The following is a 115343-nucleotide window of genomic DNA, read 5'->3' on the forward strand; positions in this document are numbered from 1 at the left end:
TTTGGGCGGGGGGTGGGGTTTTTTTTAATACCACACGGCCTATCGGGTTGCGGCGGGCCTTGGGTCACCCCCCCCGGTTTTCTGGGGTGTGGGGGCGGCGGTGTTCGGGGCGGCCCCCCAACGATCGGCCGCGCTCGCATCTTGCCGTGCTGCGCGACGCTGTCGACCTCGGTCGCAAACTGGAGCCGAGCCAAGCGGAAACGCCGACGATTCCTGCCCGAAAATAGGAACAGATTTCAGCGAACGCGGCCGAGGCAGCGCCGCATGACAATTCAGAGCAATGTCCACTCCGGGCGGTCCGGAGTGGACTCGCCTTGCAAGTGCAGTTCAGCGGCTGGTGAGAAAAACCGCTTCCTCATCGTCGCGCTGCCTGCCTCCGAGGGCTGCGGCGGCACTGGCGATAAAGGCGCCGATGGCCAGCGAGAGCGCACCAAGCAGGGCAAACGTCGCACTGGCCTTCCTGGCGGTGTCGGCGGCCTGCTGCGCCTTGACTTTGGCGTCCTGAGCCCTGGCGATGATCGCATCCACCCGCGCCTTGGCATCTGCTTCCGAAAGACCGGTGCGGGCGGCGACGAGTTGCGACAGATACGTTTTGTCGTCTGCGGAAACCTCGCCTGCCGCTGCACCGGCGATCAGGATGCGCGAGGCCTGCCCGGTCGCAGCCGCATCGCTGTCCGGATTGGCGGCAGCCAGCCTGCCCGGATCGGCCGGACGGAACAGCGAATCCACCAGGTAGGAGGTCGCATTGTCGGCCGATGTGCTGCCGGCATTGGCCGAAGCCCCCGCCGATGCGCCCATGGCCGCGCCAGACGCGATGGTGGACACCGCCTGCACGCCTGAGCCTATCGCAGCGGAAAGCGCGGAGCCAAGCACGCCGACGACGAGCAACGTGGCCAGCGCCCAGGCAAGAAAGCCGTGTGCGGTGTCCCGGAAATAGACTTCATCGGTGTGGATGCCGACCCATTTGGTGCGCAGGCGTCCGGCAAGATAGCCGCCGACGCCGGAGGACAGCCATTGCACGATGACAAGCCAGATCGCGGCGGACGCCGCGAAAGTGGTGACAGATGCGCCCGATCCCGACCATGGCGACACCATGGTCAATCCCAGCCCCGAACCGAGCAGCATGAGGATGAGGGTCAATGTCGAGGCCGCGAAGGCTCCGGCGATGATCGGTCCCCAGCTGACGGCGGTGGAGGAGGACTCGGTTGAGGCGGAAACATCGGCCGCCGACAGGGTGGACTGCATGGAAGCCCCCTATCGTACGAACAGCATGATCAGAATGATGATCGGAATCGGAATGCCGAGCAACCAGAGCAAAATGCCACGTCCCATGGAGGCCTCCTGTTAGAATATTGTGAATCGATGTTGTCACAATGTTCCAAGGGAACTTCCGTTCCGGCGCGTTGTAAAATGATTTTCTTGCCGCCAGCGGAACATTGGCGCGCCGCAGCGCGCCAATTCAGATTTGATGTCCAGATCAGATGTCCAGATTGGCGACCGACAGCGCGTTGTCCTGGATGAACTCGCGCCTGGGTTCGACCTCATCGCCCATCAGCCGCGAAAACAGCGAATCCGCATCGGTCGCGTCATTGACCTTGACTTGCAGCAGCGAGCGCACGTTCGGATCGAGCGTGGTTTCCCACAGCTGTTCGGCGTTCATCTCGCCGAGACCCTTGTAGCGTTGCATCGTCAGGCCCTTGCGGCCGGTCGCAAAGACCGCGTTGAGCATCGCCAGCGGCCCCGAGATGGTTTCGGAGACATCCTTGCGGCGCAGCACCGGCGGCGACCCGTAGACCTCGCTGAGGCGCTGTGCGTAGCGGTCGAGCTGGCGTGCGTCGGCCGAATTGATCAGCGCCAGGTCGAGATGCGCGTATTCCTTGACGCTGCGCACCGTGCGCTCGAACACATAGCCGCCGACGCCTTCATTCGAGGTCGACATGCGGCCGGTCCAGCCGCGCTCGGTGTCCTCGGCGATGATGTCGAGGCGTTTTGCAATCCGCTCCGCCATGTCGTTGGCGCGGCCGAGATCGGTGAACACGTCCGGGTTGAGCCCGCCGGCGATCGCCGCCTGCTCGACCACGCCTCTGTTGTAGCGCGTGTGCAGGCCGTTGATCAGCTGGCGCACCGCCAGCGCGTCGTCGATGGCTCCGCGCAGGTCCTGTCCGATGCGAACCTCGCCCGAGCCGAGGGTAAGCGATGCTTCCTCCAGTCCCGAGCCGATCAGGAACTCCTCGAACGCGCTCTCGTCCTTGATGTATTGCGAGCTCTTGCCGCGCGTCACTTTGTAGAGCGGCGGCTGGGCGATGTAGAGATGGCCGCGCTCGATCAGCTCCGGCATCTGCCGGAAAAAGAAGGTCAGCAGCAAGGTTCTGATATGGGCGCCGTCGACATCGGCGTCGGTCATCAGGATGATCTTGTGGTAGCGCAGCTTGTCGGCGTTGAACTCGTCCTTGCCGATCGAGGTCCCGAGCGCCGTGATCAACGTGCCGATCATGTCGGAGCCGAGCATGCGGTCGAAGCGGGCCCGCTCGACATTGAGGATCTTGCCGCGCAGCGGAAGAATGGCCTGATTCTGGCGCGAACGGCCGCCCTTGGCCGAGCCGCCGGCGGAGTCACCCTCGACGATGAAGATTTCGGACTTCGCCGGGTCGCGTTCCTGGCAGTCGGCCAGCTTGCCGGGCAGGGAAGTGACGCCGAGCGAGCTCTTGCGGGTGATATCGCGCGCCTTGCGCGCCGCTTCACGCGCCGCCGCGGCCTGGATCACCTTGTCGACGACCACCTTGCCTTCGCTCGGATGTTCTTCAAGCCAGGTGCCGAGCGCTTCGTTGACCAGGCCTTCGACGACAGGACGGACCTCCGACGAGACCAGCTTGTCCTTGGTCTGCGAGGAGAATTTCGGATCTGGAACCTTGACTGAAAGCACCGCCGTCAGGCCTTCGCGGCAATCGTCGCCGATCAGCGAGACCTTTTCCTTCTTGGTCAGGCCCGACGATTCGCCATAGCCGGTGATCTGGCGCGTCAGCGCGCCGCGAAAGCCGGCCAGATGCGTGCCGCCATCGCGCTGCGGGATGTTGTTGGTGAAGGCCAGCACGTTCTCGTGGTAGCTGTCGTTCCACCACATCGCCACTTCGACGGTGATCCCGTCGCGCTCCGCCTTGATGGCGATCGGCTTGTCGATCAGCGGTTTCTTGACCCGATCGAGATATTTGACGAATTCTTCGAGGCCTCCGTCATAGTGCAGTTCATGGCGCACGACATCGGCGTGACGGGCATCGGTCAAAATGATGCGCACGCCGGAATTGAGGAAGGCAAGCTCGCGCAGCCGGTGTTCCAGCGTGCCGAAGTCGAACTCGACCATGGTGAAGGTCTCGGCCGACGGGAAGAAGGTGATCTGGCTGCCGCTGCGGCCCTCATAGGTGCCCGGCTGCTTGTCCTGCTCATAGCTGCCGGTGGCCTTCAGCGGCGCGTCGGCATTGCCATGCGTGAAACTCATCTCGAAGATCTGGCCGTTGCGGCGGATTTTCAGCTTCAGCCACGCCGACAGCGCGTTGACCACCGAGACGCCGACGCCATGCAGGCCGCCCGAGACCTTGTAGGAATTCTGGTCGAACTTGCCGCCGGCATGCAGCTGCGTCATGATCACTTCGGCCGCCGAAATGCCTTCTCCGGTGTGGATATCGGTTGGAATTCCGCGGCCATTGTCGATCACGGTGACCGAACCATCGGGGTTGAGCGTCACGGTGACGAGATCGGCGTGACCGGCCAGCGCCTCGTCGATGGCGTTGTCGACCACTTCATAGACCATGTGATGCAGGCCCGAACCGTCGTCGGTATCGCCGATATACATTCCGGGGCGTTTGCGGACAGCATCCAACCCCTTCAAAACCTTGATGGAATCGGCGCCGTATTCGGCTTCAGCGCCGTTGTTGTTGTCGATCTGATCGCTCATGAAAACCTGTTGTCTGGATGCCGCTTGCACGGCGCGAAAAACCCGCTTCGAATCGCGCCTCTGATATGCACTAGATATAGGCGCAAAAGGCGGTTTTTCCAAGGTTTGCAGGCATTTCACGGGGAATGAGCCGGCTGTCCATGACAGCCTCCCGTCAGGCCCTATTTCACTTTGGCCAGCCGGTCCCTGAGAAACTTGATCATGAACTTATATCGCGGCGCCAGCCGCCCGCTGCGGTCGAGCTCCAGCGTCATGTCCAGCGCCTGGGAAAGCACGGCCTTGGGGTTCTTGGCGACCTGAGCGTAGTCGATCATGGCCACCACCAGGTCGCGCTGCCAGGTGGCGTTGTTTGGGTCGGACCGGGCGAGCTGCTGGCGGATGTCGAGACTGTCCTGGAAAGCCTGCCGCGCGCCTTTGACGTCGCGATGCTTGGCCTTGAGCATGCCGATCTCGGACAGAGTGATCGACAGGTCGCGTTGCCAGTCGGCATTGGCAGGGTCGAGCTTGGCCAGCCGGTCGGCGATGGCGAAACTGTCTGTATAGGCCTTGAGCGCTCCAGCGCGGTCGCCCTGTATCGCCCGAATGCCCGCTACTTTTTCCAAGCTGACCGAGAGGTCGCGTTGCCAGTCGGCGTTGGCAGGGTCACTGGCCGCCAGCACGCCGGCTATCGAGAGGGCTTGCCTGTAGGCGGCGAGGGCTGCCGGCCAGTCCTCTTGATCGCTCAGCGCATTGCCGATCTTTGCGTTGCCGACCGACAGGTCGCGCTTCAGCTCACTGTTGTCGGGGTCGCGGCCCACCAATTGTTCGACGATCGCATGGCCCGCTTTATAGGACGCGAGTGCGCCCGCCGCATCGCCGCGCTCGCGCTTGAGGTCGCCGATCGTATCATGGCTGACGGAGACATCGCGTTGCCGCTCGGCGTCCCGCGGCTTCTTCTCGGCCAGCGCCAATCGGACCTTCAGGCTCTCCTCGTAGGCCATCTGGGCGTTGTCAAGTCGCCCCATGACCCGGGCAAGGCCGCCGATCTCGTCATAGGTGATGGTCAGGTCGCGCTGCAGCTCGGCGCGCTCCGGTTCATTATCGGCAAGTTGCTTCTTGATCGACAGGCTTTCCTGGTAGACTTGTGCGGCGCTGGCCAGATCGCCTTGCGTCACCAGCACGTTGCCGATCTTGTCGTCGACCATGGCGAAGTCCCCGAACCATGGCAGCCGATCGGGTTCGGCAGCGGTCAAATCCCTGAGCATGGTTCTGGCGGTCCGATAGTTTTCCAGCGCTTCCGGCAGGTCCCCTTGCGCCAGCTTGACGTTGCCGAGCTTGATGTGGCTGACGGCAAAATCGCGCTTGACGCTCGGGTCGGTTTCCCGGGCCGAACGCAGCTCGAGATTGGATATCAGCGCTGCAAAGGCGCGGCCTGCCGCATCGGTGTTGCCGACAAGGGTGTAGAGCTTGCCGAGTTCGTCCAGCGTGCGGATCTGGCGGTCGGCCTGGTCCAGGGTCAGATCGGTCTGCCCGGCCTCGCGGTAAAGAGCCAGGACCGATTCATAATCGTTGATGGCCGTGGCGTAGTCGAGGTCGGCGCGCGCCGCACCGCCGGACAGGAAACGCGTCGCCGCCTCGGACAGCGTGCGGCCGACGAAATTGGCCTTCAAGGCGTTGCGCGAAACATTGTCGATGTCGGCGGCCTTTGCGAGGATGGCGCGAGCCCCATCGAAGGCGCCGAGCGAAAGCTGCTCCTCGGCCTGCCGGCGCAGCTCCGTCACCTGCGGATCATCGGAGGCCAGCGTCCTCATTTCGCCGCGCACCTTGACGAAGGCGTCCGCCGCCTCGCGCAACCGGGCATTCAGGCTGTCCGCCGAAAGGTGGCTGGCGTCGGAACTGATCAGCACGCCGTAGAGAGGCGCCAGCGGCATGCCGGCATCGCTGGCAACCTGCTCGACCTCACCGCGCATTTCCGGCGTTACGTCGGCCATGGCAAGCAGCAGGCGCTCGCGCTCCGGCAATTGTTCCTTGGCGGCCGCGGCAAAGAACAGCTTCGGCAGGCCGCTCTCGACGTAAGGCAGCTGTTTGCCTCGCGACAAATCGTAGACCTCCTGCTGTACCAGCGTCAGCACCGAGCGGATTTCGAGCCCGCTGGTGCCGAGATATTTGGTCAGCGCCGTGGTGAATGGCGAGTTCTGGCCGGTTCCGTCGGCCGCCGTCTCGCCGGGTGCTGCCGAGAAAGCGAACAGGATGTTTTCGGCGCGGCCAGTCCGGCCGAGACCCGGCTTCACCTTGTCGGCGACATCCTTGGCCAGCGAGATCGCGCCGCGCCCTTCGCCGCTGCTTCCCGAGAAGGGATCGCTGCGGCAGGCATCGAGCATGATCAGGCCGATCTTGGCGGTGGCCGCCACGCTGTCGCGCACCTCCTCCAGCGGCAGGCTGGTCTTCTCCAGCGCATCGAGCGAGGAGGCGTCGGCATCGACCGGGAGCAGCCGGTTGTCGCCAGAGATTTCGACGCCGTGGCCGGAGAAATAGACCAGCGCCACGTCGGCGCCTTTGGCATCCTGGCGAAAATCGTCGAGCGCGCGGCGCATGCGCCGCAGGTCGCGGTTGGTTTCGAGGACGACCTCGAAGCCGAGCTTCTTCAGCACCGCTCCCATCGCCTCGCCGTCATGAACCGGGTTGGCAAGCGGCCGGATCAGGCGGTAGTCGTCGTCGGCGATGATCAAGGCCACGCGCCGCTCAGCCGCCGCGGTGGCGGTGGTCATGAGCATCAGCAGCAAGGCAAAAAGCAAACGCAAGTCGAACCGCCCCCCGGCTTGTCCCTTTGCGCGAACATTCCACCTCTTTATGCCATGAGCAAGCCGGGCTTTTTGCGGAAGACCAGCGTTTTCAGGCAGCCCGCATAGGCTTCAAAGCCTCGCTCCAGCGCAACAGCTCGTCGAGCATGGTTTTGGCTCCGCCCTGCACCTGTTCGCCGGCGTTGAAAGCGCCGTTCTCGTCGAGCAGTTTCTGATACATCGGCAGGGCGACGCCTTCCGAGATCGGCATGACACCCACCGAGGTCAGCAGCGGCTTCAGCGCTTGCGCCGCGCGCAGGCCGCCGGAGACGCCGCCATAGCTGAAAATGGCGGCAGGCTTGTACTTCCATTCACGCGAGAGATAATCGATCGCGTTGACGATCGCCGGCGCCACGAAATAATTGTATTCCGGCGCCACGAAGACGAAGGCATCGGCGGCATCGATCGCTTTCGACCAGGCCTTGGTATGGTCGTTCTGGTAATTGCCGAGTCTTGGATGGTGCGGTTCGTCCAGCACCGGAAGCTTGAACGTGTCGATGTCGGTCAGTACCGGCTCGAATTTTCCATGCTCGCGCGCGAACGTCTCCAGCCACTTGGCAAAAACCGGCCCTGCGCGGCCTGGCCGCGTGCTGCCGATGATGATGTTCAACTGGTGCTTCAAGCTGGGCTCCTGCGATAGCGGTATCCATTGGTGACTGCCACCTAGGGCATGCCGCTCGGGGCAACAAGAAGGCACCTCACGGTAACCGGTCACGTTCCGGAGAGCAGGGCCTTGCCGTACGGTCACATGGACGCCTGCTTTGCGGCCCACTACATTGGGTCATCAGCGGAGCACAGCATGGACATCCAGCCCGCCCCCTTCATTCCCCCGGCGCCGAAGCCGCGCACGACGCCGCCCTCGACGCTGGAGATGATCCGCATCGTCTACCGCAACCCGCTCGAATTGTGGGGTGAACACACCTACAACGAGCCTTGGATTTCGGCCAATGGCGTTGGCGGACATCTGATCGTCGCCAACGATCCCGGCCTGATCCGCCATGTGCTGGTCGACAACGCCAGGAACTACAAGATGGCGACGGTGCGCCAGAAGATCCTGCGGCCGATCCTGCGCGACGGCCTGCTGACCGCCGAGGGCGAGGTCTGGAAGCGGTCGCGCAAGGCGATGGCGCCGGTGTTCACGCCGCGCCACATCTTCGGCTTCGCCCAGCCGATGCTGAGACGCACGCTGGACTTCGTCACCCGCTATGAAGACGGCGGCACGTCCGACATCGCTCATGACATGACGCTGCTCACTTACGACATCCTGGCCGAGACGCTGTTTTCCGGCGAGATCGCTGGCGAGCCCGGCAGTTTCGCCAACGAGATCGACCGCCTGTTCGAGACCATGGGACGCGTCGACCCGCTCGATCTGTTGCGCGCGCCCGACTGGCTGCCGAGGCTGACCCGCATCCGTGGCCGCAAGACCATGGCCTATTTCCGCAAGATCGTCACCGACACGGTCAAGATGCGCGAAGGGAAATTCAAGCGCGATCCAGGTGCCGTGCCGCAGGATTTCCTGACGCTGTTGCTCAAGGCCGAGGGCCCCGACGGACTGACGCGGGCCGAGGTCGAGGACAACATCATCACCTTCATCGGCGCCGGCCATGAGACGACCGCGCGGGCTTTGGGCTGGACGCTGTATTGCCTGGCGGAATCACCGTGGGAGCGCAACCGGGTCGAGCAGGAGATTGACCAGGTGCTGGCGCGCGAGCCCGATCCGACGAAATGGCTCGATGCCATGCCGTTCACCCGCGCCGCCTTCGACGAGGCGCTCCGGCTCTATCCGCCGGCGCCGTCGATCAACCGCGAGCCGATCGAACCGGAAATGTGGAAGGATCTTCATATCCCCAAGCATGCCGCCGTGCTGGTGATGCCATGGGTCGTGCATCGCCACAGGAAGCTTTGGGACCGGCCGGATGCCTTCCTGCCGGAGCGCTTCCACCCGGGAAATCGCGAAAAGATCGACCGCTTCCAGTATCTGCCGTTTGGCGCCGGTCCTCGCGTCTGCATCGGCGCCAGCTTCGCCATGCAGGAGGCGATCATCGCGCTGGCGATCATGCTGTCGCGCTTCCGCTTCGACACCACCGCCGAAACCAAGCCTTGGCCGGTGCAGAAACTCACCACGCAGCCACAAGGCGGTCTGCCGATGCGGGTGACGCCAAGATAGGCGTGACCCCTTCAGGTAGCTGTAACGACTATGCTGCAGGCTTGCGCTGCTGGAACTGGCCGGCGGCGCGGTAGCGCCAGAGATAGCTGGGCAGGATCGTCGCGATCGATTGCGGCTGGATGCCGAGCCCCGCAAGCGTCCGGTTGGCCTTGGCGGCCGCGTCCGAAACGATGTTGTGTTCGCGCAGCTGCATCACCTGGTCCTTGGTCAGCAGCGGATTGGGCAAGAGGCCGAGGATCGAGGCCTGGATGTTGGCCACCCACCACGGCACCGGCACCAGCAGGCGCTTGCGCTCGATCACCTCGAGCAGCTCTTCCATGCATTCCTTGAAGGTGAGCACCTTCGGCCCGCCGAGTTCATAGATATGGCCGCCATCCACCTTGCCGTCGACCGAGCGCGCCACCGCTTCGGCAACGTCGCCGACATAGACCGGCTGGAACTTGGTCTGGCCGCCGCCGATCAGCGGCAGCACCGGCGAATAGCGCGCCATGTTGGCGAAGCGATTGAAGAAGCCGTCTTCGGGTCCGAAATTGATCGACGGCCGGAAGATCACGGCGTCCTTGATCGTCTCCAGCACAGCCTTTTCGCCAAGCGCCTTGGTGCGCGCGTAGTCCGATTCGGAGTCCAGATCGGCGCCAAGCGCAGAAATGTGGGTCAGGCCGGCGCCGACCGAGCGCGCGGCCTCGGCCACTGCGCGGGCGCCGAATTCGTGCACGGCGGAGAATTTCTGCCGGCCGCTCTCATGCAGGATGGCGACCAGATTGACGACATGGTCGGCGCCTTGCACGGCGCGGTCTACCGACCAACGCACGCGCACATTGGCCTGGACCGGCTGGATCTGGCCGACATTGCCAAGCGGCTGCAAATGGCCGGCAAGATCGGGCCGCCGGCAGGCGACCCGGATGCGATAGCCGCGCTTGGCCAGCGCACGCACGACATGGCGCCCGACAAAGCCTGACCCGCCAAAGACGACGACGAGCTTTGGGGTCTGCAGGATTTCGGTCATGGCTGGCTCCGGCGCTCGCAAGCTTGGCTGAAGCCGTTTCATAATCCGTTTCGTGCCAAAGGCAAAGGGCGACGCGTCGTCGCTATCAGCCTGTCAGAACGCTTTGCCGATACGGGCGTCGACCGAATGGCGGTTGCCGCCGCGAATGACGAAGAAGAGCAGGATCGCCGCCCACAGCAGCGACTTCTCCGCGCCCGAATAACCCTGGTCCATCGTAACCCAGTGGAACCAGACCGTGACCAGCAGCACGAACAGGCCGGCAAAGGCGGCCGGCCGCGTCAAAAACCCGATGGCGATGAAGATGCCGCCGAAGAATTCAGTGCAGGCCAAAAGCAAGGACCACAACGCACCCGGATAAAAGCCGAGACCCTCGACCATCTCGGCGGCGCCGAAAGGATTGGTGATCTTCTGCGAACCGTGGATGGCTAGAAACCCACCGGCGACGACGCGAAGAACCGTTTCGGCACCATCGTGCAGAGCGGCGTAAACCCTGCCAAGGGCCGGAATGATAAGGGCGTTGCGGGGATTGTCCGTGCTTGCCGACATTGTAGCTCCTCTGTTTTGCTTGATCAGCGCAAACGGCCGATCAGGTCGGACGAAGTCAAATAAACAAAAGTTGACCAAACTACGAATGTTTTAACATTGCGCGGCCAAACGCAGAAAACCCCGCAGAAGCGGGGTTTTCCGGGCGACGTCCATGTGAAGTCAGGGGCCGACGGAGCGGCCTGACCTGAGACGGTATCAGGAGGGCGTGAAGCAAGTACGCCCACCCCAGCCCTGAACATCCGACATGGTGCCACCAACCTTCTTGCAGGCGGCGACGAAATCGGCGCTGCAATTGGCGAATTTTGCATGGCCGTTCTTGCAGTAGTGATCTTCGGTGGCCCCGCCGCTCGGGGCAGTGATGACACCCGGGCTGGACGGCTTGGCCGGCGCGGCCTTCAAGGTGGCTGCCTGTGTGGCACCCATGAACGAGCCGAGCAGAAGGACGGCGGTCAGCATGGTGATCTTGGTGTTGGTCATGACAATTTCCTTTGATTTGGGTTGAGTTTCCGAGGCGCGAAGGACCGGCCATCGCGTGATGCAGGCTTTCGATTTCGGTTTGGTGCTTCCCCCGGTGTGGATCGGGCAAGCTCGCCTTGCCCTGGACAAAGCTGTGTCGCAGCAAGGCGCGGAAAGGTTCAGCGGCGCGCAAAGAAAATCGCACCGCACCGCGCCTGGGGCGGGCTGATTTCAGATAACCAATTGATATTTAATTATTATTCAGGAAGAGTAGCGTGCGGCGAATTCGGAAATGCGCTGCACCACCGCCTTGGATGCGGTGATGCCCCGCGCTTGCGCCTTCTCTGCCGCCTCTGCACGGGCGCGGCCCGGCACGTGCACGCCGAAGCGCCGCCGCAGCCGGTCGAGTTGGTCCTTCATCCGCTGCTCGAAATCCGGATCGAGCAGCTTGGGCTCGACGGCAAGCACGAACAGGCCGGTGCCGGGACTGTCCGGCCCGCCGCTGAACCATGGCGCGTCGAGCGACCAGTTGGCGCCTGACAGGCCGGCTGCCAGCACTTCGACCATCAACGCGATGTTGGCACCGCGCTGGCCGCCGAAGGCAAGCATGGCGCCCTTGATGGCGGCGGCCGGATCGGTGGTCGGGTTGCCGCTGGCGTCCAGCGCCCAGCCTTCCGGGATTGTCTTGCCCTCTTCGGCCGCTTTGCGGATGTTGACGAAGGCGGTGGCGCTTGACGACTGGTCGATGACCAGCGGCGCGCCGTCGGCGGCGGGTGCGGCAAACGACATCGGGTTGGTGCAATAGACCGGCTTGACCGAGCCCGAGCCGGCAAGCACGGCCGGGCCGTTGGTGGCGGCGAACGACACCAGTCCAAGTGCTGCCAGCCTTCCGGTGAAATAGCCGAGCGCGCCGCATGTATAGGCGTTCTTCTGCGAGAAGATGGCGACACCGAACAGCTTTGCCGCCTTGGCGAGGTCGTCGATGGTGCGGTCGAAGCCGGTATGCGCCAGCCCGCCGCGTGCATCGGAGAGATAGACCGCAAGCGCCGGCCGGGTGATCACCGGATCGGCATTGCCGTCGATGCGTCCGGCTTCCAGCGCCTCAAGATAGTCGATGAAATGCGACAGACCGACCGAGGAAAGCCCTTCGGCCTCGGCTGATATGATCGAAGCAGCGAGCGATTGTGCCGCTTCCTCATTGGCGCCGGCGCCAAGTGCCGCCATCCGGCACAGTCCTTTTGCCTGGTCGAGACTGAGTTGCATCATGGCCGTCCTAGGGGAGTAAGGGAATAGGGGAGTACGGGAGTAGGGGACAGTGAGCAGTGAATAGCGAATGGGGATGGAAATGTGAATGTGGATAGTAGCCGGATACTCCCCTACTCCCCTACTCCCCTACTCCCCTCTAACCAATCTTGTTGGGGATCCGCGCTTCTATCCTGCTGAACGCAAAGACCAGAATACCGGTGATCATCATGTAGATCAGCGCCAGCAGCAGCAGGGGTTCATAGGTGAGATAGGTGTCCTGCCGCACCTTGGACGAAACGGCGAAGATGTCGATGACGCTGATCGTCGCCACCAGCGGCGTCGATTTCAACTGCAGCACGGTCTCCCCGGTCAGCGTCGGCAACGCCCGATAGATGGCTTGCGGCAGCCAGATGCGCCGGAACGCCTTCCAGCGGCTCATGCCGAACGCGCGGGCGGCTTCGAGTTGCCCCTTCGGCACGCCCGCAAAGGCGCCGCGCATCACCTCGCCCTCATAGCCGGCGAACGACAGGGTCAACGCCAGCACGCCATAGGGCCAGGCTTGCCGCAGATATGGCCACATCCAGGATTCGCGGATCCAAGGATATTGCGGGAACAGCGAGCCCAGGCCGTAATAAAGCAGCCATAGCTGGATCAGCAGCGGCGTGCCCCGGATCACCGTGCAGAACACCTTGGCGGGCGCGGCGAACCAGAATGAGCCGGCGGCTTGCGCCAGCCCTAGCGGCACGGCCAGCAGGAAGCCCAGGACGCAGGTGACGGCCAGGATCCACAGCGACCGCCAGATGCCGATCAAGCCCATTTCATAATATTGCGGCAGCCAGTCCCAGCGCATGAAAAAGGCGGCCGACAGAACCAGGCCGAGTGCGATCAGGATCAGCACGATGCGGTGCGGCTGCAGCCACAGCGACGTTCGCGCGACGACGTTGATGATGGCAGCCTCGTTGGCCATCAGCGCGCCTCCTTGAGCGAAGGCATGCCGCGCCGCGACCAGGTCTCGACACGGCCGATGACGAGGTTGGAGAACAGCGACAAAAGCAGATAAAGCACGCCCGCCGCGAAAAAGAAGGTGAAATAGGCTTTGGTGACACCCGCCGCCTGCCGCGTCGCCAGCGCCAGCTCGTAGAAACCGACGACCGCCAATAGCGCGGTGTCCTTGGTGGCGATCAGCCAGAGATTGGCGAGGCCCGGTATGGCGAAGGGCAGCATTGACGGCAAGGTGATGCGCCGCAGCAGCAGGCCGGGAGACATTCCATAGGCGCGCGCGGCTTCGATCTGGCCCTGCGGAATGGCCAGAATCGCGCCGCGTATCACCTCGGTCGAATAGGCGCCCTGGACGAAGCCGAGCACGGCGATGCCGGCGGCAAGGCCACTCACGTCGACGCGCTGATAGCCCATGGCCGTCAGCGCCTGATTGATCAGGTCGGTTCCGGCGTAATAGAGCAGCAGGATCAGCACCAGTTCGGGCACCGCGCGCACGATGGTGGTGTAGACCGCCAGGAGATCGCGCACCACCGGCCCGCCATAAAGTTTGCCATAGGCGCCGCCGGTGCCGATCAGAAGGCCGAGGCACGTGGCGCCCAGCGCGATCTCGATCGAATGCAGCAGCCCGACCAGAAGCGTCCCGCCCCAGCCTGGCGGGTAGGGCGAGAGAAGCTCGGTGATGCCGGCCGCGGAGGCCGAAAGAAGTGCGTCGATCAGCGTCGCCCCCGAAGTGCTGGCCAACCGCCGACGGCTGCGTCGGCGGCAAACATGCCTGGGAAAGATCGAGCAGGGGGCATGGTGCTGGCGCCATGCCCCCTGCTCATACGAGGATCGTCAGTTCGACTGTGCGCCGCCACCGCCGTAAATGTCGAAATCGAAGTATTTCTTCGAGATCTCGTCATATTTGCCGTTGGCGCGGATCGCCTTGATGCCGGCGTTGATTTTGCCCTTCAGTTCGGTGTCTTCCTTGCGCACGCCGGCCCCGACGCCCGGTCCGAGCACTTCGTCGTCAGGAGCGACCATCCCCTTCAAGTCGCAGCAGGCCTTGCCCTGGTCGGATTTCAGGAACTCGCCAAGCGCGATGGAATCGGCCTGGACCGCATCGAGGCGGCCGGCGGCCAGATCGTTGTTGGCCTCGTCCTGGGTCTGGTATTCCTTGATCTCCGAGGCTGTGCTGCCAAAGTGCTTCTTGGCGTAGACAGCGTGCACCGTCGAAACCTGCACGCCGACGATCTTGCCCTTGAGGTCGTCCGGGGCGGAGCCGAATTTCTGGTCCTTGGGGCCGATGATCGCGGTCGGCGTGTTATAGTACTTGTCCGAGAAATCGATCGTCTTCGCGCGTTCGGCGGTGATCGACATCGAGGAGACGATGAGGTCGATCTTCTTGGTCGTCAGTGCCGGGATGATGCCGTCCCAGGCGACCGGGGTAATGACGCAATCGAGCTTCTCCTCGGCGCAGACGGCATCGATGAAGTCGATCTCCCAACCGACCCACTTGCCCGAAGCATCGGGCGAGGTGAAGGGCGGATAAGGCTCGGCGGCGACGCCGATCTTGACCGGATCGGCCTTGGCCACGCCCATGGCGGCGACGCCGAGCAGCAGCGCTGCGGCGAATGTTTTCAGAACAGTCTTCATGTCACGACTCCCAGTTTGTTGTTGGTTCCCGGTTTTCTTCCGTCCCGGCCTGTCCTAGCCGATGTTGCGGATGAACTGCTTCAGCCTTTCGGATTTGGGCGCGCCGAAGATCTGCTCCGGCGGGCCTTCTTCCTCGACCAATCCATTGTAGAGATAGACGACATGCGTCGCGACCTCGCGGGCGAACTTCATCTCGTGGGTGACCAGCACCATGGTGCGGCCTTCGCGCGCCAGGTCGCCGATCACCTTCAGCACCTCACCGACCAGCTCGGGATCGAGTGCGGAGGTGGGCTCGTCGAACAGCATGACGCGCGGATTGATGGCCAGCGCCCGGGCGATCGCCGCGCGCTGCTGCTGGCCGCCCGACAGATAGGCCGGATAGACGTCGCGCTTTTCGGCCAGACCGACACGGGCGAGCAGTTTCTCGGCCTCGCCGATCGCCACATCGCGCTTGATGCCAAGCACATGTACGGGAACCTCGATGACGTTTTCGATCAGCGTCATGTGGCTCCACAGGTTGAAGTTCTGGAACACCATGCCGAGCTTGGAGCGGATGCGCTCGATCTGCTTGCGGTCGGCCGGGACCGTGTGGCCATGGCTGTCGGCCTTGAGCTTGATCTCCTCGCCATTGACGCGGATGATGCCGCTGGTGGGGTTTTCCAGGCAGTTGATGCAGCGCAGCAGGGTCGATTTGCCTGAGCCCGAGCCGCCGATGATGGCGATGACCTCGCCGTCGCGCGCCGACAGCGAGACGCCCTTCAGCACATGCAGCTCACCGAATCTCTTGTGCAGGTTCTCGACATGGATGGCTTCGGCGGCGCCGTCCTGCGCCGTATGTTTCAATGCGGGTGCGGCGCTTTGCGCTGTCATCCCGGATGCGGCGCTTATGGCCGTCATTCCTTCCACGCTCCGCGGAGCGTTCGAGCTCGTCGCTGCTGGTATCTTTTACCCATTACCCGTCACTGGACAGAGTTCCCATGCTCAGGATGGACCGTTCCGCTTGCCTCCGTCAACCATGGTTTTTGGACTATTGATCACAGCTTGCTGTAGTGGTTAGTGGCGCCAACCGACGTTCAGGGAGAATTTAGTGGGCAAATCATACGGGTCGCAGTCCATGGCCGGACCCCTGAAACGCGTGTTGATGCGGTCCGCCACGAGCGCCATGCGTCATGCCAGGGCACAGGAATGGCACTATGGTCCGGGGTTCGATCCGCAGAAGGCGGCGGCCCAGCATGAGCAGTTGACCAGCATGGTCGCGGCTTCCGGCGCCGAGATCGAATGGCTGACGGACGCCGATGACGGGCTGGCCGATTCCGTCTTCACCCATGATCCGTCGCTGATGACCGATCATGGCGCGATTATCCTTTCGATGGGCAAGGCGCTGCGCCGTGCCGAGCCCGGTCTGCACGAGGCAGCTTACAAGCGCATGGGGATCCCCATTCTCGGCCGGATCGACGATCCGGGCCAGGTGGAAGGCGGCGACTGTGTCTGGGTCGACGCAACCACGCTGGCCGTCGGTCGTGGCGTACGCACCAACCAGGACGGCATCCAGCAGCTTTCGAACCTGCTCTCGCCTAAGGGCATTTCGGTCTTCGGTTTCGATCTGCCGCTCTGGCACGGCGAGGAAGCCTGCCTGCATCTGATGTCGGTGATCAGCCCGCTCGCCGACGATCTGGCGCTGGTCTATGCGCCCTTGCTGCCGGCCGCCTTCTACCAGATGCTGCGGGCGCGCGGCATCAAGCTGGTCGAGGGCGATGCCGACGAGTTCTTCGCCTCCAGCGGGCTCAGTCTCAATGTGCTGCCGACCGCGCCGCGCCAGATCATTGCCGTTGCCGGCTTTCCCAGGACGGCGGCCGCCATGGAAGCGGCCGGCTGCACGGTCGCCACCTTCGATGCGGATGCGCTCTGCATCGCCTGCGAGGGCGGTCCGACCTGCCTGACGCGACCGGTGCTGCGCCAATGATCGCCACTGGGGCCACCACTGGGACGACGGTCGGGGAGGCGTTGATTTCGCTGCTCGAAGCGCATGGCGTCGACACGGTGTTCGGGATTCCGGGCGTCCACACGGTCGAGCTCTACCGCGGGCTGGCGCGCTCGAAGATCCGCCACGTCACGCCGCGTCACGAACAGGGCGCCGGCTTCATGGCCGATGGCTATGCGCGCGCCAGCGGCAGGCCGGGCGTCGCCTTCGTCATCACCGGACCGGGGCTGACCAACACCATCACCGCCATGGGGCAGGCACGCGCTGATTCGGTGCCGATGCTGGTCATATCCGGCGTCAACGCCATGCCGACGCTGGGCAAGGGCCTCGGCCATCTGCATGAACTGCCGGATCAGCGCGGCATGATGGAGAAGGTGGCGCTGTTTTCGAAGCGCGTCACCGAGGCCAGCGAATTGCCCGCTGCTCTGGCGCAGGCCTTCGCCCTGTTTTCATTGGCCCGGCCCGGCCCGGTGCATATCGAGATCCCGACCGACGTCATGGTCAAGCCGGCGGATGGCATCGCTGCCATGCTGAGCAATGTGACGCCACCCGCGCCGGAAGGTGCCGCAATTGCCAGCGCGGCCAAACTCATCGCTGCCGCGCGCCGCCCGCTGATCCTGGTCGGCGGCGGCGCCAAACGCGCCGGGGCGCCATTGCGGCGTCTGGCCGAGCGGCTGGGAGCGCCGGTCGTCCAGACCACCAATGCGCGCGGCCTGCTGCATGGGCATCCGCTTTGCGTGCCGGCCAGTCCCAGCCTGAAGACAGTACGGGCGCTGATGGCCGAAGCCGATCTGGTCATTGCCGCCGGCACCGAATTCGGCCCGACCGACTATGACGGCTACAGCGATGGCGGCTTCGTCCTGCCCGCCAATCTGATCCGCATCGATATCGGCGCGGACCAGATTGCCCGCCGCCCGGCAACCGTTTCGATCCAGGCCGATTGCGCCGAGGCGCTCGAAGCGCTGCTTCTGGAAACGGGACATGTCCGGGCAAGCGAGGGCGGTTCGTCGCGCGCCGCTGCTACACGAAAAGCAGCCTTTGCCGAGCTCAATTCGACACTGCAGGGGCAGGTGCGCGCCGTCGAGATGATCCGCGACGCTTTGCCGGGTGCGCTCATCGTCGGCGATTCGACGCAGCCGATCTATGCGGCCAACCTCTATTACGACCATGACCGGCCAGGCGGCTGGTTCAATGCCGCCACCGGTTTCGGCGCGCTTGGCTATGGCCCACCGGCGGCGATTGGCGCGGCCCTTGCGATACCCGATGCGCCGGTCGTTTGCCTCACGGGTGACGGCGGCTTCCAGTTCACGCTGCCGGAAATGGGCGCCGCGCTCGATGCGCGGGTACCGGTCATCTTCGTCGTCTGGAACAACAGAGGCTACCGCGAGATCGAAACCTCGATGCTCGATGTCGGTGTCGAGCCGGTCGGCGTATCACCGGCGCCGCCGGATTTCTGCAAGCTGGCCGAGGCCTATGGCATCGGCGCCGAACGGCTTGCCGATATCGACGCTCTCGCGGACGCGTTGAAGCGCGCCCGGGCCACCGGACTGCCGCGCGTCATCGAAATCACGGTTGACTGAAGGACGGTGCTACGTATTTCCCGTCTCGACGGCCCTGAACCACGGCCGGCCGGTGGGCGGACGCATGCAAAGACGCGACAACTGCCATGTCGAGATGTCAATTGAGTGATGGCGCAAAAGGCGCGACGCTTCGCGTCGGCGGCACAGAAACGACCTAACGATAAAAAAATGACAGGAGCGTCCAAGATGACGGAAACACTTGAAGGCAAGCATATCGTCGTGACCGGTGGGACCGGTGCGCTCGGCGGTGCGGTTGTCGGCAAACTGCTGAGTGACGGCGCGATCTGCCATGTGCCCAACGCCCATGCTGCCGCCCCCACGCATTTCCCCTTTACCACGCATGACCGTGTCCAGCTGGTGCACAACGTCGATCTCTCGGACCCTGCCAAGGTCGAAGCGTTCTACAGCCAGGTTCCAGGCCTTTGGGGCTCGATCCATCTGGCCGGCGGCTTCACCTCGGCACCTGTTGAAAAGATCGAGTCGGCGTCCTTTGCCGAGATGATGGACACCAATGCGCGCACAGCCTTCCTGTGCTGCCGCGCCGCGGTACGCTCTATGCTCGCATCGGATACCGCGGGCCGTATCGTCAACGTCACCGCGCGCGCCGGGCTCGATCCGCGACGCGGCGCCGGCATGGTCGCTTACGCCGCCAGCAAGGCGGCGGTGGCAGCCATGACGGTGGCGATGGCCGAAGAGCTGAAGCACAAGGGCATCCTGGTCAATGCCGTGGCGCCGTCGACACTCGATACGCCGGCAAACCGCGCCGACATGCCGGATGCCGATGTCACCAGATGGGTCAGCCTCGAAGCCGCCGCCGAGGCCATCGCCTATCTGGCATCGCCGGCCAATCTGGCGATGAGTGGTACGCTGGTGCCGCTTTACGGCAGGGCGTAACCTTCCACCCTTTACCGCGGTCAAAGAAAAACCCCGCCGGATTGTTCCGGCGGGGTTTTGTTTTCGAGCCTGTGCGAAAACTTCGCTTCGAAGGGCTTCGCGGTGCGAAGGGCTTAGCTGCCCTGCTTCTTCAGCGCGGCACCCAGGATGTCGCCCAGCGAAGCGCCGGAGTCGGTCGAGCCGTACTGAGCGACCGCTTCCTTCTCTTCGGCGATTTCCAGCGCCTTGATCGAGACCTGCAGCTTGCGGGTCTTCTTGTCGAAGGCGATGACGCGCGCGTCGACCTTCTGGCCGACGGTGAAGCGCTCGGGGCGCTGCTCGTCGCGGTCACGGCTCAGATCGGAGCGCTTGATGAAGGTTTCGATGCCGCTGTCGACCAGCCGCACTTCCAGACCGCCATCCTTGACGCCGATGACTTCACAGGTGACGACCGCGTTCTTGCGCAGTTCGCCTGAAGTCGCCGCTTCGCCGACCGTATCCTTGGCCAGCTGCTTGATGCCGAGCGAGATGCGCTCCTTGTCGATGTCGACATCGAGCACCTGCGCCTTGACCATGTCGCCGCGATTGTACTCTTCGATGACCTGCTCGCCCGGACGGGTCCAGTCGAGGTCGGAAAGGTGCACCATGCCGTCCACGTCGCCTTCGAGGCCGATGAACAGGCCGAACTCGGTCTTGTTCTTGACCTCGCCCTCGACCTGGCTGCCGACCGGATGGCTCGAGGCGAAAGCCTGCCACGGATTCTCGAGCGTCTGCTTGAGGCCGAGCGAGATGCGGCGCTTGGCCGGATCGACCTCGAGCACCACCACGTCGACTTCCTGGGTCGTCGACAGGATCTTGCCGGGATGCACGTTCTTCTTCGTCCACGACATTTCCGAAACGTGGATGAGACCCTCGATGCCCGGCTCCAGTTCGACGAACGCGCCGTAGTCGGTGATGTTGGTGACGGTACCCTTGATCTTCTTGCCGATCGGGAACTTGGTGCCGATCTCGGACCACGGATCGCTCTCGAGCTGCTTCATGCCGAGCGAGATGCGGTGGGTTTCCTGGTTGATGCGGATGATCTGCACCTTGACCGTCTGACCGATGTTGAGGATTTCGGTCGGATGGTTGACGCGGCGCCATGCCATGTCGGTGACATGCAGCAGGCCGTCGATGCCGCCGAGGTCGACGAACGCACCATAATCGGTGATGTTCTTGACGACGCCTTCGACAACCTGGCCTTCTTCGAGGTTCTGCACGATTTCCGAACGCTGTTCGGCGCGGCTCTCCTCAAGCACGGTACGGCGCGACACCACGATGTTGCCGCGGCGGCGATCCATCTTGAGGATCTCGAACGGCTGCGGGTTGTGCATCAGCGGGGAGACGTCGCGGATCGGGCGGATATCGACCTGGCTGCGCGGCAGGAAGGCCACGGCGCCGTCGAGGTCGACGGTGAAGCCGCCCTTGACCTGGTTGAAGATGACGCCTTCGACGCGCTCACCCTTGGTGAACTTCTCTTCCAGGCGGACCCAGCTCTCTTCGCGGCGGGCCTTTTCACGTGAAAGCATCGCTTCGCCAAGCGCGTTTTCGATGCGCTCGACATAGACTTCGACGGTGTCACCAACCTTGAGGGTGGTGTCCTTGCCCTTGACGCCGAATTCCTTCAGCGGCACGCGGCCTTCGACCTTGAGGCCGACGTCGATGATAGCCATGTCTTTTTCAATGGCGGTGATGATGCCCTTGACGACCTGACCTTCGCCGGAATGGCCGGCGGTAAAAGATTCTTCGAGCAGGCTCGCGAAATCGTCGCGAGTGGGATTTGCAGCTGACATTGTTTCTCCTGGAGTGCCCCGCATCTAAAAGCGGGACGGGCGCCGTGGGTTAGCGTTGCGTTTGGCCTACCGGCGTTCCGGGCTACAAAAACCCTGGGGCCGCTCTTTAAGCGGCAATTCCGGCGCATGAAGAATGCTGGCAGGCTGGTTCGTGCCCGATATGGGTATTTTCTTCGCCTCCGACAACGGAAATACGAGGGAAAACCCGGATCAGGCGTTGTCTCTTTTGGCCAGCACGTCGTCTATGATCGCCATGGCTGCAAGAAACGCGGCTTCTATAGCCATTTCGCTGGTATCAAGCAAGTGCGCGTCGGCCGCCGGCTTCAACGGTGAGTCCGCTCGACCCATGTCGCGCTCGTCGCGGCGCACGATATCGGCGAGGATTTCGGTGAAATCAGCGGTGCCGCCGATGCTTTCGATCTCCGACAGCCGGCGCTGTGCCCGCACCTCCGCGCTCGCTGTCACATAGAGTTTGATGTCGGCGTCGGGGCACACGACGGTGCCGATGTCGCGCCCATCGAGCACCGCGCCCGGCGGCGTCTTGGCGAAGTCGCGCTGCTTTTCGACGAGGATACGCCGCACCGTCGGGTACACCGCGACCTTGGAGGCAGCCTCGCCGACCGCATGCGCCGACAAGACCGTCCGGTCGAGCTTTGCCAGATCGACCTGGCGGGCAGCGGTTTCAGCCGCCGAGACATTGTCGAGCGGCAGCGCGTGCTGGAGCAGCGCATAGGCGACGGCGCGATAGGTGAGACCGGTGTCGAGCAGGTTCAGCCGGTAGTGGTCGGCGAGCCGGCGGGCGAGTGTGCCCTTGCCGGCGCCGGCCGGGCCGTCGATAGCGATGGTGAAGGTGTGAGTCATTGGCGGGCCGCCGCGATTGACAGGTGCGATGAAGAAGACGGGCGCCGAGATTCTTCACACCCCCCTCTGTCCTGCCGGACATCTCCCCCGCAAGGGGGGAGATCAGCCATCACCGCTGACTTAGCCAATCGCCAATATTGCAGGATTGAATGGAGCGCCAAAGCCGCCAATCTCCCCCCTTGCGGGGGAGATGTCCGGCAGGACAGAGGGGGGTGCTGTCCCGCCAGCGTTGCAATCTGGTCCCAAGCCATCGACTAGCCGATCTCCGCGCCCAGCCCCGTCATCAGCCCCATGAACTCCGGAAAGCTCGTCGCAATCATCGCGGCGTCATCGATCGTCACCGGCTTTTCCGTCGCCAGCCCCATGACCAAGAAACTCATGGCGATGCGGTGGTCGAGATGGGTCTGCACGGTCGTGTCCTGGCCGTTCGGATGGCCACCCAGCCCCTTGCCGCCCGGTTTTCCGCGCACGGCGAGCGAGGCCTCGCCCTCGGTGCAGTCGACGCCGTTGAGCTTCAGCCCGTTGGCGACGGCCGACAGCCGGTCGGATTCCTTGACGCGCAGCTCTTCCAGTCCCTGCATCAGCGTTTCGCCCTCGGCGAAGCTGGCAGCGACCGCAAGCACGGGGTACTCGTCGATCATCGACGGCGCCCGCTCGGGCGGCACGGTGACGCCCTTCAACTCGGAGTAGCGCACGCGCAAATCGGCGACATCTTCGCCACCGGCGTTGCGCGGGTTCAAAATGTCGATCTTGCCGCCCATTTCCTGGAGCGTCAAAAGCAGGCCGGTGCGGGTCGGGTTCATCAGCACGTTTTCGATCACAATGTCCGATCCCGGCACGATCAGCGCGGCCACCAGCGGGAAGCCGGCTGAGGAGGGGTCACCCGGCACCGCGATGGTCTGGCCGGTCAGTCTGCCCTGGCCTTCGATGAAGATGTGGCGCACGCCGCGTTCGTCGGTTTCGACCGACAGATTGGCGCCAAAACCCTTCAGCATCTTTTCCGTGTGGTCGCGTGTCATTACCGGCTCGATCACCGTGGTAATGCCGGGCGTGTTGAGGCCGGCGAGCAGCACCGCCGACTTTACCTGCGCCGAGGCCATCGGCACACGATAGGTGATCGGGGCGGCATGCTTTGGCCCATGCAGCGTAATCGGCATGCGGTCGCCCGGCGTCGCCTTCAACACCTGCACGCCCATCTGGCGCAAGGGTTCCAGCACGCGGCCCATCGGCCGGCCCGACAGCGAGGCATCGCCGATGAAGGTCGTTTCCATGTCATAGGTGCCGACAAGGCCCATGGTGAGCCGCGAGCCGGTGCCGGCATTGCCGAAATCGAGCGGGCCTTCCGGCTGCAGCAGTGCGCCATTGCCGGTGCCGCGGATCACCCACTCGTCGCCGTTCTTCTCGATATGCGCGCCCATTGCCTTCATGGCAGCACCTGTGCGCATCACGTCCTCGCCTTCGAGCAGGCCGGTGATGCGGGTCTCCCCGGAGGCGAGGCCGCCGAACATGAAGGAGCGGTGCGAGATCGACTTGTCGCCCGGCACGCGCGCGATGCCGGAAAGGGCTGGGGATTGGCGGGCGGTGGCCGGCTTGGGCGCGGCGGCGTGAGACATGGAATTTCCCTGGACGGAATGCCGGCAGGCCGGCGCTTTTCATTTGTTGCGGCGGTCTCGTATCACGGCGGGCCGAAATGGTCATCCCCCATGGTCGTCACTGACGCGACGCCTTTCAACGTATGGTTTTGTGACGCCGGCTTTTCGCTTTGACAGCGCTTCAAACTGTGGTTAAGGGGACCACTCTTTTATTGACGAGGCTTGCCGTGGCAAAAACCGAACTTGGCACAAAACGTATCGACCCGGAGACGGGCCGAAAATTCTACGACCTGAACAAGGACCCGATCGTCTCGCCCTACACCGGCAAGACCTATCCGCGTTCCTATTTCGAGGAAGGCAAGATTGCCGCCCTCGAGGAGGAAGAGGAAGTGGCCGAGAAGGAAGTGGACGCCGAGGAAGAAGAGGGCGTCGAGGTCGTCTCGCTTGAAGAGGCCGACGAGGACGCCAAGGGCGACGACCTGCCGGATCTCGGCGACGACGAGGATGACGTCGACCTCGGCGACGACGAGGATGACACCTTCCTCGCCGACGAAGAGGAAGAAGATGACGACGTTGCCGACATGATCGGCGTCGGCGACGACGACGACGAGGTCTGATCGGCCTTGAAAGCGGGCGTTTGCAGGCTTTCGTAGCCTGCGAAGAAAAAGCGGCTCTTGAAGGCTTGATATCTGAGAAGGGCGGGGTTAGAAGCCGCCTGCACTAACGGCGCGGTCTCCAACCCGCGCCGGATCTCTTCGCCGGAAACGGCGCCGGTTGACTGCCGGAAGTGGGGCCATAGCTCAGTTGGGAGAGCGCTTGAATGGCATTCAAGAGGTCGTCGGTTCGATCCCGATTGGCTCCACCAAACAGTCCCTCTGCAATTCGCAGCCGATGAATGTGTGGTACTGCGGTCATCTGCGTTTGATGGTCAGTTCAGGCAACGCCGCTGAAAGCGCCCCCATCAAACGGAACGAACCAGCCATTTCTCGAGAGCAACTGTTCGCCGGACAAAGTCTTCACTGTTCATGGAGCGCTTAGAGACTGGAAGCCGGCCCGATCACCACTCGGCGAAGGAGCCGTCTTTGTGGCGCCAGACAGGGTTGCGCCAGCGGTGGCCTTCCCTAGCGCGTTCCTTGACATACTCCTCGTCGATCTCGACACCCAGGCCCGGGCCGTCGGGAATGGCGACATAACCATCCTCGTAGCGGAAGACATCCTTGTTGGCGGCATAGTCGAGCAGGTCGTTGGCGGCGTTGTAGTGGATGCCGAGGCTCTGCTCCTGGATGAAGCAGTTGTAGCTGACCGCGTCGAGCTGCAGGCACGCGGCAAGCGCGATCGGCCCGAGCGGGCAGTGCGGCGCCACGGCCACATCATAGGCTTCCGCCATCGCCGCGATCTTGCGGCATTCGGTGATGCCACCGGCATGCGACAGATCAGGCTGGATGATGTCGACGACGCCTTCCTCGAACACGGATTTGAAGTCCCAGCGGCTGTAGAGCCGCTCGCCGAGCGCGATCGGCGTCGAGCCGAGCGCGGCGATCTCCTTCAGCGCCTCGCGGTTTTCGCTGAGCACCGGCTCCTCGATGAACATCAGCCTGTAGGGCTCGAGCTCCTTGACCAGGGCGCGCGCCATCGGCCGGTGGACGCGGCCGTGAAAATCGACGGCGATGCCGATGTTGGGTCCGACGGCCTCGCGCACCATGGCGACGCGTTCGACAGCGGCGTCGATCTTGTCGTGGCTGTCGACGATCTGCAACTCCTCGGTGCCGTTCATCTTCAACGCCAGGAAACCGCGCGCAACCATTTCCCGGGCACCCGCCGCGACTTCTGCCGGCCGGTCGCCGCCGATCCAGGAATAGACCTTGATCGTGTCGCGCAGCTTGCCGCCGAGCAATTCATGCACAGGCACGCCGAGCGCCTTGCCCTTGATATCCCACAGCGCCTGGTCGATGCCCGCAATGGCGCTCATCAGGATCGGCCCACCGCGGTAGAAGCCGCCGCGATGCATCACCGTCCAGTGGTCCTCGATCAGGCGCGGGTCCTTGCCGACGAGATAATCGCCAAGCTCCTTGACCGCTGCCTCGACGGTCAGCGCCCGGCCTTCGACGACCGGCTCGCCCCAGCCAGTGACGCCGGCATCGGTTTCGATCTTCAGGAACAGCCAGCGCGGCGGGACGATGTAGGTGGTGAGCGAGATGATTTTCATGCGCGGGTCTCAGTTGCTTTTGAGTTTCTTGGCGCTGACGAGGTCGCGCGCCGCAAGGTCGAGGATCTTGTTTGCGGCCCCACGCGCCGCCTCGGCATTGCGCATGCGCAGCGCTTCGACCACCTCGCGGTGCGCCGCCACGGCCTCCATGCGCCGGTCGAGCGAAATCACCGCCGTGGCCTCGAGCGAGAATTTCAGCCCGGTGTCGATGAGATTGCCAATCTGGCGAAAGATCGGGTTGTGGCTCGCGGCATAGACGATCTGGTGGAAAGCGATGTCGCTGCGCGAGAAGGCGGCGAGGTCCTCGCCGGCGCCAGCCATGCCGCGCCAGGCGGCCTCCAGATCGGCGATCTCCTGCAGCGTCGCGCGCGTGGCAGCCAGTTCGGCAACCAGCGGCTCGATGGCCCGGCGCGTTTCAAGAATGGCGTCGAACAGCTTGTCGTCCAGTGCATGCGGCGCGTGCCAGGCCAGCACCTGTGGGTCGATGATGTTCCAGTCGTCCTCGTTGCAGACGATCGTGCCGACGCGGGGCCGCGACAGCACCAGCCCCTTTGCCGCCAACACTTTCAGGGCCTCGCGGATGACAGTGCGGCTGACGCCATATTCGACGCCGAGTTCGTTTTCGGTCGGCAAGGAGGATCCGGCCGGGTAGCGCCCGGAAAAGATGTCTGAGGCCATTGCCTTGGTCACATCGGGCATGACGCGCGGGCGGCGAGTGGCTGTGTCGCCTTGCGGTTTCTTCAAAGTCCCGGTCACCTCAGCCCTCCTCCAAGGCGGCGAACCGCTGGTTTCACACAACCGGTCCGGCCTTAACGGATGCGGATCAATTGCGCCAGCGACCGCTGGTCAGAGCATGTACCTTAATTATCATACCAGATCAATTGACGAGTATGATAAAAGCGATTAGAGACTCCGGCATCCGGGCTGAGCGCCCGGTCTATCGCTGGGAGGTAATCATGCGACTTTTGAAGACCGCGCTCGTCGCGGGCGCGCTTGCCGTGCTGTCCGTCACGACCATCGCTGCATATGCTCAGGACACCAAGATCGGCTTCATCGTCAAACAGCCCGAGGAGCCGTGGTTCCAGGACGAATGGAAGTTCGCTGACCAGGCCGCCAAGGAAAAGGGCTTTACCCTCGTCAAGATCGGCGCCGAAGACGGTGAGAAGCTGATGTCGGCCATCGACAATCTCGGCGCCCAGGGCGCGCAGGGTTTCATCGTCTGCACGCCCGACGTGAAGCTCGGCCCCGGCATCGTCGCCAAGGCCGCCGCCAACAATCTCAAGCTGATGACTGTCGATGACCGCCTGGTCGGCGCCGACGGCAAGGCGCTGGAAGACGTCCCGCATATGGGCATCTCGGCCACCAAGATCGGCGAGGCCGTCGGCCAGGCGATCGTCGACGAAATGAAGGCGCGCGGCTGGAAGGCCGACGAGGTCGGCGCCATCCGCGTCTCCTACGACCAGTTGCCAACCGCGGTCGATCGCGTCGAAGGCGCCATCTCGGTGCTCAAGGCGAACGGCTTCAAGGCCGAGAACATCTTCGACGCGCCGCAGGCCAAGACCGACACGGAAGCTGCTCTCAACGCCGCGACTGTCGTGCTCAACGCCCATGCCGACATCAAGAAGTGGGTTTCTTTCGGCCTCAACGACGAGGCGGTGCTGGGTGCGGTGCGTGCTTCCGAAAGCGTCGGCATCCCCGCTGATAGCGTGATCGGCGTCGGCATTGGCGGCGCGGATTCGGCGATCAACGAGTTCAAGAAGCCGACCGCCACCGGCTTTGTCGGCACGGTGATCATCTCGCCGAAGCGCCATGGCTACGAGACGGCGCTCAACATGTATGACTGGGTCGCCAACAACAAGGAACCGGAGAAGCTGATCCTGACGTCCGGTGCACTCGCCAAGCGTGACGACTTCCAGAAGGTCCGCCAGGGCCTCGGCATCGAATAATCCTCCCTGTACAAACAGGCGGCGGCTCATCCCGCCGCCTGTTTGCCATTCCATACGAGGATCGCTGCCCGTGTCCTTTCTTGACTTCTCGCACGTCACCAAGACCTATCCGGGCGTCAAGGCGCTGTCGGACGTCTCGTTCGGTGTCGACAAAGGCGCCGTGCATGGCCTGATGGGCGAGAACGGCGCCGGCAAATCCACCCTGATCAAGATCCTGTCCGGCGACCAGCATGCCGATGAGGGCGAGATCCGCATTGACGGCAGGGTTCAGGCCTATACCTCGACCCGGGATGCCTTCGACAATGGCGTCATTGTCATTCATCAGGAACTGCAACTCGTTCCTGAACTCACCGTTGCCGAAAACCTCAGCCTCGGTCGTTTCCCCGCCAACGCCGGCATCATCGCCGGCCGCCGGATGATGGACGACGTCGGCGCCAAGCTGAAATCGGCCGGTATCGACATCGACATGCGCCGCAAGGTCAAGACGCTGTCGATCGGCGAACGCCAGATGGTCGAGATCGCCAAGGCGGTCATGCTCGACGCACGCGTTATCGCGCTGGACGAACCGACCTCGTCGCTTTCCTCGCGCGAAAGCGAAATCCTGTTTGCCCTGATCGACCGCCTGCGCGGCGAAGGCAAGGTCATCATCTATGTCTCGCACAGGCTCGACGAAGTGTTCCGGCTCTGCGACAGCCTGACCGTGCTGCGCGACGGCAAGCTCGCGGCGCACCATGCGTCGCTGAAAGGCGTCACCCGCGACCAGGTCGTCGCCGAGATGGTCGGCCGCGAGATTTCGGATATCTGGGGTTTTCGCGCACGAAAAACGGGCGATGTCCGCCTGAAGGTCGACGCTCTCAGCGGCCCCAAACTGAAGACGCCGGCCAGTTTGGAGGCGAGGGCAGGCGAGATCGTCGGCTTCTTCGGCCTGATCGGCGCCGGGCGCTCGGAACTGATGCGGCTGGTCTATGGCGCCGATCCGCGCTCGGGCGGCAGCATCACCGTCGACGGCAAGCTGGTCCGTGCCGCCGATCCGCGTGGCACGATCCGGGCCGGCATCGTGCTGTGCTCGGAGGATCGCAAGCATGACGGCATCATCCAGGGCCGCTCGGTCGAGGAGAACATCAACATCTCGTCGCGGCGCCATCACACGCGCTTCGGCGTGCTCAACCGCGCCAGCGAGATCGCCACCGCCGAAACCTTCATCAAGAAGCTCAAGGTGCGCACGCCGTCGCGCAAGCAGGACATCATCAATCTCTCCGGCGGCAACCAGCAGAAGGTCATCCTTGGCCGCTGGCTGTCCGAACAAGGGGTGCGGGTTCTCATTGTCGACGAACCGACGCGCGGCATCGACGTAGGGGCCAAATCGGAAATCTACGAATTGCTCTACCAGCTTGCGCAGGACGGCATGGCGATCGTCGTGGTCTCGTCCGAACTGCCGGAAGTGATGGGCATCTGCGACCGTATTCTGGTGATGTGCGGTGGCCGCGTCAGCGCTGAACTCACCCGCGACCAGTTCGCCGAAAGGGCGATCCTGGCCGCCGCTCTCCCCGATCAGAAAACTCCCGACGCGATCGCATCCTGAGGACTTTGGCATGACCGACCAGTTGAAAAAAATCCTGCTCGGCGAACAGGGCCTCGTCGTCATCTTCGTCGTCGCCTTCGCGCTGGTGTCGGCTCTGGTGCCGAACTTCCTTACGGACCGCAACATGCTCGGCCTGCTGCAGTCGGTGGTCACCGTCGGCATCGTCGCCTGCACCATGATGTTCTGCCTCGCCGCGCGCGACTTCGACCTGTCGGTCGGTTCGATCGTCGCCTTTGCCGGCATGGTCGCTGTGATGGCGTCGAATTACACCGGCTCGATCCTGCTTGGCCTGCTGGCGGCAATCGCCTGCGGCGCTTTCGTCGGCTTCATCAACGGCCTCGTCATCGCCAAATTCCGCATCAACGCGCTGATAACGACGCTGGCCACCATGCAGATCGTGCGCGGCCTCGCGCTCATCGCGTCCGACGGCCGCGCCGTCGGCATCAACAGCTCGGATTTCTATCAGCTGGCGCTGTCGAAACTGCTCGGCATACCGACGCCGGTCTGGGTGCTTGCCATCCTGTTTTGCATTTTCGGTTTCGTGCTCAACCGCACCGTCTTCGGCAAGAACACGCTGGCCATCGGCGGCAATCCTGAGGCCTCGCGTCTGGCCGGTGTAAATGTCGACTGGACGCGCATCTGGATCTTTGCGCTGCAGGGCGTCGTCTGCGGTATCGCCGGCATCCTGCTGGCGTCGCGCATCACCTCGGGCCAGCCCAACGCGGCGGTCGGGCTGGAACTCTCGGTCATTTCGGCCTGCGTGCTCGGCGGCGTCTCGCTCGCCGGCGGCCGCGCCACCATGTCGGGCGTCATCGTCGGCGTGCTGATCATGGGCATCGCCGAAAACGCCATGAACCTTCTCAACATCCCGGCCTTCTACCAGTACATCGTACGTGGCGTGATCCTGCTGCTGGCCGTGCTGCTCGACAATCTGCGCTCGTCGGCACTGGGCCGGCGCTAAGCTGGAGGGACAAAAATGGCTGAGCGCCTTTCCGGCAAACGCATCTTCCTGACCGGCGCCGCGCAAGGCATCGGGCTGGCCATCGCCGAGGCCTGCCTTGCCGAAGGTGCAAGACTGTTCCTCGTCGACCGCGACGGCGCACTGCTGGACAAGGCCGTCGCCGGCCTTGCCGCGCCGCACGGCCATGTCGGGCATGCGGCAGCCGACATCAGCGACGGAGCCGCGATTGCCACTGCCGTCGGCCAAGCGACCGACGAAATCGGCCACATCAACGCGCTGATCAACAATGCCGGGGTCAATGTGTTCTCGACGCCGCTCAAGGCGACCGAGGAAGAGTGGAACCGCAATTTCGACGTCAACGTCAAGGGCGCCTGGAATTGCAGCAAGGCTGTGCTGCCGGGCATGATTACAAGCGGCGGCGGCGCCATCCTCAACATCGCCTCGACGCACAGCTTCACCATCATTCCGCACACCTTCCCCTATCCCGTCGCCAAGCACGCGCTGCTCGGCCTGACCAAATCGCTGGCGCTCGAATATGCGGCGCAAGGCGTGCGCGTGAATGCGCTGGCGCCGGGCTATGTCGAGACGCAGAAGGCCATCGATTACTGGAACAGCTTTCCCGATCCGGTGGCGGCGCGCGCCAACACGATGGCGCTGCATCCCGGCGGCCGCATCGCCGCGGCGCACGAGATCGCGCTTGCAGCGGTGTTCATGATTTCCGATGAGTGCCCGTTCATGAACGCGGCCACGCTCGTTGTCGATGGCGGGCTCAGCCAGCTTCAGCATCCTGCCTGAATTCCGGGAAAACCATGACCAAGAGACGATCGCAGCACTGGTTCGGCGGCCAAGGCAAGGATGCCTTCATCCACCGCAGCTGGATGAAGAACAACGGCCTGCCCGACGATGCTTTCGACGGCCGCCCGGTGATCGGCATCTGCAACACATTTTCCGAATTCACGCCTTGCCACGTCCATTTCCGTGGCCTGATCGAGCACATCAAGGCGGGCATGCTGGAGGCCGGCGGCCTGCCGCTCGAATTCCCGGTCTTCTCCTGCGGCGAATCCAATCTGCGCCCGACGGCGATGCTGTTTCGCAACCTCGCCTCGATGGATGTCGAGGAGGCGATCCGGGGCAACCCGATGGATGGTGTCGTGCTGATGGCCGGCTGCGACAAGACCACGCCGTCGCTGGTCATGGGCGCGGCCTCCTGCGACCTGCCGTCGATCGTCATCTCCGGCGGGCCGATGCTCAATGGCCGCTTCCAGGGCCGCGAGATCGGCTCCGGCACCGATGTGTGGAAGTTTTCGGAAGACGTCCGCGCCGGCGTGATGAGCGAGCAGGATTTCGCCAATGCCGAAAGCGCCATGTCGCGCTCGCCCGGCCACTGCATGACAATGGGCACGGCCTCGACCATGGCCTCGATGGTCGAGGCACTCGGCCTGGCGCTGCCGGGCAACGCCGCCTATCCCGCGGTCGACGCACGCCGCAGCCGCATCGCCCGCACGACCGGGCGGCGCATCGTCGAGATGGTCAATGAGGATCTGCGCCCGTCGGCCATCCTCAAGAAGGCGGCCTTCGCCAACGCTATCCGCGTCAACGGTGCGATCGGCGGCTCGACCAATGCGGTTGTGCATCTGCTGGCGATCGCCGGCCGCGTCGGCACTGAGCTGACGCTGGACGATTGGGACCATTATGGCCGCGACGTACCGACCATCCTAGATCTGATGCCATCGGGTCGCTTCCTGATGGAGGATTTCTGCTACGCCGGCGGCATTCCGGCGGTCATGAAGGAGATCGCCGATCTGCTCGATCTCGACGCGCTGACGGTCACCGGCAAGGCCGTACGCGACAACATCGCCGATGCCCAAAATTACAATCCCGAGGTTATCCGCCCGCGCGACAAGGCGCTTACCGCCCAGGGCGGCATCGCGGTGCTGCGCGGCAATCTGGCGCCGGACGGCGCTATCATCAAACCTTCGGCTGCTTCGCCAGGATTGATGAAGCATCGCGGCCGCGCCGTCGTGTTCGAGGACATCGACGACTACAAGGCGCGCGTCGACGATCCCTTGCTCGACATCGACGAGAGCTCGATCATGGTGCTGAAGAATTGCGGCCCCAAGGGCTATCCCGGCATGGCCGAGGTCGGCAACATGGCGCTGCCTCGGAAGCTGCTGAAGCAAGGCGTCCGCGACATGATCCGCATCTCCGATGCCCGCATGTCCGGCACCGCCTTCGGCACGGTCGTTCTGCATGCAGCACCCGAAGCCGCTGTCGGCGGCCCACTGGCGCTGGTCCGCAGCGGCGACATGATCGAACTCGATGTCGAAGCGAGGAAGCTGCATCTCGACGTGTCGGAACAGGAGCTGGCGCGGCGTCGTGAGTCCTGGCTACCGCCCGTCCCAGCGATGCGCGGCGGCTATCAGGGTCTCTACGTCGACCGTGTCCTGCAGGCGGATCGCGGCGCGGACCTCGACTTTCTTGTCGGCAGCCGTGGCCACGCCATTCCACGCGAAAGCCATTGAGGCCGACCAGCATGCCTAATTTTCGGCCTGACGATTTCCACGGCATTCACGCCATTCTCTACGCGCTCTTTGACGTGAACGAACAGCTGGACCGCGCGGCGATGCGTCGGCAGGTCGAGATCTGCCTGGCGACCGGCGTGCACGGCATGGCGGCGCTCGGTCTGGCAACAGAAGTCGCCAAGCTGACTGAGGCCGAGCGCCTGACGATCATGGACTGGACGGCGGAAGACACCGCCGGAAAAGTGCCGCTCGCCTTCACCATCTTCGGTTCTTCTGTGGCTGAGCAGGTGGCGCAGGTTCGGCACGCTGAAAGCGTGGGAGCGGATTGGGTGATCCTGCAGCCGCCGCCGGTCGGATCCTATGGTACGCCGGAATACATCAGCTTCTTCGGCCGCGTTGCCGAGGCGACCGATCTGCCGGTGGCGATCCAGAACGCGCCGGCGTTTTTCGGGCGCGGCCTTTCATCAGACGAAATCCGCGACCTCGTCACGCTGTATCCCAACGTTAGGATGATCAAGGGCGAGGGTCCGGTTACCGACATCGCCGGGCTGATCGAGCGCACCGATGGCCGGATACCGGTTTTCAACGGGCGTGGCGGCCTGGAACTGATCGACAATTTCCGCATCGGTTGCCGCGGCATGATCCTGGCGCCGGATTGCGCCGACTATGCCGTGCGCGCCTATCATGCGTTCCGCGCCGGAGGCGAAGCCACGGCCGAGGCTGAATATGCAAGAATGTTGCCGGCAGCGGTCTTCGTCATGCAAGGCATCGAAAACTTGATCTGCTATGGCAAGCGGCTGTTCGGCGCCCGCGCAGGCATCCCGATACACGACCGGGCTCCGGCGATGCGGCCCAGCGAGCCTGGCCTCGCGATGGTGGAGCGCTTTGCGATTGGTCTCGGTCGGTTGCCTGGCTGAACGTCAACTGCCTTTCAATAGGTCGTCCGCCCACCCGACAGGTCGAACGTGGAGGCGGTTGTAAAACTGTTCTCCTTGGAGACGAGCCAGGCGACCATGGCAGCGGCCTCATCGACCTCCAACAGGCGGCCGCGCGGAATGCGCGAGCGCATATATTCGATATGCTCCGGCGTCAGTTGTTCAAGGATGCGCGTCTGTGCCGTGGCCGGCGAGATGCAGTTCACGGCGATGTCGTACTGCGCCAGTTCTTTGCCGAGCGACTTGGTCAAGCCGATGACCGCCGCCTTCGAGGCTGAATAGGCGGAGGCGTTGGGGTTGCCCTCCTTGCCGGCGACCGAAGCGATGTTGACGATCCGCCCGTAATTGCGCTCCTTCATCCCGGGAACCACGGCGCGATTGACGTAGAACGTACCGTTGACGTTGACGTCGATGACCTTTTTCCACGTCTCGATGTCGTAGACGTCGAGCGGGACGGCCGGGCCGGCGATTCCGGCGGAATTGACCAGAATGGAAATCTTGCCGGCCAGCTCTTCGGTCCTGGCGCGCGCCGCGTCCACCGACACCCAATCGGCGACGTCCACGATCTCTGTCGTGGCGGCGTTGCCGAGTTCCTTCTTGGCGGTTTCGAGGCGAGCCTCATCGAGATCCCACAAGGTTACCGTCGCGCCGGAGGCGACGAAGCGTCTGGCCATCGCAAAGCCGAGGCCTTGGGCGCCGCCGGTGACCACAGCGTGCTGGCCGTCAAGATCAATCCTGTTCATGTCGAGCGGTTCTTTCCGTTTGAGCTACTTCCGGGATAAAGGCCGGCCTGTGCAGGCGGGCGATATCGCTACATCGTCGCGCCGAGGCTCCATGGCACGAACTCGTTGTCGCCATAGCCGAGCGCTTCCGACCTGGTGCGCCCGCCGGAAGCGACGCGCAGGATCTCGGCGAAGATCTCCTCGCCCTTCTCGGCCAGCGAGACGCCGTCCAGTATGTCTCCGCAATTGATGTCCATGTCCTCGCGCATCTGCTCGAAGATGAAGCTGTTGGAGGCGAGCTTGATCGAGGGCGTCGGCTTGCAGCCGAAGGCCGAACCGCGGCCGGTGGTGAAGCACAATATGTTGGCGCCGCCGGCGACCTGCCCGGTGGCCGAGACCGGATCGTAGCCAGGCGTATCCATGAAGACGAGGCCGCGCTCGTTGATCGGCTCGGCATATTCCAGCACCGCGCGCAGATTGGTGGTGCCGCCCTTGGCGGAGGCGCCGAGCGATTTCTCCAGGATGGTCGTCAGCCCACCCAGCTTGTTGCCGGGCGAAGGGTTGTTGTTCATCTCCATGTCGTGCCTGGCGGTATAATCCTCCCACCAGCGGATGCGCTCGATCAGCTTTTCACCCACCGCGCGGCTCTCGGCGCGCAAGGCGAGAAGATGTTCGGCGCCATAGATCTCGGGCGTCTCCGAGAGCACGGCCGTGCCGCCTTGCCCGACAAGCAGGTCCACCGCAGCACCCAGTGCCGGATTGGCGCTGATGCCGGAATAGCCGTCCGATCCGCCGCATTGCAGCGCAAGCACCAGTTCGGAGGCCGGCTGCGGAGTCCTTTCGGCGGCGTTCACCGTAGGCAGCATGTCGACGATCGCCTTGACGCCGGCCTCGACTGTCTTTCGCGTGCCGCCGGTTTCCTGGATGGTCATCGTGCGGAAAATCGTGCTCTCCTCGATGTTGTACGACTGCATCCAGCGTGGGATCTGGAACGCTTCGCAGCCGAGTCCGACCATCAGCACGCCGCCGACATTGGGGTTGGTGGCAAAGCCCCATTGCGTCCGTTTCAACAGGTCGTAAGCGGGGCCCTTGGTGTCGATGCCGCAGCCAGTGCCGTGGACGAGTGCGATGATGCCGTCGACATTGGGATAGTCGCGCAGGATGCCAGACCGGTTGACCTCGTCGACGATGAACCGGGCGACGCTGGCAGAGCAGTTCACCGAGGTCAGGACGGCAATGAAGTTGCGCGTGCCCACCTTGCCGCTCGGCCGGCGGTAACCCATGAAAGTAGCGCGCTCGGCCTCGGCAACGACCTCGGTTTGCCTGGTATTGGTGCCGAAGACGTAGTCGCGTTCGAAATTGCGCAGATACACATTGTGCTCGTGAACCCAGTCGCCGGCGACGATGGGTTCCCGCGCAAACCCGATGGTCTGGCCGTATTTCACGATCGGCTCGTCCGAGCCGATGTCGCGCAAGGCCATTTTGTGCCCGCGCGGTATGCGTGCCCTGGCCGCCACGTCCCCGGCTTTTTCGCCGATCTTCAACGGATCGACCGCCAGAAGAATGTTGTCGATATCCGACAGCTTGATGAACCGTGCCATGAACCCAAACTCTGAAGAAGGCCTCCCCGACAAGGAGCGTCGAGAGACAAAAGTGATTTAGAATACTAATATAATAGAATGTCAGTGGTCAAGGTGCGGTTGCGAAAGGCTTGGATTGCAGGGGCGTAGTGGCGGATCGGTTAGGTGAGCGTGCAATGAGTGCGCCTTGCGGCGGAGTTTGAGGGCGGCAAACGGCTGGATGAAACAACGGACCGCCGCACGCCCGGGACACGGTCAATCGAGATGGAAGACCTCTTGCATGGCCGCCCACCATTCGCCGTCGGCGCGCGTCGGTAGCGGCGTCTGCATGGGGTCGCACAGTTCCCACCATTTGCGCATGGCCGGCGACTCGCTCATCCGCGCCGCATCCCTGGCGAAGTCGGTGCCGTGATACTCCCAGGAGGCGAACAGAAGGTTCTCCGGTTCGCGCAGGAAGATCGAATAGTTACGGATGTCGGCGCGACTGATGACGTCCAGCACCTCGGGCCAGACGGCGGCGTGGACGCGCTTGTAGTCCGCGATCGCCTCGGCTTTCACGCCGATACAAAGCCCCATTCTTTGCATGCCGGTTGCTCGCGAGGCTTCAGTCGAGAAGGTCGGCGGCGACTTCGAGCGTGTTGCGGAACGACGTCTCGAGATGATGTTCCATGGCCCTTGCCGCCCCCTCGGCGTCGTGGCGCTTCAGCGCGTCGAAAATGGCCTCGTGCTGCTCGATCGTCTGTTCGCCATAACCCGGTCTTGGGATGGCGAGATAGCGTCCGCGGTCCATCTGTGCCTTCGAGATGTCGACGGCTCTCCAGATCATCGGCAGGCCGCAGATCTCGGCTATGGTGCGGTGGAAGACATCGTCGAGTTGTATCGCGGTGGCATATCTGCCGCGCGATATGGCAAGCCGGTGCGCCGCCATGTTGTCTTCCAGCAATTCGCTGGCTGCCGCTGTGAACTTGGCGGCCGCGCGTCGGGCGCTTTCCATCTCCAGGGCCCGCCGGATGACATAGGCTTCTTCCAGGTCAGCCCGGCTGATCGGAGCGACATAGGTGCCGGTCTGTGCCAGGATTTTGACCAGGCCCTCGTCGCTGATGCGCTTGACCGCTTCGCGAACGGGGGTGCGAGACACCCCCAGGGCCTCCGCGATGGCGACTTCGTTGATCACCTCTCCCGGCTTCAGCTGCCCGACGACGATCAGGTTGCGGATTTTGTGGTAGATCTGATCGCGGAGCGGAAGAGCCCGATTGAGCGTCGAAGGATCCAGGTCCATTGTAAATCCGTGTCTTCGTTCACCAGAAATGGCTAGATAATACTAGAATGTCAATTGGAACGCATCCAATGGAAGCGTCGGGTGTCGGTGACACGATGTCCATAACGACCGCCGGAATCCAGCTTGCCAGAACTGTTATATTAGTGCAATAGTCATCATCCGCGGTGAGAAATTCAATCCGCAACCGAGAGCCTGGACTGAGCCGCGTGTTCAAAAGCCCGGATGTTCAAGCCAGTTCGAAGAGGGGTCGAGCTGCGTTGAAGAAACTATTATACTAACATATCGATGGCCGATACAGAGGACGATCGGCCAGCCGCCAGGAGGAACCTAGCCAGATATGACTGTCGCCGCCGATTGCGCCTTGGACATGCGAGGCATCAGCAAGACGTTCCCGGGCGTGAAGGCTCTGTCCAACGTCAATTTCGCCGTAAAATTCGGTACCGTTCATGCGGTCGTGGGTGAGAACGGCGCCGGCAAATCGACGCTCATGAAGGTCCTCAACGGATCCTACGCGCCCACCAGCGGCACAATCAGGGTCGGCGGCGCCGAGGTGCGCATGCGCCGGCCCGCCGACGCCCAGGCGCTCGGCATTCGCATGGTGCACCAGGAGATCAATCTGGTCTCCGACCTGACCGTCGCCGAGAACGTCTATCTCGGCCGCATGCCCGGCAAATGGTCCTTTCTGCGCAAGGGCGAGATGATCCGGGCGGCCGCTGCCGTCCTCGACGAACTTGGAGCGGCCATCAACCCGCGTGAACGGCTCGGCAACCTTTCTATCAGCCAGCAGCAGCTCGTCGAGATCGCCAAGGCCTACGCGGCGCAGCCCAGGATCATCGTCCTGGACGAACCGACATCCAGCCTCAGCGAGCATGAGACGGCGGCGTTGTTCCGGATCCTGCGCAAGATGCGCGATGACGGCATCGCCATCATCTACATCAGCCACCGGCTGAAGGAGGTGCTCGAAATCGCCGACGAGGTGACGGTGCTGCGCGACGGCTCAATGATCGAGACGCGTCCGATCGAAGGCATAAATGCCGCCCACATGATCAGGCTGATGGTCGGTCGCGAAGTCAGCAATGTCTTCCCGAAAAGTCTGGCCGAGATCGGCAAGTCGGTGCTGCGCGTCGAATGCATCAGCGACGGCACGCGCTTCCGCGATGTCAGCTTCGATGTACGCACCGGCGAGATACTGGGCTTGACCGGGCTGGTGGGTGCTGGCCGCAGCGAGGTTGCCCGTGCGATCTTCGGCCTGTCGCGGCTTGTCGAAGGCACGGTCAGCGTCAACGGCCGCAAGGTCTCGATCAACTCGCCTTCCCAGGCAGTCAGGGCAGGGATTGCCTATGTACCGGAGGATCGCAAGGGCGACGGCATCGTGCCGGGAATGTCGATCCGGGAAAACATCAGCCTGCCCATATTGCGCCGCCTGAGCCGTTTCGGGCGCATCAGGCGCAGCGCCGATCGCGCGCTGGCGGCGGACTGTGTGAAGCAGTTTTCGATTTCGCCGCCCGACGGCGAACGGCGCATCAACCTCCTGTCGGGCGGCAACCAGCAGAAGGCTGTCATCGCCAAATGGCTTGCCGCCAAGCCCTTGGTCTTGATCCTCGACGAGCCGACGAGGGGCGTCGACGTCGGCGCCAAGGCCGAGATCCACCACATCATTGGCCAGCTCGTCGCAGGCGGCATGGCGGTGGTGATGATTTCCTCGGAACTGCCCGAAATCCTTGGCGTCTGCGACCGCGTGGTGGTGATGCGCGATGGACACGCCTCCGAGCCTCTCCTGCGCAGCGAGCTGAGCGAGGAACGCATCATGGCGCTGGCGACGGGGGAGGACGTGGCGTGACCGATGCGGCCGTGGAGATCAGCAGCGTGAAACGCAACGACCGCTTCACGCGCGGCAACAGGCTTGTCGACGTCCTGTCGAAGGCAGGGCTCGCCTTCGCCATCCTCGCCGTGATGCTCTACGGCTCCTTCGTCAGCCCCGCCTTCTTCACATCGGGCAATTTGCTCAACGTCCTGACCTCGATGTCCATCGTCGGCATCGTCGTCGTCGGTATGACCTTCGTGCTCGTGGCCGGCGGACTGGCCGACCTGTCGGTGCCGGCCACCATCGCCTGCGGCGCCATCCTGTCACTCGGACTGCAGCCGATGATCGGGCCGCTGCCCGCCTTCGTCCTGGCCGTCGGCCTTGCCGGCCTCATAGGCCTGCTCAACGGGGTCCTGGTCGGCTATGTCGGCATCAATCCCATCATCGCCACGCTCGGCATCGGCACGATCGGACTGGGCATCGTCCAGGCGGCTGTCGGCGGCGTCATCGTCTATGGCAGCAATCCCGCTTCCGCCGAATTCGCCAAGGGCCGGCTGTTCGGCATTCCGGTCGTGGTGCTGATCTTCCTGGTCATTGCCCTTGTCGGCCATTTCGTGCTGTCCCGCTCGTTCTGGGGCAGATGGACGCTCGCCACCGGCGGCAATTACAGCGCCGCCGAGGCAAGCGCCGTTCCGGTGCAGGCCGTGAAGGCCGGAGCCTTCGTGATCACGGCGCTGGCTTCCGGGATCAGCGGCGGCCTGCTCGGACTGACGCTGCAGAGCGCGCGGCCGCTCATCGGCGCCGGCTATGAATTCAGCGCCATCACCGCGGTGGTGGTCGGCGGTGTGTCGATCATCGGCGGCTTCGGCTCCGTGCCAAGGGCAATCGCCGGCCTCATCTTCGTGCAGCTGCTGACCAACGTCATGGTGCTCGACGGTGTGCGCACGCCGATCCAGGGGTTTGTGCTCGGCATCCTGATCGTCGGCGCCGTCGGCATGGATGCGGCGCTGCGCAAGCGGGGGGTGGCGTGATGCGGTTTCTTTCGCTTGTCTCACAGCATCGCGTCGTCATCATTCTGGGCCTGACGCTCGTCATTTCCGCACTGGTGGTCCCCGGCTACCTCTCGGCATCGACCCTCGGCCTCGGCCTCGACCGGGCGGCGACGATCGGCCTGATCGCGATCGGCCTGACGGTGCTTTTGATATCGGGCCAGATCGACCTCTCCGGTGGCGCGGTGTTTGCCCTGGCCGGCATCGTATCGGTCATCCTGCAGCGAGAGATCGGCATCCTCCCTGCCGCGATCGTCGGCATCCTGGTCGGTACCCTGGCAGGCGCCGTCAACGGCATGCTGGTCGTCGGCCTGAAGGTGAATTCGCTCGTGCTGACGCTCGCGACGATGCTCATCTTCCGCTCGCTCGCGCACTGGATCACCAACAGCCAGCCGGTGACCGGAACCGACATCATGCTTTCCCTGGCGCTGGCCAAGATCTATCTCGATGTCTTCACCCTCCGCAGCGCGCTGTTCATCGCCCTGATCGTGCTGCTGCATTTCTGGCTGACGCGCACCATACCTGGGCGTAACGTCTTTGCGGTGGGATCCAACCCGGCGGCTGCCAAGGAAAGCGGTATCGCCTCGGACCGTATCGTCTTTCTCGGCTTTGTCTTTGCCGGCACGCTTGCCGGCCTGGCGGGGGTTCTCCAGAGCCTCGTCACCAACACCGGCTCACCCGTCTTCGGCTCGGAATTGACGGTCGCCGTCATTGCCGCGGTCGTTGTCGGCGGAACTCGTCTCGAAGGCGGCAGGGGATCCGCGCTCGGCACGCTCGGCGGCGTGCTGACAATCGGCTCGCTGACCATCGCGATGGAGTTCCAGTCCGTTCCCGCATACGTCCAGCAGGTCGTGTCCGGGCTTATCCTGATCCTGCTCGTCGTGCTCGATCGGGCCGTTACCACCAAGGGGAGGGCTCCGGGCACGCGCCCGGCGCTCGTTCGCGACAATCCAATCACTCAAGGAGGAACCACATGATTGGGAGGAAACACATGATTGGCAAGAAAAGCATGCTTCACGTCGCCGCCATGGCGGCTGTGCTGGCATCGACGGGCTGGGCCAGCGCCAAGACGGTCTGCTACGTGACGGCAGCGGATTCGCATGCCTATGCGACGCCGGCCAACAAGGCGCTTCAGGCGCGCGCCGCGGAACTCGGCATCGAGATCCTGAGCCTCAGCCAGGATTTTGATGTCCAGAAAGGCACCGAGCAGCTCAACACCTGCGTTGCGCGCAAGGTCGACGGCATCATCCTGTGGCCGCTCGACCCGCAGGCCTACATACCGGGACTGGCGCGCGCGCAGCAGGCGAACATTCCGGCGATCCTCATCAATTCGCCGATGAGCGACGATGCCAAGCCGTTCATCAAGTCGTTCACCGGGCCTGATGTCTATGAGGAAGGCAAGCTGGCGGCGGACTCGCTGAGCAAGGCGCTCGGCGGCAAGGGCTCCGTCGTCATCATCGCCGGCCAGGCCGGCAACGGCACCACGATCGGACGTGTCAGCGGCTTCACCGACCGTCTCAAGGAAACCAATGCCGACATCAAGGTGCTCGACACGGTCAATGCCGACTTCGACCAGCAAAAGGCACTGGTGGTCAGCCGCGATCTGATCACACGCTTCGGCGACCAGATCAGCGGTGTCTACGCCAATGACGACACGATGGCCCGCGGCTTCATCGACGCATGGAAGGAGGCCAACCCCTCCAAGGCCGCACCGCCGATTGTCGGCATCAATGGCCAGAAGGATGCGTTCGAATCCATCCGCACCAATGAGATGTACTCGACCATCGTCCAGTCGCCCGTCGAGGATGGCCGCCTGGCGATCAACACGATGGCCGAGATCATCGACGGGAAGCAGGTCAAGGACCGGCTGCCCATCCCGCTGACCGTCGTCACCAAGGACAACGTCAACGCGGTCGAACCCGCGTTCTGATACGAAGGGGGCCGGCCCGGGGGATTCGGGCCGGCCCCCTTTCCTTGCCAGAGAGAGAAATTCTAATAGCGGCGACAGAATTGGAATAAACTAACTCTACAGAGTTTGTGGAATAAGCAATCTGCGCTGGCGATCTGGTTTCCACCCGGACAGGACCACGCCATGCCCACTCTTTCGCATCAGCTACTCACCAAAGCAGGCATATCCGGCCGCCTTCGCCAGGCAGCGGGAGAAAGGCCATGAGCCGGGTCGTGCCAGACCGCATCAAGGTGCTCTGGTTTCTGCCTACGCATGGCGACAGCCGCTACCTCGGCACGGCCGAGGGCGGCAGATCGGTCGATCTGCCGTATCTGACGCAAGTGGCGAAGGCGGCCGACACGCTCGGCTACTATGGCGTGCTGTTGCCGACCGGCCGCTCGTGCGAGGATTCCTGGGTGATCGCATCGGCTCTTGTGCCGATTACCGAGCGCTTGCGTTTCCTTGTCGCCGTGCGGCCCGGTTTGCAGTCGCCGACGCTGGCCGCGCGCATGACTGCGACGCTGGATCGCATCTCCAATGGCCGCCTGCTGATCAACGTCGTCACCGGCGGCGATCCGCTGGAGAACAAGGGCGACGGCATCTTCCTGTCGCATGCCGAACGCTATGAGGTGACGCAGGAGTTCTTGCAGATCTACAAGCGGGTGCTGAGCGGCGAGACGGTGGGGCACGAGGGCAAGCATTTCCACATCGAGGACGGCCGGCTGCTGTTTCCGCCGGTGCAGACGCCATATCCGCCATTGTATTTCGGGGGCTCGTCCGACGCTGGGTCCGTGGTGGCGGCGCAGGAGATCGACAAATATTTGACCTGGGGAGAGCCGCCAGCCGATGTCGAGCGCAAGCTGGACGGCATGCGTGAACTGGCGCAGAAGGCTGGCCGCAAGCTCTCCTTCGGCATTAGGCTGCATGTCATCGCCCGCGAAACCACCGAGGAGGCCTGGGCCGCTGCCGACAGGCTGATCAGCCGGCTCGACGACGCGACGATCGCCTCGGCGCAGAAGGTCTTTGCCCGCATGGATTCGGTCGGCCAGGCGCGGATGAGCGCATTGCATGGCGGCAATCGCGCCAAGCTCGAGATCGCCCCCAACCTCTGGGCCGGCGTCGGCCTGGTGCGCGGCGGCGCAGGTACCGCACTTGTCGGCGATCCCGACACGATCGCCGAGCGCATCGACGAGTACCGGCGCCTCGGCATCGATACCTTCATCCTTTCCGGCTATCCACATCTCGAAGAAGCCTATCGCTTCGGCGAGCTGGTGCTGCCGAAACTGCCGACCGACCATCCGGTCAAGGCAGCCGGCTCGTCCGTAAACACCGGTCCGTTCGGCGAAACCATCGCCGGCGACCACCGGCCGAAGTCGCTCGCCAGCGCCTCGTGAACTTGCTTCCTGCGTCCTCGCGGTTGCGCGTCGCCATTATTGGCGGCGGCTTTTCCGGTGCGGCGGTGGCGTGGCACCTGGCGCAAATGCCTCGACCGGAGCGCATTTCCATTTCCGTGATCGAGCCGCGACCCTTGATTGGCGGTGGCCTTGCCTATTCCAGCGAGGAACCCTCTCATCGGGTCAATGTTCCCGCGGTCAGGATGAGCATGGCTCCCGACGACCCGCAGCATTTTGCACGCTGGTTGACTGGCAGCGGAGAACTCGAACACGACCCGGATGCGATCTGGATGAACGGCGACGCTTTTCCGCGCCGGCGCGTGTTCGGTCGCTATGTTGCCGAGCATCTGGCGCCGCATCTCAATTCCGGCCTTGTCCATCATGTTGAAGGTTCCGCCACACGCGTGACACGCGATGCCAGTGGCGCGGGCTGGACCGTGCACACCTCTGCCGGACCGGTCGCCTCCGACATCGTCGTTCTAGCAGCAACGCATCCGCAGCCTGCAATTCCAGCCGCGTTGATCCACCTGACGGAAGCGCCGGGTTTCATCGCCGACCCATACGCAGCCGCGGCGCTTGCCGGGATCGGGCCGGACGCCTCGGTGCTGATCGTCGGCTCCGGGCTGACCTCGGCCGACATGGTCGCCGAACTTGACCGTCGTGGCCATCGTGGCCGCATCCTCACGCTGTCGCGCCGCGGCTTACGCTCGCGCGGACACCCCGATGTCAGGGGCGAGCCTTTTGGCGATTTTGCATCCGCGCCGGCGACGACGGCGCTCGGCCTGCTCAGGACCATTCGCGCGACGCTGGCAGCGGCAAGAGCGGCCAATGTCAACTGGCAGTCGGTCTTCGACCAGTTGCGCCTGCAGGGGCCGGTGCTGTGGGCCGCACTTGCCCCGCCGGAGCGGGCAAGGCTGGTCCGCCAGCTGCGCGTGTTCTGGGACGTGCATCGTTTCAGGATCGCCCCGCAGGTCGCCGCCGTGCTCGACCGGCGCCATGCCGCCGGTACAGTCGACACCATTGCCGCCAGGCTTGTCGCGTCGAACGATGAGGACGGCAGCCTGGCTGTCAGCTTTCAACGGCGCGGGCAGACCCGGATCGAGGCGGCGCGCTTCGCTGCCGTCATCAACACCACCGGTCCGGCTCATGGGCAGGCGCTGCAGCTGAACCCGGCGCTGAGCTCGCTGGCGGAAACCGGCTTGATCAGGACGGACCAATATGGGCTTGGCATCGAGACAGGTCTCGACAGCCGCGCGATCGGCCGGGACGGTGAGGCGGTCGCGACACTCCTGGTCGCCGGCCCGCTGGCACGAGGGACTTTCGGCGAGCTCATGGGTCTGCCGGAAGTCGCTCGCCATGCCCAGGCGGTCGCGGTTGAAATTGCCAAGCTGCTGGTAACGCTGCCGTCAGCGCAGGCCATCGGCGCCAATGCCGCGCAGGGTCCGGTCATGAGCTGACACCGGCAAACCGGGTTGGCCGAGCAAAATTGGTATTTCCGTCCCAAGAGGGGCTCAAAAACGGAAAATCCTTCTTTGTATATAGATTCTATAAACATAATAAATACCGACGAAACCGGCTGCGGTCGGATCGATCAACGAGATGGCCTGAATGGGAGACAGTTCATGGCACACGCAGAGACCGACTCGATCAAGTTTGCTTACTGGGTGCCGAATGTTTCGGGCGGCCTTGTGATCTCCAACATCGAGCAGCGCACCAACCATTCGGCCGAGTACAATCGCAAGCTGGCGCAGATCGCCGAGAAGTCCGGCTTTGATTACGCACTCAGCCAGATCCGCTTCACCGCCGGCTACGGCGCCGACGAGCAGCATGAATCGGTGGCGTTCAGCCATGATCTGCTGGCGGCGACCACAACGCTCAAGGTCATCGCGGCGATCCTGCCCGGACCGTGGAACCCGGCGCTGGCGGCCAAGCAGATCGCCACCATCAGCTATCTCACCAATGGCCGCGTCGCGATCAACCTCGTCTCCGGCTGGTTCCGTGGCGAGTTCCATGCCATCGGCGAGCATTGGCTCGACCATGACGAGCGCTATCGCCGCTCGGAGGAATTCATTCGTGCGCTGCGCGGAATATGGACCGAGGACAGCTTCACCTTCCGTGGCGATTTCTACCGCTTCAACGAATATTCGCTGAAGCCGAAACCGCCGCAGCCGCTGCCCGAAATCTTCCAGGGCGGCTCGTCGCGCGCCGCGCGCGACATGGCATCGCGGGTCTCGGACTGGTACTTCACCAATGGCAACACGCCGGCCGAGATCGCCAAGCAGGTCGACGACCTCAGGACCAAGGCGAAGGCCAATAACCATTCCGTCAAGGTTGGCGTCAACGCCTTCGCGGTCGTCCGCGAGACAGAGGATGAGGCCAGGGCGGTGCTCGCCGAAATCATTGCCAAGGCCAACCCCGAGGCGGTCAACGCCTTTGGCCATGAGGTGAAAAATGCCGGCAAGGCTTCGCCGGAAGGCGAGGGCAATTGGGCGAAATCCTCCTTCGACGATCTGGTCCAGTACAATGACGGCTTCCGCTCGAACCTGATCGGCACCCCCAGGCAGGTCGCTCAACGCATCGTCGACCTGAAGCGCGCCGGCGCCGATCTCATCCTGCTCGGCTTCCTGCACTTCCAGGAAGAGGTCGAGTATTTCGGCAAGCATGTCATCCCGCTGGTCCGCGAACTGGAAAACGCCGAGGCGGCGGCGTCGCTGGCGGCGGAGTAGCCATCCCGCAGCCTGGCCCGCCACGGTCCGGCCAGTACACGCATGAAGGTTGCCGGCGCGCTCGATCCGTCGAGCGGCAATGAGGTTTTGCGCGCCTAATCAAGGACGATTGGAATGCCGTTGCCCAGTTATACGCTCGGAGTGATGGACGCTTCGGTCTATGCGCCGGAAGTCTTTGCGCGCGGCCTGCCGTCAAGCCCGCGTCTGCAGCAGCAGTCCGAAGACGACGGCGAGCCGATCGGCTCCGTTGCTGGTGTCGCCGCTCCGCTGCTTTCGCTCCAGGGCATCGGCCTGTCGTTCGGCGGCGTCGTGGCACTGGCCGATATCGACCTGTCGGTTCACCCAGGCGAAATTCGCGCCATCATCGGCCCGAACGGCGCCGGCAAAAGCTCGCTGATCAACGTCATCAGCGGCGTCTATCGGCCGGATCGCGGCCACGTCCGGCTCGACGGCACCTTCTATGCCCAGGTGCCGACGCAGCAGTTGGCTCACCTCGGTGTCGCCAGAACCTTCCAGAACCTTGCACTGTTCAAGGGTCTCAGCGTCCTCGACAATGTCGCTTCCGGCCTCGCCTACAAGGTTCGCTCCAACTTTGCCGGCCAGGTGCTTGGCATCGGCCGCTCGCGCGGCGAGCAGCGCGAAACACGCAGCCGCGCGGAACAGATCCTCGAATTTCTCGACCTCACCGCCATTCGCGACCGTCTTGTCGGCACCTTGCCTTACGGACTGCAGAAGCGTGTCGAACTGGCCCGCGCACTGGTCGCCCAGCCGCGCCTGCTTTTGCTCGACGAGCCGATGGCCGGCATGACCGCGAGCGAAAAGAGCGAGATGGCGGCTTTCGTCCGTGCCGCGCGCGATCGTTTCGCCACCACCGTGGTGTTGATCGAGCACGATGTCGGCGTCGTCATGGGCCTGTCCGACCGCATTGCCGTTCTCGACTACGGCCGCAAGATCGCCGACGCCACGCCAGACGAGGTCAGGAACGACCAGCGCGTCATCGATGCCTACCTCGGCGTCGCCTCGGACAATGAGGACGGGGCAGGCATATGATCGCCGATTTCGACTACCAGTTCTTCATCGAAGTGCTCGTCGGCGGCCTGCTCTCCGGCGTCATGTACTCGCTGGTCGCGATCGGCTTCGTGCTGATCTACAAGACCTCGGGCGTGCTCAATTTCGCGCAAGGCGCGATGCTGTTGTTCGCGGCACTCACCTTCGTCAGCCTTATCGAGCGCGGCATCCCGTTCGCGCTGGCGCTGGTGATCACTTTCGCCATCATGGTCGCCATGGGTGTCGCCATCGAGCGCACGGTGCTGCGGCCGCTGACCAACAAGCCGCCGATCACACTGTTCATGGCGACGCTCGGCCTGTCCTACATCATCGAGGGCGCCGCCCAGCTGATCTGGGGCACGCAGGTCCACGGCCTCGATCTCGGCATCGAGGACGTGCCGCTGGAAATCGGCGGCGTGCTGATCAGCCAGTTCGACATTTTTGCCGCAGTGGTTGCCGCCGGCATGGTCCTCTTGCTGTCGCTGTTTTTCCGCTACACCCGCATCGGCCTCTCCTTTCGCGCCGTCGCCGACGATCAGTTCGCGGCCCTCGCGGTCGGTCTCAGGCTGCCGCTGATCTGGGCCACCGTCTGGGCTGCTGCCGGTCTTGTCGCACTGGTGGCGGGACTGCTCTGGGGTGCGCGCCTCGGTGTGCAGTTCTCGCTGTCGCTGGTGGTGCTCAAGGCGCTGCCGGTGCTGGTGCTCGGCGGCTTCGATTCCATCCTCGGTGCCATCGTCGGCGGGTTGCTGATCGGCGCCAGCGAGAAGCTCGCCGAGGTTTATATCGGCGACTATTTCGGCGGCGGCATAGAGAGCTGGTTCGCCTATGTCGTCGCGCTGGTCTTCCTGCTGATCCGTCCTTCCGGCCTGTTCGGCCAGAAGCTCGTCGAGAGGATCTGAGCCATGACCGCCATAACAAGCGATTTCTCGTCCGCGCCGGTGCTGCCGAAATGGGTCGTGCCCGTGTTGCTGCTCGCCTTCGCCTATGGCGTCGTGCCGCTGATCGGCTCGAGCTATCTGTTCGAGGCCATCCTGCTGCCGTTCCTGGCGCTCAGCCTCGCCGGCGTGGGCTTGAACATCCTGACCGGCTATGCCGGCCAGGTTTCGCTGGGTAGTGCTGCCTTCATGGCGGCGGGCGCCTTCGCCGCCTATAATTTCAACCTGCGCGTCGAAGGCCTGCCGCTGATCGGCAGCATTTTCCTGGCCGGCATCGTCGCCGCCGCGATCGGCATCGTCTTCGGCCTGCCTAGCCTGCGGCTCAAAGGCTTCTACCTCGCGGTTTCGACGCTCGCCGCGCAGTTCTTCGTGCAATGGGCGCTGACCAAGTTCAGCTGGTTCTCCAACAACTCGGCTTCCGGCGTCATCGACGCGCCGAGATTGTCGATTTCAGGCTTCGCGCTCGACGGCGCCATCGGCCGCTATCTCTTCGCGCTAACCATCGTCACCGTGCTGACCTTCCTCGCCCATCGGCTGGTCTCGTCGCAGACCGGGCGCAACTTCATCGCCATCCGCGACAATGAAACCGCCGCCCGCATCATCGGCATCCCGGTGCTGAAGACCAAGCTGCTTGCCTTCGCCATCTCGTCCTTCATCATCGGCGTCGCCGGCGTCATCTGGGCCTTCGCGTATCTGCGGACCGTCGAGCCGGATGGCTTCGACCTCGACCGGTCGTTCCAGATACTGTTCATCATCATCATCGGTGGCCTGGCTTCGATCCGCGGCGCATTTTTCGGCGCCGCCCTCATCGTGGTCTTCCCGCTCGCTCTTTCGCGCCTCGGCGGCTTCCTGCTTGGCGATCTCTTCGATTCGGGCGTGCTCGACATGAGCCAGCGCATCGTGCTGGGCGCGCTCATCATCCTGTTTCTGATCCTTGAACCCGACGGGCTGGTGGCGCTGTGGGACAGGGTCCGAAGACGGCTCCTGTCCGCCTGGCAGTCGACTTGAGCTGACGCATCCGAAAATGAACCAGAGGCCGAACCCAAGACGGCCCATACCGGGAGTACCTCAGCCATGAATTTCCTGAACACAATCAAGGCGGCGGCGCTGTCCGCGGCGATGATCGTGTCGGTGGCCTTGCCCGCCGCGCACGCCGACGAACAGTATTTCCCGCTGCAGAGCTATCGTGTCGGGCCTTATGCGGCCGGCGGCACCGGCTTCTTCGGCGGCTTCATCGATTATCTCAACCTCATCAACATCCGCGACGGCGGCGTCAACGGCGTCAAGCTGACCTGGGACGAATGCGAGACCCAGTACGAGGTCGAGCGCGGCGTCGAATGCTACGAGCGGCAGAAGAGCCATGCCGGTGCCGCCGCCTGGAACCCGCTCTCGGTCGGCATCGCCTACGCCATGATCGACCGCATCACCGCCGACAAGGTGCCGCTGATCACCGTCAACCACGGCCGCACCGATTCCACAGATGGACGCGTTTTCCCCTACGTCTTCCCGCTGCTGCTCAATCCCTACAGCGAGACATCAGGCATCGTGAATTACATCGCCTCCAAGGAAGGCGGCATCGACAGACTGAAGGGCAAGAAGATCGTCGTGCTCTATCACGGCTCGCCTTACGGCAAGGAAACCATCCCGATCTATGAATTGCTGGCGCAGAAATACGGCTTCACCGTGCAGCAGATCGAGGTGCCGCATCCCGGTAACGAGCAGCAGTCGCAGTGGCTGACGATCCGCCGCGCCAAGCCGGACTTCGTCGTCCTGCGCGGGTGGGGCGTGATGAACCCGGTGGCGTTGAAAACGGCGGTCAAGGTCGGCTTTCCCGTCGATCACATCGTCGGCAATGTCTGGTCGAACTCGGAAGAGGATGTCATCCCGGCCGGCGACGCCGCCAAGGGTTACACCGCCATCACCACCCAGGCTTCCGGCAACTCCTACCCGGTGGTTCAGGAGATCGTGAAGACGGTCTACGGCGCCGGCAAGGGTAACCTCGAAGACAAGGCGCGTATCGGCTCGGTCTACCACAATCTCGGCATCGTCAACGGCATCCTCAATGTCGAGGCGATCCGCGTCGCGCAGGAGAAGTTCGGCCACCGCACGCTGACCGGCGACGAGGTCCGCTGGGGCTTCGAGCACCTCAAGCTTGATCCGGCCAAAGTCGAGGCGCTTGGCGCCAAGGACCTGTTCCACTCGATCAATGTCAGCTGGGACAATCACGAAGGCGAGGGCTACGTGACCTTCCAGCAGTGGGACGGCAAGAAGTGGAACGTCGTCTCCGACTGGATCGCGCCGGACTGGGCGCTGCTGCGGCCAATCATAGAGAAGTCCGCCGAGGCCTACGCCGCCGAGAAGGGCATCAAGCTGCGCACCGCGGATGATGCCAACGCAGTGACCACCAACTGATCAGGGCAGAGCCGGGCGCAGCGGATAGGGTTCCGCAGCGCCCGGCCTGTTCGGTTCATCGAACCACAAAATGAGAGCCCCATGCCGGACGATGACGTCATTCTTGCCGTGGATACGGTTCATGCCACCTACAATCACGCCATCACGGCGCTGCATGGCGTCAGCTTCGAGCTCAGGCGCGGCCAGATACTGGCATTGCTCGGTGCCAATGGCGCCGGCAAGACCACGACGCTGAAGGCCGTCTCCAATTTGCTGCCGGCCGAACGCGGCCAGGTCAATGCAGGCACCATCCGCTATGAAGGCTCGGATGTCTCGCGCCGCAAGCCGGGCGATCTCGTGCGCGCCGGCCTGGTCCAGGTGCTGGAAGGCCGGCATTGCTTCAAGAGCCTCACCGTCGAGGAGAATCTGGTTGCCGGCGGCATTGGCCGCAGCGGCCGCCGCGCCGAGATCAACGAAGATCTCGAGCGGATCTACGGCTATTTCCCGAGGCTCAGGGAAAAGCGCCGGACATTGTCCGGCCTGACTTCTGGCGGCGAACAGCAGATGACCGCCATCGGCCGGGCGCTGATGTCGCGGCCGCGCCTGCTGGTCCTCGACGAACCGTCGATGGGTCTCGCCCCGCTCATCGTCCAGGACATCTTCCAGACGCTCAGAAAGCTGAACCGCGAGACCGGCCTGTCGATCCTGGTCGCCGAGCAGAATTCGGCGGTGGCGCTCCGTTATGCCGACCACGCCACTGTGCTCGAAAACGGCGTCTCCGTTCTCACTGGTGCGGCCGCCGAGCTTCGCCAGCGCGAGGACATCAGGGCCTTCTACCTCGGTCAATCGACCGCCGGGCAACAGCCTTCGCCCGCCGTCAAACCAGCCCATCTCCATGCCGTTGCCTGAAATGAAATCCCAAGGAGCAGTGAAATGACCGTTTCGACCGTCAAGACCGACCAGGCTTCCGCCGCCGTGCCGGCAGTCGCAAGACCGACCGCGCCGGCGCACATCATCAAGGACGCCGCCGAGGCGATTGCTATCGCCCACGCGCTCGCCGCCGAATTCGTCAAGGACTCCTCAAGGCGCGACCGCGAGCGGATCTGGCCGGTTGCCGAACTCGATGCCTTTTCGCAAAGCGGCCTGTGGTCGATCAACGTGCCCAAGGCATTCGGCGGGCCGGAATTGTCCTATGCGACGCTGGCGAAGGTGATCGAGATCATCTCGGCGGCCGATTCCTCGATCGGCCAGATTGCCCAGAACCATCTCGGCGTGGTCGCCGCCATCCGCACCGTGTCCGACGCGGACCAGCAGAAGCTGCTGTTTGCCGAAGCGTTGAAAGGCACGCGGTTCGGCAACGCCTTTTCCGAGTTCGGCTCCAAACGCGCCGCCGATTTCGAAACCCGCTTCACCGATGCCGGCGACCATGTCGTCGTCAATGGCCGCAAATTCTATTCGTCCGGCGCGCTGCTCGCTCATCTCGTGCCGATCGTCGCGCTCGATGACCAAGGCCGTGCCTGGTATGCGATCGCCGACCGCGGCGCGCCCGGCCTGACCGTCATCGACGATTGGTCGAGCTTCGGCCAGCGCACGACGCTGTCCGGCACCGTCATCATCGACAACGTCAAGGTGCCGAAGACGCATCTGGTGCCAGGCTACAAGGGTTTTGACAGGCCAACCGCCGACGGCGCCATCTTCCAGATCATCCAGGTGGCGGTCGACACCGGCATCGCCCAGGCAGCGATCGACGAGACGGTCAATTTCGTCAGGACCAAGAGCCGAGCCTGGATCGACAGTGGCGTCGACAATGCCTGGGACGATCCCTACACCATCCAGGCCATCGGCGACCTGACGCTGCGCCTGCACGCGGCGCAGGCGCTGCTGGAAAAGGCCGGCCTGGCAATCGACCGGGCGGTGATCGAGCCGACCGCCGACGCGGTGGCGCACGCCCAGATCGTCACCGCCGAGGCCAAAATCCTGTCGACCGAGATCGCCATTGCCGCCACCAACAAGCTGTTCGAACTTGCGGGAACCCGCTCGACTCTGGCCGAACACAATCTCGACCGGCATTGGCGCAACGCGCGCACGCACACGCTGCACGATCCGGTGCGCTGGAAATATTCCATCCTCGGCAAATATTTCCTCAACGGCGAAAACCCGCCGCTGCACGCCTGGAGCTGATTTCTCACCGGCGGGCGAGAGGCTCGCCACAGCAAAATTTTTCGGCCACTATACCCCAAGAGGTTCACTGCCATGTCAAATCCAACAGTCGTCGGCTTTTCCGGCAACATCACCCGGCCGTCAAAGACGCGCGCCTTCGTCGATCTGGTCACCAAGGACATCGCCGCCAGCCACAGCCTGTCGGCGACCACTTATGATATCGAGGATCTCGGCCCGTCGCTCGGCACGGCAAGATGGGCCCGCGACCTCGATAGCCAGGCCCGGGCGATCCTGGACGAAGTCCTCGCCGCCGACGTGCTCGTCGTCGGCTCGCCGACCTACAAGGGCAGCTATACCGGCCTGTTCAAGCACTTCTTCGACCTGATCGATCCGGCAGCGCTGCGGGGGAAGCCCATCGTGTTGACGGCGACCGGCGGTGGCGAGCGCCACGCCTTGATTGTCGAACATCAGCTGCGGCCGCTGTTCGGCTTCTTCGAGGCCTTTGCGCTGCCCACCGCCGTCTACGCCACCGACAAGGATTTCACCGACGGCGTGCTACACTCCGAGGCGATCCTTAAGCGTGCCGCGCAGGCGGTCGACGAGGTCGGCTTCGTGCTGGCCAACCGCTCGGCAGGCAGGATCGCCGCCGAATAGACGCCGTCGGCGGATTACGCCGCGATCGAAATTCGCGTAGTGATTGATCTCGCTTACGCAATTTACGACTGCCCGCTAAAAACGTTCCTGTCTGATTCGTCTGGGACAGGAACGTCATGAGCAAAGCCCTCACATCCTTCGCACTGGTCGCCGTGCTGACCGCCTTGCTCATGGCGTTGAGCCTGGCTGTCGCCAGGCACGGCTATCCCTATGGTGCCATCGGCGTCAGGCGTCTTGACGGCATCGCCGACGCCGGCGTGTTCATCCCGATTGCCGCTGTCTATTTCTTCAGCGCAATGCTGATGATGATCCTGCCGATCAGGGCGGCCGGCATCGTCCTGACCCATGCCGCCGATGCCCTCTTCTGGACCGTGATTGCACTGGTTGCGACCATCGTCGGCTGTCTTGTCGCCAGATGGGCGTTCGGGCAGGGCAGCGCCGTGTGGGCATTGCTGAACTGGCGGTTCCTGTTTGCGGCGGCGATCGTCGGTTGTCACTTCGTCATGAACGAGCTGCGTCGCAACGTGCTGTTGCGCAGCCTGTTCTTCGTCGTCTTTGCCGCCGCGACGCTGGCCTGCCTGTTCTGGTCGTTCACGCTCTGATCGCACTGCCGCCGGCTAAGCGGCTGATCCGGCGGCGATGTTGCCGACGGCAATTTCCATCCATGTCCAGAGATAGGCGGCAAGACCGCGATCGACATGGATGCGCAGCTTGCCGTCATGGCGATAGACGACGGCGCTGATGCCGGCGAAGGAAAGCGCTGCACTGGCACTTGGCTGGCTGGGATCGAGCGTCGTTCCACGCGCGATGAAAGCGTCGAGTGCCGTGCCCTCGGCCTCGAATATTTGCAACCCGGCGCTGATCGCCGTCGCCGCGAAGCCGTCTGCATGCCAGCCCGTGGCGATGACGAAGGGGCTGTTCGACACGACGAGCAACCGGTCGCGCGCCAGCCGCGCCGCATAGCGGTCGCCTTGTGCGGGGCCAAAAGCGCCTACGCCAGTTCCGTCGACACCGGAAGCCCGTGCCCACGCGTCGAGGTTGCCGCTGACCAGCAACTGGTTGAGGCCGAGGGCTGCTCGTATCGCAAGGCCCGGCGTGGCGATGACCGCGCCCTGCCAGTCCGGTGCAACGGACCATTTTTCCGCGAGATCACGCATGCAGCCGGTCTCCTGCCGGGTCGAAGGTGCAAGGTGCGGTAATCGTCGCCTTGCTGATCTTGCCGAGATGCTGGATGTCGATCGCCTCGCCGTGCCGGGCCGCGCCACGCTCGATCAGGCCAAGCGCAACCGGGCGGCCGAGCGTCGGGCTCTGGTAGCTCGAGGTGACAAAGCCCTGGCTGCGCAATCCGCCGTCGATCCGTTTGATGCCATGCGCGCCGGTCGGCAGCGGCGCTTCGCCTTGCGGCACCGCCAGCCCGACAAGCTGCAAGCGGTTGTCACGCGAGGCCTCTTCGGTGAACAGCGAGCGGCGGCCGACGAACTCGCTCTGGCGTTTGACGCGAGGGCCTTCAACGCCGAGATCATGCGGCAGCGTGGTGCCGTCAGTGTCCTTGCCGATGACGATAAAGCCTTTCTCGGCGCGCAGAATCATCAGCGCTTCGAGGCCGATGACAACGGCATCGAAGGCCTGGCCGGCCTGGCGCAGTTGCGCCCATAACGGCTCGGCGCGATCGGCCCGGATGGAGATTTCGTAGCTCCTGTCGCCAGTGAAGCTGACGCGGGCAATGCGGACATCGTCGCCGGCATAGGTGCCATGAGCGATCGCCATATGCGGCAGGTCGGCATCGTCGAGCGAGAGGCCGAGGCCAAGCGTTTCGAGCAGTTTTCGGGAGTTTGGCCCCGAGACGGTCAGCGTCGCCATGTCTGATGTGGCGTTGTGGATGTAGACGGCGTCGCGCCCAAAACGGTCCTGACGCCATTCCTCCAGCCGGGCGTGAACGGCAGCGACATGCGAGGACGAGCACGAGACGACGAAGCGATGCTCGTCCAGCCGCACCAGAACGCCGTCGTCGAAGACCACGCCGTTCTCCGACAGCATGAAGCCGTAGCGGCAGCGGCCGGGCTTCAGCGTCGACATGGTGTTGTAGTACAGGAAATCCACGAATGCGGCCGCCTGCGGCCCGATCACCTCGATCTTGCCGAGCGTCGAACCATCGAACAGCGCCACGGATTGACGGGCGCGCCGCGCCTCGTCCGCGATCGAACGCTCCGCATCTGCCGCGCCGCCATAGTGAGCCGGGCGCAGCCAGCCGCCATATTCCTGAAAGACGGCGCCATTGGCGCGGTGGACATTTTCGAGCGGCAGCCGGCGCACCGGTGCCATCAATTCGCCGACGCGCGCGCCGGCAAAGCTTGCCAGCGGCACCGGGGTGAATGGCGGACGATAGGTGGTGGTGCCGACCTCCGGCACCGTACGCCCGGTGATGCCTGCCATCAGCGCCAGGCCCGGCAGGTTGGAGGTCTTGCCCTGGTCGGTCGCCATGCCGAGCGTGGTGTAGCGCTTCAGATGTTCGACCGAGACGAAGTTTTCGCGCGCTGCCAACTCGACGTCCTTCACCGTCACGTCGTTTTGATAGTCGATCCAGATGCGTCCCTTCGAGCCCGGCATCGGCCATGCCGCGACTATGCCGTCCGTTGCCTCCGGCCCGGTGCTCCGCGGTAGGGGAGCCTTCGTCTGGCCGAGCGATGCAACGGCGGTGCTAGCGCCAGCAAACACCTCCGACAAGGAAACCGCGCCGGCAGCCGCACCTGCCACCGCGATGCTATCGACCGGATCGCCCGGCAGAAAGGCCGCGCGCGCCTCGCTCCAGGCGAGCTTGCCCTTGGCTTGGCCGAAGAGATGGAGGGTCGGCGTCCAGCCGCCCGAGATCAGGACGCAATCGGCATCGAACCTCGTGCCGTCGTCGAGCGTCACGCCGTCGACGCGCAGCCTGCCGCTGGCGGATATAAGAGAACGCCCTTTGGCCAGCCGGACATTGGCCGGCGCGGCAGGCGTGCCGTCGCGCCGGATGTCGACAAGCCTGACTTCGGCGCCGGCCTCGGCAAGCGCCCCCGCCACCTCATAGGCGCTGTCATTGTTGGTGGCGACAACGATGCGGCGGCCGACCAGCACAGCGTGGCGCCTGAGATAGGCGAGCGCCGCATTCGCCGATAGGATGCCCGGCAGGTCGTTGTTGGCGAAGGGCAGCGGCCGCTCGATGGCGCCGGCCGCCAGCACGATCTGGCGCGGCCTGACGCGCCACAGCGTATCCGGCCGGCCGTCGAAATGACGCTGGTTCAGCCCGACCAGATTGTGGTCGTAAATGCCCAAGGCGGTGGTCGAAGGCAGGATGAGGTGACCGCCAGCGGCAAGCTCGGCAATCGTCTCCTTGACCCATACGGCCGCCGGCTTGCCGTCGATCTCCGCGGCACGATGGCTGAGCGATCCGCCGGGGCTATGCTGGTCGTCCACCAGTGTGACGGTCAGGCCAGCACCAGACGCCAGCCTTGCCGCCGCCAGCCCGGCCGGTCCCGCGCCTACAACCAGCACATCGCAATGATGGTTGATCTGGTCCGCCGTGCCCGGCGAGATCCAGTCGGCGTCGACTGTGCCCAATCCCGCCATGGCGCGGATGCGCGGCTCGAACCTGTGCCAGTCCGGCCACATGAAAGTCTTGTAGTAGAACGCCGCCGGTATGAAGCGCGCGAAACGGTCGAGAAAGGCGTTGCGGTCGGCCAGCGCGCTGGGCGTGGCGTTGACGCTTTTCGCCACCAGCCCGTCGCGCGCCGGCTCGGTCGTGGCGCGCGTGTTGGGCTTCGCTGGCACGCTGCCGCCGAGATCGACCAGCGCGTTCGGCTCCTCGACGCCGGCACCCCAGATGCCGCGCGGCCGGTGATATTTGAAGCTGCGGCCGACGACCGCGACGTCGCCGGCCAGCAGCGCCGAGGCGATGGTGTCGCCGGCAAAGCCATGCACGGTGGCGCCGTCGAAGCTGAAGCGGATCGGGCGCGAGCGGTCGATGGCGCTGCCGCCGGTAGCAAGACGCGAGGCGGTCACGCGGCATGCTCCCCGTCGAGAGCGGCCGAAGACAGCACCTTGTGGGTGATGGTGTCCCGCTCCATGACGAAGAACTCGCCGCAAATCATGTGAACCCAGATCTCGCGCGCCGTGCCTTTCGGATTGCCGCGCAGATAGAGGTACTCAGCCCAGCGATCGATCGGCACGTCGGCACCGTCAGGCCTGATGTTGCCGGCATCGCCGCCATAGTGGAATTCGGTCTCGTCACGCGGGCCGCAAAATGGGCAAGGGAACAACTGCATGATTGCCTCTAATGCGCGATGCCGGAGCCGGCCGCTTCGTCGATCAGCCGCCCGCTGGCGAAGCGATCGAGGTCGAAGGGGCGGCTGATGTCGTTGTGCTTGCCGGTCGCCAGCAACTGCGCCAGCAGCGTGCCGCCGGCGGGGATAGCCTTGAAGCCGCCCGTGCCCCAGCCGCAATTGAGGAACAGGCCGGGCAGCGGTGATTCGCCTATGATCGGCGAGGAGTCCGGCACGACATCGACGATCCCGGCCCATTGCCGCATCAGCTTGAGCTGGCCGAAGATCGGGAACATTTCCAAAAGACCGGCAATCACCTCCTCCAGCGTCGGCAGATTGCCGCGCTGCGCATAGGAAGGGATGCGGTCAAGGCCGCCGCCGATGACGATCTCGCCCTTGTCCGACTGGCTGACATAGACGCCGCAGCCGGGCGACAGCACCACCGTGTCGAGGATCGGCTTGACCGGCTCGGACACGCAGGCTTGCAGCGCATAGGAATTGATCGGCAGCCGGAAGCCGGCCTTTGCCGCCAGCACCGAAGAATGCCCGGCTACCGCCATGCCGATGCGGTCGGCACGGATCGCGCCACGCGACGTCTGGACGCCGCGACAGCGGCCGCCTTCGATGATGAAATCAGTGATCTCGCAGTTCTGGATGATATCGACGCCGAGCCGGCTCGCCGCCCGCGCGTAGCCCCAGGCGACGGCGTCATGGCGCGCCGTGCCGGCCCTGCCTTGCCAGATGCCGCCGAACACCGGGAAGCGCGCGTCCGGCGAAAAATTGTAGATCGGCGCCACCCGGCGCACATCCTCGGGAGAAAACAATTCGGCATCGATGCCGTTGATCTGCATAGCGTTGACGGTACGCGCGCCGATCTCCATCTCCGCGGTCGAGTGGCACAGATTGACCATGCCGCGCTGCGACAGCATGACATTGTAGTTCAGGTCCTTGCCCAGCCCTTCGTAAAGGCGGTGCGCCAGCCCGTAGAGCTCAACGCTTTCCGGGTAATAGTAGTTGGAGCGCACCACGGTGGTGTTGCGGCCGGTGTTGCCGCCGCCGATCCAGCCCTTTTCCAGCACAGCGACCCTGGTGATGTTGTGGTTCTTTGCCAGGTAATAGGCCGTCGCCAGCCCATGGCCGCCGCCGCCGATGACGATCGCGTCGTAGGCTGGCTTCGGCTCGGGCGAGCGCCAGGCCGGCTTCCAGCCAGTCTGGCCGGCCAGGCCCTCCTTGAACAGCGATAATGCGGAATAGCGTCTGGTCATGGCGTGCCGGACAGATCTGAATTTCTGAAGGGAACGTGAATCATTGCATGGTCTTTTGCACGGATGCCGCCGGTTCGATCGGTCATGCCCGCATCGCCTTGCCCAGTGGATCGTATGGCGACGAAGCGATGACGCGCGCACCTCTTTCGACGCCGACGATGTGGGTTGTCAACTGCGTATCGATCTCGGCCGCCTCGCGCTCGACCAGCGCCATGGCGAGGCTCTTGCCGACCGTATGGCCATAGCCGCCGGAGGTGACGAAGCCGGTGAGCCCGCCTTTGTTCCAGATGGGTTCGTAGCCGCTGGCATCGGCATCCGCCGCGTCGATTTCGAGCGTCACCAGCGTGCGCCGGGATTTAACCTGCCGCTCCTTCAGCGCCGCCTCACGGCCGATGAAATCGCCCTTGTCGAAAGCGATCCAGCGGCCCATTCCGGTCTCATCAGGCGTATAGTCCTGCGTGAACTCGCGTGACCAGATGCCAAAGCTCTTTTCGAGCCGCAGCGAATTGACCGCGCCGAAGCCATATTCGGTCACATCAAGATCCTTGCCTGCCGACAGCAGCGCACGGCGCAGGCCCGCGTGCTCATTGGCCTCGCAATGGATCTCGTAGCCGAGCTCGCCGATGACCGACAGCCGACCGACCTTGGCCCGCACCAGGCCGACATCCAATGTCTTGCAGGCGAGGAAGCCGAAAGCCTCGTGCGAGACATCCTGGTGTGTCAGCCGCTCGAGCAGCATTCGCGCATTGGGTCCGGCGAGCGAGAAACCGACTACCGCATCGGAAATGTCGCGGACGGTGACGCCGTCGCCCAGATGCTGTTCGAACCAGCGCATATGCCATTGGCGCAGATAGTAGGATCCCATGATCCACCAGGAGCCATCGCCCCAGTTGAAGACGGTGAGATCGCCCTTGAGTTTGCCGTTTTTGCCCAGCATCGGCGCGAGCTTGGCGCGTCCCGGCTTGGGCAGCGCACAGGCAAGCAGCCGGTCGAGCCAAGCCTCGGCCCGCGAACCGGTGATCTCGTAGCGCGAGAAAGCTGATATATCGAGCAGGCCGACACCTTCGCGCACTTTGCGGCATTCCTGTGCGACAATGTCGAAGGCGTTGGAGCGCTTCAGCGTCGGTGTCTCGACGAAGCCTTGCGGCGCGAAATAGAGCGGCACTTCCATGCCCCATGAATTGCCCCAGCGCGCGCCGGCGGCATCCATCGCGTCATGCGCGCCGGCTGTCTTCAAGGGCCGTCCCGCCGGCAGCTGCTCGTTGGGATAGCTCATGACGAAGCGGCGCGAATAGAACTGCCCGGTGGTCTGCCTGATGTATTCGCGGTTGGAGGCGAAGTCGCCATAGCGGGCGATGTCCATGCCGTAGACGTCGGCTTCCGGCTCGCCATGGATCATCCATTCGGCCAGCGACTTGCCGACGCCGCCGCCTTGCAGGAAACCGGCCATGACGCCGCACGCCACCCAGTAATTGGGCACGCCGCGCACCGGGCCGACCAGCGGATTGCCGTCCGGTGAGAAGGTGAAGGCGCCGTTTACCCAGCGCTTGATGCCGGCTGTCTCCAGGCAGGGATAACGGCTGAAGCCGAGCGCCAGCTCGTCGGCGATGCGGTCGGTATCTTCCTGGATCAGTTCGATGCCGTAGTCCCAGGGCGCCCCGTCCATGTTCCAGTGTTTGTGGTTGACCTCATAGATCCCAAGCAGAAGGCCTTTCTGCTCCTGGCGCATGTAGGTGAAGCCTTCGAGATCGACGATCAGCGGCAATTCCATGTCCAGCGCCTGGATTTCGGGCAATGCCTCGGTGACGAGATAATGGTGTTCCATCGGCGATACCGGCAGGTCGATGCCGGCCATCCTGCCGACCTGCTTGGCCCACAGTCCGCCGGCATTGACGACGTGCTCGGCAATCACCGTGCCCTTCTCGGTGACCACGTCCCAACCGCCATCGGCGCGGCGGTTGAGTTCCAGCACCCGGTTGTGCTCGATGATGTCGGCGCCGCGCAGCCTGGCTGCCTTGGCATAGGCGTGCACGACGCCTGAGGGATCGATATGGCCCTCGCGCGCGGCAAAGAGGCCTCCCAGCATGCCGTCGGTGTTGAGGATCGGGCAGCGCTGCTTGATCTCATCGACACCGACCAGGTGGACATCGTCGATGCCCATGGTCTGGAAGATGCGGTAGGAGGCCTTGAGCCATTCCCAGCGCTCGGGCGCCGAGGCGACCGAGATGCCGCCGGTCATGTGCATGCCGATGCTCTGGCCCGATTCCTTCTCGACCTCGGAGAGCAGGTCGATCGTATAGGCCTGCAGGGCGGCGATGTTGGGATCGGCGTTCAGCGCATGGAATCCGCCGGCCGCATGCCAGCTCGATCCCGCTGTCAGTACCTCGCGTTCGATAAGCGCGACGTCGCTCCAGCCGAACTTCGCCAGGTGATAGAGCACCGAGGCTCCAACCACGCCGCCGCCGATGACGATCGCCCTGTATTGGGATTTCATCCTGTCGCACTCCACCCAGTCAGTGTGGCGTACCCTATCGGTATTGTACATATGTGTCTAGAGCTTGGCGGAGGACGGAATGAACGGTCCATGATGTCGCTTTGCGCCGATGCGGCAGAGGGGCGCCTCCGCTGCTGTCGGCAGCAAACGTGCTTGCTATTTGGGCCGATGCGCGCCCGCGAAGTCGCCAGCCGCGGGGGCCGAACGGGCCGTACTATCGGTTGCGCGAAAGCGTTTTCTCGACATAGCGCGAGAAGTCTTCGACATCCTCCGCCGGAGGCTCCTGGCCGGTGAAGCTGCGCAGATAACCGGCGACGTGAGGCAGGCGGCTGCTCATCGGCTCGTTGAGCTCAAGCGAGTAATAGCCGATCTGCATGAAGTACAGCACGCGGGCTCGCACGAACGCGTCTTCTTCCTCATAGCCGTGGCGCATGAACATGTCGCGGATGGCGTTGACGCGCTCCTCGTCGGCCTCGTCGAGCGCGCGCCTGATGGCGGGCGAGCGGCGGGCCCAGGCCCTGATCGCGAAATCCAGCTGCGGATCGAACAGTTTTTCGTCCACCCAGCATTCGAAAATGCTCATCACCCCGCGGATGACGGTCGCGGAAGGCCGCCTGGCCCGTTCGACGATGAACCTGGTGTTGGTCTGCCGCCAGTAATCCAGCAATTGATCGAGCAGATCCTGTCGGCTCTTGAAATACCAGTAGAAGCTGGAACGCGACACATCGAGCTTCTGTCCAAGCGTCAGCACGCGGACGCGTTCGACACCGTCAGAGATCAACGTTTCAAGCGCAAGCTTCAGCCAGTCTTCGCGAGTGGCCTTGATATTGCCGGTGGCGCCGGCGCGCTGAATCGTCGTTTCGAGAGCTGCCATCGACACGACGCATGACACGCTGCCTCAGGCAAATCAAGGCTATGGACATTTGTGTACAGACCAAATCGGCCCCAAGCCGAACGCATCGTGGCTGTTGGCTGCATCGAGGCTCGATGGGGCATTGTCGTCGCCCGCCATCCGCGCGGCGCAAGCGGGGATTTTTGTCGCGGCTGCTGGTTCACTGTTTGCTTTCCCGCGAGGCAATTGTCTGGCAAATACCAGTTCAGACAGATGCCCGCGCGGCCAACAAGCAGGAACATACGATATGACGCTGTTTCGAAAGAACCTCATCGATGGCGAGTGGGTCGGCGACGCCGGTTCGCGCAACATCAACCCCTCGGATACCGGTGACATCGTCGGCGATTATGCCTCGGCGGGTGTCGAACAGGCCAAGCAGGCGATCGCCGCGGCCAAGGCAGCGTTCCCGGCTTGGTCCCGCTCCGGTCCGCTGGCGCGTCACGCGGTGCTGAAAAAGGCCTCCGACGAGATTTTGGCGCGCAAGGACGAGATTGGCCGCAACCTCGCGCGTGAGGAAGGCAAGACGCTGGCCGAAGGCATCGGCGAGACCATTCGCGCCGCCCAGATTTTCGATTTCTTTGCCGGCGAAACGTTGCGTTTGACCGGAGAGGTCGTGCCGAGCGTGCGGCCGGGCGTCGGCGTCGAGATGACGCGCGAGGCGGTCGGCGTGGTCGGCATCATCACGCCGTGGAATTTTCCGATCGCCATTCCGGCCTGGAAGATCGCTCCGGCGCTGACACACGGCAACACCGTCGTCTTCAAGCCGGCGGAGCTGGTTCCCGAGAGCGCCTGGACCATTGTCGACATCCTGCATCGCGCCGGCCTGCCAAAGGGCGTGCTCAATCTCGTCATGGGCAAGGGTTCGGTGGTCGGTCAGGCGATGCTCGACAGTCCCGACGTCAACGCCATCAGCTTCACCGGCTCGGTCGGTACCGGCAAGCGCGTTGCCGCGGCAAGCATCGAACACATGCGCAAGTTCCAGCTTGAAATGGGCGGCAAGAACCCACTGGTCGTGCTCGACGATGCCGATCTTGCGATCGCCGTCGATTGCGCGCTCAATGGCGCCTTCTTCTCGACCGGCCAGCGCTGCACCGCGTCGTCCAGGCTGATCGTGACTGAGGCCATCCATGACCGTTTCGTCGATGCCCTCAAGGATCGCATGAGCAAACTGGTCATCGGCGATGCGCTCGACGCGCAGACCCAGATCGGTCCTGTCGTCGACGCGACGCAGCTGAAGCAGGACGAGGACTATATCGCCATCGGCGTCAGGGAAGGTGCCACGCTCGCCTTCGGCGGCGAGCGGCTCGACCGCAAGACGCCAGGCTTCTATCTGCAGCCGGCATTGCTGACCGAGGCCACCAATGCCATGCGCAGTTCGCGCGAGGAGATTTTCGGACCTGTCGCCAGCGTCATTCGCGTCAAGGACTATGACGAGGCGCTTTCCGTCGCCAACGACACGCCCTTCGGCTTGACCTCCGGCATCTGCACCTCGAGCCTCAAGCATGCCACGCACTTCAAGCGCAATTCGGAGGCCGGAATGGTGATGGTCAACCTGCCGACGGCGGGTGTCGATTTCCATGTTCCCTTCGGCGGCCGCAAGGGTTCGAGCTATGGGCCGCGCGAGCAGGGCCACTATGCGGCGGAGTTCTACACCACGGTGAAGACGGCCTATACGTTCGCAGGCTGATCGGCCGTCGACCGATCAGCCTGACTGATCGGTCACTGCCGATCATGCCGGCAACACCGCCATGCACATCTGGATTGGACGGCGCGAAAGGATGACAGTGCAAGATCTGATCTGGCTTAACCCGCCGCCGCACCATTCTATCGACGGCGACAGCGTTCGTGTGCGCACCGGTAAGGAGACCGATTTCTGGCGCGAGACCTTCTACGGTTTCTGGCGCGACAACGGCCACTTCCTGCACCGGCCGGTCGAAGGCGATTTCAGCGCCGAAGTCACGGTCAAAGGCGACTACGAAGTCCTCTATGATCAGGCCGGGCTGATGGTCCGGCTCAGCGAAACGCACTGGATCAAGGCCGGTATCGAGTACACCGACGGCCTTGCCTATTTCTCCGTTGTCGTCACCAACGACACGTCAGACTGGTCGCTGGTCGCCATTCATGCCGATCCGAACGGCGTCAGGATCCGGTTCACCCGTCACGCCGAGGCGATCCGCGTCCAGTACCTCGATGCTTCCGACGGCCACTGGAAGCCTGTGCGGCTTGCCTATTTCCCGACCTCGAAGACGGTCGATATCGGCATGATGTGCTGTTCGCCGCAACGCGAGGGCTTTGAGGTAACGTTCTCCGATTTCTCCCTCGGTCCGCCGATATCGCGGGAATTGCACGATTGAGATGTGCGGTCTTGCGCTGAACCGCAAGCACTTCGACCTTTGCCGCGATCAAGTCTGTAGACCGCCGCGTGCCTCTGTCCGTGCCGGGAGTTGGTCGCGGCACTGCAGCCGGCGAGATCGTCAGCCAGTTGCGACGCCGCCAGACGGCTCGAAATTTTTAGCCCGGGTTCGGCTCAAGGCGAATATGCCAGGCAGTACGTTGCAACGCTATTGGCATCCGCGCTAGGAGTTGCCGACGGGCAGGTTTCGAAGGGCTGTCAAAAGAGTCGTCTATTCCAGGGCGCTAAGGTTTCTTGACGTTCCGCCCGTGCTGTGGTCGCAGGGCATCGGGCATTTCTGCGATTTCGCCGGGCCGCGCTGGTATCGCAACGCGCCAACTGCATCGACGCAGAGCGAGGCATTTTTCCGCCAACATTACAGCGGCGCGCATGGCATCGTCTGGCTGCGCCTGAGCACCTTGTCCAGGGATGCGCAAACCTGCGACCTCGACACGTTCGTCAGGATCGTGCTGCCGACGATCACGGCACCGTTCACGCTGCTGACGACCGACGGAGATGCTTCGGTGCCGTCGGATCTGGCGAAGGACACCGTCGACCAACTTCTCGCCAACCCTTTCCTGGTCTCTTGGTACAGCCAGAATTGTGACGGCACTCACCCCAGAGTGAAGCCTTTCCCGATCGGGCTCGATCTTCACACGCCTCGGTCCCTTGCCACGCCGGCAGGGCTTGTGAAGCAACTGGAAATCATACGCGCCCGGCAGGATCATGTGGACCGCCGCCCGCCCAGGCTGTTCTCTGATTTCAGCATCAGCAATGGCTCGAGGCAGCGCCGGGAACTGCTTGATGCCCTGGGCGGATGTCCGCATGTCGATTTCCTGACGAAACGGGTCTCCCAGCGCTCGATCTGGCAACTATACTCGCAATACCCGCTCGTGCTGTCCACCGAAGGCAATGGCCTGGACTGCCATAGGACATGGGAGCTGTTTTATCTCGGCTGCATCGTCGTCACCAGGACCTCGCCGCTCGACCCGCTCTACCAGGGCCTGCCTGTCATTATCGTCGACGACTGGCATGAGGTGAGGGACCCCGATGCGCCGAGACGCTGGATAGAGCAGGTCGCGCATCTGACCGACCGGGGCCATGTTTGGGGACGCTTGCATCCGCAAACCTATCTCGGCCCCATTCGGCAAGAGCTTCAGCACGCATCCTGATAGGGCAGACCACGAAATTCCGGCTGGACGTGGTGCGAAGCGGGGCTCCTGCAAGCGATGTGGAACGATGTGGCTCCTCCATATCTGGTGGAGGGACGGATCATGTGCCAGCCTCGTCCAGCCCCAGCCCGCCGCGGACAGCATTGCGGATGGCTTCTGGGCCGAACCTTGCCCAAACCGCTTGATGCGCGCGGATGCGCTGCCGTGCCCTGCGGTCGGCATCCAGGCAGAGTCCGACAGCCATTCCGGCAAGCCCTTCATCGGTATCCGACAGCAGCAGCTCCTCCCCGTCGACCAGATCCAGGCCCTCGGCCGCCAGAGGCGTGGCGATCACCGGCACGCCCCACGCCATCGCCTCCAAAATCTTGATGCGGGTGCCGCCGCCTGCCGCAAGCGGGATGATGGTGAGATGCGCTCTCGAAAGAAGCGGCGCCATGTCTTCGGGGTCTTCGACAAGCTCCACGCCCCGCAATCCTGCCAGCGCTTGCACGGCCGTTGTCGGGTTGCGCCCAGCGAGAATCAATGTCGCGGTCGGCAAGGCCAGTCGGATGCGCGTAAGTATGGAGCCGGCTAATCTCTGGACGGCGTCGACGTTTGGCGGATAGCCGAGATGGCCGACGAACAGGATCACCGGAAAGCTTTCGCCGGATCCGGGCTCGGCGGGCAGCGTTTCGGGGCTGTGCCCGGCGTGCGGAATTCCGTTTGGAACGACATCGATCGGCAACTTATGCCGGGAAAGCGCCATCAACCGCTCTCGATCCTGGCTCGAGCAGACCCAGACCCGGTCGACAAGGGCAATCGCTTTTCTCTCGAGACGCCTGATGCCCGCGCTGATCGTCGCCACCGCAGGCCGCTTCACATCGACGTGCCGCAACTGCCCCGCCAAGTCGGACTCGACGTTGTGCATGTCGAGGATGAGATGTTTCGTCAATGCCCGCAAAGGCCGCAGCAGCTTGAACAGGCCGATGCCCTCGATCAGCACCGTATCGGGGCGGAAGTCCCGAACCAGTGCCTCCAGCCGCGTCAAGGCGACGCGCGAGATGCGACGCTCCGCCCTTATGCGCCACCACCCGATCGAAGCGGAGCGGGCCTCTCCCTTGATCGACAAGGCTTCGGTGCGGATCGACGGATCGGTTGTTTCCGTCGCCTGCGGCAGCACAGACACCAGGCAGACCGGGCCGAATTGCGCAGCAGACTCAGCATTGCGGTAGTTCCGCAAATCCGCGCCGGAGATCGGCGGAAAGGCCGGATCGTGGGACACAACCAGCACACGTCGCCCGGCTTTCGCCGCGGAGGCAGCGTCGAGCGGTTGTGCGTCCGCGGGTTTCAAAGCGGACGCTCTGGGCTTTGCGCCGGAGGCTTCATTCCAGACGACATGCGCGACGGCCCCAAAACCACAACAATCGGCTTCGACTTGTTCAGCCGAACGCCGCTTTCGTCAAGCGCCGCATCGTCGCTGAATGTCAGATGCACCAGCTGCGCGCCCTGCCGAATGTCACCATCGCCTGGACCACGCCAACCAGCGGCCCGCCAGATGCTTCCATGATGAGGTGAGCCTTGTCCGCCGATAGGCGTCACCGGCCATCTTGATGCCTTGCGCCTGCGTCGGGAATGGATGGATGACGTCGGCCAGCGCCCGCAATCTCATGCCCGATTTGATCGCCAGCGACACCGCATTGATCATCTCGCCGGCATGGCTGGCGACGACCGTGGCGCCCAGGATGCGGTCGGACCCCTCCCTGACGTGGATTTTGACAAAACCCTCCTCCTCGCCGTCCATCACCGCACGGGCGACATCGTGCATCAGCACCGTATAGGTCTTGACCGGAATGCCGCTCTGGCGCGCCTCCGCCGGATAGAGGCCGACATGGGCGATCTCCGGATCGGTATAGGTGCACCACGGAATGACCAGTTCGCTCAGTTTCCTGCGTCCGAGAAACAGGGCATTGCGCACGACCATGCGGGCTGTCGCCTCGGCGGTATGGGTGAATTTGTAGGCGAGGCAGACGTCGCCCGCCGCATAGATGCGTGGATTGGCGGTTCGGAGATAATCGTCCACCTTGATGCCGTCGGCATCATATGCCACCCCGGCGTTCTCCAGGTCGAGACCGTCGACATTGGGCGATCGGCCGATGCCGGTGATGATCTCGTCGACGGAAATCGTTGTCGTGATGTCGTCGCACACCAGGTCGGCGAGCTTCTTGCCGCCTTCCGTTCGTACCGCCACCACCTCGGTGTTGAGGCGAACCTCGACACCTTCGCGCGCCAGCGCGTCCGAAAGAATTTGGGCGGCATCGCGTTCCTCACCGGGCAGGAACATCGGTTCGCGCTGCGCCTGGATGACCTTCGCGCCCAGCAGGCAGAAGGCCTGCGCCGCTTCGCAACCGAGTGGTCCGCCGCCGATGACCAGAAGCCGCTTCGGGCACTCCGTGAGATCGAACATGGTCTCGTTGCTGAGATAGCCGGCGTCGGCAAGCCCCGAGATCGTCGGCAGCCTCGGGCGCGCGCCTGTCGCGATCAGCGCCTTTCTGAAACGCAAGGTTTGTCCGGCGACCGTGACAGCGTCCCTTCCGGAAAACCGCGCTTCACCGAAATAAAGGTCGATGCCTTCGGCAATCAGGCTATCGGCGGCATCGGCGCGGCTGATCCGCTGCCGGATCTGCCGCATCCGCGTCATGGCGCGCTGAAAGTTGACGTGAAGACGGTCCGGCATGTCGCCGCCGAAATTCTCGGCGTCGCGCATGTCGGCATAAAGCCTTGCGGTGCGGATGATCGACTTCGACGGGATGCAGCCGACATTGACGCAAGTTCCGCCGATCAGGTTGCGCTCGATGAGCGCGACCTTTGCGCCGAGGCCGGCCGCTTCGTAGGCGGCGGTCAGTCCAGCCGGTCCGGCACCGATGACGACGAGGTTGTAGGGACCGTCCGGCTGCGGGTTCTTCCGGTGCGGCGGATGGGCGCCCTTGATCAGCTCAATGTCGTTGTGATCGACAGGAAAGGCGGCAGCCCTGGTCCGGTCACGCGACATCGCCGCCACCCGACGCCGGGCTTGCCGGCTGAGACAGCCAGCCGCCATTGAATCCGGCCTTGCGCAAGCCGTTGCGGATGTGTTGATTTGACCGCATCAGTCTCCAGATCAACCCTGACCGATGGTTCTCGATCATCATCACCACGATGCCTTGATCCAGCCCATAGTGGCCTTCCGACACCCAGCCGTGCCTCCCGAATTTACGTCGGTTCGCCAATGTCGGATTGAAACCGCTCGGCAGTCGGAAATTGTCGATCACCTCGGGGTAGCGATCACCGAGATGGCGCAACGCCGCCAGGCAGATCTCCGGGGCGAAAGGCAGTGATGCCGGATAGGACCAAGGCGCGATCGTCCCGTCATCGGGCCCGAACGGCGCGCCGCGCGCGGCATAGCCGGAAAACCGCCGGCGCTGTCGCTCCACGCTGGTGCGAAAACCGCCTGGCCCGTCGCCCGCCGAAAGACCCCAAAGGTTCTCGTCGTAGCCGCCATAGCCGTAAGGGTTGTGGCGTGCATAGTCGCGATGCAGATAGGTCGAGCGGCGGCTGTTTTCGAAATAGTCCGAGTTCTTCTCGCGCATGAAGGCGTCGCGGATGCCGGCGAAATCGATCCAGGCATGCGAGAACTGGTGCATGAACAGCGGACCGCCATACAGCACGTCGTAGCCGTAAATGTTCTCCCACTGATAGGTCGCCGTCCAGCCCTCGTAGCTGTTGTCCGAGGTCGGGCTGTCGGGCGAGGCCATCGACAGGACGTAGAGGATCGTGGCTTCGTTGTAGCCCTCCCAGCCATAGTGGAGAAAGCCGCTCCTCGGCTTCCAGCCTTGTCGCAAGGTCGGGCTTGAGCCTTGTGCCCACCGCCAGTCGACGCGCCGGTAGAGCGCCTCGGCCAGTTGGCGGATTTCGGCTTCCTCGTCATCATCACCGGAGAAATAGGCGCCCGCCACCAGCATGCCCGATATCAGCAATGCCGTATCCACCATCGACAGTTCGCAGCGCCAGACGCGCAGGCCGGTCCGCATGTCGAGGAAATGGTAGTAGAAACCCTTGTGGCCGGTGACCTCCTCGCCATTGCCTTGCGAGCCGGCCGAGAAGAAACGCAACGCGGCCAGCGTCAGCTTCGCGGCGGCATCGCGCGCCATCCAGCCGCGCTCGACGCCGACCGGATAGCTGGACAGCGCGAAGCCGACGACAGCGATGCTGGCCGGCGAATTCGGCCGCGAGGTGTCGGCGACCAATCCGTTTTCGGGGTTCACGTTCTCGAGGAAATAGTCGAAGGCGGCGCGCTGATAGCGGTCCAGAAGCTCGTCGTCGGACAGCGCGCAAGGCTCGGCCCTAAGCAAAAGAAGCAAGCTCCCGTCGGATGGCTGCAGCGTCCGTCAACCGCCAACCAGTTGCCCCGCGCCGGCAGGTCATCACGCATGCTGAACTGTCATGCCGCGTCATAGCTTTCCCGCATAGCTTTGTTGCGTCAACGTCGATTCGACGTCTGGGACTATACGCCCCTACGCTCCAGTTCGTTGCGTCGTCACGCGGAATTGAGATGCGTCCTGCCTCAGTAGGTGGCGCGGCCGCCGGAAACGTCGAATACGGCGGCGGTCGTGAACGAACACTCTTCCGAGGCGATCCAGCAGATCAGCGCCGCCACCTCGTCGACCTCGCCGAAGCGCGCCATCGGTATCTTGGACAGCATGAAGTCGATGTGCTCCTGGCTCATCTGCCTGAAGATCGCGGTGCGCACGGCCGCCGGTGTGACGCAATTGACCGTCACCTTGGTCTTGGCCAACTCCTTGCCGAGCGACTTGGTCAGGCCGATCACCGCGGCCTTCGAGGTGCTGTAGGCCGAAGCGTTGGGATTGCCTTCCTTGCCGGCGATCGAAGCGATGTTGACGATGCGGCCATAGTTGCGCTCGAGCATGTGCGGGACAAGCGCCTTGTTGCAATAGAAGACGCCATTGATGTTGATGTCGATGACCTTCTGCCAATCTTCGACCGAGTAATTCCAGGTCGTCATGTTGGGTCCGGTGATCGCCGCACTGGTGACCAGGATGTCGACACCGCCAAGCGCTTCGATCGCCGACTGTTTGGCGCGTTCCACGCCGGCCGCATTGGCGACGTCAATGGCAACACCGTGGAGGCCGGGAAGGGTAGTCCTGGCCTGTTCGATCTGAGCAGGATCGCGATCCCAGACTGAAACCCGTCCGCCCTCTTCGACAATCCTCTGAGCCACTGCCAGACCGATGCCCGATGCGCCGCCGGTGATCACCGCCGCTCGACCGCTGAACCGTCCTGCAAAATTCATCGGCATCTGATTCTCCCCCCGTCACCTGAACCCGATGGACGCCAACCACGCGCGACCGCCATACCATCGACGGCGACTGTGCGGTCACGATCAGGCAAGTTCAAGCCGGCATGCGAGTCCGATCGTCTGGGCCAATCCCGTTACCCGGGACTCCCCTCGAGCTCTCTGCCCAGCGCCTTCACCATCGCCACCAGCGCCGGTCCGATCTCGGCATGCGCGCGCTCTTCCGTGATGATCTCGCCGATGCCGCCGCAGGTGATGGCAACCAGCGGCGAGCCGTCACTCGGACGGAACGGCACGCCGACTGCATGGATGTAGCTGTGCCAGGCGCCGAACGACGTCACATAGCCCTTGTCGGCATACTGGGCGATCGCATCGTCGATCGCCGCCGCGATCATCGCCGCCCTGTCCGGCTCGGCCTCCTGCAAAGCCCCCACAAGGCTGGCACGCTCCTCGGATGAAAGTGCCGCCGCATAGGCCAGCCCCATCGATGTCTTCCAGATCGGCAGATAGGAGCCCGGGTTGAGGCGCAGCGTGACAAGGCTCTCCGACCGGCAGTTGGCGAGATAGACCATGTTGAGGCTGTCGCGGGTGCCGAGCGCCACCGCCGCCCCCGTCAAATCGGCCAGCGGCTGCATCAGCGGCCGGGCGACGTGGACAACCGCACTGGAACTCAGTGCCGAATAACCCAGCGCCACGGTGGCTGGTCCCAGGCTGTAGCGGCCAAGGTCCTTGTCGTAGAGGAGATAGCCGAGCGCGCTTAGCGTATAGGTGATGCGCGAAACCGTGGCCTTGGGCAGGCCGGTGCGGGCAATGATGTCCTGATTGCCGAGTGAGGCATCGCCCGGGCGGAAAGCGCGCAGGATGCCGAGCCCGCGCACCAGCGACGACGAAAGCTGCGCGCCTTCGACTTCAAGCTCCGTCTCGTCCCTGGTGGCTCGCTTGCGCACGCTGAGGTCTTTCTGGCGTCGTCGTCCGCCTGTCCGGCCGGTGTCGCCGGCGTTGTATCAAAAATGAAATTAAATTCCATTTATATTGACAGGCGCTTTCCCCCACTGTCAATATGCTTCCCTCGATGGCATCTCCAAGCGCCCTGTGCCATCTTACGAAGCCCCTCCTTGTGAAGGTAGCCACGTGTCTCGCTATATTTTGCGCCGGCTTATCGCCATGCCGTTTCTGGTGCTCGGCATCGTCACCATTGCCTTCCTGATCACCACGGTGACCAAGGGCGATCCGCTGACCGCGATTGTCGCCGAACAGCAGATGAGCAACCCCGAAGTGGTGGCCGCCGCCAAGGCGCGCTGGGGTCTCGATCGTCCTTTGCCGGAACGCTATATGATATATCTTGGGAATCTGCTGAGCGGCGATCTTGGCACCTCGTTCATCACCAAGCGCAATGTCGGCACCGACATTCTCTACCGCTTGCCGGCAACGCTCGAACTGGTTTTCGCTGCGATGATCTTCGGCACCACGCTCGGCATTGTGCTTGGTGTGCTGGCCGCCTATTTCCGCAACAGCCTGATTGACCATGGCGCGCGGCTGTTCGCCTTGTTCGGCTCTTCGCTGCCGGTGTTCTGGTCGGGGCTCGGCCTGTTGTTCATCTTCTCCGTCATGCTGAACTGGCTGCCGGGGCCGGGCAGGGTCGATGCCCGCCTGGCATTACCGCCCGGTATCACCGGTTTCCTGACCATCGACTCGTTGCTGGCCGGCGACTGGACGGTGTTTAAGGATGCGCTCTGGCACCTGCTTCTGCCGGCCTTCGTGCTCGGCTGGACGGTTTCCGGCACCATATCGCGGCTGGTGCGCGCCAACATGCTGGATGTGATGAGCCGCGAGTTCGTGCTCACCGCGCGCGCCAAGGGGGCCAGCGAATTCCGCGTCGTCATTGTCCACGCGCTGCGCAACACCATGGTGCCGACCTTGACCGTCATCGGCTACTCCTTCGCCTATCTGATCACCGGCGCGGTGCTGACCGAGACCATCTTTTCCTGGCCGGGCATGGGTTCCTATGCCGTCGAGGCGGCGCGCGCGCTCGACTTCCCGGCAATCATCGGCGTTACCATCGTCGGCGGCCTCGCCTTCCTGGTCACCAATCTCATCACCGACATACTCTATGTCGTGGCCAATCCGCGCGTGAGATTGAGCTGATGTCGGCGGTCGAAACCAGATCCCGTTCCACCGCTGTTCCCGAATGGCTGACCGCGCCTTTGGTCATCGGCACGATCGTCATCCTGTTCTGGCTGTTCATGACCGTCTTCGCCAATCTGGTCGTGCAGTTCGATCCGCTCGAAATGGTCGCACGCCGGCTGCAGCCGCCGAACTGGGCGCATTGGCTGGGCACCGATGCGCTCGGCCGCGATGTGCTGGCCCGCACTCTGCACGGGGCCGCACATTCGTTGCCGATCGCGGTCCTGGTCGTCGTCTCGGCTGTGGTGATCGGCTCGCTGCTCGGCGCCATTTCCGGCTTCGTCGGCGGCCTCACCGGCGCGGCGATCATGCGGCTGGTCGACGTGACCTTGTCGTTCCCGCCGATGCTGCTCGCCATGGCCGTCGCGGCGTCGCTCGGGCCGGGCCTCGGCAATGCCGCCATCGCCATGGTGCTGGTCTGGTGGCCGGTCTACGCCCGGCTGATGCGGGCGCAGGTGCTGGAGGTGAAGGAGCGCGAGCATGTCGAGGCGGCAATCGCCGCCGGCGCCAGGCCGCGGCGCGTGCTGTTCACGCACATATTGCCGCTTTGCTGGACTCCGGTGCTGATCAGCGCGACCATGGATTTGGGCCAGGTCGTGCTGCTTGCCGCGTCGCTCAGCTTCATCGGTCTCGGCGCCACGCCGCCGACGCCTGAATGGGGCTCGATGATCTCCGATGGCGCCGTCCATTTCTATCAATGGTGGATCGCCTTCGGTCCCGGCGTCGCCATCCTCACCATCGTGCTCGGCTTCAACTTCATCGGCGACGGCTTGCGCGACATTCTCGATCCAAGGTCGGACTAGGCGATGAGCGCACAGATATCTTCAGCGCGCTCCGGCGCCGTCGACAAGGCAGGTGAGCAGGAGCCGCTGCTCTCGATTCGTGGCCTGCGCGTCGGGTTCCGGCGGGCCGGCGACCAGTTTGAAGCGGTGCGAGGCATCGACCTCGACGTCGCCAAGGGCGAGGTGGTCGGCATTGTCGGCGAGTCCGGTTCGGGCAAGTCGGTCGGCATGCTCGCCGCGCTCGGCCTGACCTCGAAGAACGCCGTGGTTACCGGCTCGGTCCGCTTCAACGGCGACGAACTGGTCGGCAAATCGTCACGCGAAATGCGCAAGATCAGGGGCGCGTGCATAGCCATGATTTTTCAGGACCCGCTGTCCTCGTTGAATCCGGTGATGACCGTCGGCGCCCAGATCGCCGAGGCGGTCAGGCTGCATCAGCGCGTCACCCGCAAGCAGGCCATGGCGCGCGCGGTGGAACTGCTCCATCTGGTGGCGATCCCGCAGCCGGAGCGCCGGGTGAACCAGTATCCGCATGAATTCTCCGGCGGCATGCGCCAGCGCGCGGTCATCGCCATGGCCGTCGCCAACGATCCCGATTTGCTAATCGCCGACGAACCGACCACGGCGCTCGATGTCACGGTGCAGGCGCAGATATTGGCCGTGCTGCGTTCGCTGCAGGAGCGGCTCGGCCTTGGCCTGGTGCTGATCACCCATGATCTAGGCGTCGTCGCCGGTCATGCCGACCGCGTCGCGGTCGTCTATTCCGGCCGTGTCGTCGAACAGGCTGGCGTGTCCGAGCTGTTCGCCGACCCGCGCCATCCCTACACGCGCGGGCTCATTGCCTCGATCCCCAACCTCGAGGAAAGCCGCGAGCGGCTGTTCTCGATCGACGGTTCGCCGCCCGCACTTGGCCGCTTGCCGGGCGGCTGCGCCTTCCATCCGCGCTGCATCTATGCCGAGGCACGCTGCCGGACCGAGGATCCGCCTTTGCACGACATAGGCGGCCGCTTCTCGGCCTGCCATTTCGCGACGACCTTGCCGCCCTTCCATAGTGCTGCGCTTGCGGCGGCAGAACTGGACAGTGGAAGCATGGCCCCATGAGCGCAGTGGAGCAAATTCAAGTCGAAACCAAGCCGGCGGCAGCGCTTTCCGTGCGCCATCTTGTCAAGGATTTTCCGGTTCGCGGCGGCCTCGTCTTCGACCGCGCGGTTGCCCATGTGCGTGCGGTGGCCGATGTGTCCTTTGACTTGGCGCCGGGCGAAACGCTGGGCCTCGTCGGCGAATCCGGTTGCGGCAAGTCGACCCTCGGACGCTGCCTGATGCGGCTGATCGAGCCGACCAGTGGCGAAAGCTGGTTCCGTGGCCAGAACCTGCTCGCCCTCAACCACGAAGACATGCGCCTGATGCGGCGCTACATCCAGCTGGTCTTCCAGGATCCGTACGGGTCGCTGCATCCGCGCATGCGCATTGCCGACAACATCGCCGAGCCTTTGCGCATGAGCGACATGTCGGCGGCCGATCGCCGTGGGCGGGTGGCCGAACTGCTCGAACTTGTCCGGCTCAATCCCGATCACGGCAAGCGCTATCCGCACGAACTGTCCGGCGGCCAGCGCCAGCGTGTGGTCATCGCCCGCGCGCTTGCGCTCAACCCGCAAGTGGTGATCCTCGACGAACCGGTTTCGGCGCTCGACGTTTCGGTGCAGGCTGGCGTGCTCAATTTGCTCAGGGATATTCAGCAGTCCTTCGGCACATCCTATCTGTTCATCGCACATGATCTTTCGGTCGTGCGCCACATCTCGCACCAGGTCGCGGTGATGTATCTCGGCAAGATCGTCGAGATCGCACCCGCGGCCGAACTCTACTCCAGGGCGCTGCACCCCTATACCCAGGCGCTGCTGTCGGCGGTGCCGCTCGCCAACCCCGAGAAGGAGCGCAAGCGCGAGCGCATCGTACTGACCGGTGACGTGCCGAGCCCGCTCAACCCACCATCCGGCTGCCGCTTCCGCACGCGCTGCTTCAAGGCGCAGGCGATTTGCGCTGCCGTCGAACCACCGCTCGATCCGGCTGGTGGTTCGCATCGCGTCGCCTGTCATTTTCCGGAGCCGGTCAACACTTTCAGGGCTGTCTGACAGGCCCGCCGAATTCATCCGCGAAGGAATTTTGATCGTGACTGAGGACCATTCCGAAAATGCCGCCACGGCTGGCCGCGCGCGCCTGCCGCTCGAAGGCATCAAGGTTCTCGATCTTTCGCGCGTGCTGGCCGGTCCGTGGGCGACGATGAGCTTGGCCGATCTCGGCGCCGAAGTCTGGAAGATCGAGAATATCGATGGTGGCGACGACACCAGGGCGTGGTCGGTGCCGAGCTACAAGGGTGTCTCAACCTATTATCTCTGCGCCAATCGGGGCAAGCAGAGCATCGCGCTCGACATGAAAAGCCCGCAGGGGCTGGCCATCGTGCGCGAGTTGGCAGCGAAGGCCGACATCGTCGTCGAGAATTTCCGCGCCGGCACCGCCGATCGCCTCGGTGTCGGTTTCAAGGAACTCAGCGCGTCAAACCCGCGGCTGATCTATTGCTCGATTTCCGGCTACGGCCAGACCGGGCCCGATGCCGGACGGCCCGGCTATGATTTCGTCATGCAGGCCGAAAGCGGCCTGATGGCCATCACTGGCGAGAGCAATGGCGAGCCGATGCGTGTCGGCGTCGCCATCACCGACATCGTCTGCGGCATGGTCGCCACGCAGTCGATCCTGGCAGCGCTTTACGAGCGCGCGACGACCGGCAAGGGCCAGTTCCTCGACCTGTCGCTGATCGACTGCGCGCTCAGCCTGCTGATCAATGTCGGCAGCGGTTACCTCAACACCGGTCGAGAGGTTGCCCGATACGGCAATGCCCATCCGACGGTCGTTCCCTATCAGATATTCGAAGCCTCCGACGGCGGCTTCGCGCTGGCCGTCGGCAACGATCGTCAGTTCGCAGCCCTGTGCGAGCAGGTCGTGGACTTGCCACATTTGGCTGGGGATGCGCGCTTCATCAAGGCAGGCGCGCGCGCCACCCACCGCGAGGCGCTGATTCCGCAGCTGGCGGCTGCCTTCAGGACCAAAACGCGAGACCACTGGATGTCGGCTTGCGCCGCCGCCAGCGTGCCGGCCGGCACCGTAAAATCGATACCGGAAGTCTTCGACAGTCCCAATGTGCGCGAGCGCGGCCTCGTTCAGACCTTGCCGCATCCGCATCTCGGTTCCGTCGCCATGGTGCGTCCGGCGCAGGGACTTGCCGCGCAGTTGACCGCCGACTTCACCGCGCCACCGATGCTGGGCCAGGACACAGCTGCCGTGCTGGCCGACGTGCTCGGCTACAGCGCCGAGACCATCGACCAGTTGGTCGGCACTGGGGCTGTCAGCGTCTATGCGCCTGCCGCCGAACCGATCCCCGCCTGATCTTTCACGGAGCGTGACAGCCCTCGTCGCATTTGCGGTCGACTGAGTGGTTCTCTACTTCAAGAGCGCGAAGAGCCGTTCCTTGTTTTGGCGCTATTCCCAAGGGAAAGCGCTTCCCACTTTTCCTGGAATTGCTCGGCCGGTTATTTCTGCTGACCGTAATTCTTGTAGCGCCCGCGAATGGCGGGTATCTCGCTGCCCTCGATGAGCACCGGTGTGCCGGCGCTGCGCGCCAAAAGGTATTGCCGAGCCAAGGTCTCGAGCTTGATGGTGCGGATGAGCGCCATGTCGAGATCGCCGCCGAAAGCGATCATGCCATGATTGGCGAGCAGGCAGGCCGACCTGTCCTTGAGCGCGACGACGGCAACCTTGGCCAGGTCGCTTGACGCGAACAGCGCATAGTCCGAACAGCGCACATCATCGCCACCGAAACCCGCGACCATGTAATGGAACAGCGGCAGTCCCTCGCGCAGGCACGATAGCGCCACGCAATGGTCGGGATGGGCATGGACGACGGCGCCGGCCTCGGGAAAGGCCTTGTAGATCTCGGCGTGCATTTCCCATTCGCTCGATGGCCTGAACGCACCGTCCCAGGCTCCATCGAGCTGCATCGCCACCATCTGCTCCGGCCGCAAGGCGCTCGTGGCTATTCCCGTCGGCGTGATCAGCATGCCGGCTGTCGTGCGCACGCTGATGTTTCCGGTGGTGCCGACATTCATCCCACTAGCGTCCAGCGTCTGCGTCGCGGTGATCAGGCTGGCGCGTGCAGTCTCGGTGTCCATCACGATGCTTTTCCTGTGGTTGGCCACATGACAGGTTTTGCCGGTGGCCATGTGTCGATCGCCGGCGCGACGGTGGTCGCCCGTGTCATGTCTTGCAGGACGTCGGCGAAAATATCCGGGCCGCCGAGCTTTCCCGATTTCAGTATCAGCGCCAGCGGATCGGATGGCAGGTCGGGGAGGTGGGCGATGGCGCGCGACAGTCCCGGGCCCTCATAGGCGCCCATGGCGATCCGGTCGATGCCGAGCGCCTTGACCACCGAACCGGCTGTCTCGCCGCCGGCGACGACGAGCCGGCGGACGCCGAGTTCACGCACCAGAATCTGTGCAATCCCGGCCAGGATCTCTTCCGCCCTTGCTGCCACCACATCGCGGCCGTGCGCCTGCTGCAGCGCTTCGACCGTCGCTTGCGGCGCGGTCGTGGCAATGGCGATCATCGCACCGGGCAAATGCCGCTCGGCAAAGGCACGCGCTTCGGCCATGATATCGGCGCCGGCAAAGGCGCTGGCAAGGTCGATCGTCAGCAGTGGATTGTTGCGCGCAAAACGCTCGAGCTGTTCGATGGTGCGGTCGGCGACGCTGCCGGCCAGCACCGCTGCCGGCCCTTCGACGGCCGGCAGGCTGGCGGCAACGAGATCGCCTGAATTCAGCAGCCCATGCGTGAGCCAGGCCGGCGGCAGATGCGCGGCGACCGAGGAATTGCCGGTCATCAGCGGCAGGTCGAAGGTCGCTTCCGCGATCGCAACCAGGTCGCGCTCGCGGATCGTATCGGTGATCAGCAGTATCTCGCCGCCCGCGCTGTGCTCTCGTATGGCGTTGCGGATGGCCTCCGACCCGGCATCGACGACGAGATAGGGCACCAGCCCGACCTTGCCTTTGCTCTGCGCCTGCAGCACGCGAACCAGATTGGAATCGGTCATCGGCGTCAGCGGATCGAAGCGCTTGGGCGATTCACCCAGCAACTGGGCGCCGCCGAACATGTGTCCCTGATAGACGGTGCGGCCGGTCTCACACAGGGCCGGGGTGAACAGCGTGACGCCGCCGCCAAGCCGCCCGAGCAGCGCCTCGGCGCAAGGACCGATGTTGCCGGCAGGTGTCGAATCGAAAGTGGCGCAATATTTGAAGAAGATCTGCCGGGCACCAGCTTCAAGCAACCGGTCCGCCGCCTCCAGAACCTGGCGCACCGCATCGCTGGCCGCGATGACGCGTGTCTTGAGCAGGATCACATGGGCAAGATTGCCTGGTGGGATCGGCGCACTCAGTCCGACCGTGCATCCCGTTGGAATGCCGCGCGCCACCAGCATCGACGCCAGCTCGGTGCCGCCGGTCAGATCGTCGGCTATGGCGCCAAACAGGAGTGAAGGCGTCGCGGTCATGCGCCCCGTCTCATATCCGTCTGCACCATGGCTGCCCGTCTCACAGTTGCCTGTCTCATGTCGGTGGTCAGGCCATTCGTGGTATCATATACACAGCCCACGCGACGCAGGCGACGCCTGCGCTGTTGCAAGAACGGAGAGCGGATGTGACTGCTTCTATCGCGCCGATCGCGCGCGACAATCTGACGACGCGCGTCTACGAGGAGCTTCGCCGCGCCATGATGGAAGGCCGTTTCTGGCCGGGCCATCGCTTCAAGATCCGCGACCTCGCCGCCAGCCTTCAGGTTTCCGAAACGCCGGTGCGCGAGGCGCTGATGCAGCTGGTGCGCGAAAAAGGCCTGGAGATGGAGGCCGGTCGTTCGATCACCGTCGCCCAGCTGTCGCTGGCCCAATATCTGGAACTGCGCAGCATCCGGCTGCATCTCGAAGGCATGGCGGGCGCGGCGGCAACGACGCGCATCGAGCCGCGCGAGATCGACCGTCTGGCCGAAGTGCATGACAGGCTGATTGCCAACGAGGACAATGGCCATTGGTTCGAAGCCGTCCGCGACAATTGGGAATTCCACCACTCTATCTACCAGGCGGCGCAAATGCCGGAGCTGCTGGCCATCATCGAGGGCATCTGGCTGCGCAACGGGCCGCTGGTGAACTATCAGTACCCGCACGCCAGGCCGACCTATGACGGCCGCCACAGGCACCTCGACATTCTCGACGCGCTGCGGGCGCGCGACGAGAACGGCGTGCGCAAGGGCATTCAGCAGGACATGATCGAAGGCGGCCGCCTGTTGGTCAAGGTGCTCGAGCGGCTGAACGACGGTGCGGTCACGCCCGAGGAACTGCGCCGCGCGGCGCAGAACGGCCGACTGGTGTCGGCCGCCGGCTGAACGAACTTTTTCTCCGAACCGCATCGGCGCCGGTCACGCCACCTGCGCCGCGGCAGCCATGCCCGCATCGGCAGCCTGCAGGGCGAGATCTATGTCTTTTGCGGTGTGCGCGGCGCTCAGGAACATGTTGTGCCGGGGATGGAAATAGGCGCCTTCGCGCAAGGCGGCCGAGCAGAAGGCATTGGCCAGCTTGAACTCGGCATCGCAATCGAAAAGCACCATCGGCATCGACACCGGGCCGGTCTGGCGCAGCGACAGGCCATGCTTCCTGGCAGCCGCATCGAGGCCTGAGCGCAGCCTGTCGCCGGCTTCAGTCATGCGGGCAATCGCGTCGGTGTCGCGCAGCGTGTTGATGGTGGCGATCGCGGCGGCCATGGCGACGGCGCCGTACCAGAACGAACCCGTCACATAGACCTTGGTCGCGGCCTCGCGGAACCGGTCGGTGCCGGTGATCGCGGCAAGCGGGTAGCCATTGGCGATCGCCTTGGAGAAGGCGGACAGGTCCGGCCGTACGCCGAGTGGCTCCCAGCTGCCGGCGAGGTCGATGCGGAACCCGGCCCTGACATCATCGACGATCAGCGCCGCATCGGCGGCGGTGGTGAGTTCGCGCGCCCGTCTGGCGAAGGCGGCGGTCGGCAATTCCTGGTCGCGGGCGATGTCGTGCCGGAAGGCGGTCACTACGACCGCCGCAAGATCATCCCCGGCCTGCTCGACGGCTGCCTCCAGGCTGGCAACGTCATTGTAGTCGAAATGGATCAGATGGGCGCGGTCTTCGGCGGTGACGCCGGCGAGCGAAGGCGTGCACCACGGCACGGCGCCGTGATAAGAGCCACGCGCGACCAGCACCTTGCGTCGGCCGGTGCCGGCGCGCGCGATCGTCACGCAGGCCGTGGTGGCGTCGGTGCCGTTCTTCTGCAGCATCGCCCAGTCGGCATGCGCGACGGTCTTGACCAGCAACTCCGCCAGTTCGACCAGCACTTCGCCGGGGCCGTTCATAGCGTCGCCGAGGCGACGCTGCCGCTCGGCTGCTGCCTCGACCGCCTGATGATGGTGGCCGAGGATGTTGGGACCCCAACTGCACATCAGGTCGATGTATTCGCGCCCATCGACGTCCCAGACCCGGCAGCCGTCGGCACGCTCGAAGAACTGCGGATAGGCGGAGCCGAGATAGCGCGTGGCCATGTGTCCCCACATGCCGCCCGGAATGACCGAGGCCGCACGCTCGCGCAGCAGCTGGTCCTTGGAGTTGATCAGGGAAGGCATAACGAGGTCTCCACGCGTTGATATATCATATATTGGTTTTGGTGCTGGAAGAACAAGATTGCTGATCGTCCAGAATGAAGAAGCGGGAGACGGCTGGCCGCCTCCCGCATCTTTTCGCTCAGTGGCTGAGTTCCGCCAGCGGCAAGTTGCAGCAGGCGCTGTAACGCACGCCCTTGACGTCCGACTTGTAGGCCAGGATCAGGTTCGGGCTGATCAACGGCAGGATGATCCTGTCCTTGATCATCTCCTCGCCGGCCTGATGCCACAGCTTGGCGGCCTCGTCGCCGCTTGCCGCAAGGGCTGCCTTGTAGATATCCGCTTCCTTCGGATTGAGTACCGACGGGTCGCGCTCCGCGCCGGCGCGGCGCGCCCACGGGCTGCCCTTGGTCATGGCGAAATAATCGATGTATTGCGACGTGCCGTAATAGTCCGGCGCGTAGAACACCGCCGTCATCGGGATGCCGTCGCCATTGACGCGTTCGCGCCAGTTGGCGAAGGGGATCGGCTGCAGATCGAGCTTGATGTTGATCTTGGCCAGATCCTGCTGGACCTTCTGCATCAACAGCGAGAGATCGACGCCGTAGACGTTCATGCCGGGAAACGCCGCTTCCATCTCGAAGCCGTCGGCATGGCCGGCCTTGGCCAGAAGTTCCTTTGCCTTGGCGACGTCATAGGGCTGCGCCTCGAAGCCCGAGCCGCCGGGGAAGCCGAGCGGGATCGGCGCGCTGATCAACTGGCCTTCGGAGCCGATGGTGAAATCCAGGATGCTCGGACGGTCGAGGCCGAGCGAGATGGCCTCGCGCACTTCGGGCGTCAGTGGCACCTTGTTGGCCTTGGCGCCGGGCGACAGCGCCACATAGATGAAGTTGTAGGACGGCACGGTCTCGATCTTCACGTCGCTGCCGGTCATCGTCTTGGCCGTATCCGGGTCGATCTGCATGGCGATGTCGGCGGTGCCGCTCTGCAGCATCTGCGCCTGCGCCACCGCATCCTTGGTCTGGCGGATGACGACTTCGCTCAGCGCCGGCGCCGTGCGCCAGTATTTGTCGTTGCGTGCCAGCCGCAGCTCCGAATTGGGCTCATAGGATTTCAGCACGAACGGCGCGCTGCCGGCCGAATGCGCCAGGAACCAGGCCTCGGCATTGTCTGTCGTCGAGGCTTCCGCATCGGCCTTGGCGCCGGCTTCGGAAGCAACCTTGCTGTTGACGACCGCTGCGTAGGGCGCCGCCGCGATGTTGAGGAATTCGGAGCTCGGCGCGACCATCTTGACGACCACCGTATGCGCGTCCGGGGTCTCGATCGAGGCGACATTGTCCATCAGGAACGAGGCGCTGCCCTTGAGGTTCTTCAGCCGCTCCCAGGACCATTTGACGTCCTTGGCTTCAACCGGCGAACCGTCCGAGAATTTGGCGGCCGGGTCGAGTGTGAAGGTGAAGCTGCTCTGGTCGGCATTGCCTTCCCACTTCGAGGCGAGCAGTGGGATCAGCTTGTTGTCCTTGTCGAGCGTCAGCAGGGATTCATAGACGCTGGAATTGTAGATCTGGCAGGTGTCGCAGAAGGCGCGGTGCGGGTCGAGCGAGTTGAGGTCGATGTTGCGTGCGATGACCAGCGGCTTGCTGTCCTGCGCGAAGGTGGCCGGTGCCCAGAAGGCGCTGGTGGCCAGCAGCACGGCTGCCAGCATCGTCGCTCTGGTCTTGCTTCTCGGTAGGATGGTCATGTCAGTTCTCCCATTTTCTTGTCGGATCTTTGTGGCAATGCGTTCGCTCTATCCGCCCACGCCAGTGAGGGATTGAAGCGCGGCCTTGAGCTTTTCAGCGCCGCCCAGTGCGGCGCGGTTGAGCGGGGCCGATACGACGGGAGCAGAAAGGCTTCCCGTCACATGCAGGATCTCGTGATCGAGATAATCGAACACGCGATCCTGAATCTCCTGTGTCAGTCGTCCGCCAAGCGATAGCCCACGCTGCACCTGCTCGATGACGGCCACTCGGTTGGTCTTGCGGATCGAGGCTTCCACCAGCGGCCAGTCGAGCCCGGTCGGGTCGAGGCTGCGCAGGTCGATGATCTCGGCATCGGCGCCGGTCTCCTCGACCACCTGTCTGGCGACAGCAACCATGCTGGCGCTGGTGAGCAGTGTGCAGGCGCTGCCCGGCCTGACTATCTTCGCCTTGCCGAGCCGCACGCAATAGTCGCGGTCGTCCGCAGGCACAGGGCCTTCGCTCGGGAACAGTTCGACATGCTCGATGACGACGACCGGATCGTCGCATTTCAGCGCTGAATTCATCAGGCCGATATAGTCGAAGGGCGTCGTCGGCGCGACGATGCGCCAGCCGGGAAACAGGGCGAACAGGCCGGACGGATCGCCCGAATGCTGCGAGCCGTAGCCGGTGTGCGGCGAGACGCGCACCCTGACCACGATTGGCACCGGAAAGCCGCCGCCGAACATGTGCCGCACCTTGCTGACCGCGTTGAACAACTGATCGGCGGCAACCAGGCAGAAGTCGCCGAACATGATCTCGACGATCGGCCGCAGGCCGCAAAGCGCTGCACCCAGCGCCACCCCGACAAAACCATTCTCGGCGATCGGCATCGCCAGCACACGCTCCGGCCAGCGCTCCAGCGCGCCCTTTGTGGCGCCCGAAACGCCGCCGCGCAGACGGTGCACATCCTCGCCCATGATGATGATGCGCGGATCCTGCTCCATGGCGCGAGCGATGACCTCGGACGCGGCAACCATGAATTTGACCGGCTTGGTCTCGGCCGGCGGCACGTCCTCGATCTCGAGGAAGCGCTCGCTCTTCAGTTCGGAAAGATCGCCGCGGATCTGGTTGTCGACGTCGCTTGGGTCCGGCCACAGATGATCAGGAATGCGCAGCGCGTTGCCGCTCATTTCGGTCAGCGAATCGGCAGCGGTGTTGACCACCTCCATGACGCGCTGGTCGAGTGTGCCGAGGTCCGAATCGTTCAGGATGCCCATCGTCTTCAGGCGAGCCGCCATGGTGGCAAGCGGGTCGCGCGCTTTCCAGGCGTCCTCTTCGGCCCGCGTGCGGTAGCCGAATTCGCTGCCCGGGCGGGCGCCGCTCTGATGCAGGAAGCGGTAGCAGAGCGCCTCGACCAGCACCGGGCCGCCGTCTTCCTCGATCGTCCGGCGCGCCTCGCGCATGGCGTGATGGACCGCCACCACATCCATGCCGTCGCATTCGATGCCGCGAAAGCCGAGCATAGGTCCGCGCGAGGCCAGCCGCGTCTCGCGCGTCTGCTCATTGATGTGCGTCGAGACGGCATAGAGATTGTTTTCGGCGAAAAAGATCACCGGCAGCCGGTAGAGCGCGGCAATGTTCATTGCCTCGTAGGCCGGCCCTGCCATCATCGTACCGTCGCCGAAGAAGGCGACCGAGATGTTGCCGGTTCCGAGCAGCTTGTCGGCCAGCGCGTAGCCTGCCGCATGCGGCAGGTTGCCACCGATGATGGCGCTGGTGCCAGGAATCCCTGAGCTATCGTCGCGCATATGCATCGAGCCGCCACGGCCGCCGCAATAGCCTGACTTGAGGCCCATGATCTCGGCCATCAGGCCGCGCACCGAGCCCTGCATGTCCGGGTTGAAAGCGTCATGCAGCGGGTCGAATCCGCCGGGCGTCTGCGCGTTGACAAGCTTGGCCAGCACCTGGTGATGGGCGCGGTGGGTGCCGTTGATGCGGTCACCCGTGCCGAGCACGGACATGGCGCCGACCGCCGTCGCCTCCTGGCCGATGCTGGCATGCGCCGGACCATGCACCAGCCCCGCATTGGCGAGATCGAGCACTTTTCCCTCGAAACGGCGGATGAGCAGCATCTGGTGGTACCAGCGCACCAGGCCCGAAACCTCGGCGTCGTTCCAGTCCGAATCGTCAACCTCTAGCCGCAACCAGGGCGCCGATGGCTGGATCGATGTCTGCTGGACCATGTCAGCTATTTCCGTTCTGGTAGATGATATATCAAATATTTTCTCAGTCGATTAGGCCGTTCATTTTTCCTGGGGCACGATGCTGGCTAGAAGGTTTGCACACAAATGGAATTAAATTTCATTTTTGTGACGAGGCAGAGACTAAGCCGGGACGGCGCGGTTCCGCAAGAGGAATTTTGAGACTGCTAGCAGGCCCCATGTCGGTTCTTCGCCCGACAGATTTTCTAACGCTATTCGATATTGGTATGATATAATCACACCGACATTATAGGAGAAATCATGGCTGCCACCGAAAAGCGCACCTTCAGCCTGCCAACAGAGCAGGCTGCTTTCATCGACCGTCTCGTTGAATCAGGAACCTATGCGACCAGCAGTGAAGTGATCCGCGCCGGGCTTCGTGCCCTGCAAGAGCGCGACGCGGCCGTAGAGCGTTGGCTGCGCGAGGAAGTCGTGCCGACCTATGACAGATGGAAGGCAGACCCTTCCCGAGTTATCCCAGCCAACCAGGCTTTTGACGACATCCGCGCTCACCACGCCGCCCGCTTTAAGAGGGATGTGTGAAGCGCCGGCATATTGTTCTGTTGCCGGAAGCCCTAACGGACTTAAGATGGATATACGACACCATCGAGATCGCCGCCGGCAACGTCACGGCCATACGCTATATCGAGCGTATCGAAGCCTACTGCCAGGGTCTCGACTACGCCTCGGAGCGCGGAACACGCCGTGACGATCTGCGGCCGGGGCTTCGGGTTGTCGGTTTTGAGCGCCGTGTAACGGTGACCTTTACAGTGGAATCCGACCAAGTGGTGATTTTCCGTGTGTTCTATGGCGGCGCCAATTGGGAGGATGAGCTCTAACCTGCAACGGGAAAAAGCGTAAACCGCCTAGCTGTCCGAACCCCGGCTGTCAGTCGACCAGATGCTGGAAGAACTGCAAAAACAATTCCCGCTCGGTGGTGATGTCGAGCTTCTCGTAGATACGCCGGCGGTGGTTCTTGACCGTGCCGACGGTGATGCCGAGGCGCTCGGCGATGTTCGCCGTCGGGTGGCCGGCGAGGATCAACTGGACCAGCTCCCGCTCGCGCAGCGACAGCTCCGGCCACAGGCTGGCCGGAATGGTCGGCTCCTGCCGGGGCGAGGCGCCGGGGCTGGTCGGTGCCGATGTGCGGGAGAATTCGGTTCCGCGCGCCTTGATGTCGAGCGCATGCAGCGCCTCGAACACCGGCAGCCGCTCGTCCAGCAGCGAGATTTCGCTGTCCTTGAAAGAAGCGGTCGAGCGATCGAGGAAGATGCCGAGGCTCCAGTCACCGCCATCGGCCAGCATGATGCCGACCTCGTCGCAGATGTCCGACTGCGCCAGGAAGCCGGCAATGTACTGGCCGCGCTTGGCTTCGTCGTCGGCGAGCCGCTTCAGCGGCATGATGCCCAGCCGGCGTTCGCGCCGCCACGAGGCATAGAACGGGTCGAAGACGTAGTAGTTGTCGAGATAGCGCCGGATCATTTCATCCGAGAAGCGCCGGTGCTTGACGAATTCCGGCGTCTGCGTCGCCGAATAGCGCGTCACCGTGACGAGGTCGTGCTCGATGTCGGCGCCGATCAGGTCGATCAGGCAGTCGACATGCCTGTCGGTGCCGGTGGCGGCGATCGCTTTGGCGAGCGGCGCCCAGATATTGTCCATGCGCATGCCCTTTTCTCGGCGATGTCAGCCCAGCCGTCATTGTGTCTTTAGGCATATGGCGCGAAGCCGCCTGTCGAATCTAGCCTGGCGTCAACCTAGACCAGATCCCGAGGCGACCGTGACCCAACCCAATCTCACCGCCCCCATCGTCGGCAATCCAATTGTCATCGGCATCGACGCCGGCGGCACCATGACCGACACGATCCTTGTCGATCAGGACGGCCACTTCAAGATCGGCAAGTCGGCGACCACGCCGAAGAACGAAGCCGAGGGCTTCCTCGCGTCTGCTGAGGACGCGGCGGATGCCTGGGGCATCTCGCTGGAATCACTGTTTTCCGGCGTCAATGTCGTGCTCTATTCCGGCACCGGCATGCTCAACACGCTGTTGTCGCGCACCGGCCGCCGGCTCGGCCTGATCACCACCAAGGGCCTCGAGGACATGATCCTGATGGGCCGCGGACTGCAGGCCTGGGCCGACTATTCCTATGCCGACCGGCTGCATGCGGTCACCCATCATCATCCCGATCCGCTGGTGCCGCGCCGCCGCACGCATGGCGTCACCGAGCGCATCGACCAGTTCGGCGACATCGTGCTGCCGCTCTACGAACACGAGGTCTCCATCGCCGCCAAAAAACTGATCGCCGACAAGGTCGAAGCGATCTGCATCATGACCATCTTCTCGCACGTCAATCCCGTGCACGAGAAGCGCATCGCCGAGATTTGCCGCGAAGAGGTGGAGGAGGCCGGCGCTGACATCATCGTCTACACCAGCCACGAGGTTCGTCCGGTCATCCGTGAGCAGTCACGGCTGAACTCGGTGCTGATCGAGGCCTACGCGACTTCGCGTGGCCGCAAGCAACTTAGGGGTATCGAGGACGTCTCGAAGAAATACGGCTTCAAGTATGGCGTGCAGACGCTGCTCTCCTTCGGCGGCCTGACCTCGATCAACCATCCGCGCCTGCATGAAACCATGATCTCCGGCCCGATCGGCGGCATTCTGGGCGCTGCCTATGTCGGCAAGCTGATCGGCAACGACTCACTGATCTGCTCGGATATGGGCGGCACCTCCTTCGACATGGGCGTCATCACGCGCGGCCAGACCCGGATCGAGAACGAGCCGCTGATGGACCGTTTCAAGCTCAACGTGCCGACGTTGCATCTCGACACGATCGGCGCCGGCGCCGGCATGATCCTCAAGGTCGACCCGCTGACCAAGAAAGTTTCGCTCGGGCCTGAAAGTGCGGGCGCCGATCCGGGTCCGATCTGCTTCGCCAGGGGCGGCACCGAGCCGACCATCGCCGACTGCGACGCCATTCTCGGCCGCCTCAACCCACACTATTTCCTGGGCGGGAAGGTCGTGCTGCAGGTCGAAAAGGCCCGCCGCGCCTTCCAGGAGAAATGCTCCGACATCCTTGGCGTCGGGCTGGAGGAAGCCGCCGAAGGCATGATCGACATGCTGGAGTCCGATGCCAACAACGCGCTGCGCCGGGTCATTTCCGGGCAAGGCATCCACCCCTCGGAATTCACACTGCTGTCCTATGGCGGCTCCGGCCCGTTGCATCTGGCCGGCTGCTCCAGGGGCATCGGCTTCAAGGACATCATCACCTTCCAGTTTGCGGCCGCCTTCTCCGCCTTCGGCTGCACCACGGCCGATTTCATGCGGCGTCATTCCGTCTCCACCCAGCACGACATCCCGTCACGTGCCGACGAGGCTACGCTGGCCGCCTTCGGCGCCAAGGTCACCACTGTCTGGGACGACCTGACCAGGGCCGCGGTCGACGAGATGATCGCCGACGGCCATGCCAGGGAGAAGATCAGGACCGTGCCGTTCCTGATGATGCGCTACACCGGCCAGCTCGAGGACGTCGAGGTCATGGCGCCGCTTGCCAAGGTCGATTCGGCCGACGACATGCGCAAGGTGATCGATGAATTCGAAGCCGTCTATGCCAAGGTCAACCACCGCGTGTCGCGCTATGGCGAAGCCGGCTTCACCATCACCGAACTCGGGCTGATCGCCACCGCTGACAAGGTCAAGCCGGTGCTGCTCAAGCGACCCCTCGGCGCTTCCAATCCTGCTTCCGCCCACAAGGGTGTGCGCGAGGCGTATATCGGTGGGCGCTGGCACAAGGCCAATCTCTACGAGATGGACCTTTTGCAGCCCGGCCATGAAGTCATCGGCCCGGCCATCATCGAACATCCCGCCACCACGCTCGTCGTTCATCCGCAGGACCGCGTCCATGTCGATGAATGGACGCTGCTGCACTACACCCACGCTTGAGAGGGCGACCGCCATGTTGGACAAACCTGCCTCGGCCCTGCGCCTTCGCGAAAGATTGCTCGATTCCGAGCGGCTGATGGAGGAGACCGGTTGCTATGACGGCATCACCGAACTCACGCTGCGCAACCAGGATCCGCTGAAATTCGAGACGCTGCACACCAAGCTGCGCGCCTATTGCGTCTCGGCACGCGAAATGGCCCGCCGCATCTCGGCTTCGCCCGGCGTGCGAGAGGTCGGCGAAATGGTGGTCGCCATCTACACGCCCGAGGGCGACGCCATTGCGCTCTCCAACGGCATCATGGTGCATGTCCATACGATGAGCCGCTTCATCAAATGGATGATCAAAAACGGCTACGAGGACAACCCTCGCATCCGCGAAGGCGACATCTTCGCCAACAACGATGCCTTTATAGGCACCGTGCAGGTGCCCGACGTCATGGACGTCGTGCCGATCTTCCATGAAGGCACGCTGGTCGGCTGGGCCGGCGCTGTCTGCCACGAGCTGGAAGCCGGCGGCATCACGCCGGGCGGCGACGTGTGTCTGGCGCAGGAGCGCTTCACCGAGGGTCTGTTCGTCTGCGCCGAGAAGATCGGCGAGAATGACGAGATCCGCCGCGACTACGTGATCCGCTGCGAACGCAATCTGCGCATGCCGATCTACTGGGTGCTGGACGAAAAGGCCAAGGTCGCCTCCTGCATCGACATGCGCGAAAGCGTCAAGCAGCTGATCTCGGAGATCGGCCTAGACTACTGGATGAAGGTCTCGAAGGAGTTCATCGAGGAAGGCCGCCGCGCCCAGCTCGCCCGCACCCGCCAGCTTACCGTGCCCGGCATCTATCGCGGCCACACTTTTTACGGCCATGTCACGGCGGGAAAGCCCGGCTTCCAGCTGCTCGGCGATCCCGACTGGCTCTATAATATCCCGATCGAGATGGAGATCACCACCGACGGCAAGATCACCATGGACTTCGAGGGCACGCAGCCCTGGGGCTACCATTCGATGAACTGCACGCCGGCCGGCATGGATGGCGGCATGTTCGTGACGCTGACCCAGCACATGAATTTCGAAGGGCTGGTCAATGACGGCGCCTGGATGGCAACCGAACTGAAACTGCCGCACGGCACCTGGACCAACCCCGACAACGAAATGGTGGCGACCGCCACCTCATGGGCCTTGCTGCTGCCGGCCTATGGTGTCTTCCAGCGCCTGCTGTCGCGCGGCTTCATCGCCCGCGGCTTCGTCGAGGAAGCCTTCGTCGGCCAGGTCAACAGTCCTATGATCGAAATGGGTGGCGAGAGCCAGTACGGCACGCCGTTCGGCATGGCCCATTTTGAATGCGCCGCCGCCGGCTCCGGCGCGCTCGCCATCAAGGATGGTCTCGACACCGCCTATGTCGGCTGGAACCCGGAATCCGACATGGGCAACATCGAGGTCTGGGAACAGTCGATGCCGATGGTCTATATCGGCCGCTCGATCGTGCCCAACTCCGGCGGTGCCGGCAAATATCGCGGCGGCTGTTCCTTCGTCTCGACCTGGCTGATCAACAAGACGTCGCATCTGCGGCTCCACACCTCCGAACATTCTTCGCGCGTGTTCGACAATGGCGGCATGTGCGGCGGTTATCCGGCGCCGACCTGCCAGAAGCATCGCGCGGTGCGCAACTCAGACATTCACGAACTCGCGGCAAAAGGCGAACCGCTGGCGCATGCGCCCGGCATCGATCCGCATGTCTCCGACTACGAGCGGAACATCGGTGGCGACCATGTCGTGGTCGAGGGCCCCTACATCACCTCGCCGCACAAGTCCGGCGACATCTTCAGCCATTCCTACAATGGCGGCGGCGGTTACGGCGACGTTCTGGAGCGCGATCCGATCAAGACGGCATGGGATGTCGAGAACGGCTTTCTCACCCGGCAAGCGGCGGACCAGGTGTTCGGCATCGTGCTGAAGGACGATGAGGACGGTTATCCCATCGCCGATATCGACGCCACGGTCGAGCGCCGCGCCGCCATGCGCAAGCAGCGTCTGGCGAAAGCAGTACCGGTGGCGGATTGGATCGCCAAGGAGCGCGGCCGCGTCAAAAAGGCCGATTTCGCCCCCGAGGTGAAGAAAATGTACGCCAGCGCGATCAAGCTGTCGCCGCGCTTCACCAGCGAATTCAGCGAGTTCTGGAACGTCGATGCCAGATCGATCTTCATGCCGGGAGCAAAACCATGACCTCGTACAGCAAGGAAGTCCTGGGCGATCTGGCCGCAGGCAAGCTGCCCTGGCCACAGACAAGGCGGATCATGAGTGCCTACAAGGACGATGACCGTTTCTTCAAGATGGTTGCCGTCTATCAGGATCGCGTTGCCTGGACGGACCCGATCCTGCTGCCGGTCTCGGATCATCTGTTCATCTGCCAGAGCGGCGATGAGCGCATTACCCGCTGTGAATGCGGCCACTCCTTCGGCGACTATCGCAAGAACTGGAAGCTGAAGGCTGCGATCAACGTCCGCAACACCGAGGAGGCTTTGCGCGAAATCTATCCGAACAGCGATCTCCCCGATCCCGAGTGGATGGAAATCCGCGAATTCATCTGTCCTGAGTGCGGCACGCTGCACGAGGTGGAGGCGGCGGCACCTGGCTATCCCATCGTCCACGATTTCGAGCCCGACCTCGAAGGCTTCTATCGCGAATGGTTAGGCAAACCGCTCCAGCAAACATGAAACGCTGGCGATGGAGGCTGCGCCGGTGTGATTGCCAAATCCGGTCAGGCCTGATTGCCTGCCCGGAACGAAGTGGAGACCGTGCGCCATGACAAACCTTTCCGGCCGTAGCGCCATCGTTACCGGTGGGTTCTCGGGCATGGGCTTTGCCATTGCCACGGCTTTGGCTGAAGCCGGCGCCAATGTCGCCGTCGGCTCCTACATCGCGCCGGCCAGCTCTGACAGGTCCGATGCCGCCTACTATCCAGGCGCGGACGAGATCGAGCGCGTGCGTACGGCTCTCGCCGCCCACGGCACCAGGGTCCACGCCGCCCATCTCGACGTCCGCGACAGCGACGTCATCAACCGTTTTGTTGCGGAAGCCGAAGCGGCCATCGGGCCGGCCGACATTCTGGTCAACGCTGCCGGCACCACCGCCGAGCAGCCGGTCTGCGGCCATTCCGACGCGCTGTGGGACAAGATCGTCGACACCAACCTGACAGGCGCCTTCCGTGCCACCCGCGCCGTGCTGCCGGGCATGATTGAGCGCGGCTGGGGCCGCATCGTCAACATCGGCTCAACCGCCGCCTCGGTCGGCTGGAAGGACAACCCAGCCTACTGCGCGTCCAAGGCCGGCCTTCTCGGCCTCACACGCTGCGTGGCGCTGGAAGGGGCAGCGCATGGCGTCACCTGTGTCATGATCAGCCCGACCTGGGTCGAGACCGAACTGATGCGCCGCAATGTGGCGCAGGTCGTCGAGCGCGAAGGCAAGGGGCGCACCGCTGAGGAAGCGAGGGCCGAGATCGCCAAAGGCAACCCGCAGCAGCGCATGCTGCAGCCGCAGGAGATTGCGGCTCTGGCGGTATTCCTGTGCTCGGATCTCGCCAAGGGCATCACCATGGAGAACATCCAGATCACCGGCGGAGCGCTTTGGTAGCGTCTCGGACGCGCAACCAGCTGATCTCTCCGCAGATGCCTCGCTGTAAGACAAGGTGACCGGATTTGCCATTGAGCGCCGGGCGCAATAGGTTATATTGCACTGCACAATGGAGACGCCGTTTATTGCACGCCCATATTTGCGAAGATTCCGGCCGGCTCATGGCTTGCCGGCCCTGGGTCGTGTCGGCGAGACTCTGAGATGAAGATTCCAAAGTCCCTGCTGATCGATCCCGAGAAGAATTCGGTCTATGGCGCCTTTGCCGTAGTCGTCTCGATCTGGGCGTTTTCCTATTCGGTCATTTTCGGCCAGGTGCTGATCCTGGCCTACTATGCGGTCTGGCTTCCGCTCATCCTGGTCGACTACCGGCGGTTTTTGCGACATCTGTCCAGCGCCTGGCTGCCGCTGCTGTTTGCGGCCTATGTCTGCTTCTCGGTTTTCTGGTCGCAGGCTCCCGGCGTCACCGCAAGGACGTCGGTCCAGTATTTTTCCCATATTGCCTGCGCCTACATAGCTGCGCGCACCGTCAGCGTGCGCACGTTGACCATAGGGGCGCTGGTCGGGATATTCGTCGTCCTTCTCTATTCTGTGAAGGTCGGGAATTATTCCGAGGATGTCCTCGACGGCACCGTGAACTTCGTCGGCGCCTTCGCCTCCAAGAATCAGATCGGCTTTGTCGGCTCGCTTGGCATCTATTTCTGCGTTGTCTTCCTTGCGTTCTACAGACGCGGCCGGCTGAGCTTCATACTGGCGGTGCCCGTCGTGCTGCTGTCGGCCTATGTACTGGTCGCCTCGCATTCCGCCACCTCGATGGCCTCGATACCCGCGGTTCTGGCGCTGGTGGCGCTTCTTGCGATGAGCAAACTTCTGTCACGCCGCTATCGCCGGGTCATCTTCCTGATCGGCGCCGGCCTGCTGGTCGTGACGGCCTTCGTCGCCTTGAATCTCGGGCTGATGGACTTCGTCCTCGGCCTCTTCGGCAAGGATTCGACGCTCACCGGGCGAACCTATCTTTGGGAACAAGGCTGGAACACGGTGCAGAAATCGCCGATTCTCGGCGTCGGCTATGCCGCCTATTGGGTGCAGGGCTTCGCTGAAGCCGAGCGGCTGTGGAACGAATTCTACATCACCACCCGCACCGGCTTTCACTTCCACAACACCTACATCGAGGCCCTCGTCGAACTCGGCTTCGTCGGAGCGACGCTGGTGTCGCTGATCATGCTGCGCACGCTCTACGGCCACGTCTCGGCGGTGATCTTCAAGGCATGGCAGGCGGACTCGGTGATCCTTTTCGGCGTGATGGTGCTGCTGCTGATCCGCTCCTTCGTCGAGGTCGAGATTCTCAACCCCTACATCATGGGTTCTTTCCTGATGTATTTCAGCTTCTTCAAGCTGGCGCGGCTGCCCGTTACCCGCAGGCGGCGGTCGCCTCGTCCCGAGCCGGCTGACGCGGCCGGGGGCGAGGCTGACTGGCCTCGGCATGCCCGCCGTCCGGCGGTCGCCGATCAGGCGTGAGCTATCGTCTCGGGACCTGAAGTCGCGTCAATACAAATTCCCCTGATCGAAGGCTCAAGCAGGCCGGGCGCGAGGCGGGAAATCCATGCCTCCGCGAAATAGACTGAAACGCTGGATTGTCAGACTCGCGTGCTCCGAGCGACCAGGACGTCCGGCGCGCAGCTGTTACTGTCCAAAAGCCGTGCTCCAGAAGCGCCAGGGCGTCCGGCCGGCACTTCCAGTTACGGCGCCGCGAAAACCAATCTCAGAACGTGCAAATGCGAATATCCGCGGACCATCCGCTCACAGAAGGCGACGAGCGTATGAAGCGGTTCTGCATTTCTGTAAAATGATGAACCGCTCAGCGCTTAGCAAGTCTACTGGCTGGCCAGCGGCGCCAGCTTGACCTTGATCACATCGCCAGGCAGCACCGGGGTTTCTTCCTTGGCGGCTATCTCGGTGGTCTTGCCATCGAGATTGCGCACCAGTGAATAGAGCAGGGTAGGTTGCTGATCGTTTGTTATAGCGGCCGCCATCGCGGGATCGCTGGCCTGGGCTATCAGGCCTTTCTGCATGTTCACCTTCAACGCGGCCTCGTTCAGGTCGGCTTCGGTCTGCTGCCGGTCAGTGGCGAGACTTGAACTCAAGGTGTTCTGGGCATCGATAGCATCCTGCTTCGCCTTGCTGATCGCCTGCTTGGCGGTGAGGATGGCGGTTTCGTAGTCCAGGATCTTGCCCTGCAGGTCGGCCACGGACTGGCGCGAATCCAGCAGACGGGCATTGGCGATCAGGCCCTTTTGCGCCAGCGGACCGATGCTGGCGAGTTGCTGCTGCGCCAGGTCGACCTGCTGCTGCTGATTGACGATCTTCTTCTGCAGCGATTCGATCTCGGACTCCAAGACACCTTTCAGATCGTCGAGCGCCTCGAGTTTCAGCTTCAGCGCCTTTTGGTCGGCCGTCAGGATCGTCATCTCGTCCGCGACGATGGCTGGCAGCCTTGGATCGCCCTCGACTTCCTTAGGCACGTCGAAACTCGCCTTGCCGGCCATGTCCGCATCGATGCGGGCGCGCCTGACGATCAGTCGAATGCGCTGGTCGTCGGAGATGTCGAACATGCCCTTGGCGGTGACAAGGTCCTTGCCGAGCTGGGGGCCGTAATCGGCGTTGCGCCTGATGCCGCCCGCGACGCTGATCGCCTTCAACACCGTCAGGTCTGGGACATAAGGAAATTGGCCTGGGTTCTGGACTTCGCCCGAAATGTAGAATGGCCTGAACTGCGCCATCTCGACCGAGGCTTCCGGTCGGTCTGACAAAGCGAGCTTTTTCTGCAAAGCCTCGCCGATCGCCGCCGCGATTTCGGACGTGGTCTTGCCGGATGCCGGCAACTCGCCGGCGAACGGCACCGACAGCGTACCGGATGGACCGACCGTGTACTCGCCATTCACCGCCGACCAGTCACGAAATGTGCCTTCGACGGTCTGCCATTCGGCGACGCGGATGGTGAGCTTGTCTTGCGAGCCGAGGCGATAGTCGCTGGCGGCGGCGATATGCGGGACGACGAGCGCCATGGCAAGGCATGTGGCCAGCAAACGCGCCCGCCGCAGCCGGCCGGAATCCGGGCCGCTGCGAAAGGCTTCGAACAAATCTGTTTTCAACTCAACGTTCCGATCCGCTATAGCCCCATCGCCCGATGAGCTTGCGTCGAATGGCCGATGCCAATGTCTGGCATTGGCCACCGGCCGGTCAGTAAGAACCGCGCGACATCCAGACGGCCGGGACGGTCTTGATGATGATGCGAACGTCCTCGAACAGCGACCAGTTCTCGACATAGTGGCGATCGAAGGCGACGCGGCTGTCATAGGACACATCGTTGCGGCCGCTGACTTGCCACAGGCCAGTCAGGCCCGGGCGGGATTTCAGGTAATAGACGGCGGACGTGCCATAGATCTCCAGCTCGTCGCGCACGACCGGACGAGGGCCGACAAGGCTCATGTCGCCCTGCAGGATGTTGATGATCTGCGGCAGCTCGTCGAGGCTGAGTTTCCTCAGCACTGCTCCGACACGGGTAACGCGCGGATCGTTCTTCAGCTTGCGGGTGGCGATCCATTCCGCGTTGGCGTCCGGGTTGGTGGCGAGATAGGTTGCCAACGCCCTGTCGCCGTCCGGAACCATGGTGCGGAACTTCAGGCAAGGAAAAATCCGCCCGCCGCGTCCAATTCGCCTGTGACCGTAGAAAATCGAGCCGCCGTCGGAAAACTTGACCAGCAGCGCTATCATGACAAACAGCGGGCTGAGTGCGATCAATCCAATCAGTGAACCGGCGATATCGAAGCTGCGTTTGAGCAAGCCGCCGATCGGTGGCGGAAAATCGATGTCAGCCTGCGAAAAGCTCGCCGTGGCCGACTTGGCAACGTCCCTCATGCCGTAAACTCCATGCGTTGAACGAATGGTTCAGCGCACGATACCAAAAAAATGTTGCAGCGCAACACACAATTTACCACCCCATTGAAATAGTCACGTCATGAATTGACTAAATAATAAGCTTGTTATGCACAAATTTCGGCGTATTTAGCACATTTGTGACAATAAATGGGCAAGGCCGAAAAAATAGAGGCCTTTGTGGGGCCGTTTTTAGGCAGACCTACCTATCTGCCAAGGCAAGCTGCAAACTAGTGCTTTATCCTGCCCTGATGCATGGTGAAAACCGTATAAAATACTACTTAATATTGTCTATCTTACTGAAAATGCCGAGGAGAGGAGATCGGCTTAGCTCCCGTTGCGTGCATTGCAGCATGGCAGAGTCGATCGCAAAAGCTCGATCAAAAATATCCGAAGTTGCCCTTGCCGCCTATTGCTCGCCTTAATAGAATTGCAAATTATACCTGTCACGGTGACGACAGGTGGAAAAGGCCGGAAGCAACCGGTCGAGAGTGGGCGACCTTAACAAGCCCACGTGACAAGGGACGGCGCTCGGGTGGGGCAATCGTGATAATACCCGAGCCGGTTTATGGGCTGTTGGGCATGGCACTTCCAAAATTCATCCTCGGGATGATTTTCGCTCTGGCGATCGTCGTCGGCTGGTCCTGGCTGGGCGGTGCGTCGATAGGCACGATATTGGTGCGCGTCATCATCTGCGCCGTGATCATTCAGGCCGGCTATTTCGTGCTCATCTACACCATGATCGCCAGGAGCGCGCCGACGCCTGCCGACATAGCCCGTGACGCCGAGCGCAAACTGAACGCACCAGAGGTCGCCGAAAGCGAGAAGCTGGGCGGTGCCAGGCGCGGCCTGCATTGATGCAGATTGCTCAAACCTGCCCCCGGTTTGGAGGCATGCTTCGAAACAAGAGACTAGGCGCCGCGTGAATCCGTTTCGGCGCGTCTTGGTCGCCGGCTCACGCGACATCGGCGGGTTCGCTCTCTGACTGTTCCCCCGACAGCATCCTCGACAACCGGCTGCCGGTTTTTTCCTTCAGCCGCTGATATTGGCCGACCTCGACGATACGGCCGTTTTCCATCGCCACCACCCAGTCGGCGAAGGCGATCATCGACGGCCGGTGCGCGATGGTCAGGATCGTCATCGTGCCGCGCAATCCGTCGATCGACCTGGCGATCAGCGACTGGTTCTGCCAGTCGAGCGCGCTGGTCGCCTCGTCCAGGATGAGCAGCGACGGCTTGCGCAGCAGCGCGCGTGCGAGCGCGATGCGCTGGCGTTCGCCGCCCGAGAGCCGCACGCCGCGATCGCCGACCACCGTCTCGAGCCTGAGGTCGAGCCGTTCGACAAACTCGCCGGCGTGGGCCTGATGCAGCGCGGCCCACAGGTCGCCATCGCTGGCCCGTGGCGCGGCAAGGCGCAGGTTCGCCGCGATCGTGTCGTGCAGGAGGAACACGTCCTGCGGCACATAGGCCACCTGGTCGCGCCAGCGACGGCGATTGCTGGCATCGATCTCGACGCCGTCGACAAGTATCATGCCGGTGGTAGGCTCCAGCAGGCCAAGCAGCATATCGGCGATCGTGCTCTTGCCCGATCCGGACGGGCCGATCAGGGCGGTGACCTTGCCGGCCGGCAGGCCGAAGGTGATGCCGCTCACCACCATCTTGGCGCCAGCATCTCCGTAGGCGAAGGAGACACCGCGAATATTCAATCCCGTATTGAGGGAGAGTGTCCCGGCGTCGGCGAACTCGGTATGGCCTGGTTCGCGTTCGGCGTCGAAACGTGCCTGCAGGCTGCGCATTGCCGTAAAGGCGGGCAGGTTGATCAGCACTTGCTGGGCTTGCGTCTGCATGTCCATGAAGCGCGGCGCGATGCGCATGAAGACCAGGAGCAGGACGACGATCTCGGCCAGCGACAGGTTGAAGCGGACCAAAGCCACATAGATGAACAGGCTCAGGCCCACCACGCTCGCAACCTGGAATACCGCGGTGCCGATGGTGCTGTTGCGCACATAGTCGATGTTGTCGGCCTTCATCCTCTCAAGCGTCGACCGAAGCTGCGCGAAATAGCTGTCCTCGACATTCAGGCTCTTGGCCACCTTGATACCGCCGAGAAATTCCGAGACCGTCCGGTACTGATCCTGGCGATTGGCGGTCAGTACACGGCCGAAGGCCGTGGCCCGTGCCCGGAAGGGCCGCAGCGCCACGAACATCAGCATGCCGATGACGACGGCAAACAGCGTCATGACCGGCGAGATGAACACGGAAACCAGGAGATAGCCGGCCAGAAGAACGGCGATCTGCACCAGCATCAGCAGTGAGAACGCCGCGCCCTGGACGCGGTCGATGTCGCCGGTCAGGGCATGATCGAGATCGGAACTGCGCATGCGGGTAAAAACGCCCCAGCGCGCCTTGCCGATGCTTTCGAACAGGTTCATGCGAACGCGGTTGACGAAATCGAACAGCAATTTGGCCATGTAGACCGATTTGAAGCGATTGAACGCCGCCTGCGCTGCAACAAGTCCGACCAGCGCGCAAAGCACGGTCGTCAGCTGCAGCGTGCCGTCAGGCACCAGCCAGCGCACGAAATCATTGTTGGGCAGCCGAACAGCGAAATCCTGGTCGGCGCGTCCGACCAGATGCAGCAGCGGGATGAGCAGCAGGATGGAGATGCCCTCGGTCAGGCTGCCGAGGATGAGGAAGAAGAGCGCCGTCCATGTTCGCCGGCCGCCGATCCGGGCAATGGCGGCGCCGAATGCGGCAATTTCTCGAAACAGCGACAGGCGAAGGATTGGGGGCTTCGACATGGTTGCGCTCACGACCGCCGGCTGCCGGCCGACAGATCCTTTTCGATCAGCTCCACGGCTTCGCCGATCCTGTCCAGGCCCGTCGGGACTTTCAGCCGGTACACGCCGATATGGTTAGCAATCCATGAACATTGCTGAAGATGCGCCGCCGCGAAGTCGTCGGGCAGCGCCGCACGGCCGAAGCGCGTCACATAGGAGAATTTGATGATGGCCGGCAGGGCGGTAATGGCGGGCAAGGGCGTGATGTCAGCCCTTTCGCCGCGCTCGAGGATATAGATCCTGGTCGCCGGCACCTTGTCGCCCGAAAAGTCACCGTTCAGGCGATGCTGCATTTTGTCGATCGCCGGATGCACTTGCGGCCGCACTTCCGCTCCCCCGAGCGAGATCGCCGCAGCGGCGTCGGCCGCCAGCTTGATCTGCGGAAAGCCCGGAACGGTCATTGGCTCACTCGGATTGGCAAGGTCCAGCGCCACCACGTCATCGGTAAGCAGTCGATGCCCGGCCCGGATCATCGCGCTTGCCGTCGTCGACTTGCCGGCTCCCTTGTCACCCATGAAGATGGCGCTCTTGCCGGCGGCGGCGATGGCACTGGCATGCAGGACAAGCAGGCCGCGCCGGTGCAAGAGCAGCGCCATGACCGGACCGAGCAGCGGAAACGCGAGCAGCGCATCGTCGACGCCGGGCGCCGGTTCGATGTCGATACGGCTGAAATCGGTGATCAGGAACGCGCCCACGGCATGCCAAGCCAGATATTGCCGGTCCGGCTCGAAACGAAAATCGGTCGCTGCTTCGGGCGCCGGCTTTGGCAGGTCGATCGCGCCGACAGCGATCACGAGATCCGCCGCCCCCGGCGGCGCCGGCTGCAGTTCGGGCAACATCACCTCCGACGCGATGGTCAGACCATAGGCGCGGTAGAAGCGGCGTTCTCGCATGGCCCGGCCATGTGAAAAGGCATCATCATTGTATAGAGCGAGCTGCTCGTTGCGCGGCATCACGTGGGGCTCCCGCCGTGCTGGAGTTGCCGCAGCCAGAGCGACAGCGAGGCCGAGCGCCAGACATACTGGACATCCAGGGGGGCTGCCTGATCGGGCTGGCGCAGCAGTCGCGCATAGGCAGCACTCACTTGCGGCAGATTGACATAAGGCGCGATGCGGTTCGCATCCGAGACCAGCAGCTGTTCCAGGAGGTCGCGATGGTTGCGCAGCATGCCGTTGACGAGATTGGCGGTGAAGTCGATCTTGTCGCGCCGCCACTGCACCGCCTCCGGCAATACGCCTTGCATGGCGCGACGCAGCACATAGCGACCAAAGCCGTGGCTCAGCTTCTCCTCGCCCGGCAATGCCAGGCAGAACTCGACCAGCGGCTTATCCCAGAATGGGTATCGCGGCTCGACGCCGAAATTGGCGGCGGCCTTGTCGAGAACCTCGAAAGCATGCGGGACATAGCCGTTCGACAGGATCCAGCGATGGCTCAAGGCGTCGCTGGCCTGAACGCCGGGCGGCATATAGCCGGCCCGGTGAAACCGGTCGACAAGCTCGGTGCGCTTGGCAAGGTCCGGATTGATCAGGTCGCGCCAGCTTCGTGCGCGCTGCACGTGCGCGGGCTTGCGGATCCTGTTCAGGGCACGGTTGGCCAGATGCCTCAGCTTGGCGATGCGCCAGGCCGGCCCGTAGAGGGTCAGGAACTGGAGATAAAGGCCAAGCGTGCTGTCGCCATAGGTATTGGAGGCGCTGCGGACCTCGCGCCACAGATCCATCCATCGGCCGCCATTCGCAAGCTCGTGCAGGTGACCATGGCCTTGGGAGACGACCTCGTCGCCGCCATGGCCGTCCAGCAGCACCTTGATGCCCTTGGCGCCGGCAGTCCGGTAGATACCGCGGGTGAGCGTCAGGCCCGGCGCCAGGAACGTTCCTTCCTGTTCTTCCAGCACGCGTTCGAATTCGGCGAATGGGGCATAGTTGCCGACCGGGATCAGCGTCGCGTCGACCTTCTGCTGGTCGAGAACGGCATCGATGAAGGGCCGCTCGTCCATCGGCGAGCCCCTCTCGAAAATCAGCGAGAAGGTCGGCAGCTTCGGCCTGCGCGCAGCGGCATTCTGCAGGCCGGCGACACAGGCGATAGATGAGGAATCGAGGCCGCCGCTCAGCATTGCGCCGACTGCCGAGGTCCCTCGCATGCGGTTGCGCACCGATTGCGAGAACAGATGGGCGAATTCCTCCGATGCATCCGACCGCAAGGGCCGCGCCGACGGCTCGATCTGCCAGTATCGACGCAACATCACCTGTTGCGCGGTGACGGTCAGGCTGTGGCGGGCCGGCAGGCTGAATATATCGCTGTAGGGGGTCGACTGCGGGTCGTCGGGAAGCCCGGCCAGGAAGCCGGAGATCTGGCGCTCGCTGACACGTGCGCGGATACCCTCGACGCCCAGGATCGGCCCGATCTCCGACGCAAAGGCAAAACGCCGGTCCGCCGCGTGGTAGTAGAACGGCTTGACGCCAAAATGATCGCGCGCGCAAAACAGCGATTGCCGCTCGTCATCCCAGATGGCGAACGCGAAATCGCCTTGCAGATGCTCCGGACAGGCTTCGCCCCAGCGCAGATAGGCCCGCATCAGCACGATCGCGTCGGCCACCGACTGGTCGCGGATACCGAGCCTGGCCAGCAACTCGTCACGGTTGTCCAGCCGGCAATCGGCGGTGATGGCGAGCCGGCCGCCAGCCATCGTCAAAGGGCCTGGACCGACCTCATCCGATGTGTTGAGCCAGGCGTGGCCAAGGGCGATGCTGGTGTCCAGCCACCATGAACCGCCGTCGGGACCGCGATGGCGCATGCGCGCCAGCATTTGCTGAATGTCTGCCGCCGCGACCGCTGGTGCGTGTGCTCCGCGCAGCAGGATTCCGGCGACGCCGCTCATCGGCTGCCGTGGTCGACGAGATGGGCGAAGCCATCGATCGATCCGCCAAGCACGATATGGTTGTCGCTGACCAGCCAGGCATGTGCTTTCAACTGCTCGCCCGTACCACGTTCGATGCCGATGCGTATCGTCGATTCATTGCCTTGGCGGGCGAGAATATACTGGCCGGAGAGCGCCTGGGTCAGGCAAGTAGCGTAAGGGACGAAACGGGCCGCGGCGGCAACACCCCAGGCGACACGCCGCAGTTCGCCCATCGAGGCGCACTGCCGCGCGTCGAGCCGCGTCACCAGGCTGCGTACACGATTGTAGGACAGCAGGGTCAGCCCCAGCCGAACTGTCGCCACCACCAGCAGGCAATGGCCAAGGAAGATCATTTCCGAGCCGCTCAGGGAGAAAACCCTGACCAGCCCGTGCCGGCTTCCGCCGCGCTTCGACTGCTTGAGGCCTGTTTCCCTCGCGGGTTCCTGCCGTAAAGCCGTGGCCCGCGAAACCAGGGCCCGCGAAACCAGGGTCCGCGAAACCAGGGTCCGCGAAACCAGCGCCTTGTGCTGGGTCGGCTTAGACAAGTGCCCCATGATGCCGTCTCGCAAGCCCATTATCAGTCAGGCCCTTCAGCAATGCGTCGACATCGGCCTGGCAGCGCACCGGGTCGACATTATAGCGCGCAAGCACGGCGCTGCGGATGTCGCCGATCGACCGGGGCTCCTGGATCAAATCCCAGATGAAGGCGCCGACGCCATTCAGGCTGTAGTAGACATTGGATTTGAGATTGAGCAGCGCCAAGCCATCGCCGAACTCGCAAGCCACGGCATCCTTGGTCGCACTCACGCTATCGTGGTCGGCCAGATCATGGTCGGATTGCTTCCAGTTCATCCCCGCACCTCACTGACAAAACGCTTCGACATCTCCAAGTGGCGCAGGAGAAGTCGGGAGGCTGGCCCCCCGACCCCTCTTACGTCTGCTTTTGAATCCAGAGTCCCAAAATGTCACTCTGGAACGGCTATAAGTCTCAGGAGAACGTCAGGTCGCCGATCGGCGTGTGCGCGGGGAACGATGCGTCGATCGCCGTGTTACCGCCGCCACCCTGGGTGATGGTCTCAATCGAACCATGAACCGTCAGGCTTGGTGTCTCGTATTCATGCTTTTCAACATTCTGTTCCATTTTACTCTCCGATTTAGGACTGGAAACGGCCTGTCGAGTGCCGTCAGCACTTTTATGCTGCAATGCAATAGCTGCACGGCAGCATTTATGAGTCAAGACTGTTTTACCTTTCGTTAATCAATTACGTTGCTGGCGTCAGGACATGAGCGACCATGCCTAAAACTTGTCACTTTTTAGCCGATTCCTTGGGCACGATGGCAGCGCCCGCGCTGATTCTTTAAGCATGTGATTTTGCTTGCATAAGTCGTTTGCTTTGTGCCTATTTTTAGGCGTCGCTAATGGAAAGAATTTTCTGTTTGGAAAATTCGGCCGGGGATCGGCAAAAGACCTGACAAGGATATTTCAGCCGCGGTTCTCACTTCTTTCCGACGCGATCTCGATAGGCGCTCGGTTGCAAAAATTCGCACTGCAAAAGGAAAGGCTTTACGGCACCGAGGTTTTTGGTGATGTTTGCTTCGCACATGCAGCATAAGTGTTCGCGCAAACCGCTTTCTTTGGAGATTGTGCGCTAAATGGCATTGCCTGACGGCTCATACGAACGATTGCGCGCCGCCGGCTGTGCCGACGAGGTGGCCTACGTGCAGGCCTGCCTGCGATTCTATTTTGCCGGGCCGCACGCCGGCGCGGGCGACATTTCGATGCGTGATCTGGACGGTGCCAAAATTGCCGACATCGCCAGGCTGAACAAGGTCGCCACCTTTGTCCTCAAGGCCCTTTCGCGCGCACCCGCGCTTGAGAGGCCGCCTGAGCTTTTCCGATGGCTCGACACCTACCGCAGGAGAACGGTTTCGATGAACGCGTCCTGCATCATGGATTCCATGGCGGTCCATGATGTGCTGCGCGCCAGCGAGATCGATTTTGTTTTTCTGAAGGGTCCGTTCCAGCAGCAGCTTCTCTACGACGACCACTTCATGAAGCCGTCCGGCGATGTCGACATTCTGGTTTCGCCGCTCGGATTTGTCAGGGCGCGTGATGCCCTTCGCAAGATCGGTTATGAGGTATCAGGCAAGTCGAACTCCGTCTGGTGGGTCCGCTTCCTCGGCGAACAGCACATGACCCGGGACGACGGGCCGAGGTCGTCCACGGTAGATCTCCACTACCGCCTCCAGCAGCCCGGCTCGCCAAGCCCGCGCGACGCGGACGGGTTCCTGCGGCGCAAACGACAGGTCGAAATCGCCGGTGCGACGGTGCCGTTCACCTCGGTTGCCGATACTTTGCTTTTGTCCTGCATCAGCGTTGCCAAGGCACTTTTCAACCGGGAACCTTGCGCGGGCTACGTCTGTGATATCAGCGCCAGCGCCGGCCGACTCGACGAGGCGGATCAGCTGCGTTTGCTCGATGCCGCAACCGTGCAAGGTTTGGACGACACGCTGCTACTTGGCCTGCGCGCCGCCGATGTGCTACTCGGCGGTGCTGGCACGCTGCTGTCGCAGCGCGCGACCAGGATCCTGTCGCGCATCGGCAATGAGGATCTGCTCAGCATGGTCATCGCGCCGTGGCTGCCGTCGCTGCGGTGGCCACAGCGGCGAACGGTGCTGTGGGAACTGTGCGGCCGCGCGCCGGTCCGCTATCTGGCCGAAGCTGGCTGGGCGGCGTCCGCCGATATCAGCCGCCGTATCTTCGAGCGGCCGGGGAGTCGCTGAATGAAGGCAAATTGGGTGCTGATGGCAATTCTGTAGGGCATCGAAGGAGTACGGGGCGAGGGCAAATCGATATTACCTGTACGAGAGGCAAATCCATGTCGATGACGAAATCCGAGGTCTGCGTGATCATCGCGGCAAAAAACGCCGCAGCGACAATCGCCGTCGCCATCGCATCCGCGTTGCGCGAACCGGAAGTGGCGGAGGTCGTCGTTGTCGATGATGCCTCCACCGACCACACCGCCGATGTCGCACGATCCGCCGATGATGGCAGCGGGCGGCTCTCCGTGATGCGCCTCGATGTCAATCGCGGCCCCTCCTTTGCCCGCAACGCAGCCATCGCCGGCTCGAAATCGCCGTTCATCAGCATTCTTGATGCCGACGATTTCTTCCTCGAAGGCCGGTTTCGCAACCTGTTTGCCGGCGCCGATTGGGATTTCGCAGCCGACAACATCATGCTGATCAGGGATGATGCGACGGGCGACGCGACGAAAATCGTCGCGCCGCAATTTGCCGCCGATCCGGAATTCCTCGATTTCGAGCGCTTCGTCGAAGGCAACATCTCCAGGCGCCGCGTGCAGAGGGGCGAACTGGGCTTTTTGAAGCCGGTGATCAGCCGTGCCTTCCTCGACCGCCACGGGTTGAGCTACGACGAGAGCCTGCGGCTGGGCGAGGACTATGAACTCTACGCCCGCGCGGTCGCATGCGGGGCACGGTTCAAGGTCATTCGCTCCTGCGGCTACGGCGCCGTCGTCCGCGCCGATTCTCTGAGCGGCCGCCACAAGACCCAGGACCTGAAGCGTTTGGCCGATGCGGATCTGGCGCTGCTGGCGATAGACAGTCTGCCAGAAGGCTCGAAGGCGGTGCTAAGGCGGCATGAACGGCACGTGCGCGACAAATATCGGCTGCGCAATTTCCTTGACGTCAAGGCTGAGCGGGGGCTGGCATCGGCTGCGGCTTACGCTTTCGCCAGCCTGTCCAACCTCGTCCCCATCGTCCAGGGCGTGGCTTCCGACAAGCTCGAGGCGCTGTTTCGTCGCGTCGGCCTTATGTCCAGCCAAAAACATGTCCCGCCGCGGCGTTTTCTGATGGCCGGAACCAACATGGGCAAGGAACGCTGAGAGCGGACCCCGGTGCTTGCGATTTGTCCGCTCGCGGCACGTCATCACGGAAACCATTTCGGCCGGATTTATGAGTTTACGAATTGGGTGGTTGCCTCGCGGCTCCGACGATGGCAGTCTATGTTGCGGTGCAGCATAGTGGACGACCAGCCGAACTGGCCCCCGATCGGATTGGTCTGATGTCTCTCCCTCAAAAGGAGCAGGACAACGCAACACGAATTTTTGAGCCCCGGCTGCGGGGATCGGCCAGAAGCCCGGCCCACAAGCCGGCGATGACAGGAATCGGAGTCCATGGCCTCGATATTCGGTTTCAGATCAAGGGATCCGGCCCGCGACCGGCAGGCCGATGTTTCACGTCTTGATCGTCTGGCAAAGCTGTTCGAGCAGATTGCGGCCGAGATCGAGGCCGAGAGAACCGGGCTTGAGAATCGCTACCGGACAACGTCGACCAACGCCGCCTTCCTGGTCGAAGCCATGGAAAACGGCTCAGCTTCCGACAAGCGGTCTTCGGAAGTCAGCGCATTGACACAGTCGATCCTGAATTGCGAGCGCCGCATCGCGGCGCTGTCGCGCCAGGACGGCATGATGAAAGAGCTCCGTCATTCGCTGGATATGGTCTTCGACGAGAATGACGATTCGGCCGCCGCGGCGGAATTCGCCTGGCCGGCAGGCGCAGGCACAGGTTGAACGTGAAGGCTCGGAACTGTTGCAACAGATTTGATGCAGGGCGGGAAGCAATCGAGAGGGTCACAAGGGAGGTCAAGGTTGGCCCGTTCAGGAGCGGTTCGAACGTCGACTTTGGGTTGGGGACACACAGCGCAAAGGTGAGTTTGGTATGAATTCGAATCCGAAAGCTACGACAGCAATTGACGCACCGTCTCTCCCATATAGGGCCGGGCAAGCCGCCCGGCGGCGGCTGGGGTCGCTCGGTGCGTTGCTGCTGGCTGCTCTCGCTGGTTTCCTGGCAACCCCTTCCTACGCCCAGGACATTCCGACATCGCCGTCCTTCGTCGATGATTTCAAAAGCTTCGATCGTGCGCGCTGGTATGTTTCCGACGGCTGGAACAACGGCAGCCATCAGAATTGCACCTGGTCGAAAGGCATGGTCGAACTGTCGAATAATGTGCTGTCGCTCGGCTTCGAAAAGCAGACGCTGAAGGATCGCGAGTACGTCTGCGGCGAGATCCAGACCAAGCAGCGCTTCGGCTACGGCACCTATGAGGCACGGCTGAAGACCGATACCGGCTCCGGCCTCAACGCGGCGTTCTTCACCTATATCGGTCCCAGCGACAAGCAGCCCTGGGACGAGATCGACTTCGAGGTCCTGACCAAGGACACCTCCAAGGTGCAGGTCAATGCCTATATCGCGGGCAAGGGCAAGAACGAGAAGCTGGTCGACGTGCCGGGCGGCACGGAGAACGCCTTCAACGACTACGCCTTCGTCTGGCAGAAGGACAGCTTGCGATGGTACGTCAACGGCCAGCTGGTAAACACGATTACCGACCCGGCGAAGCTGCCCAGCCATGCACAGAAGATATTCTTCAGTTTTTGGGGCAGCGATACGATGAAGGGTTGGATGGGAGCGTTCGCGGATCCGGGCCGCAAGCTTTCCCTGCAGATCGAGCGGGTTGCCTTCACGGCGCTCGGCGAACCCTGTCAATTTCCGGAATCGCTGGCATGCAGTGTAAAGTAGTTGGGAAAGTCGATTTGAACCGGCGGGACCGAAAACGGTCCGCTGCCTTGCATGGGAATGAAACCGAATGAATTTGACGGTGTTTGGAATTGGCTATGTCGGCCTCGTGCAGGCTGCGGTCCTTGCCGAAGTCGGGCACCAGGTGGTGTGCGTCGACATCGACGCCGCCAAGGTCGAGCGGCTCAACCAGGGCCTGGTTCCCATTTTCGAACCCGGTTTGGAAAACCTCGTTAAGGAAAACCATGCCGCCGGCCGCATCAAGTTCACCACCGATGCCGCTGCCGCTGTCAGGCATGGCGAGATCCAGATGATCGCGGTCGGCACGCCGCCGGGCGAGGACGGCTCGGCCGACCTCAAATATGTGCTGGCCGTCGCCGAGACCATCGGCCGCGAAATGGACAAACCCAAGATCGTCGTCGGCAAGTCTACGGTGCCGGTCGGCACCTGCGAAAAGGTGAAGGCCAGGATCGCCGACACGTTGAAGAAAAGAGGCCGCGAGGACCTGGCTTTCGATGTCGCTTCGAATCCCGAGTTCCTCAAGGAGGGGTCCGCGGTCGCCGACTGCATGAAGCCGGACCGCATCATCGTCGGCACCGACAGCGAGGACACCGAGGCTGTGATGCGCGAACTCTACGCGCCGTTCAACCGCAACCACGAGAAGATGATCGTGATGGACGTGCGCAGCGCCGAATTCACCAAATATGCCGCCAACTGCATGCTGGCGACCAAGATCAGCTTCATGAACGAGATGGCCAATTTGGCCGAACAGCTCGGCGCCGACATCGAGGAGGTCCGCAAGGGCATCGGCAGCGATCCCCGCATCGGCTACCATTTCATCTATCCGGGTCTGGGTTATGGCGGCTCGTGCTTCCCCAAGGACGTGCGGGCGCTGATCAAGACCGCCGAAGGCGTCAAGTTCGACGCCAAGCTGCTGCGCGCCGTCGAGGAGCGCAACAACGCACAGAAATCGGTTCTCTTCGACAAGGTGGACCGCTATTTCAAGGGCAACCTCAAAGGCAAGACCTTTGCGCTCTGGGGCCTGGCCTTCAAGCCCAACACCGACGACATGCGTGAGGCGCCGGCGCGCGTCCTGATGGAAGCGCTCTGGAAGGCCGGCGCCAATGTGCAGGCCTATGATCCCGAGGCGATGCAGGAATGCCAGTCCATCTACGGGCTGCGCGACGACCTGCTTCTGTGCGGCACCAAGGAGGCGGCGCTGCGCGGCGCCGATGCGCTGCTGATCGCCACGGAATGGAAGAGCTTCCGTGCGCCCTCCTTCGATGCGGTAAAGGATGCGCTGATTACGCCGGTCATCTTCGACGGCCGCAACCTCTATGACCCCAAGGTCATCGCCCGCCACGGCATCGAATATCACTCGATCGGCAGAATGGCGGCATGAGACCAGGTCCTGGCAGACGGATGCAAGACCGGTCCGCACATGGCCTGCGGGCGCTGGGACTGAGCGCGTATTTCTGTGTGGAGTTGTAGCCGATGGTGCTGGACGTAAAGCCGGGGCAAATCACCAAGGACCATTTCGATCTCGTTGCGATCGGCTCCGGCTTCGGTTCGGCCTTCTTCCTGCATGAGTTCGCCAAGCGCCGAAAGGCGCGCATTCTGGTGCTGGAGTGGGGACGCCACAACACCCATGAATGGCAGCTCGAGCAGAACGTCAACACCGACATCGAAGACGAGACGACCTACAAGACCAATTCCAACAAGCCGTGGAACTACACGATCGGACTGGGTGGCGGGACGAACTGCTGGTTCGCGCAGACGCCAAGATTTCATCCCAATGATTTCCGGCTGAAAAGCACCTACGGCATCGGCAATGACTGGCCGATCAGCTATGACGACGTCGAGCCGTTCTATTGCGACGCGGAAGACATCATGTCGATCTCCGGCGATCCCGACATGGCGGCGATGCTGCCCCGCTCGAAGCCGTTTCCGCAACCGCCGCATCGCATGTCGACACCGGACAGGATGATGAAGGCGGCGCAGCCCGGCCAGCACTTCGTCATGCCAACCGCGCGGGCGCGGCTGCCGACATCGCAACGCACCTCGTGCTGTGCCAATCTGCGTTGCTGGCTGTGTCCGGTCGACGCCAAATTCACCGTCAACAACGGCTTGATGCACGTCTTCGAGCATCCCGACGTTTCGGTCTGCCTCGGTGCGGAAGTGCGCCGGCTCGATCACGTCGGCGGCGCTGTCCGTTCGGTCACGTTCAGCCATGACGGCAAGGAATACCAGGTCAGCGGCGATCTCTTCATTCTCGGCGCCAATGCCATCCAGAGCGCGGCGATCATGCTGCGATCCGGCCTGGGCGGCGAATTTGTCGGCAGCGGCCTGCACGAATCCTACGGCTGGAATTTCGAGGTCTATCTCGACGGCGTCGACAATTTCGACGGCAGCACCATCACAACAGGCCTGAATTTCGGCCTCTATGATGGTCCTCACCGATCGGAGCATGCGGCGGCACTGGTCTATTTCGAGAACCGCTGGCAGCACGGACTGCGTGCCGAAAAAGGGCGGCTACGCCAGGCGCTGCCGCTTGTCGTGGTCACCGAGGACTTGCTCGATCCCGAGAACTTCGTCACGCTGGACGAGGATGAGAATGCCTTCGTCAGCTTCAAGGCGCCATCGGACTATGCGGTGAAGGGCATGGCGCGCGCTCTGGAGAAATTGCCTGGCCTTCTGGCGCCGCTGCCGGTCGAAAAGCTCTTCGATCGCGGCATCCGGCCGACCGAATCGCACGTCCAGGGCACGCTGAGGATGGGTACGGGCCCAGCCGATTCGGTCATCGACAGCGGCATGATCCACCACCAGCTCAGAAATCTGGTCGTCGTCGGCACCAGCACCTATCCGAGCTGCTCCTGCGCCAACCCGAGCCTGACCGCGGCAGCGCTGTCCTTGCGGGCGGCGAGCCGGATCGCGTGAAAGGAGGTATCGCATGATCGAGATTTCCAGACGCTCGGCCCTGGCCGTCATGGCTGGCGGAGTGGTTTCGACAGGGGTCGCCTACGCCGCCGTTTCCTCGTTCTCGGACGAGGATCTGGTGCGCGTCACGCTGGAAAAATACCTTGGCAAGTTGAACATCCGCATAGAGCATCTGCAGCAGTTCGTGCTGGCGTTCCGCGACAGGAATCCATGGAACTTTCCGAGCGAAAAACTGAGTGACGCCGTCACCTTGGTGGAGGAGCTCAAACTGGGGGCCGCGCGCCGCTTGCTGCCCCAGCGGAAGCGGGAAGATCTGCTGCATTTCGACCGCTGGGTCGTCGCCGAATTCCATATGCTGACGGACTACGCCTGGCGCAGTTCGCCCAACGACCCGATCCGATTTACCGGCTGGCAATCCTGTACCAATCCCTTCGCCAATCTGGAGCCGCCGAAACTTGCCTGACGTCGAAAAGAGAGGCGGCGGACTTTGCCTGTTGTCTCCGAGCAAGGAATACGAGATGCGACAAGGAGCCCGATCATGAAAGTTCTCTTTGCAGGCGGCAACGGCTACCCGCCCGAGTTCAGTGGCGGCGTTCAGTCGAGCACGCATCATCTGGCCGAACAGCTGATCGAGCACGGTCATGAAGCCGCTGTGCTCGCCGCCCTGTTCGGTGACGGTGTCTTCGGCTTCAAGGCGCGCGCCAAGATGAAGCTGTTGCGGCAGCCGGCGGTTGTCGACAGCTATCCCGGCTATCCGGTGGTGCGGGCCTGGTTTCCCTGGGAAGCGGCGGGCTATGCCGTCGACAGGCTGAAACCCGATGTCGCCGTGGTCCAGTGTCACAAATCGGTTCCGATCGGCAAGGCGCTGCAGGCGGAGGGCGTGCCTCTGGTCGTTTATCTCCGCAATGTCGAGTTCCATGAATTGGGCGGCGATCTGCGCGAATTGCATTCAGCGCTTTACATCGCCAATTCGGACTTCACCGCACGTACCTACAGACAGGAGTTCGGCATCGAGGCGGTGGTAATCCCGCCCACCATCAACCCGGCGCACTACTCGACGCCAACGACGGGCCAGTTCGTCACGCTGATCAACCCTTATGAGGAAAAGGGGTTTGAACTCGCGGTGCGGATCGCCGGCGCCTGCCGCGAAATCCCCTTCCTGTTCGTCGAAAGCTGGAAGCTCGACGACGATCACCGGGCGCGGATCGAACAGACGATCGCTCCCTTGGGCAATGTCGTCCTGGAGAGCCGCACCAGCGACATGAAGACGGTCTATGGCCGCACGAAGATCCTGCTTGCTCCCAGCAAGTGGGAAGAGGCGTGGGGCCGCGTCGCTTCGGAGGCCCATTGCAGCGGAATCCCGGTTGTCGGCTCGCGGCGCGGCGGTCTGCCCGAGGCTGTCGGCTCCGGTGGCGTGGTGCTGGATTACGATGCTCCGCTGGCCGATTGGGTCGCGGCCGTCAGGCGGCTGTGGAACGACAACCAGGAATATGACCGGCTTTCAAGCCTCGCCCGCAGCTTCGCCGGGCGCCCGGAACTCGATCCCGATCGCCAGTTCATCACCTTCTTCTCGATACTGGACAGGGCGATGCAGCAACGCGCGCGACAGGCGGCCTAGAGGAGTTCGCCGTGTCACGGAAACGGCGAACTCCTCTAACTCTTTGTTTTGATCAATTCCCAAGGGAAAGCGCTATGCGCTTTTCCCGGGAAAACCGTTCACACTTTTCCTGGAATTGCCCTAACGGCGCCGCCTGAGCAGGTCAGGCCGGGCGTTTGACCCGGCTTTTCAGCGTCTCGTAGCCGCGGGCGCCAAGCAGGGCGCGGGCAATGGTCTTGGCAGCGCTCTTGCGGCCCTCTTGCGACTTGATCTGCCGCAGCCTTGCCGGCAGGTTCCTGGCCGCCTGACCAAGTGCCGGCAGCGACAGCGTGTTGGGAAAGCTGACCATATGCGTTTCGACGCACAGCACCGGCTTGCCTGACAGTTCGGTGATCCTCAGCGCCTGTTCGTGCTCGCTCTCGATGAACAGGATGGCATCGGACTTGCGGTAGAAGTCGGCCTTGAAACTGCCATGCGCGCCGAGCCGTTGCCGTTCCGCCTTGCTCGGCAGATCGAGCATGATCAACTGGTCGTATTTGATCTCATGCTTGGCGAGCCATGCCTCGGTGAGCGCGCGGTATTTCTCCAGCCGGCTGGTGACCAGCCAGCCGATCCTGTGGGTCGCGACATGGAGCGGCCGCGCTTCGCTGAGGAATTTCTCATAGGCCGGGCCGTCGTCGTTTTCCGCCTCTGTCGGATCGAGGCACAGCACGCCGTCAATATCGACGCAGCATTGCGCCAGGAATTTATGATGCATGAAGTTCCACTGGAACATGCGCGGATGCGGCACGACTTCGAAGACGAGGTCGGTTTCCTGGTGCTGGGGCTCAAGGCCGAACACGGCGGCAAAGGTGAACTCCGCCTCGATGCCCGAAGCCTGGATGCGGGCGCGTGCGTCGCGCATGGCGTTGCCGCCGGCGACGCTGTCGTCGATCACCAGCACCTTGCGCATCTCGGAAACCTTGCGGTCGAGAGCGGCACGGCGCTTGGTGACGCCAGACGTATAGATCCGCCCTTCCAGGAAGCTGTCGAGATCGGTCATCGGGATGTTCGCGGCAAGGCTGACCAGCGTCGCTGCCAAAACGCCGCTTCTCGGCACACCGACCACGAGGTCGATATCGCGCGGCAGCCGGTGCAGGCCCCTGACGATGGCGTCGTTCATATCGGAGATCGATCGGTAGTGCATGGTTCAGACCTGGTCCTGGAGGAGATGTCCGTAGCAGTCGAAGACGCCCAAATTATTGCGCTTCGCGCGCCGCCGCCGCAGGCAGCCTTGCCGGCAGCATCTTGAGGGCCTCGCGCAAGGCTTCGCGGCCGGAGGCGAATGCCAGTGCGATGACGATGGTGATGAGGTAGGAGAGCACGGCGCCGCTGGCCAGGGCGACGACATGCTGCTGGGGCAGCAGGGGCTTGATGAACCAGATCACGGCCAGCGCCAGATGGGCGCCAAGCACGAACGGCGTTGCCGCGCGAAGCACATGGTGCGCCTGCAGCGGCCCGCTCCTGCCGACATAAAGCCACAGGAACGGCGTCCGCAGATATTCGCTGATCGCATAGGCGATCGCCACGCCCAGCGCGCCATAGGGCAGGCCGAGCATGAAAGCCAGCACCGACGTCACGGCCGTTATGATGCCCCAGCGCATGAAATCGCCGGAGCGGCCCTGGCTGACGAAAAGCCACCCGGCCGGATTGTTGAGCGGCTGCAGCAGCCCGGCAAAGCCGAGCGCCAGGAAAATCGAGGCGCTTGCGCGCCATTGCTCGCCGAGCACGAAGGGGATCAGCACATCCGACATCGCGGTGGCGAAGGCGACGCCGGGAAGCGCCACCAGAAGGATCAGCGGCATGACGCGCAGATAGGCGCTGCGGTAGCGATCCGGCTCGTCCTTAAGCCTGGAAAGCGCCGGAACCATCACCTTCGACAAGGGGTTGGTAATCTGGCTCAGCGGAAACAGAAGCAGCTTGTAGGCGCGGTCATAGAGGCCGAGTTGCGCCTCGCCCCAATATTTGCCGATCAGCACATTGTCGAGGTTGCGGGCAAAGAAATTGGCGAAGTTGAAGCCGGTGATGCCGGCGCCGAAATTGATCAGCTCGCCGATGCCGGC

General features: G+C 63.3%; 99 protein-coding genes and 1 tRNA gene (1 of these 100 running past the window's edge). 52 read left to right on the top strand and 48 right to left on the bottom strand.

Annotated features, from left to right (window positions below; genetic code table 11):
* Positions 1 to 327 precede the first annotated feature (327 nt).
* The 4 genes from NKH06_RS20785 to NKH06_RS20800 form a co-directional block, all read right to left on the bottom strand.
* Positions 328 to 1245 (bottom strand): hypothetical protein, encoded by a 918-nt coding sequence (locus NKH06_RS20785; RefSeq protein ID WP_352893817.1) that lies wholly within the window; start codon positions 1243 to 1245, stop codon positions 328 to 330.
* A 232-nt stretch (positions 1246 to 1477) separates the two neighbouring features.
* Positions 1478 to 3949: a DNA topoisomerase (ATP-hydrolyzing) subunit B gene (gene gyrB / locus NKH06_RS20790; RefSeq protein WP_023811500.1), complete on the bottom strand. Its 2472-nt coding sequence runs from the start codon at positions 3947 to 3949 to the stop codon at positions 1478 to 1480.
* Positions 3950 to 4110: 161 nt separating this feature from the next.
* Positions 4111 to 6729 carry a caspase family protein gene (locus NKH06_RS20795; protein ID WP_352893818.1) on the bottom strand — a complete coding sequence of 873 codons (2619 nt, stop codon included), beginning with the start codon at positions 6727 to 6729 and terminating at the stop codon, positions 4111 to 4113.
* A gap of 91 nt (positions 6730 to 6820) precedes the next feature.
* Positions 6821 to 7390, bottom strand: a complete 570-nt coding sequence (locus tag NKH06_RS20800; protein WP_023811502.1) for an NADPH-dependent FMN reductase — start codon at positions 7388 to 7390, stop codon at positions 6821 to 6823.
* Positions 7391 to 7567: 177 nt separating this feature from the next.
* Here NKH06_RS20800 and NKH06_RS20805 point away from each other — a divergent pair, with 177 nt between their 5' ends.
* Positions 7568 to 8935 (top strand): cytochrome P450, encoded by a 1368-nt coding sequence (locus NKH06_RS20805; RefSeq protein WP_352611584.1) that lies wholly within the window; start codon positions 7568 to 7570, stop codon positions 8933 to 8935.
* Between the two features lie 28 nt (positions 8936 to 8963).
* Here NKH06_RS20805 and NKH06_RS20810 read toward each other — a convergent pair whose 3' ends face one another.
* From NKH06_RS20810 to NKH06_RS20845, 8 genes are all read right to left on the bottom strand, one after another.
* Entirely contained in the window at positions 8964 to 9941 is a 978-nt protein-coding gene (locus NKH06_RS20810; protein ID WP_023811504.1) for a complex I NDUFA9 subunit family protein, read from the bottom strand.
* A 93-nt stretch (positions 9942 to 10034) separates the two neighbouring features.
* Positions 10035 to 10487, bottom strand: coding sequence for a DoxX family protein (locus NKH06_RS20815; RefSeq protein WP_023811505.1), 453 nt, complete (start codon positions 10485 to 10487; stop codon positions 10035 to 10037).
* A 195-nt stretch (positions 10488 to 10682) separates the two neighbouring features.
* On the bottom strand, positions 10683 to 10964 hold the full coding sequence (locus tag NKH06_RS20820) for a hypothetical protein (RefSeq protein ID WP_023811506.1): 282 nt from the start codon (positions 10962 to 10964) through the stop codon (positions 10683 to 10685).
* A 240-nt stretch (positions 10965 to 11204) separates the two neighbouring features.
* Positions 11205 to 12206 carry an Ldh family oxidoreductase gene (locus NKH06_RS20825; protein WP_352893899.1) on the bottom strand — a complete coding sequence of 334 codons (1002 nt, stop codon included), beginning with the start codon at positions 12204 to 12206 and terminating at the stop codon, positions 11205 to 11207.
* Positions 12207 to 12345: 139 nt separating this feature from the next.
* Entirely contained in the window at positions 12346 to 13155 is an 810-nt protein-coding gene (locus NKH06_RS20830) for an ABC transporter permease (RefSeq protein ID WP_023811509.1), read from the bottom strand.
* Positions 13155 to 13868, bottom strand: a complete 714-nt coding sequence (locus NKH06_RS20835) for an ABC transporter permease (RefSeq protein WP_206516821.1) — start codon at positions 13866 to 13868, stop codon at positions 13155 to 13157. Before NKH06_RS20835 ends, NKH06_RS20830 begins: the two co-directional genes overlap by 1 nt.
* Before the next feature lie 153 nt (positions 13869 to 14021).
* On the bottom strand, positions 14022 to 14822 hold the full coding sequence (locus NKH06_RS20840) for a transporter substrate-binding domain-containing protein (RefSeq protein ID WP_023811511.1): 801 nt from the start codon (positions 14820 to 14822) through the stop codon (positions 14022 to 14024).
* Between the two features lie 54 nt (positions 14823 to 14876).
* Complete coding sequence (locus NKH06_RS20845; protein WP_023811512.1) at positions 14877 to 15692, bottom strand: ABC transporter ATP-binding protein; 816 nt, start codon at positions 15690 to 15692, stop codon at positions 14877 to 14879.
* A gap of 244 nt (positions 15693 to 15936) precedes the next feature.
* On the opposite strand from NKH06_RS20845, the gene NKH06_RS20850 reads away from it, so the two are divergent.
* From NKH06_RS20850 to NKH06_RS20860, 3 genes are all read left to right on the top strand, one after another.
* Positions 15937 to 16785, top strand: a complete 849-nt coding sequence (locus tag NKH06_RS20850; protein WP_128302804.1) for a dimethylarginine dimethylaminohydrolase family protein — start codon at positions 15937 to 15939, stop codon at positions 16783 to 16785.
* Entirely contained in the window at positions 16782 to 18383 is a 1602-nt protein-coding gene (locus tag NKH06_RS20855; protein ID WP_352893821.1) for a 5-guanidino-2-oxopentanoate decarboxylase, read from the top strand. Before NKH06_RS20850 ends, NKH06_RS20855 begins: the two co-directional genes overlap by 4 nt.
* A 186-nt stretch (positions 18384 to 18569) precedes the next feature.
* The gene (locus NKH06_RS20860; RefSeq protein ID WP_023811515.1) at positions 18570 to 19277 is read left to right on the top strand and encodes an SDR family NAD(P)-dependent oxidoreductase; all 708 of its coding nucleotides are present in this window, start codon (positions 18570 to 18572) and stop codon (positions 19275 to 19277) included.
* Positions 19278 to 19390: 113 nt separating this feature from the next.
* Here NKH06_RS20860 and rpsA read toward each other — a convergent pair whose 3' ends face one another.
* From rpsA to aroA, 3 genes are all read right to left on the bottom strand, one after another.
* On the bottom strand, positions 19391 to 21088 hold the full coding sequence (gene rpsA / locus NKH06_RS20865; RefSeq protein WP_023811516.1) for a 30S ribosomal protein S1: 1698 nt from the start codon (positions 21086 to 21088) through the stop codon (positions 19391 to 19393).
* 210 nt (positions 21089 to 21298) lie between these two features.
* Positions 21299 to 21949: a (d)CMP kinase gene (gene cmk / locus NKH06_RS20870; protein WP_352864258.1), complete on the bottom strand. Its 651-nt coding sequence runs from the start codon at positions 21947 to 21949 to the stop codon at positions 21299 to 21301.
* A 254-nt stretch (positions 21950 to 22203) separates the two neighbouring features.
* Positions 22204 to 23562, bottom strand: coding sequence for a 3-phosphoshikimate 1-carboxyvinyltransferase (gene aroA, locus NKH06_RS20875; protein WP_352439794.1), 1359 nt, complete (start codon positions 23560 to 23562; stop codon positions 22204 to 22206).
* A 206-nt stretch (positions 23563 to 23768) separates the two neighbouring features.
* Here aroA and NKH06_RS20880 point away from each other — a divergent pair, with 206 nt between their 5' ends.
* Positions 23769 to 24158 (top strand): TIGR02300 family protein, encoded by a 390-nt coding sequence (locus NKH06_RS20880; protein WP_023811519.1) that lies wholly within the window; start codon positions 23769 to 23771, stop codon positions 24156 to 24158.
* A gap of 172 nt (positions 24159 to 24330) precedes the next feature.
* Positions 24331 to 24406: transfer RNA gene (locus tag NKH06_RS20885), tRNA-Ala, on the top strand.
* 192 nt (positions 24407 to 24598) lie between these two features.
* On the opposite strand, the gene dgoD is transcribed toward NKH06_RS20885, so the two are convergent.
* Together dgoD and NKH06_RS20895 are read right to left on the bottom strand one after the other, a co-directional pair.
* A complete protein-coding gene (gene dgoD, locus NKH06_RS20890; RefSeq protein ID WP_352893822.1) occupies positions 24599 to 25747 on the bottom strand; it encodes a galactonate dehydratase in 1149 nt (382 codons plus the stop codon).
* A 9-nt stretch (positions 25748 to 25756) separates the two neighbouring features.
* Complete coding sequence (locus NKH06_RS20895) at positions 25757 to 26503, bottom strand: FadR/GntR family transcriptional regulator (protein ID WP_352774471.1); 747 nt, start codon at positions 26501 to 26503, stop codon at positions 25757 to 25759.
* A 200-nt stretch (positions 26504 to 26703) separates the two neighbouring features.
* Between NKH06_RS20895 and NKH06_RS20900 the strand changes: the two genes are divergently transcribed.
* From NKH06_RS20900 to NKH06_RS20925, 6 genes are all read left to right on the top strand, one after another.
* Positions 26704 to 27693, top strand: coding sequence for an arabinose ABC transporter substrate-binding protein (locus NKH06_RS20900; protein WP_352893824.1), 990 nt, complete (start codon positions 26704 to 26706; stop codon positions 27691 to 27693).
* 70 nt (positions 27694 to 27763) lie between these two features.
* Positions 27764 to 29275 carry an L-arabinose ABC transporter ATP-binding protein AraG gene (gene araG / locus NKH06_RS20905; protein WP_352893825.1) on the top strand — a complete coding sequence of 504 codons (1512 nt, stop codon included), beginning with the start codon at positions 27764 to 27766 and terminating at the stop codon, positions 29273 to 29275.
* 10 nt (positions 29276 to 29285) lie between these two features.
* Positions 29286 to 30236 (top strand): L-arabinose ABC transporter permease AraH, encoded by a 951-nt coding sequence (gene araH / locus NKH06_RS20910; RefSeq protein ID WP_352774473.1) that lies wholly within the window; start codon positions 29286 to 29288, stop codon positions 30234 to 30236.
* Between the two features lie 15 nt (positions 30237 to 30251).
* Positions 30252 to 31031, top strand: a complete 780-nt coding sequence (locus NKH06_RS20915) for an SDR family oxidoreductase (RefSeq protein WP_352893826.1) — start codon at positions 30252 to 30254, stop codon at positions 31029 to 31031.
* 14 nt (positions 31032 to 31045) lie between these two features.
* Complete coding sequence (locus NKH06_RS20920) at positions 31046 to 32758, top strand: IlvD/Edd family dehydratase (protein WP_352893828.1); 1713 nt, start codon at positions 31046 to 31048, stop codon at positions 32756 to 32758.
* Positions 32759 to 32769: 11 nt separating this feature from the next.
* Entirely contained in the window at positions 32770 to 33675 is a 906-nt protein-coding gene (locus NKH06_RS20925; protein WP_352893830.1) for a dihydrodipicolinate synthase family protein, read from the top strand.
* A gap of 14 nt (positions 33676 to 33689) precedes the next feature.
* Here the strand turns inward: NKH06_RS20925 and NKH06_RS20930 are convergent, their stop codons facing one another.
* The 4 genes from NKH06_RS20930 to NKH06_RS20945 form a co-directional block, all read right to left on the bottom strand.
* Complete coding sequence (locus NKH06_RS20930) at positions 33690 to 34436, bottom strand: SDR family NAD(P)-dependent oxidoreductase (protein WP_127289818.1); 747 nt, start codon at positions 34434 to 34436, stop codon at positions 33690 to 33692.
* Positions 34437 to 34504: 68 nt separating this feature from the next.
* Entirely contained in the window at positions 34505 to 36016 is a 1512-nt protein-coding gene (locus NKH06_RS20935; protein WP_352893832.1) for a UxaA family hydrolase, read from the bottom strand.
* A 234-nt stretch (positions 36017 to 36250) separates the two neighbouring features.
* Positions 36251 to 36580 (bottom strand): L-rhamnose mutarotase, encoded by a 330-nt coding sequence (locus NKH06_RS20940; RefSeq protein WP_352551219.1) that lies wholly within the window; start codon positions 36578 to 36580, stop codon positions 36251 to 36253.
* A 19-nt stretch (positions 36581 to 36599) separates the two neighbouring features.
* Entirely contained in the window at positions 36600 to 37274 is a 675-nt protein-coding gene (locus NKH06_RS20945; RefSeq protein WP_128287601.1) for a GntR family transcriptional regulator, read from the bottom strand.
* A gap of 337 nt (positions 37275 to 37611) precedes the next feature.
* On the opposite strand from NKH06_RS20945, the gene NKH06_RS20950 reads away from it, so the two are divergent.
* The 15 genes from NKH06_RS20950 to NKH06_RS21020 all read left to right on the top strand — a co-directional run bounded on the left by NKH06_RS20950 (position 37612) and on the right by NKH06_RS21020 (position 53984).
* Positions 37612 to 39114 (top strand): sugar ABC transporter ATP-binding protein, encoded by a 1503-nt coding sequence (locus NKH06_RS20950; RefSeq protein WP_352893833.1) that lies wholly within the window; start codon positions 37612 to 37614, stop codon positions 39112 to 39114.
* Positions 39111 to 40109 (top strand): ABC transporter permease, encoded by a 999-nt coding sequence (locus tag NKH06_RS20955; RefSeq protein ID WP_352893834.1) that lies wholly within the window; start codon positions 39111 to 39113, stop codon positions 40107 to 40109. The genes NKH06_RS20950 and NKH06_RS20955 overlap by 4 nt, the downstream gene beginning before the upstream one ends.
* Positions 40109 to 41104: an ABC transporter permease gene (locus NKH06_RS20960; protein ID WP_352893836.1), complete on the top strand. Its 996-nt coding sequence runs from the start codon at positions 40109 to 40111 to the stop codon at positions 41102 to 41104. Before NKH06_RS20955 ends, NKH06_RS20960 begins: the two co-directional genes overlap by 1 nt.
* Before the next feature lie 14 nt (positions 41105 to 41118).
* Positions 41119 to 42057, top strand: a complete 939-nt coding sequence (locus tag NKH06_RS20965) for a sugar ABC transporter substrate-binding protein (protein WP_128302819.1) — start codon at positions 41119 to 41121, stop codon at positions 42055 to 42057.
* A 239-nt stretch (positions 42058 to 42296) separates the two neighbouring features.
* Entirely contained in the window at positions 42297 to 43469 is a 1173-nt protein-coding gene (gene ssuD, locus NKH06_RS20970) for an FMNH2-dependent alkanesulfonate monooxygenase (RefSeq protein ID WP_128302820.1), read from the top strand.
* Positions 43466 to 44926, top strand: coding sequence for an FAD/NAD(P)-binding protein (locus NKH06_RS20975; RefSeq protein WP_128302821.1), 1461 nt, complete (start codon positions 43466 to 43468; stop codon positions 44924 to 44926). The genes ssuD and NKH06_RS20975 overlap by 4 nt, the downstream gene beginning before the upstream one ends.
* Positions 44927 to 45091: 165 nt before the next feature.
* Entirely contained in the window at positions 45092 to 46195 is a 1104-nt protein-coding gene (gene sfnG / locus NKH06_RS20980; RefSeq protein ID WP_352439785.1) for a dimethylsulfone monooxygenase SfnG, read from the top strand.
* A gap of 114 nt (positions 46196 to 46309) precedes the next feature.
* Complete coding sequence (locus NKH06_RS20985; RefSeq protein ID WP_023811539.1) at positions 46310 to 47245, top strand: ABC transporter ATP-binding protein; 936 nt, start codon at positions 46310 to 46312, stop codon at positions 47243 to 47245.
* Entirely contained in the window at positions 47242 to 48141 is a 900-nt protein-coding gene (locus NKH06_RS20990) for a branched-chain amino acid ABC transporter permease (protein WP_352439783.1), read from the top strand. The genes NKH06_RS20985 and NKH06_RS20990 overlap by 4 nt, the downstream gene beginning before the upstream one ends.
* A 3-nt stretch (positions 48142 to 48144) precedes the next feature.
* Entirely contained in the window at positions 48145 to 49185 is a 1041-nt protein-coding gene (locus NKH06_RS20995; protein ID WP_352439782.1) for a branched-chain amino acid ABC transporter permease, read from the top strand.
* 66 nt (positions 49186 to 49251) lie between these two features.
* Positions 49252 to 50589 (top strand): ABC transporter substrate-binding protein, encoded by a 1338-nt coding sequence (locus NKH06_RS21000; RefSeq protein WP_352629842.1) that lies wholly within the window; start codon positions 49252 to 49254, stop codon positions 50587 to 50589.
* A gap of 81 nt (positions 50590 to 50670) precedes the next feature.
* Positions 50671 to 51477, top strand: a complete 807-nt coding sequence (locus tag NKH06_RS21005; protein ID WP_352439780.1) for an ABC transporter ATP-binding protein — start codon at positions 50671 to 50673, stop codon at positions 51475 to 51477.
* Positions 51478 to 51501: 24 nt separating this feature from the next.
* Complete coding sequence (locus NKH06_RS21010; protein WP_352893839.1) at positions 51502 to 52749, top strand: SfnB family sulfur acquisition oxidoreductase; 1248 nt, start codon at positions 51502 to 51504, stop codon at positions 52747 to 52749.
* 72 nt (positions 52750 to 52821) lie between these two features.
* Positions 52822 to 53382 carry an FMN reductase gene (msuE, locus tag NKH06_RS21015; protein ID WP_352893843.1) on the top strand — a complete coding sequence of 187 codons (561 nt, stop codon included), beginning with the start codon at positions 52822 to 52824 and terminating at the stop codon, positions 53380 to 53382.
* 116 nt (positions 53383 to 53498) lie between these two features.
* Positions 53499 to 53984 (top strand): hypothetical protein, encoded by a 486-nt coding sequence (locus NKH06_RS21020; RefSeq protein ID WP_352893845.1) that lies wholly within the window; start codon positions 53499 to 53501, stop codon positions 53982 to 53984.
* A 15-nt stretch (positions 53985 to 53999) separates the two neighbouring features.
* Here the strand turns inward: NKH06_RS21020 and NKH06_RS21025 are convergent, their stop codons facing one another.
* The 6 genes from NKH06_RS21025 to NKH06_RS21050 form a co-directional block, all read right to left on the bottom strand.
* Positions 54000 to 54539, bottom strand: coding sequence for a hypothetical protein (locus NKH06_RS21025; protein WP_352751708.1), 540 nt, complete (start codon positions 54537 to 54539; stop codon positions 54000 to 54002).
* Complete coding sequence (locus NKH06_RS21030) at positions 54532 to 57417, bottom strand: sarcosine oxidase subunit alpha family protein (protein ID WP_352893847.1); 2886 nt, start codon at positions 57415 to 57417, stop codon at positions 54532 to 54534. Before NKH06_RS21030 ends, NKH06_RS21025 begins: the two co-directional genes overlap by 8 nt.
* Positions 57414 to 57680 (bottom strand): sarcosine oxidase subunit delta, encoded by a 267-nt coding sequence (locus NKH06_RS21035; protein ID WP_352751712.1) that lies wholly within the window; start codon positions 57678 to 57680, stop codon positions 57414 to 57416. Before NKH06_RS21035 ends, NKH06_RS21030 begins: the two co-directional genes overlap by 4 nt.
* Before the next feature lie 8 nt (positions 57681 to 57688).
* Positions 57689 to 58942: a sarcosine oxidase subunit beta gene (locus tag NKH06_RS21040; RefSeq protein ID WP_352797531.1), complete on the bottom strand. Its 1254-nt coding sequence runs from the start codon at positions 58940 to 58942 to the stop codon at positions 57689 to 57691.
* Positions 58943 to 59024: 82 nt separating this feature from the next.
* Positions 59025 to 61436, bottom strand: a complete 2412-nt coding sequence (locus NKH06_RS21045) for a GcvT family protein (RefSeq protein WP_352893848.1) — start codon at positions 61434 to 61436, stop codon at positions 59025 to 59027.
* Positions 61437 to 61650: 214 nt separating this feature from the next.
* Positions 61651 to 62310 carry a TetR/AcrR family transcriptional regulator gene (locus tag NKH06_RS21050; RefSeq protein WP_164779967.1) on the bottom strand — a complete coding sequence of 220 codons (660 nt, stop codon included), beginning with the start codon at positions 62308 to 62310 and terminating at the stop codon, positions 61651 to 61653.
* Between the two features lie 265 nt (positions 62311 to 62575).
* Here NKH06_RS21050 and NKH06_RS21055 point away from each other — a divergent pair, with 265 nt between their 5' ends.
* From NKH06_RS21055 to NKH06_RS21065, 3 genes are all read left to right on the top strand, one after another.
* Positions 62576 to 64015 carry an aldehyde dehydrogenase family protein gene (locus tag NKH06_RS21055; protein ID WP_023811552.1) on the top strand — a complete coding sequence of 480 codons (1440 nt, stop codon included), beginning with the start codon at positions 62576 to 62578 and terminating at the stop codon, positions 64013 to 64015.
* 91 nt (positions 64016 to 64106) lie between these two features.
* Positions 64107 to 64682 (top strand): DUF1349 domain-containing protein, encoded by a 576-nt coding sequence (locus NKH06_RS21060; protein WP_352719537.1) that lies wholly within the window; start codon positions 64107 to 64109, stop codon positions 64680 to 64682.
* A 307-nt stretch (positions 64683 to 64989) separates the two neighbouring features.
* Positions 64990 to 65892, top strand: a complete 903-nt coding sequence (locus tag NKH06_RS21065) for a hypothetical protein (RefSeq protein WP_352893849.1) — start codon at positions 64990 to 64992, stop codon at positions 65890 to 65892.
* Positions 65893 to 65992: 100 nt separating this feature from the next.
* On the opposite strand, the gene NKH06_RS21070 is transcribed toward NKH06_RS21065, so the two are convergent.
* From NKH06_RS21070 to NKH06_RS21090, 5 genes are all read right to left on the bottom strand, one after another.
* Positions 65993 to 67162 (bottom strand): glycosyltransferase, encoded by a 1170-nt coding sequence (locus NKH06_RS21070; protein ID WP_032909249.1) that lies wholly within the window; start codon positions 67160 to 67162, stop codon positions 65993 to 65995.
* 225 nt (positions 67163 to 67387) lie between these two features.
* Positions 67388 to 68920 (bottom strand): mercuric reductase, encoded by a 1533-nt coding sequence (locus NKH06_RS21075; RefSeq protein WP_023811556.1) that lies wholly within the window; start codon positions 68918 to 68920, stop codon positions 67388 to 67390.
* Entirely contained in the window at positions 68910 to 70259 is a 1350-nt protein-coding gene (locus NKH06_RS21080; RefSeq protein ID WP_023811557.1) for a glucoamylase family protein, read from the bottom strand. Before NKH06_RS21080 ends, NKH06_RS21075 begins: the two co-directional genes overlap by 11 nt.
* Before the next feature lie 212 nt (positions 70260 to 70471).
* Positions 70472 to 71224 (bottom strand): SDR family NAD(P)-dependent oxidoreductase, encoded by a 753-nt coding sequence (locus NKH06_RS21085; RefSeq protein ID WP_352551182.1) that lies wholly within the window; start codon positions 71222 to 71224, stop codon positions 70472 to 70474.
* Positions 71225 to 71358: 134 nt separating this feature from the next.
* Positions 71359 to 72168: an IclR family transcriptional regulator gene (locus NKH06_RS21090; RefSeq protein WP_023811559.1), complete on the bottom strand. Its 810-nt coding sequence runs from the start codon at positions 72166 to 72168 to the stop codon at positions 71359 to 71361.
* Between the two features lie 184 nt (positions 72169 to 72352).
* Here NKH06_RS21090 and NKH06_RS21095 point away from each other — a divergent pair, with 184 nt between their 5' ends.
* From NKH06_RS21095 to NKH06_RS21115, 5 genes are read left to right on the top strand one after another with little or no spacing between them, the layout of a single operon-like run.
* The gene (locus NKH06_RS21095; RefSeq protein WP_023811560.1) at positions 72353 to 73366 is read left to right on the top strand and encodes an ABC transporter permease; all 1014 of its coding nucleotides are present in this window, start codon (positions 72353 to 72355) and stop codon (positions 73364 to 73366) included.
* A complete protein-coding gene (locus NKH06_RS21100) occupies positions 73366 to 74208 on the top strand; it encodes an ABC transporter permease (RefSeq protein ID WP_081734862.1) in 843 nt (280 codons plus the stop codon). Before NKH06_RS21095 ends, NKH06_RS21100 begins: the two co-directional genes overlap by 1 nt.
* 3 nt (positions 74209 to 74211) lie before the next feature.
* Positions 74212 to 75288: an ABC transporter ATP-binding protein gene (locus NKH06_RS21105; RefSeq protein WP_352893851.1), complete on the top strand. Its 1077-nt coding sequence runs from the start codon at positions 74212 to 74214 to the stop codon at positions 75286 to 75288.
* Positions 75285 to 76316: an ABC transporter ATP-binding protein gene (locus NKH06_RS21110; RefSeq protein WP_352439770.1), complete on the top strand. Its 1032-nt coding sequence runs from the start codon at positions 75285 to 75287 to the stop codon at positions 76314 to 76316. Before NKH06_RS21105 ends, NKH06_RS21110 begins: the two co-directional genes overlap by 4 nt.
* A gap of 37 nt (positions 76317 to 76353) precedes the next feature.
* The gene (locus NKH06_RS21115) at positions 76354 to 77625 is read left to right on the top strand and encodes a CaiB/BaiF CoA transferase family protein (protein WP_023811564.1); all 1272 of its coding nucleotides are present in this window, start codon (positions 76354 to 76356) and stop codon (positions 77623 to 77625) included.
* A gap of 143 nt (positions 77626 to 77768) precedes the next feature.
* Here NKH06_RS21115 and NKH06_RS21120 read toward each other — a convergent pair whose 3' ends face one another.
* Entirely contained in the window at positions 77769 to 78407 is a 639-nt protein-coding gene (locus NKH06_RS21120; protein WP_023811565.1) for a class II aldolase/adducin family protein, read from the bottom strand.
* On the bottom strand, positions 78407 to 79780 hold the full coding sequence (gene otnK / locus NKH06_RS21125) for a 3-oxo-tetronate kinase (RefSeq protein WP_352893854.1): 1374 nt from the start codon (positions 79778 to 79780) through the stop codon (positions 78407 to 78409). The genes NKH06_RS21120 and otnK overlap by 1 nt, the downstream gene beginning before the upstream one ends.
* A 146-nt stretch (positions 79781 to 79926) precedes the next feature.
* Between otnK and NKH06_RS21130 the strand changes: the two genes are divergently transcribed.
* The gene (locus NKH06_RS21130) at positions 79927 to 80664 is read left to right on the top strand and encodes a GntR family transcriptional regulator (protein WP_023811567.1); all 738 of its coding nucleotides are present in this window, start codon (positions 79927 to 79929) and stop codon (positions 80662 to 80664) included.
* Between the two features lie 33 nt (positions 80665 to 80697).
* On the opposite strand, the gene NKH06_RS21135 is transcribed toward NKH06_RS21130, so the two are convergent.
* The 3 genes from NKH06_RS21135 to NKH06_RS21145 all read right to left on the bottom strand — a co-directional run bounded on the left by NKH06_RS21135 (position 80698) and on the right by NKH06_RS21145 (position 85867).
* On the bottom strand, positions 80698 to 81927 hold the full coding sequence (locus NKH06_RS21135) for an aminotransferase class III-fold pyridoxal phosphate-dependent enzyme (protein WP_352439769.1): 1230 nt from the start codon (positions 81925 to 81927) through the stop codon (positions 80698 to 80700).
* Between the two features lie 118 nt (positions 81928 to 82045).
* Positions 82046 to 83608, bottom strand: a complete 1563-nt coding sequence (locus NKH06_RS21140) for an ABC transporter substrate-binding protein (RefSeq protein WP_164892841.1) — start codon at positions 83606 to 83608, stop codon at positions 82046 to 82048.
* A gap of 84 nt (positions 83609 to 83692) precedes the next feature.
* Positions 83693 to 85867 carry an alpha-ketoacid dehydrogenase subunit alpha/beta gene (locus tag NKH06_RS21145; RefSeq protein ID WP_352439768.1) on the bottom strand — a complete coding sequence of 725 codons (2175 nt, stop codon included), beginning with the start codon at positions 85865 to 85867 and terminating at the stop codon, positions 83693 to 83695.
* Between the two features lie 279 nt (positions 85868 to 86146).
* Here NKH06_RS21145 and NKH06_RS21150 point away from each other — a divergent pair, with 279 nt between their 5' ends.
* Together NKH06_RS21150 and NKH06_RS21155 are read left to right on the top strand one after the other, a co-directional pair.
* The gene (locus NKH06_RS21150) at positions 86147 to 86428 is read left to right on the top strand and encodes a type II toxin-antitoxin system ParD family antitoxin (RefSeq protein WP_023811572.1); all 282 of its coding nucleotides are present in this window, start codon (positions 86147 to 86149) and stop codon (positions 86426 to 86428) included.
* Complete coding sequence (locus NKH06_RS21155) at positions 86425 to 86724, top strand: type II toxin-antitoxin system RelE/ParE family toxin (RefSeq protein ID WP_128302849.1); 300 nt, start codon at positions 86425 to 86427, stop codon at positions 86722 to 86724. Before NKH06_RS21150 ends, NKH06_RS21155 begins: the two co-directional genes overlap by 4 nt.
* Before the next feature lie 49 nt (positions 86725 to 86773).
* On the opposite strand, the gene NKH06_RS21160 is transcribed toward NKH06_RS21155, so the two are convergent.
* A complete protein-coding gene (locus tag NKH06_RS21160) occupies positions 86774 to 87550 on the bottom strand; it encodes a helix-turn-helix transcriptional regulator (RefSeq protein WP_352864209.1) in 777 nt (258 codons plus the stop codon).
* Between the two features lie 112 nt (positions 87551 to 87662).
* On the opposite strand from NKH06_RS21160, the gene NKH06_RS21165 reads away from it, so the two are divergent.
* From NKH06_RS21165 to NKH06_RS21185, 5 genes are all read left to right on the top strand, one after another.
* Positions 87663 to 89822 (top strand): hydantoinase/oxoprolinase family protein, encoded by a 2160-nt coding sequence (locus NKH06_RS21165; RefSeq protein ID WP_128302851.1) that lies wholly within the window; start codon positions 87663 to 87665, stop codon positions 89820 to 89822.
* 13 nt (positions 89823 to 89835) lie between these two features.
* On the top strand, positions 89836 to 92040 hold the full coding sequence (locus NKH06_RS21170; RefSeq protein ID WP_352439766.1) for a hydantoinase B/oxoprolinase family protein: 2205 nt from the start codon (positions 89836 to 89838) through the stop codon (positions 92038 to 92040).
* Entirely contained in the window at positions 92037 to 92531 is a 495-nt protein-coding gene (locus tag NKH06_RS21175) for an acetone carboxylase subunit gamma (RefSeq protein WP_023811577.1), read from the top strand. The genes NKH06_RS21170 and NKH06_RS21175 overlap by 4 nt, the downstream gene beginning before the upstream one ends.
* A gap of 88 nt (positions 92532 to 92619) precedes the next feature.
* On the top strand, positions 92620 to 93447 hold the full coding sequence (locus NKH06_RS21180) for an SDR family NAD(P)-dependent oxidoreductase (protein ID WP_023811578.1): 828 nt from the start codon (positions 92620 to 92622) through the stop codon (positions 93445 to 93447).
* Between the two features lie 201 nt (positions 93448 to 93648).
* Positions 93649 to 94962 (top strand): O-antigen ligase family protein, encoded by a 1314-nt coding sequence (locus NKH06_RS21185; RefSeq protein WP_023811579.1) that lies wholly within the window; start codon positions 93649 to 93651, stop codon positions 94960 to 94962.
* Between the two features lie 356 nt (positions 94963 to 95318).
* Here NKH06_RS21185 and NKH06_RS21190 read toward each other — a convergent pair whose 3' ends face one another.
* Both NKH06_RS21190 and NKH06_RS21195 read right to left on the bottom strand, forming a co-directional pair.
* Positions 95319 to 96584 carry a polysaccharide biosynthesis/export family protein gene (locus NKH06_RS21190; protein ID WP_031213391.1) on the bottom strand — a complete coding sequence of 422 codons (1266 nt, stop codon included), beginning with the start codon at positions 96582 to 96584 and terminating at the stop codon, positions 95319 to 95321.
* A 100-nt stretch (positions 96585 to 96684) separates the two neighbouring features.
* A complete protein-coding gene (locus tag NKH06_RS21195; protein ID WP_352893858.1) occupies positions 96685 to 97362 on the bottom strand; it encodes a sugar transferase in 678 nt (225 codons plus the stop codon).
* A gap of 600 nt (positions 97363 to 97962) precedes the next feature.
* Between NKH06_RS21195 and NKH06_RS21200 the strand changes: the two genes are divergently transcribed.
* A complete protein-coding gene (locus tag NKH06_RS21200; RefSeq protein ID WP_023811582.1) occupies positions 97963 to 98238 on the top strand; it encodes an exopolysaccharide production repressor protein in 276 nt (91 codons plus the stop codon).
* 97 nt (positions 98239 to 98335) lie between these two features.
* Here NKH06_RS21200 and NKH06_RS21205 read toward each other — a convergent pair whose 3' ends face one another.
* The 6 genes from NKH06_RS21205 to NKH06_RS21230 all read right to left on the bottom strand — a co-directional run bounded on the left by NKH06_RS21205 (position 98336) and on the right by NKH06_RS21230 (position 104256).
* Positions 98336 to 100180: an ABC transporter ATP-binding protein gene (locus NKH06_RS21205; protein WP_352893859.1), complete on the bottom strand. Its 1845-nt coding sequence runs from the start codon at positions 100178 to 100180 to the stop codon at positions 98336 to 98338.
* Positions 100181 to 100188: 8 nt separating this feature from the next.
* A complete protein-coding gene (locus NKH06_RS21210) occupies positions 100189 to 101175 on the bottom strand; it encodes a phosphoenolpyruvate carboxykinase (ATP) (RefSeq protein WP_352893861.1) in 987 nt (328 codons plus the stop codon).
* The gene (locus tag NKH06_RS21215; protein ID WP_352893862.1) at positions 101172 to 103094 is read right to left on the bottom strand and encodes a lasso peptide isopeptide bond-forming cyclase; all 1923 of its coding nucleotides are present in this window, start codon (positions 103092 to 103094) and stop codon (positions 101172 to 101174) included. The genes NKH06_RS21210 and NKH06_RS21215 overlap by 4 nt, the downstream gene beginning before the upstream one ends.
* Complete coding sequence (locus tag NKH06_RS21220) at positions 103091 to 103669, bottom strand: lasso peptide biosynthesis B2 protein (protein WP_352893864.1); 579 nt, start codon at positions 103667 to 103669, stop codon at positions 103091 to 103093. The genes NKH06_RS21215 and NKH06_RS21220 overlap by 4 nt, the downstream gene beginning before the upstream one ends.
* Positions 103653 to 103967 (bottom strand): PqqD family protein, encoded by a 315-nt coding sequence (locus NKH06_RS21225; protein ID WP_352893866.1) that lies wholly within the window; start codon positions 103965 to 103967, stop codon positions 103653 to 103655. Before NKH06_RS21225 ends, NKH06_RS21220 begins: the two co-directional genes overlap by 17 nt.
* A 136-nt stretch (positions 103968 to 104103) precedes the next feature.
* Complete coding sequence (locus NKH06_RS21230) at positions 104104 to 104256, bottom strand: lasso peptide (protein WP_013891488.1); 153 nt, start codon at positions 104254 to 104256, stop codon at positions 104104 to 104106.
* 512 nt (positions 104257 to 104768) lie between these two features.
* On the opposite strand from NKH06_RS21230, the gene NKH06_RS21235 reads away from it, so the two are divergent.
* The 8 genes from NKH06_RS21235 to NKH06_RS21270 all read left to right on the top strand — a co-directional run bounded on the left by NKH06_RS21235 (position 104769) and on the right by NKH06_RS21270 (position 113262).
* Positions 104769 to 105899, top strand: a complete 1131-nt coding sequence (locus NKH06_RS21235) for a nucleotidyltransferase family protein (RefSeq protein ID WP_352893868.1) — start codon at positions 104769 to 104771, stop codon at positions 105897 to 105899.
* A 95-nt stretch (positions 105900 to 105994) separates the two neighbouring features.
* Entirely contained in the window at positions 105995 to 107017 is a 1023-nt protein-coding gene (locus tag NKH06_RS21240) for a glycosyltransferase family 2 protein (protein WP_352893870.1), read from the top strand.
* A 291-nt stretch (positions 107018 to 107308) separates the two neighbouring features.
* Positions 107309 to 107704, top strand: a complete 396-nt coding sequence (locus NKH06_RS21245; protein ID WP_352893872.1) for a single stranded DNA-binding domain-containing protein — start codon at positions 107309 to 107311, stop codon at positions 107702 to 107704.
* Positions 107705 to 107852: 148 nt separating this feature from the next.
* Positions 107853 to 108710, top strand: coding sequence for an endo-1,3-1,4-beta-glycanase ExoK (gene exoK / locus NKH06_RS21250; RefSeq protein ID WP_352893874.1), 858 nt, complete (start codon positions 107853 to 107855; stop codon positions 108708 to 108710).
* 67 nt (positions 108711 to 108777) lie between these two features.
* Positions 108778 to 110109, top strand: coding sequence for a UDP-glucose dehydrogenase family protein (locus NKH06_RS21255; RefSeq protein ID WP_352439756.1), 1332 nt, complete (start codon positions 108778 to 108780; stop codon positions 110107 to 110109).
* A gap of 92 nt (positions 110110 to 110201) precedes the next feature.
* Complete coding sequence (locus NKH06_RS21260; RefSeq protein WP_352439755.1) at positions 110202 to 111644, top strand: GMC oxidoreductase; 1443 nt, start codon at positions 110202 to 110204, stop codon at positions 111642 to 111644.
* Between the two features lie 13 nt (positions 111645 to 111657).
* Positions 111658 to 112107: a hypothetical protein gene (locus NKH06_RS21265; protein ID WP_023811594.1), complete on the top strand. Its 450-nt coding sequence runs from the start codon at positions 111658 to 111660 to the stop codon at positions 112105 to 112107.
* A gap of 75 nt (positions 112108 to 112182) precedes the next feature.
* Positions 112183 to 113262 carry a glycosyltransferase gene (locus NKH06_RS21270; protein WP_023811595.1) on the top strand — a complete coding sequence of 360 codons (1080 nt, stop codon included), beginning with the start codon at positions 112183 to 112185 and terminating at the stop codon, positions 113260 to 113262.
* A gap of 142 nt (positions 113263 to 113404) precedes the next feature.
* On the opposite strand, the gene NKH06_RS21275 is transcribed toward NKH06_RS21270, so the two are convergent.
* Together NKH06_RS21275 and NKH06_RS21280 are read right to left on the bottom strand one after the other, a co-directional pair.
* On the bottom strand, positions 113405 to 114427 hold the full coding sequence (locus NKH06_RS21275) for a phosphoribosyltransferase (RefSeq protein WP_352439754.1): 1023 nt from the start codon (positions 114425 to 114427) through the stop codon (positions 113405 to 113407).
* A 52-nt stretch (positions 114428 to 114479) separates the two neighbouring features.
* On the bottom strand, positions 114480 to 115343 hold the 3' portion of the coding sequence (locus tag NKH06_RS21280) for a lipopolysaccharide biosynthesis protein (protein ID WP_352893877.1). It continues 633 nt past the right edge of the window; the window shows 864 of its 1497 coding nt (coding positions 634-1497); its start codon lies beyond the right edge, outside the window; it ends in the stop codon at positions 114480 to 114482.

It is taken from the genome of Mesorhizobium sp. M1342 (assembly GCF_040317955.1).
GTDB lineage: Bacteria > Pseudomonadota > Alphaproteobacteria > Rhizobiales > Rhizobiaceae > Mesorhizobium.

What these genes read in the sequence shown, in the direction of transcription:
- NKH06_RS20785 (WP_352893817.1), bottom strand. Translation starts at nt 1,245, where the DNA reads ATGCAGTCCACCCTGTCGGCGGCCGATGTTTCCGCCTCAACCGAGTCC.
- gyrB (WP_023811500.1), bottom strand. Translation starts at nt 3,949, where the DNA reads ATGAGCGATCAGATCGACAACAACAACGGCGCTGAAGCCGAATACGGC.
- NKH06_RS20805 (WP_352611584.1), top strand. Translation starts at nt 7,568, where the DNA reads ATGGACATCCAGCCCGCCCCCTTCATTCCCCCGGCGCCGAAGCCGCGC.
- NKH06_RS20810 (WP_023811504.1), bottom strand. Translation starts at nt 9,941, where the DNA reads ATGACCGAAATCCTGCAGACCCCAAAGCTCGTCGTCGTCTTTGGCGGG.
- NKH06_RS20815 (WP_023811505.1), bottom strand. Translation starts at nt 10,487, where the DNA reads ATGTCGGCAAGCACGGACAATCCCCGCAACGCCCTTATCATTCCGGCC.
- NKH06_RS20820 (WP_023811506.1), bottom strand. Translation starts at nt 10,964, where the DNA reads ATGACCAACACCAAGATCACCATGCTGACCGCCGTCCTTCTGCTCGGC.
- NKH06_RS20825 (WP_352893899.1), bottom strand. Translation starts at nt 12,206, where the DNA reads ATGCAACTCAGTCTCGACCAGGCAAAAGGACTGTGCCGGATGGCGGCA.
- NKH06_RS20830 (WP_023811509.1), bottom strand. Translation starts at nt 13,155, where the DNA reads ATGGCCAACGAGGCTGCCATCATCAACGTCGTCGCGCGAACGTCGCTG.
- NKH06_RS20840 (WP_023811511.1), bottom strand. Translation starts at nt 14,822, where the DNA reads ATGAAGACTGTTCTGAAAACATTCGCCGCAGCGCTGCTGCTCGGCGTC.
- NKH06_RS20845 (WP_023811512.1), bottom strand. Translation starts at nt 15,692, where the DNA reads ATGACAGCGCAAAGCGCCGCACCCGCATTGAAACATACGGCGCAGGAC.
- NKH06_RS20850 (WP_128302804.1), top strand. Translation starts at nt 15,937, where the DNA reads ATGGCCGGACCCCTGAAACGCGTGTTGATGCGGTCCGCCACGAGCGCC.
- NKH06_RS20855 (WP_352893821.1), top strand. Translation starts at nt 16,782, where the DNA reads ATGATCGCCACTGGGGCCACCACTGGGACGACGGTCGGGGAGGCGTTG.
- NKH06_RS20860 (WP_023811515.1), top strand. Translation starts at nt 18,570, where the DNA reads ATGACGGAAACACTTGAAGGCAAGCATATCGTCGTGACCGGTGGGACC.
- rpsA (WP_023811516.1), bottom strand. Translation starts at nt 21,088, where the DNA reads ATGTCAGCTGCAAATCCCACTCGCGACGATTTCGCGAGCCTGCTCGAA.
- cmk (WP_352864258.1), bottom strand. Translation starts at nt 21,949, where the DNA reads ATGACTCACACCTTCACCATCGCTATCGACGGCCCGGCCGGCGCCGGC.
- aroA (WP_352439794.1), bottom strand. Translation starts at nt 23,562, where the DNA reads ATGTCTCACGCCGCCGCGCCCAAGCCGGCCACCGCCCGCCAATCCCCA.
- dgoD (WP_352893822.1), bottom strand. Translation starts at nt 25,747, where the DNA reads ATGAAAATCATCTCGCTCACCACCTACATCGTCCCGCCGCGCTGGCTG.
- NKH06_RS20900 (WP_352893824.1), top strand. Translation starts at nt 26,704, where the DNA reads ATGCGACTTTTGAAGACCGCGCTCGTCGCGGGCGCGCTTGCCGTGCTG.
- araH (WP_352774473.1), top strand. Translation starts at nt 29,286, where the DNA reads ATGACCGACCAGTTGAAAAAAATCCTGCTCGGCGAACAGGGCCTCGTC.
- NKH06_RS20915 (WP_352893826.1), top strand. Translation starts at nt 30,252, where the DNA reads ATGGCTGAGCGCCTTTCCGGCAAACGCATCTTCCTGACCGGCGCCGCG.
- NKH06_RS20920 (WP_352893828.1), top strand. Translation starts at nt 31,046, where the DNA reads ATGACCAAGAGACGATCGCAGCACTGGTTCGGCGGCCAAGGCAAGGAT.
- NKH06_RS20925 (WP_352893830.1), top strand. Translation starts at nt 32,770, where the DNA reads ATGCCTAATTTTCGGCCTGACGATTTCCACGGCATTCACGCCATTCTC.
- NKH06_RS20930 (WP_127289818.1), bottom strand. Translation starts at nt 34,436, where the DNA reads ATGAACAGGATTGATCTTGACGGCCAGCACGCTGTGGTCACCGGCGGC.
- NKH06_RS20935 (WP_352893832.1), bottom strand. Translation starts at nt 36,016, where the DNA reads ATGGCACGGTTCATCAAGCTGTCGGATATCGACAACATTCTTCTGGCG.
- NKH06_RS20940 (WP_352551219.1), bottom strand. Translation starts at nt 36,580, where the DNA reads ATGCAAAGAATGGGGCTTTGTATCGGCGTGAAAGCCGAGGCGATCGCG.
- NKH06_RS20945 (WP_128287601.1), bottom strand. Translation starts at nt 37,274, where the DNA reads ATGGACCTGGATCCTTCGACGCTCAATCGGGCTCTTCCGCTCCGCGAT.
- NKH06_RS20950 (WP_352893833.1), top strand. Translation starts at nt 37,612, where the DNA reads ATGACTGTCGCCGCCGATTGCGCCTTGGACATGCGAGGCATCAGCAAG.
- NKH06_RS20960 (WP_352893836.1), top strand. Translation starts at nt 40,109, where the DNA reads ATGCGGTTTCTTTCGCTTGTCTCACAGCATCGCGTCGTCATCATTCTG.
- NKH06_RS20965 (WP_128302819.1), top strand. Translation starts at nt 41,119, where the DNA reads ATGATTGGCAAGAAAAGCATGCTTCACGTCGCCGCCATGGCGGCTGTG.
- ssuD (WP_128302820.1), top strand. Translation starts at nt 42,297, where the DNA reads ATGAGCCGGGTCGTGCCAGACCGCATCAAGGTGCTCTGGTTTCTGCCT.
- sfnG (WP_352439785.1), top strand. Translation starts at nt 45,092, where the DNA reads ATGGCACACGCAGAGACCGACTCGATCAAGTTTGCTTACTGGGTGCCG.
- NKH06_RS20985 (WP_023811539.1), top strand. Translation starts at nt 46,310, where the DNA reads ATGCCGTTGCCCAGTTATACGCTCGGAGTGATGGACGCTTCGGTCTAT.
- NKH06_RS20990 (WP_352439783.1), top strand. Translation starts at nt 47,242, where the DNA reads ATGATCGCCGATTTCGACTACCAGTTCTTCATCGAAGTGCTCGTCGGC.
- NKH06_RS20995 (WP_352439782.1), top strand. Translation starts at nt 48,145, where the DNA reads ATGACCGCCATAACAAGCGATTTCTCGTCCGCGCCGGTGCTGCCGAAA.
- NKH06_RS21000 (WP_352629842.1), top strand. Translation starts at nt 49,252, where the DNA reads ATGAATTTCCTGAACACAATCAAGGCGGCGGCGCTGTCCGCGGCGATG.
- NKH06_RS21005 (WP_352439780.1), top strand. Translation starts at nt 50,671, where the DNA reads ATGCCGGACGATGACGTCATTCTTGCCGTGGATACGGTTCATGCCACC.
- NKH06_RS21010 (WP_352893839.1), top strand. Translation starts at nt 51,502, where the DNA reads ATGACCGTTTCGACCGTCAAGACCGACCAGGCTTCCGCCGCCGTGCCG.
- msuE (WP_352893843.1), top strand. Translation starts at nt 52,822, where the DNA reads ATGTCAAATCCAACAGTCGTCGGCTTTTCCGGCAACATCACCCGGCCG.
- NKH06_RS21020 (WP_352893845.1), top strand. Translation starts at nt 53,499, where the DNA reads ATGAGCAAAGCCCTCACATCCTTCGCACTGGTCGCCGTGCTGACCGCC.
- NKH06_RS21025 (WP_352751708.1), bottom strand. Translation starts at nt 54,539, where the DNA reads ATGCGTGATCTCGCGGAAAAATGGTCCGTTGCACCGGACTGGCAGGGC.
- NKH06_RS21035 (WP_352751712.1), bottom strand. Translation starts at nt 57,680, where the DNA reads ATGCAGTTGTTCCCTTGCCCATTTTGCGGCCCGCGTGACGAGACCGAA.
- NKH06_RS21040 (WP_352797531.1), bottom strand. Translation starts at nt 58,942, where the DNA reads ATGACCAGACGCTATTCCGCATTATCGCTGTTCAAGGAGGGCCTGGCC.
- NKH06_RS21045 (WP_352893848.1), bottom strand. Translation starts at nt 61,436, where the DNA reads ATGAAATCCCAATACAGGGCGATCGTCATCGGCGGCGGCGTGGTTGGA.
- NKH06_RS21050 (WP_164779967.1), bottom strand. Translation starts at nt 62,310, where the DNA reads ATGGCAGCTCTCGAAACGACGATTCAGCGCGCCGGCGCCACCGGCAAT.
- NKH06_RS21055 (WP_023811552.1), top strand. Translation starts at nt 62,576, where the DNA reads ATGACGCTGTTTCGAAAGAACCTCATCGATGGCGAGTGGGTCGGCGAC.
- NKH06_RS21060 (WP_352719537.1), top strand. Translation starts at nt 64,107, where the DNA reads ATGACAGTGCAAGATCTGATCTGGCTTAACCCGCCGCCGCACCATTCT.
- NKH06_RS21075 (WP_023811556.1), bottom strand. Translation starts at nt 68,920, where the DNA reads ATGTCGCGTGACCGGACCAGGGCTGCCGCCTTTCCTGTCGATCACAAC.
- NKH06_RS21085 (WP_352551182.1), bottom strand. Translation starts at nt 71,224, where the DNA reads ATGCCGATGAATTTTGCAGGACGGTTCAGCGGTCGAGCGGCGGTGATC.
- NKH06_RS21100 (WP_081734862.1), top strand. Translation starts at nt 73,366, where the DNA reads ATGTCGGCGGTCGAAACCAGATCCCGTTCCACCGCTGTTCCCGAATGG.
- NKH06_RS21105 (WP_352893851.1), top strand. Translation starts at nt 74,212, where the DNA reads ATGAGCGCACAGATATCTTCAGCGCGCTCCGGCGCCGTCGACAAGGCA.
- NKH06_RS21110 (WP_352439770.1), top strand. Translation starts at nt 75,285, where the DNA reads ATGAGCGCAGTGGAGCAAATTCAAGTCGAAACCAAGCCGGCGGCAGCG.
- NKH06_RS21120 (WP_023811565.1), bottom strand. Translation starts at nt 78,407, where the DNA reads ATGGACACCGAGACTGCACGCGCCAGCCTGATCACCGCGACGCAGACG.
- otnK (WP_352893854.1), bottom strand. Translation starts at nt 79,780, where the DNA reads ATGACCGCGACGCCTTCACTCCTGTTTGGCGCCATAGCCGACGATCTG.
- NKH06_RS21135 (WP_352439769.1), bottom strand. Translation starts at nt 81,927, where the DNA reads ATGCCTTCCCTGATCAACTCCAAGGACCAGCTGCTGCGCGAGCGTGCG.
- NKH06_RS21140 (WP_164892841.1), bottom strand. Translation starts at nt 83,608, where the DNA reads ATGCTGGCAGCCGTGCTGCTGGCCACCAGCGCCTTCTGGGCACCGGCC.
- NKH06_RS21145 (WP_352439768.1), bottom strand. Translation starts at nt 85,867, where the DNA reads ATGGTCCAGCAGACATCGATCCAGCCATCGGCGCCCTGGTTGCGGCTA.
- NKH06_RS21150 (WP_023811572.1), top strand. Translation starts at nt 86,147, where the DNA reads ATGGCTGCCACCGAAAAGCGCACCTTCAGCCTGCCAACAGAGCAGGCT.
- NKH06_RS21160 (WP_352864209.1), bottom strand. Translation starts at nt 87,550, where the DNA reads ATGCGCATGGACAATATCTGGGCGCCGCTCGCCAAAGCGATCGCCGCC.
- NKH06_RS21170 (WP_352439766.1), top strand. Translation starts at nt 89,836, where the DNA reads ATGTTGGACAAACCTGCCTCGGCCCTGCGCCTTCGCGAAAGATTGCTC.
- NKH06_RS21175 (WP_023811577.1), top strand. Translation starts at nt 92,037, where the DNA reads ATGACCTCGTACAGCAAGGAAGTCCTGGGCGATCTGGCCGCAGGCAAG.
- NKH06_RS21180 (WP_023811578.1), top strand. Translation starts at nt 92,620, where the DNA reads ATGACAAACCTTTCCGGCCGTAGCGCCATCGTTACCGGTGGGTTCTCG.
- NKH06_RS21185 (WP_023811579.1), top strand. Translation starts at nt 93,649, where the DNA reads ATGAAGATTCCAAAGTCCCTGCTGATCGATCCCGAGAAGAATTCGGTC.
- NKH06_RS21195 (WP_352893858.1), bottom strand. Translation starts at nt 97,362, where the DNA reads ATGAGGGACGTTGCCAAGTCGGCCACGGCGAGCTTTTCGCAGGCTGAC.
- NKH06_RS21200 (WP_023811582.1), top strand. Translation starts at nt 97,963, where the DNA reads ATGGCACTTCCAAAATTCATCCTCGGGATGATTTTCGCTCTGGCGATC.
- NKH06_RS21205 (WP_352893859.1), bottom strand. Translation starts at nt 100,180, where the DNA reads ATGTCGAAGCCCCCAATCCTTCGCCTGTCGCTGTTTCGAGAAATTGCC.
- NKH06_RS21215 (WP_352893862.1), bottom strand. Translation starts at nt 103,094, where the DNA reads ATGAGCGGCGTCGCCGGAATCCTGCTGCGCGGAGCACACGCACCAGCG.
- NKH06_RS21220 (WP_352893864.1), bottom strand. Translation starts at nt 103,669, where the DNA reads ATGGGGCACTTGTCTAAGCCGACCCAGCACAAGGCGCTGGTTTCGCGG.
- NKH06_RS21225 (WP_352893866.1), bottom strand. Translation starts at nt 103,967, where the DNA reads ATGAACTGGAAGCAATCCGACCATGATCTGGCCGACCACGATAGCGTG.
- NKH06_RS21230 (WP_013891488.1), bottom strand. Translation starts at nt 104,256, where the DNA reads ATGGAACAGAATGTTGAAAAGCATGAATACGAGACACCAAGCCTGACG.
- NKH06_RS21235 (WP_352893868.1), top strand. Translation starts at nt 104,769, where the DNA reads ATGGCATTGCCTGACGGCTCATACGAACGATTGCGCGCCGCCGGCTGT.
- NKH06_RS21240 (WP_352893870.1), top strand. Translation starts at nt 105,995, where the DNA reads ATGTCGATGACGAAATCCGAGGTCTGCGTGATCATCGCGGCAAAAAAC.
- NKH06_RS21245 (WP_352893872.1), top strand. Translation starts at nt 107,309, where the DNA reads ATGGCCTCGATATTCGGTTTCAGATCAAGGGATCCGGCCCGCGACCGG.
- exoK (WP_352893874.1), top strand. Translation starts at nt 107,853, where the DNA reads ATGAATTCGAATCCGAAAGCTACGACAGCAATTGACGCACCGTCTCTC.
- NKH06_RS21255 (WP_352439756.1), top strand. Translation starts at nt 108,778, where the DNA reads ATGAATTTGACGGTGTTTGGAATTGGCTATGTCGGCCTCGTGCAGGCT.
- NKH06_RS21260 (WP_352439755.1), top strand. Translation starts at nt 110,202, where the DNA reads ATGGTGCTGGACGTAAAGCCGGGGCAAATCACCAAGGACCATTTCGAT.
- NKH06_RS21265 (WP_023811594.1), top strand. Translation starts at nt 111,658, where the DNA reads ATGATCGAGATTTCCAGACGCTCGGCCCTGGCCGTCATGGCTGGCGGA.
- NKH06_RS21270 (WP_023811595.1), top strand. Translation starts at nt 112,183, where the DNA reads ATGAAAGTTCTCTTTGCAGGCGGCAACGGCTACCCGCCCGAGTTCAGT.
- NKH06_RS21275 (WP_352439754.1), bottom strand. Translation starts at nt 114,427, where the DNA reads ATGCACTACCGATCGATCTCCGATATGAACGACGCCATCGTCAGGGGC.